General features: G+C 41.4%; 104 protein-coding genes (2 of these 104 running past the window's edge). 51 read left to right on the top strand and 53 right to left on the bottom strand.

Annotated features, from left to right (window positions below; genetic code table 11):
• The 3 genes in view from AC13CS_RS16965 to AC13CS_RS16955 are tightly spaced (at most 6 nt apart) and all read left to right on the top strand, a layout consistent with a single transcriptional unit that may run on beyond the window.
• Positions 1-580 carry the 3' portion of a glycosyltransferase family 39 protein gene (locus tag AC13CS_RS16965; RefSeq protein ID WP_482888954.1) on the top strand. It extends 1,076 nt beyond the left edge of the window, so 580 of the gene's 1,656 nt are visible here — the last part of the coding sequence; its start codon lies off the left edge, out of view; it ends in the stop codon at positions 578-580.
• Positions 580-1,236: a DUF4271 domain-containing protein gene (locus AC13CS_RS16960; RefSeq protein WP_482888953.1), complete on the top strand. Its 657-nt coding sequence runs from the start codon at positions 580-582 to the stop codon at positions 1,234-1,236. The genes AC13CS_RS16965 and AC13CS_RS16960 overlap by 1 nt, the downstream gene beginning before the upstream one ends.
• Before the next feature lie 6 nt (positions 1,237-1,242).
• A complete protein-coding gene (locus tag AC13CS_RS16955) occupies positions 1,243-1,986 on the top strand; it encodes a uroporphyrinogen-III synthase (RefSeq protein WP_014032326.1) in 744 nt (247 codons plus the stop codon).
• Between the two features lie 68 nt (positions 1,987-2,054).
• On the opposite strand, the gene pckA is transcribed toward AC13CS_RS16955, so the two are convergent.
• A complete protein-coding gene (pckA, locus tag AC13CS_RS16950; RefSeq protein WP_293165690.1) occupies positions 2,055-3,671 on the bottom strand; it encodes a phosphoenolpyruvate carboxykinase (ATP) in 1,617 nt (538 codons plus the stop codon).
• A gap of 63 nt (positions 3,672-3,734) precedes the next feature.
• Entirely contained in the window at positions 3,735-4,127 is a 393-nt protein-coding gene (locus AC13CS_RS16945; RefSeq protein ID WP_482888952.1) for a DUF423 domain-containing protein, read from the bottom strand.
• Positions 4,128-4,206: 79 nt separating this feature from the next.
• On the opposite strand from AC13CS_RS16945, the gene AC13CS_RS16940 reads away from it, so the two are divergent.
• The 4 genes from AC13CS_RS16940 (at position 4,207) to AC13CS_RS16925 (ending at position 7,088) form a co-directional block, all read left to right on the top strand.
• On the top strand, positions 4,207-5,580 hold the full coding sequence (locus tag AC13CS_RS16940) for a saccharopine dehydrogenase family protein (protein WP_482888951.1): 1,374 nt from the start codon (positions 4,207-4,209) through the stop codon (positions 5,578-5,580).
• A gap of 48 nt (positions 5,581-5,628) precedes the next feature.
• Positions 5,629-6,099 (top strand): Lrp/AsnC ligand binding domain-containing protein, encoded by a 471-nt coding sequence (locus AC13CS_RS16935; protein ID WP_163624923.1) that lies wholly within the window; start codon positions 5,629-5,631, stop codon positions 6,097-6,099.
• Positions 6,100-6,138: 39 nt separating this feature from the next.
• Positions 6,139-6,459, top strand: coding sequence for a hypothetical protein (locus tag AC13CS_RS16930; protein ID WP_163624924.1), 321 nt, complete (start codon positions 6,139-6,141; stop codon positions 6,457-6,459).
• 110 nt (positions 6,460-6,569) lie between these two features.
• The gene (locus AC13CS_RS16925; RefSeq protein ID WP_293165697.1) at positions 6,570-7,088 is read left to right on the top strand and encodes a ferritin; all 519 of its coding nucleotides are present in this window, start codon (positions 6,570-6,572) and stop codon (positions 7,086-7,088) included.
• A gap of 77 nt (positions 7,089-7,165) precedes the next feature.
• Here AC13CS_RS16925 and AC13CS_RS16920 read toward each other — a convergent pair whose 3' ends face one another.
• From AC13CS_RS16920 to AC13CS_RS16910, 3 genes are all read right to left on the bottom strand, one after another.
• A complete protein-coding gene (locus AC13CS_RS16920) occupies positions 7,166-7,867 on the bottom strand; it encodes a zinc metallopeptidase (protein WP_326277485.1) in 702 nt (233 codons plus the stop codon).
• 96 nt (positions 7,868-7,963) lie between these two features.
• Entirely contained in the window at positions 7,964-9,064 is a 1,101-nt protein-coding gene (gene ald / locus AC13CS_RS16915) for an alanine dehydrogenase (RefSeq protein ID WP_482888950.1), read from the bottom strand.
• A gap of 339 nt (positions 9,065-9,403) precedes the next feature.
• On the bottom strand, positions 9,404-12,595 hold the full coding sequence (locus AC13CS_RS16910) for a leucine--tRNA ligase (RefSeq protein WP_482888949.1): 3,192 nt from the start codon (positions 12,593-12,595) through the stop codon (positions 9,404-9,406).
• A gap of 89 nt (positions 12,596-12,684) precedes the next feature.
• On the opposite strand from AC13CS_RS16910, the gene AC13CS_RS16905 reads away from it, so the two are divergent.
• The 5 genes from AC13CS_RS16905 to AC13CS_RS16885 are packed head-to-tail and all read left to right on the top strand — an operon-like array spanning position 12,685 to position 16,139.
• Complete coding sequence (locus AC13CS_RS16905; protein WP_482888948.1) at positions 12,685-13,563, top strand: cell division protein FtsX; 879 nt, start codon at positions 12,685-12,687, stop codon at positions 13,561-13,563.
• Positions 13,564-13,572: 9 nt separating this feature from the next.
• Positions 13,573-13,839 carry a DUF3098 domain-containing protein gene (locus tag AC13CS_RS16900; protein ID WP_482888947.1) on the top strand — a complete coding sequence of 89 codons (267 nt, stop codon included), beginning with the start codon at positions 13,573-13,575 and terminating at the stop codon, positions 13,837-13,839.
• A gap of 1 nt (position 13,840) precedes the next feature.
• Complete coding sequence (locus tag AC13CS_RS16895; RefSeq protein ID WP_293165709.1) at positions 13,841-14,635, top strand: undecaprenyl-diphosphate phosphatase; 795 nt, start codon at positions 13,841-13,843, stop codon at positions 14,633-14,635.
• 31 nt (positions 14,636-14,666) lie between these two features.
• Positions 14,667-15,371 (top strand): tRNA pseudouridine(55) synthase TruB, encoded by a 705-nt coding sequence (gene truB, locus AC13CS_RS16890; RefSeq protein ID WP_482888946.1) that lies wholly within the window; start codon positions 14,667-14,669, stop codon positions 15,369-15,371.
• Positions 15,372-15,419: 48 nt separating this feature from the next.
• Complete coding sequence (locus AC13CS_RS16885; RefSeq protein ID WP_482888945.1) at positions 15,420-16,139, top strand: energy transducer TonB; 720 nt, start codon at positions 15,420-15,422, stop codon at positions 16,137-16,139.
• Here AC13CS_RS16885 and AC13CS_RS16880 read toward each other — a convergent pair.
• The 5 genes from AC13CS_RS16880 to AC13CS_RS16860 all read right to left on the bottom strand — a co-directional run bounded on the left by AC13CS_RS16880 (position 16,122) and on the right by AC13CS_RS16860 (position 22,079).
• Complete coding sequence (locus AC13CS_RS16880) at positions 16,122-16,742, bottom strand: thioredoxin family protein (RefSeq protein WP_482888944.1); 621 nt, start codon at positions 16,740-16,742, stop codon at positions 16,122-16,124. The two genes, AC13CS_RS16885 and AC13CS_RS16880, sit on opposite strands and share 18 nt — an antisense overlap.
• 230 nt (positions 16,743-16,972) lie before the next feature.
• The gene (locus AC13CS_RS16875; RefSeq protein ID WP_482888943.1) at positions 16,973-18,388 is read right to left on the bottom strand and encodes a TolC family protein; all 1,416 of its coding nucleotides are present in this window, start codon (positions 18,386-18,388) and stop codon (positions 16,973-16,975) included.
• Complete coding sequence (locus tag AC13CS_RS16870; RefSeq protein WP_293165716.1) at positions 18,372-19,727, bottom strand: putative HlyD family type I secretion protein; 1,356 nt, start codon at positions 19,725-19,727, stop codon at positions 18,372-18,374. The genes AC13CS_RS16875 and AC13CS_RS16870 overlap by 17 nt, the downstream gene beginning before the upstream one ends.
• Before the next feature lie 5 nt (positions 19,728-19,732).
• Positions 19,733-21,400 carry an ATP-binding cassette domain-containing protein gene (locus AC13CS_RS16865; RefSeq protein WP_293165717.1) on the bottom strand — a complete coding sequence of 556 codons (1,668 nt, stop codon included), beginning with the start codon at positions 21,398-21,400 and terminating at the stop codon, positions 19,733-19,735.
• The gene (locus AC13CS_RS16860) at positions 21,393-22,079 is read right to left on the bottom strand and encodes a TetR/AcrR family transcriptional regulator (RefSeq protein WP_293165718.1); all 687 of its coding nucleotides are present in this window, start codon (positions 22,077-22,079) and stop codon (positions 21,393-21,395) included. The genes AC13CS_RS16865 and AC13CS_RS16860 overlap by 8 nt, the downstream gene beginning before the upstream one ends.
• A 119-nt stretch (positions 22,080-22,198) precedes the next feature.
• On the opposite strand from AC13CS_RS16860, the gene AC13CS_RS16855 reads away from it, so the two are divergent.
• Positions 22,199-22,762: a DNA-3-methyladenine glycosylase I gene (locus AC13CS_RS16855; protein ID WP_482888942.1), complete on the top strand. Its 564-nt coding sequence runs from the start codon at positions 22,199-22,201 to the stop codon at positions 22,760-22,762.
• Positions 22,763-22,795: 33 nt separating this feature from the next.
• On the opposite strand, the gene aat is transcribed toward AC13CS_RS16855, so the two are convergent.
• Positions 22,796-23,452, bottom strand: coding sequence for a leucyl/phenylalanyl-tRNA--protein transferase (aat, locus tag AC13CS_RS16850; RefSeq protein ID WP_482888941.1), 657 nt, complete (start codon positions 23,450-23,452; stop codon positions 22,796-22,798).
• 289 nt (positions 23,453-23,741) lie between these two features.
• Positions 23,742-24,119: a DUF3127 domain-containing protein gene (locus AC13CS_RS16845; protein WP_293165721.1), complete on the bottom strand. Its 378-nt coding sequence runs from the start codon at positions 24,117-24,119 to the stop codon at positions 23,742-23,744.
• Between the two features lie 122 nt (positions 24,120-24,241).
• On the opposite strand from AC13CS_RS16845, the gene AC13CS_RS16840 reads away from it, so the two are divergent.
• Both AC13CS_RS16840 and AC13CS_RS16835 read left to right on the top strand, forming a co-directional pair.
• Positions 24,242-25,393: a sensor histidine kinase gene (locus AC13CS_RS16840; protein ID WP_482888940.1), complete on the top strand. Its 1,152-nt coding sequence runs from the start codon at positions 24,242-24,244 to the stop codon at positions 25,391-25,393.
• Between the two features lie 3 nt (positions 25,394-25,396).
• Positions 25,397-25,741: a hypothetical protein gene (locus AC13CS_RS16835; protein ID WP_293165723.1), complete on the top strand. Its 345-nt coding sequence runs from the start codon at positions 25,397-25,399 to the stop codon at positions 25,739-25,741.
• Here the strand turns inward: AC13CS_RS16835 and AC13CS_RS16830 are convergent.
• A complete protein-coding gene (locus tag AC13CS_RS16830; RefSeq protein ID WP_293165724.1) occupies positions 25,738-26,133 on the bottom strand; it encodes an HIT family protein in 396 nt (131 codons plus the stop codon). The genes AC13CS_RS16835 and AC13CS_RS16830 overlap by 4 nt on opposite strands.
• Positions 26,134-26,200: 67 nt before the next feature.
• Complete coding sequence (greA, locus tag AC13CS_RS16825; RefSeq protein ID WP_163624943.1) at positions 26,201-26,677, bottom strand: transcription elongation factor GreA; 477 nt, start codon at positions 26,675-26,677, stop codon at positions 26,201-26,203.
• 187 nt (positions 26,678-26,864) lie between these two features.
• On the opposite strand from greA, the gene AC13CS_RS16820 reads away from it, so the two are divergent.
• Positions 26,865-27,299, top strand: a complete 435-nt coding sequence (locus AC13CS_RS16820; RefSeq protein WP_293165725.1) for a Rieske (2Fe-2S) protein — start codon at positions 26,865-26,867, stop codon at positions 27,297-27,299.
• A gap of 63 nt (positions 27,300-27,362) precedes the next feature.
• Here AC13CS_RS16820 and AC13CS_RS16815 read toward each other — a convergent pair whose 3' ends face one another.
• Positions 27,363-29,612, bottom strand: a complete 2,250-nt coding sequence (locus AC13CS_RS16815; protein WP_482888939.1) for a TonB-dependent receptor — start codon at positions 29,610-29,612, stop codon at positions 27,363-27,365.
• Positions 29,613-29,889: 277 nt separating this feature from the next.
• Here AC13CS_RS16815 and AC13CS_RS16810 point away from each other — a divergent pair, with 277 nt between their 5' ends.
• Positions 29,890-32,328: a hybrid sensor histidine kinase/response regulator gene (locus tag AC13CS_RS16810; RefSeq protein WP_482888938.1), complete on the top strand. Its 2,439-nt coding sequence runs from the start codon at positions 29,890-29,892 to the stop codon at positions 32,326-32,328.
• Here the strand turns inward: AC13CS_RS16810 and AC13CS_RS16805 are convergent.
• From AC13CS_RS16805 to AC13CS_RS16775, 7 genes are all read right to left on the bottom strand, one after another.
• A complete protein-coding gene (locus AC13CS_RS16805; protein ID WP_482888937.1) occupies positions 32,303-33,646 on the bottom strand; it encodes a sigma-54-dependent transcriptional regulator in 1,344 nt (447 codons plus the stop codon). The two genes, AC13CS_RS16810 and AC13CS_RS16805, sit on opposite strands and share 26 nt — an antisense overlap.
• A gap of 131 nt (positions 33,647-33,777) precedes the next feature.
• Positions 33,778-34,080, bottom strand: coding sequence for a hypothetical protein (locus AC13CS_RS16800; protein ID WP_482888936.1), 303 nt, complete (start codon positions 34,078-34,080; stop codon positions 33,778-33,780).
• 650 nt (positions 34,081-34,730) lie between these two features.
• Complete coding sequence (locus AC13CS_RS16795) at positions 34,731-36,269, bottom strand: DUF4301 family protein (protein WP_482888935.1); 1,539 nt, start codon at positions 36,267-36,269, stop codon at positions 34,731-34,733.
• Entirely contained in the window at positions 36,262-36,831 is a 570-nt protein-coding gene (locus AC13CS_RS16790) for an AAA family ATPase (RefSeq protein WP_482888934.1), read from the bottom strand. The genes AC13CS_RS16795 and AC13CS_RS16790 overlap by 8 nt, the downstream gene beginning before the upstream one ends.
• Positions 36,792-37,427 (bottom strand): nicotinamide riboside transporter PnuC, encoded by a 636-nt coding sequence (gene pnuC / locus AC13CS_RS16785; RefSeq protein WP_163624952.1) that lies wholly within the window; start codon positions 37,425-37,427, stop codon positions 36,792-36,794. The genes AC13CS_RS16790 and pnuC overlap by 40 nt, the downstream gene beginning before the upstream one ends.
• Positions 37,411-37,671, bottom strand: coding sequence for a YkoF family thiamine/hydroxymethylpyrimidine-binding protein (locus AC13CS_RS16780; protein WP_482888933.1), 261 nt, complete (start codon positions 37,669-37,671; stop codon positions 37,411-37,413). The genes pnuC and AC13CS_RS16780 overlap by 17 nt, the downstream gene beginning before the upstream one ends.
• A 39-nt stretch (positions 37,672-37,710) precedes the next feature.
• The gene (locus AC13CS_RS16775; RefSeq protein ID WP_482888932.1) at positions 37,711-38,352 is read right to left on the bottom strand and encodes a 4'-phosphopantetheinyl transferase family protein; all 642 of its coding nucleotides are present in this window, start codon (positions 38,350-38,352) and stop codon (positions 37,711-37,713) included.
• Between the two features lie 74 nt (positions 38,353-38,426).
• On the opposite strand from AC13CS_RS16775, the gene ahcY reads away from it, so the two are divergent.
• Complete coding sequence (gene ahcY / locus AC13CS_RS16770) at positions 38,427-39,743, top strand: adenosylhomocysteinase (protein WP_326277447.1); 1,317 nt, start codon at positions 38,427-38,429, stop codon at positions 39,741-39,743.
• 273 nt (positions 39,744-40,016) lie between these two features.
• On the opposite strand, the gene AC13CS_RS16765 is transcribed toward ahcY, so the two are convergent.
• Entirely contained in the window at positions 40,017-40,595 is a 579-nt protein-coding gene (locus AC13CS_RS16765; protein ID WP_482888931.1) for a DUF3332 domain-containing protein, read from the bottom strand.
• A 132-nt stretch (positions 40,596-40,727) separates the two neighbouring features.
• Here AC13CS_RS16765 and AC13CS_RS16760 point away from each other — a divergent pair, with 132 nt between their 5' ends.
• The gene (locus AC13CS_RS16760) at positions 40,728-41,837 is read left to right on the top strand and encodes a D-TA family PLP-dependent enzyme (RefSeq protein ID WP_482888930.1); all 1,110 of its coding nucleotides are present in this window, start codon (positions 40,728-40,730) and stop codon (positions 41,835-41,837) included.
• 189 nt (positions 41,838-42,026) lie between these two features.
• Here AC13CS_RS16760 and rpmA read toward each other — a convergent pair whose 3' ends face one another.
• The 3 genes from rpmA to AC13CS_RS16745 form a co-directional block, all read right to left on the bottom strand.
• Entirely contained in the window at positions 42,027-42,287 is a 261-nt protein-coding gene (rpmA, locus tag AC13CS_RS16755; RefSeq protein WP_163624958.1) for a 50S ribosomal protein L27, read from the bottom strand.
• 24 nt (positions 42,288-42,311) lie between these two features.
• Positions 42,312-42,851 carry a 50S ribosomal protein L21 gene (gene rplU, locus AC13CS_RS16750; protein WP_293165743.1) on the bottom strand — a complete coding sequence of 180 codons (540 nt, stop codon included), beginning with the start codon at positions 42,849-42,851 and terminating at the stop codon, positions 42,312-42,314.
• Between the two features lie 95 nt (positions 42,852-42,946).
• Entirely contained in the window at positions 42,947-43,402 is a 456-nt protein-coding gene (locus AC13CS_RS16745; RefSeq protein WP_482888929.1) for a DUF4199 domain-containing protein, read from the bottom strand.
• Between the two features lie 183 nt (positions 43,403-43,585).
• Here AC13CS_RS16745 and AC13CS_RS16740 point away from each other — a divergent pair, with 183 nt between their 5' ends.
• Positions 43,586-44,908, top strand: coding sequence for a M16 family metallopeptidase (locus tag AC13CS_RS16740; RefSeq protein ID WP_482888928.1), 1,323 nt, complete (start codon positions 43,586-43,588; stop codon positions 44,906-44,908).
• A 1-nt stretch (position 44,909) separates the two neighbouring features.
• Positions 44,910-46,982 (top strand): M16 family metallopeptidase, encoded by a 2,073-nt coding sequence (locus AC13CS_RS16735; RefSeq protein ID WP_482888926.1) that lies wholly within the window; start codon positions 44,910-44,912, stop codon positions 46,980-46,982.
• 66 nt (positions 46,983-47,048) lie between these two features.
• Here AC13CS_RS16735 and AC13CS_RS16730 read toward each other — a convergent pair whose 3' ends face one another.
• Positions 47,049-49,148, bottom strand: coding sequence for a TonB-dependent receptor domain-containing protein (locus AC13CS_RS16730; protein ID WP_482888925.1), 2,100 nt, complete (start codon positions 49,146-49,148; stop codon positions 47,049-47,051).
• A gap of 79 nt (positions 49,149-49,227) precedes the next feature.
• Positions 49,228-49,524, bottom strand: a complete 297-nt coding sequence (locus AC13CS_RS16725; RefSeq protein ID WP_482888924.1) for a hypothetical protein — start codon at positions 49,522-49,524, stop codon at positions 49,228-49,230.
• 230 nt (positions 49,525-49,754) lie between these two features.
• Between AC13CS_RS16725 and AC13CS_RS16720 the strand changes: the two genes are divergently transcribed.
• The gene (locus tag AC13CS_RS16720) at positions 49,755-50,189 is read left to right on the top strand and encodes a hypothetical protein (RefSeq protein WP_293165755.1); all 435 of its coding nucleotides are present in this window, start codon (positions 49,755-49,757) and stop codon (positions 50,187-50,189) included.
• Position 50,190: 1 nt separating this feature from the next.
• On the opposite strand, the gene gldD is transcribed toward AC13CS_RS16720, so the two are convergent.
• From gldD to mutY, 4 genes are read right to left on the bottom strand one after another with little or no spacing between them, the layout of a single operon-like run.
• A complete protein-coding gene (gldD, locus tag AC13CS_RS16715) occupies positions 50,191-50,748 on the bottom strand; it encodes a gliding motility lipoprotein GldD (RefSeq protein WP_293165757.1) in 558 nt (185 codons plus the stop codon).
• Positions 50,738-52,048, bottom strand: a complete 1,311-nt coding sequence (locus tag AC13CS_RS16710) for a gliding motility-associated protein GldE (RefSeq protein ID WP_482888923.1) — start codon at positions 52,046-52,048, stop codon at positions 50,738-50,740. The genes gldD and AC13CS_RS16710 overlap by 11 nt, the downstream gene beginning before the upstream one ends.
• Positions 52,049-52,075: 27 nt before the next feature.
• The gene (locus AC13CS_RS16705) at positions 52,076-52,537 is read right to left on the bottom strand and encodes a single-stranded DNA-binding protein (RefSeq protein WP_163624967.1); all 462 of its coding nucleotides are present in this window, start codon (positions 52,535-52,537) and stop codon (positions 52,076-52,078) included.
• A 24-nt stretch (positions 52,538-52,561) separates the two neighbouring features.
• On the bottom strand, positions 52,562-53,599 hold the full coding sequence (gene mutY / locus AC13CS_RS16700; RefSeq protein WP_482888922.1) for an A/G-specific adenine glycosylase: 1,038 nt from the start codon (positions 53,597-53,599) through the stop codon (positions 52,562-52,564).
• 124 nt (positions 53,600-53,723) lie between these two features.
• Here mutY and AC13CS_RS16695 point away from each other — a divergent pair, with 124 nt between their 5' ends.
• The 3 genes from AC13CS_RS16695 to AC13CS_RS16685 all read left to right on the top strand — a co-directional run bounded on the left by AC13CS_RS16695 (position 53,724) and on the right by AC13CS_RS16685 (position 56,363).
• Positions 53,724-54,014, top strand: coding sequence for an HU family DNA-binding protein (locus AC13CS_RS16695; protein WP_014032385.1), 291 nt, complete (start codon positions 53,724-53,726; stop codon positions 54,012-54,014).
• A 271-nt stretch (positions 54,015-54,285) separates the two neighbouring features.
• Positions 54,286-55,836 carry an Rne/Rng family ribonuclease gene (locus AC13CS_RS16690; protein WP_482888921.1) on the top strand — a complete coding sequence of 517 codons (1,551 nt, stop codon included), beginning with the start codon at positions 54,286-54,288 and terminating at the stop codon, positions 55,834-55,836.
• Between the two features lie 53 nt (positions 55,837-55,889).
• The gene (locus AC13CS_RS16685; protein WP_482888920.1) at positions 55,890-56,363 is read left to right on the top strand and encodes a regulatory protein RecX; all 474 of its coding nucleotides are present in this window, start codon (positions 55,890-55,892) and stop codon (positions 56,361-56,363) included.
• A gap of 5 nt (positions 56,364-56,368) precedes the next feature.
• Here the strand turns inward: AC13CS_RS16685 and AC13CS_RS16680 are convergent, their stop codons facing one another.
• Both AC13CS_RS16680 and AC13CS_RS16675 read right to left on the bottom strand, forming a co-directional pair.
• Complete coding sequence (locus AC13CS_RS16680) at positions 56,369-57,238, bottom strand: cupin-like domain-containing protein (RefSeq protein WP_482888918.1); 870 nt, start codon at positions 57,236-57,238, stop codon at positions 56,369-56,371.
• Between the two features lie 171 nt (positions 57,239-57,409).
• Positions 57,410-59,239, bottom strand: coding sequence for a TonB-dependent receptor domain-containing protein (locus tag AC13CS_RS16675; protein ID WP_293165771.1), 1,830 nt, complete (start codon positions 59,237-59,239; stop codon positions 57,410-57,412).
• Between the two features lie 87 nt (positions 59,240-59,326).
• On the opposite strand from AC13CS_RS16675, the gene AC13CS_RS16670 reads away from it, so the two are divergent.
• From AC13CS_RS16670 to AC13CS_RS16660, 3 genes are all read left to right on the top strand, one after another.
• On the top strand, positions 59,327-60,823 hold the full coding sequence (locus AC13CS_RS16670; RefSeq protein WP_482888917.1) for an aminotransferase-like domain-containing protein: 1,497 nt from the start codon (positions 59,327-59,329) through the stop codon (positions 60,821-60,823).
• 61 nt (positions 60,824-60,884) lie between these two features.
• Positions 60,885-62,357, top strand: coding sequence for an ArnT family glycosyltransferase (locus AC13CS_RS16665; RefSeq protein WP_482888916.1), 1,473 nt, complete (start codon positions 60,885-60,887; stop codon positions 62,355-62,357).
• Between the two features lie 166 nt (positions 62,358-62,523).
• Positions 62,524-64,206, top strand: a complete 1,683-nt coding sequence (locus AC13CS_RS16660) for an ArnT family glycosyltransferase (protein WP_482888915.1) — start codon at positions 62,524-62,526, stop codon at positions 64,204-64,206.
• Between the two features lie 200 nt (positions 64,207-64,406).
• Here the strand turns inward: AC13CS_RS16660 and AC13CS_RS16655 are convergent, their stop codons facing one another.
• Positions 64,407-64,793, bottom strand: coding sequence for a putative signal transducing protein (locus tag AC13CS_RS16655; RefSeq protein WP_163624975.1), 387 nt, complete (start codon positions 64,791-64,793; stop codon positions 64,407-64,409).
• 202 nt (positions 64,794-64,995) lie between these two features.
• On the opposite strand from AC13CS_RS16655, the gene AC13CS_RS16650 reads away from it, so the two are divergent.
• Positions 64,996-66,792 carry a M61 family metallopeptidase gene (locus AC13CS_RS16650; protein WP_482888914.1) on the top strand — a complete coding sequence of 599 codons (1,797 nt, stop codon included), beginning with the start codon at positions 64,996-64,998 and terminating at the stop codon, positions 66,790-66,792.
• Positions 66,793-67,320 (top strand): GNAT family N-acetyltransferase, encoded by a 528-nt coding sequence (locus AC13CS_RS16645; protein WP_482888913.1) that lies wholly within the window; start codon positions 66,793-66,795, stop codon positions 67,318-67,320.
• 111 nt (positions 67,321-67,431) lie between these two features.
• Here the strand turns inward: AC13CS_RS16645 and AC13CS_RS16640 are convergent, their stop codons facing one another.
• Genes AC13CS_RS16640 through panC form a run of 4 tightly spaced genes read right to left on the bottom strand, consistent with a single transcriptional unit; the run spans position 67,432 to position 70,780 of the window.
• Positions 67,432-68,574, bottom strand: a complete 1,143-nt coding sequence (locus AC13CS_RS16640; RefSeq protein WP_482888912.1) for an alpha/beta hydrolase — start codon at positions 68,572-68,574, stop codon at positions 67,432-67,434.
• Positions 68,575-68,599: 25 nt separating this feature from the next.
• A complete protein-coding gene (locus AC13CS_RS16635; RefSeq protein ID WP_482888911.1) occupies positions 68,600-69,565 on the bottom strand; it encodes a lysylphosphatidylglycerol synthase transmembrane domain-containing protein in 966 nt (321 codons plus the stop codon).
• Between the two features lie 3 nt (positions 69,566-69,568).
• Positions 69,569-69,919, bottom strand: a complete 351-nt coding sequence (panD, locus tag AC13CS_RS16630) for an aspartate 1-decarboxylase (RefSeq protein ID WP_482888910.1) — start codon at positions 69,917-69,919, stop codon at positions 69,569-69,571.
• Positions 69,920-69,931: 12 nt separating this feature from the next.
• Positions 69,932-70,780 (bottom strand): pantoate--beta-alanine ligase, encoded by an 849-nt coding sequence (gene panC, locus AC13CS_RS16625; RefSeq protein ID WP_482888908.1) that lies wholly within the window; start codon positions 70,778-70,780, stop codon positions 69,932-69,934.
• Positions 70,781-70,882: 102 nt separating this feature from the next.
• Between panC and AC13CS_RS16620 the strand changes: the two genes are divergently transcribed.
• From AC13CS_RS16620 to AC13CS_RS16585, 8 genes are all read left to right on the top strand, one after another.
• Positions 70,883-71,692 carry a glycogen/starch synthase gene (locus tag AC13CS_RS16620; protein WP_293165796.1) on the top strand — a complete coding sequence of 270 codons (810 nt, stop codon included), beginning with the start codon at positions 70,883-70,885 and terminating at the stop codon, positions 71,690-71,692.
• 5 nt (positions 71,693-71,697) lie between these two features.
• Positions 71,698-73,506, top strand: a complete 1,809-nt coding sequence (locus AC13CS_RS16615; protein WP_293165798.1) for a DUF4270 domain-containing protein — start codon at positions 71,698-71,700, stop codon at positions 73,504-73,506.
• Between the two features lie 125 nt (positions 73,507-73,631).
• A complete protein-coding gene (glmS, locus tag AC13CS_RS16610; protein WP_293165800.1) occupies positions 73,632-75,479 on the top strand; it encodes a glutamine--fructose-6-phosphate transaminase (isomerizing) in 1,848 nt (615 codons plus the stop codon).
• Positions 75,480-75,685: 206 nt separating this feature from the next.
• A complete protein-coding gene (locus AC13CS_RS16605; protein WP_482888907.1) occupies positions 75,686-78,472 on the top strand; it encodes a TonB-dependent receptor in 2,787 nt (928 codons plus the stop codon).
• Between the two features lie 161 nt (positions 78,473-78,633).
• Positions 78,634-80,142, top strand: coding sequence for a F0F1 ATP synthase subunit beta (atpD, locus tag AC13CS_RS16600; protein ID WP_293165804.1), 1,509 nt, complete (start codon positions 78,634-78,636; stop codon positions 80,140-80,142).
• Positions 80,143-80,229: 87 nt separating this feature from the next.
• Positions 80,230-80,508: a F0F1 ATP synthase subunit delta/epsilon gene (locus AC13CS_RS16595; RefSeq protein ID WP_163624988.1), complete on the top strand. Its 279-nt coding sequence runs from the start codon at positions 80,230-80,232 to the stop codon at positions 80,506-80,508.
• Positions 80,509-80,669: 161 nt separating this feature from the next.
• The gene (radA, locus tag AC13CS_RS16590; RefSeq protein ID WP_293165807.1) at positions 80,670-82,028 is read left to right on the top strand and encodes a DNA repair protein RadA; all 1,359 of its coding nucleotides are present in this window, start codon (positions 80,670-80,672) and stop codon (positions 82,026-82,028) included.
• A gap of 50 nt (positions 82,029-82,078) precedes the next feature.
• Positions 82,079-84,235: an outer membrane protein assembly factor BamB family protein gene (locus tag AC13CS_RS16585; RefSeq protein WP_482888906.1), complete on the top strand. Its 2,157-nt coding sequence runs from the start codon at positions 82,079-82,081 to the stop codon at positions 84,233-84,235.
• A 1-nt stretch (position 84,236) separates the two neighbouring features.
• Here the strand turns inward: AC13CS_RS16585 and AC13CS_RS16580 are convergent, their stop codons facing one another.
• Together AC13CS_RS16580 and AC13CS_RS16575 are read right to left on the bottom strand one after the other, a co-directional pair.
• Entirely contained in the window at positions 84,237-85,277 is a 1,041-nt protein-coding gene (locus AC13CS_RS16580; protein ID WP_293165811.1) for an NADP(H)-dependent aldo-keto reductase, read from the bottom strand.
• A gap of 60 nt (positions 85,278-85,337) precedes the next feature.
• Positions 85,338-86,102: an exodeoxyribonuclease III gene (locus AC13CS_RS16575; RefSeq protein ID WP_293165813.1), complete on the bottom strand. Its 765-nt coding sequence runs from the start codon at positions 86,100-86,102 to the stop codon at positions 85,338-85,340.
• A 135-nt stretch (positions 86,103-86,237) separates the two neighbouring features.
• Here AC13CS_RS16575 and AC13CS_RS16570 point away from each other — a divergent pair, with 135 nt between their 5' ends.
• The 7 genes from AC13CS_RS16570 (at position 86,238) to AC13CS_RS16540 (ending at position 92,801) form a co-directional block, all read left to right on the top strand.
• The gene (locus AC13CS_RS16570; protein WP_293165815.1) at positions 86,238-86,801 is read left to right on the top strand and encodes a cysteine hydrolase family protein; all 564 of its coding nucleotides are present in this window, start codon (positions 86,238-86,240) and stop codon (positions 86,799-86,801) included.
• Positions 86,798-88,966 (top strand): TonB-dependent receptor domain-containing protein, encoded by a 2,169-nt coding sequence (locus tag AC13CS_RS16565; protein WP_293165817.1) that lies wholly within the window; start codon positions 86,798-86,800, stop codon positions 88,964-88,966. The genes AC13CS_RS16570 and AC13CS_RS16565 overlap by 4 nt, the downstream gene beginning before the upstream one ends.
• Positions 88,967-88,976: 10 nt before the next feature.
• Positions 88,977-89,462 (top strand): GyrI-like domain-containing protein, encoded by a 486-nt coding sequence (locus AC13CS_RS16560; RefSeq protein ID WP_293165819.1) that lies wholly within the window; start codon positions 88,977-88,979, stop codon positions 89,460-89,462.
• 82 nt (positions 89,463-89,544) lie between these two features.
• Positions 89,545-89,799 (top strand): autorepressor SdpR family transcription factor, encoded by a 255-nt coding sequence (locus AC13CS_RS16555; RefSeq protein WP_293165821.1) that lies wholly within the window; start codon positions 89,545-89,547, stop codon positions 89,797-89,799.
• Between the two features lie 3 nt (positions 89,800-89,802).
• A complete protein-coding gene (locus tag AC13CS_RS16550) occupies positions 89,803-90,444 on the top strand; it encodes an SdpI family protein (RefSeq protein WP_293165823.1) in 642 nt (213 codons plus the stop codon).
• A 69-nt stretch (positions 90,445-90,513) separates the two neighbouring features.
• Positions 90,514-91,029, top strand: coding sequence for a DUF3124 domain-containing protein (locus AC13CS_RS16545; protein ID WP_293165825.1), 516 nt, complete (start codon positions 90,514-90,516; stop codon positions 91,027-91,029).
• 104 nt (positions 91,030-91,133) lie between these two features.
• Complete coding sequence (locus AC13CS_RS16540) at positions 91,134-92,801, top strand: formate--tetrahydrofolate ligase (RefSeq protein WP_482888905.1); 1,668 nt, start codon at positions 91,134-91,136, stop codon at positions 92,799-92,801.
• 3 nt (positions 92,802-92,804) lie between these two features.
• Here AC13CS_RS16540 and AC13CS_RS16535 read toward each other — a convergent pair whose 3' ends face one another.
• A complete protein-coding gene (locus AC13CS_RS16535; RefSeq protein ID WP_293165829.1) occupies positions 92,805-94,346 on the bottom strand; it encodes a glycine--tRNA ligase in 1,542 nt (513 codons plus the stop codon).
• A 36-nt stretch (positions 94,347-94,382) separates the two neighbouring features.
• Positions 94,383-95,279, bottom strand: a complete 897-nt coding sequence (locus tag AC13CS_RS16530) for a hypothetical protein (protein WP_482888904.1) — start codon at positions 95,277-95,279, stop codon at positions 94,383-94,385.
• A gap of 49 nt (positions 95,280-95,328) precedes the next feature.
• Here AC13CS_RS16530 and AC13CS_RS16525 point away from each other — a divergent pair, with 49 nt between their 5' ends.
• Positions 95,329-96,024 (top strand): ComF family protein, encoded by a 696-nt coding sequence (locus tag AC13CS_RS16525; RefSeq protein WP_482888903.1) that lies wholly within the window; start codon positions 95,329-95,331, stop codon positions 96,022-96,024.
• 65 nt (positions 96,025-96,089) lie between these two features.
• Positions 96,090-97,709: an Ig-like domain-containing protein gene (locus tag AC13CS_RS16520; RefSeq protein WP_482888902.1), complete on the top strand. Its 1,620-nt coding sequence runs from the start codon at positions 96,090-96,092 to the stop codon at positions 97,707-97,709.
• Here AC13CS_RS16520 and AC13CS_RS16515 read toward each other — a convergent pair.
• The 3 genes from AC13CS_RS16515 to katG form a co-directional block, all read right to left on the bottom strand.
• Positions 97,693-98,469, bottom strand: a complete 777-nt coding sequence (locus tag AC13CS_RS16515) for an amidohydrolase (protein WP_482888901.1) — start codon at positions 98,467-98,469, stop codon at positions 97,693-97,695. The genes AC13CS_RS16520 and AC13CS_RS16515 overlap by 17 nt on opposite strands.
• Positions 98,470-98,946 carry an ankyrin repeat domain-containing protein gene (locus tag AC13CS_RS16510; protein WP_482888900.1) on the bottom strand — a complete coding sequence of 159 codons (477 nt, stop codon included), beginning with the start codon at positions 98,944-98,946 and terminating at the stop codon, positions 98,470-98,472.
• 100 nt (positions 98,947-99,046) lie between these two features.
• Positions 99,047-101,275, bottom strand: a complete 2,229-nt coding sequence (katG, locus tag AC13CS_RS16505; RefSeq protein WP_482888899.1) for a catalase/peroxidase HPI — start codon at positions 101,273-101,275, stop codon at positions 99,047-99,049.
• Between the two features lie 278 nt (positions 101,276-101,553).
• On the opposite strand from katG, the gene AC13CS_RS16500 reads away from it, so the two are divergent.
• Both AC13CS_RS16500 and AC13CS_RS16495 read left to right on the top strand, forming a co-directional pair.
• Positions 101,554-102,168: a DinB family protein gene (locus AC13CS_RS16500; RefSeq protein WP_293165843.1), complete on the top strand. Its 615-nt coding sequence runs from the start codon at positions 101,554-101,556 to the stop codon at positions 102,166-102,168.
• A 97-nt stretch (positions 102,169-102,265) separates the two neighbouring features.
• On the top strand, positions 102,266-102,796 hold the full coding sequence (locus AC13CS_RS16495) for a lipid-binding SYLF domain-containing protein (RefSeq protein WP_293165845.1): 531 nt from the start codon (positions 102,266-102,268) through the stop codon (positions 102,794-102,796).
• A 4-nt stretch (positions 102,797-102,800) separates the two neighbouring features.
• Here the strand turns inward: AC13CS_RS16495 and AC13CS_RS16490 are convergent, their stop codons facing one another.
• Together AC13CS_RS16490 and AC13CS_RS16485 are read right to left on the bottom strand one after the other, a co-directional pair.
• Positions 102,801-104,165 carry a DUF5689 domain-containing protein gene (locus AC13CS_RS16490; protein WP_482888898.1) on the bottom strand — a complete coding sequence of 455 codons (1,365 nt, stop codon included), beginning with the start codon at positions 104,163-104,165 and terminating at the stop codon, positions 102,801-102,803.
• A gap of 11 nt (positions 104,166-104,176) precedes the next feature.
• Positions 104,177-106,912 (bottom strand): TonB-dependent receptor, encoded by a 2,736-nt coding sequence (locus tag AC13CS_RS16485; protein WP_482888897.1) that lies wholly within the window; start codon positions 106,910-106,912, stop codon positions 104,177-104,179.
• Positions 106,913-107,013: 101 nt separating this feature from the next.
• Here AC13CS_RS16485 and AC13CS_RS16480 point away from each other — a divergent pair, with 101 nt between their 5' ends.
• Positions 107,014-108,051 (top strand): endonuclease/exonuclease/phosphatase family protein, encoded by a 1,038-nt coding sequence (locus tag AC13CS_RS16480; RefSeq protein ID WP_482888896.1) that lies wholly within the window; start codon positions 107,014-107,016, stop codon positions 108,049-108,051.
• 118 nt (positions 108,052-108,169) lie between these two features.
• Positions 108,170-108,571: a JAB domain-containing protein gene (locus AC13CS_RS16475; RefSeq protein WP_293165853.1), complete on the top strand. Its 402-nt coding sequence runs from the start codon at positions 108,170-108,172 to the stop codon at positions 108,569-108,571.
• 57 nt (positions 108,572-108,628) lie between these two features.
• Here the strand turns inward: AC13CS_RS16475 and AC13CS_RS16470 are convergent, their stop codons facing one another.
• The 5 genes from AC13CS_RS16470 to AC13CS_RS16450 all read right to left on the bottom strand — a co-directional run.
• Complete coding sequence (locus AC13CS_RS16470) at positions 108,629-109,066, bottom strand: hypothetical protein (RefSeq protein WP_293165855.1); 438 nt, start codon at positions 109,064-109,066, stop codon at positions 108,629-108,631.
• A 98-nt stretch (positions 109,067-109,164) separates the two neighbouring features.
• Positions 109,165-111,957, bottom strand: coding sequence for a TonB-dependent receptor (locus AC13CS_RS16465; protein WP_482888895.1), 2,793 nt, complete (start codon positions 111,955-111,957; stop codon positions 109,165-109,167).
• Positions 111,958-112,129: 172 nt separating this feature from the next.
• Positions 112,130-113,767, bottom strand: coding sequence for a glucose-6-phosphate isomerase (gene pgi / locus AC13CS_RS16460; protein WP_293165859.1), 1,638 nt, complete (start codon positions 113,765-113,767; stop codon positions 112,130-112,132).
• Positions 113,767-115,050 carry a peptidoglycan DD-metalloendopeptidase family protein gene (locus AC13CS_RS16455; RefSeq protein WP_482888894.1) on the bottom strand — a complete coding sequence of 428 codons (1,284 nt, stop codon included), beginning with the start codon at positions 115,048-115,050 and terminating at the stop codon, positions 113,767-113,769. The genes pgi and AC13CS_RS16455 overlap by 1 nt, the downstream gene beginning before the upstream one ends.
• A gap of 8 nt (positions 115,051-115,058) precedes the next feature.
• On the bottom strand, positions 115,059-115,343 hold the 3' end of the coding sequence (locus tag AC13CS_RS16450; RefSeq protein ID WP_482888893.1) for a tryptophan 2,3-dioxygenase family protein. Its footprint extends 690 nt past the window's final position; only the last 285 of its 975 coding nucleotides appear in the window; its start codon lies beyond the right edge, outside the window — the gene reads right to left on this strand; its stop codon occupies positions 115,059-115,061.

The following is a 115,343-nucleotide window of genomic DNA, read 5'->3' as shown; positions in this document are numbered from 1 at the left end:
TGGGGTACCCATCCTTTTTGAAAACTCCTATAGACGATCCTCGATGTATAGTTTTTACTCGGGTATTCCTGCCACATCATTGAACACTTATATGTATCGAAAAAACCAATATTCCATTGATGATTCCGAAGAACAAATGCGAGGCAAAAAGGTCATGTTTGTTTCCAAATACAGGAAAAGTGGGGATATTTCCTATGTGCATTTGGATAGCACAGTTTTTCATGGAATCTACATCAATGATTTTCAATCGTACCGAAAATTGGAATGTATTGTGGAAAAACCGGAAACCGGCATCAAATATTCCCTGAAAGTTTACAATCCATACCCGTTTGATGTACCCTTGGAGCAATTAAAATACACGATTTCGTATTCCAACAAACACAAACAGGTTAAACAGATGCGCTCCTTAAAGGTTAAGAACACCTCGCCCCAGCAAGCATTGTTAAAACCCAAGGATACGGTTTTTTATTCGTTTGAACTACCATTGAGCACTATGGAAAATCCATCGTACTTTAGAATAGGAATTGCAGAAAACGGCCTTCCTCCCGGTCTTAACGGAAAACCCATTAAAATAGAATAATGGAACCCATTGAAAAAACAATCACCTCATTGGATTGGATGACCATAACATTGTTTGTGGGTCTGGTTGTTTTGGCCCTTGGCAAATATTTATTCCATAAAAAGTTTCTGAACTTTATCATTCTCCCATTTAATGATAAGTATATCCTGCTTCACAACAAAAAAGGACAATTTTCGCATTGGTTCCATCTCCTTCTTACCTTGTTTCAACTTATCAACCTCTCTTTATTCATTCTTCTTGTTCTTAATGCTTTTGACCTGATACCCTATAAAAAAACAGTCCTTGTCTATTTAATAATCTTAGGTTTTTTGGCGTTGTTCGAATTGGTGAAATTCTCCCTTCAAATGTTCGTAGGGCTTGTTTTTAATAATTTAAACCTTGTTGGCAGCCTTATTTTCAGTAAAATATCTTACCTCAATTACAGCAGTATAATAATTTCCATTGCCAACATTTTACTGATATACATCGCAGCAAACTCAAAAACAATAATATACGTGGCTTTAACGCTGATTATTCTAATAAATGGCATTGGCATGGTAAAGCTGTTGAAGAACCATCAAAAAGCACTGTTCCCGTATTTTATGCATTTTATTTTGTACCTTTGCGCACTCGAAATTGCGCCCTTGGTGTTAATTGGAAGCTATTTAAAAGGTTGAAAACTTATGAAAGTAAAAACAATTTTGGTTTCCCAACCAGAACCCAAAGTCGAAAACTCCCCCTATTCGCGATTAATTGAAAAGGAGAAGGTTAAAGTAGATTTTAGACCTTTCATACACGTTGAAGGCGTAGAGGCCAAAAATGTGAGACAGCAGAAAATCGACTTGAACAACTTTACGGCGATTATCCTGACCAGCAGAAACTCCGTGGATCACTTTTTCAGGATTGCCGACGAAATGCGCTTCAAAGTTCCGGATTCCATGAAATATTTTTGTCAGTCAGAGGCAGTAGCCTACTATTTGCAAAAATATGTGGTGTACAGAAAAAGAAAAATTTATGTTGGGAAGAGAACTTTTAACGAGTTGACTCCCTTGATCAAGAAATACAAGGACGAAAAGTTCCTGTTACCATCTTCCGATTCGCTAAAACCAAGTGTTCCTGAGCTATTGGACGAGGTTGGCGTGAATTGGACTCGTGGCATCTTCTACAAAACGGTAATAAGCGACCTTTCGGATCTAAGGAATGTGTACTATGACATTTTGGTTTTCTTTAGCCCTTCAGGTATTGAATCCTTGATGAAGAACTTCCCGGATTTTGAACAAAACGATACTAGGATTGCCGTTTTTGGCAACAGTACAGTTAAAGCAGCTACAACGGCTGGGCTACGAATAGATATTCAGGCACCGACGCCCGAAACCCCATCCATGACCATGGCTTTACAGAAATACATTACCAGCGTTAATAAATAAAAACGAACTGGTTTAAAATAAAAAACGCCCCCGGACAAAGCTGGGGGCGTTTTTATTTTTGAACTGATTTAGAAAGCGTACCGTTGCGGCCCTCCCCTTCGGATTTCCTCACTGGCGTACTCCTCAAACTTTTTAAAGTTCTCCCTAAAGGCATTGGTCAGCTTAAAGGCCGTTCTGTAATAGGCCTCGTCATCGTTCCAGGTGGCCCTTGGGCTCAGTACCTTGGTGGGCACCCCGGGGCATTCCCTCGGTTGTGCCACCCCGAACACCGAATGGATATGGTATTTCTCATAATTGTACAGTCCAAGTTCACCACTGAGTGCAGCACTGATCATGGCCCGTGTGTATTTCAGCTTCATCCTAGTGCCTACTCCATAAGGCCCCCCAGTCCATCCGGTGTTCACCAACCAAACGTCCACCCCTGATTCCTTCATTTTCTTGCTCAACATCTCGGCATACTTAGCTGGGTGCAAAGGCATGAACGGCGCCCCGAAACAGGCCGAGAACGATGGCTGTGGTTCCACCACACCAGCTTCCGTGCCGGCCACCTTGGCCGTATAGCCCGAGATAAAGTGGTAGGCCGCCTGCGATGGCGTCAACTTGGAGATGGGAGGCAGCACGCCAAAAGCGTCCGCGGTAAGGAAGAAAATATTCTTTACATTTTTCCCTATGGATGGTTGCTGTATGTTCTCGATATGATGGATGGGGTAGCTCACCCTGGTGTTCTGGGTAATGGAGGTGTCCGAAAAGTCTACGATTCCGTTGTCGTCCATCACCACATTTTCCAAGATAGCGCCCTTTTTGATGGCCCCGTAGATCTCCGGTTCCTTGTCCTTGGAAAGGTCGATTACCTTGGCATAGCAGCCCCCTTCAAAATTGAACACGGTATTGTCGGGCGTCCAGCCGTGCTCGTCGTCGCCGATCAACTTTCGGTTCGGGTCGGTGGACAGGGTGGTCTTTCCCGTTCCCGATAGGCCGAAGAAAATGGCGGTATCGCCCGATTCCCCCACATTGGCGGAACAGTGCATGGGCAAGGTGTTCTTATATACAGGAAGAATAAAGTTCAATGCCGAGAATATTCCTTTTTTGATTTCCCCGGTATAGCCCGTTCCCCCGATCAGGGCGATTTTCCTGCCAAAGTTGAGGATGGCGAAGTTGTGCTGGCGGGTGCCATCGACCTTGGGATCCGCCATAAAGCCTGGCGCGTTCACCACGGTCCATTCCGGGTCAAAGCCCTCCAGTTCCTCTTCCGTGGGGCGCAAAAACATATTGTGGGCGAACATGTTGGACCAAGGATATTCGTTGATCACACGGATGTTCAATTTGTAGTCCGGGTCTGCACAGGCGTAGGAGTCCCTGACATAGAGCTCCTTGTCGTTGAGATAAGCAATGACCTTATCATAAAGTGCATCAAACTTATCACTCTCGAAAGGGATGTTGATCTTCCCCCACCAGACCTTCTCCGAAGTAATCTCGTCCTTAACAATAAAACGGTCCATGGGCGACCTGCCAGTGAACTCACCAGTGTTCACGGCCAAGGCCCCGGATGAGGCCTCCTTGCCCATCCCCTTTTCAATGGTAATGTGGTGGAGTTCCTCAGGGGAAAGTTGATAGTTTACATTATCATGATTAATTCCGTATGACTTTAACGAAATCGTTTTCGTGGCTGAAGCAGAATCCTTCATAGTTTAGCTTTTATGTTGGTACAAAACTAGAAAATATTAACTTTTTGTCCTTTTAATTCTTGCTTAATCGAGTACTTTTTGGGTTAAAATGTTATATCCTAAGTAAAACCACCCAGAAATCATCAAAACACCTCCGATTGGTGTTAAAAATCCGATAATTTTAAAATCAAAAGCGGTTAAGCTGTTCAATGCCAATAAGTAAATAGAAAAAGAGAAGAGAATCACCCCCAAGAGCACAAGAATAAAAACAATTTTTTTTGACTTTAAGGCCAATCCGCTCCATATTCCTAAAAAGAGAAGAAAAAGAGCATGATACATTTGATATGTAACACCAATTTCAAAAGTGTCAACAGCTTCGGCATCGACCAATTTCTCCAATCCATGGGCTCCAAAAGCCCCTAAAACAATGGCCAACAGTCCCATGATTGTACCAACCAACAAAATTGTTCTGTTCATAACTTTAACTCGCTATTTTTTTATAAATATAACATTTTAATACCTTAGTGTCCAGTTAAATCAAAAGTAAACAAAACACATGGTCCGTACTATTTTAGTTGTTGGAGCAGGTAAATCAACCTCATACCTTCTAGATTATTTCCTTAAAAAATCAAACGAAGAAAAGATTCATCTCAAGATTGGAGACCTTCATCCAGAAAATATCCCAGATAAATTCGCCAAACACCCAAATTGTACCGTTTTTTCTTTGGATATATTTAACGAAGAGGATAGAAAAAAAGCTGTTGCCGAGGCATCCATTGTTGTATCAATGCTCCCAGCTCGAATGCACATAAATGTTGCCCATGATTGTATTGAATTTGAAAAACATTTTATTACCGCTTCTTATGTAAGTGATGAACTAAGGGCTTTGGACGAAGAGGCGAAGAAGAAAGGCCTTGTATTTATGAACGAGATCGGCCTGGATCCCGGAATTGACCACATGAGTGCCATGGAAGTTATTGACCGAATTCGTGATGCCGGTGGTAAAATGCTGCTATTTGAATCTTTTGCCGGAGGTTTGGTAGCTCCGGAAAGCGACACCAATCTTTGGAACTATAAATTTACCTGGAACCCAAGAAATGTAGTGCTTGCAGGCCAAGGTGGCGTCGCGAAATTTATACAGGAAGGCACGTACAAGTACATCCCATATCAAAAGCTATTTAGAAGAACCGAGTTTATGGATATTAAAGGATATGGCACCTTTGAGGCTTATGCCAACCGGGATTCTTTAAAGTATCGCAAAGCTTATGGGCTAGAGAATGCTTTGACCCTGTTTCGGGGAACCATGAGGCGAGTCGGTTTTTCCAAGGCGTGGCAAATGTTCGTGATTTTAGGCATGACGGACGACAGCTATACCATTGAAAATTCCGAAGGAATGTCGTACCGAGAATTCGTCAACCTATTTTTGCCCTATTCGCCTACCGATTCGGTGGAACTAAAAATGCGGCACTACCTTAAAATTGACCAGGACGATATTATGTGGGGAAAATTATTGGAATTGGATATATTCAACGCTTCCAAGAAGATTCCCCTAAAAAATGCCACTCCGGCCCAAATGCTCCAATATATTTTAGAAGATACTTGGACGCTCAAGGAGGACGAAAAAGACATGATTGTGATGTACCACAAGTTTGGTTACGAATTGAACGGGAAAAAGAAGCAAATCGATGCCAATATGGTAGTAATCGGCGAAAACCGGACATACACGGCCATGTCCAAAACTGTAGGGCTTCCCGTAGGCATGGCCACTCTACAAATATTGAACGGCAAGATAAAAACCCCAGGGGTACAAATCCCGATCAACAAAGAAGTGTACAAGCCCATACTTTCCGAGCTTCATAAGCACGGAATCCAGTTTAAAGAATATGAAAAACCCTATTTAGGCTATAATCCGGATTCGGTAGCCAGTTAATTTTTGTTGGATTTTCAATACCTTTAACTTCAAATTAAAATCATTGTTGTGAAAAACAATAACAATTCAGTTAAAATTGACGGTATTGATAAAAAAATCCTAAGATACCTGATGGAGGATGCGCGTAAACCCATCCTCGAAATTGCCAGAAACATAGGAATCTCGGGGGCGGCCATCCACCAAAGGTTGCGCAAACTGGAAAGCTCCGGTCTTATAGCGGGCTCCAAGTTTGTTATCAATCCAAAGATACTGGGCTATTCCACCATGGCCTACATTGGAATTTATCTGGACAAAGCCATGGCAAACCCCAGGGCGGTTAGGCAATTGGAAGAAATTCCAGAAGTTTTGGAATGCCACTACACCACCGGAAATTGGTCTATCCTTATAAAAGTGCTCTGTAGGGACAACGAACACTTAATGCAGGTACTCAACAAAAAAATACAGCAAATAGAAGGTGTTTCACGTACCGAGACCTTTATTTCCCTGAACCAGCAAATTGATCGCCAAATACAGATCTGATATTTGTATTGAATCTAAATAAATATTACATTTGCCCCCATGAATGTAATATTCCAGTCTACATATTACACCTTGTATCAAGCTGCCAACGAACGCTGCTATTATATAGATTTCGGGCAGAAATTGGTCCGCATGTCTTTATGCCAACTACTTTCACTTCGCCATAAAGTGAACACTATTGCAATTGAGAACCATTTTGACAGCGATTTGAATGCCCACGGGTTTGAGGTTCTTATGCTATGCAACAAAGAGCATCTTTTTATCCTAAATACCTTGGAGGTACTGGACCTTAAAAACCTTGTGGATCATGGTTTTGTTGCTATAGGTCTTTCTGCAAAAACTGAAGTACTAAGCCAGTAACGCTATTATTTTTATCCAGTCTTAGTTCTCTTTTAAATAAAGAGTTAACTCTTTTAAAACAGATAAAATTCTGTAACTTTATAGAACAATTTACACTAGAAATTTACACCATGAAAGATATAGCAAGACAAAGTATGAGCATTAAAGTGGAATCCATGGATTTGCTCAACGGACAGATAAAAATGGAAGCCCACGCCTCGGCCACCTATTTGGCCATGGCCTCTTGGTGCGAACAGAACGGTTTTTTTACCAGCGCCAAGTTTTTCTTTAAACAGGCCGAAGAGGAACGGGAGCACATGATGAAGATTTTCAACTTTTTGGTAGATACCGGAGGTAACCCCATTTCACCTGAGGTAACCAATATTAATCATGATTATTCATCTATTACAGATGTTTTTGAATCTACCTTGGAACACGAGGTTAAAGTCACAAAATCAATTCATAACATTGTGAAGAAAGCCCGTGAAGCTGGTGATATTGCCACTGAGCGTTTCTTGGATTGGTTTGTAATGGAACAAATTGAAGAAGAGAACACCGTTAGGGATATCTTGGACATGATAGAAGTTACCGGCACCGAAGGTGTAGGGCTACAAATGATCGACAACCAAGTTGCCAATTGGATTGATTAAAGCGTCAATCAATATCATATACAAGAAAAGGGGCCAAAAAAAGGCCCCATTTTTATTGAATAGCTTTACAACTATCCTTAATCTCTTCCCCCGAACACCTGAACAGCCCAGTAAAGCAATGAGGCCAAAGCACCCAGCGCTGCCACCAAATAGGTTCTCGCCGCCCATTTCAGGGCATCTTCCGCACCTGAGTATTCTTCTTGACTTACCATATTCTTCTGCTTTAACCAAACCAATGCCCTTTTGCTGGCATCGTACTCCACGGGCAGGGTTATAAAACTGAACAAGGTCGCAAAGCCCATCATAATAAGTCCAGCTACGGCAATATAGAAGCCAATACCACCCGCGACACCCGTTGCCGCCATCAACATGATACCGCCAAACACCACCCAAGTGGACATTCCGGAGGTAACACTTACAACGGGAACCAATTTGGAGCGCATGGTCAACCACTCATAAGCCTGTGCATGTTGCACGGCATGCCCGCATTCGTGGGCAGCCACCGCAGCCGCAGAAGCGTTACGCTGATTGTATACGCCTTCACTGAGGTTTATCGTTTTGTTTTTTGGATTATAATGGTCCGTCAACATTCCGGGCGTGGAAATCACCTTTACATCTCTGATACCATGATCGTCCAACATTTTTTGGGCAATTTCAGCACCGCTCATGCCATTCCGTAAATGAACCTTGGAATATTTTTTGAACTTACTCTTTAATTTATTGCTCACCAGCCAGCTGACCAGGGCAATTCCACCGATCAATATATAATATGTCATCATAGCCTTATCTCTTTAATTGAATATAAATATACCATATTAAAGCAAAAACCCCGCCAAATAATGGCAGGGCTCTTTTACTGTCAAAATGTTAGTTTATTAAGCTAGTACTGGCTCCAGCTTAAAAGTTTCGGCAATTTCGTTGTAAACGATCTCCCCTTCAACAATATTCAATCCTTTTTCCAAGGATCTATCCAACTTGCAGGCACTTCGCCATCCCATATTGGCCAATTTTAGCACATAGGGCAGTGTTACATTCGTCAAGGCAACAGTAGAAGTATAAGGCACTGCCCCTGGCATATTGGCTACACAGTAATGAACCACGTCATCTATAATATAAATGGGGTCCTCATGGGTTGTTGGCTTGGTGGTTTCCACGCATCCGCCTTGATCCACCGCCACATCTACAATAACGGTTCCCGGATGCATGTCCTTGAGCATGTCCCTAGTGATCAAGTTAGGGGCTTTTGCTCCTTTTAAAAGGACACCGCCAATTATTAAATCGTTCGTTTTTATATGATTTCTAATATTGAACTCGTTCGAAAAACCGGTCACCACATGGCTCGGCATAATATCGTTCACATACCTGAGGCGTTTCATGTTTACATCCAGAATGGTTACTTGGGCCCCCAAACCTGCTGCCATTTTAGCAGCCTGAATACCAACAGTACCTGCTCCCAATACCAAAACACGGCCTGGGGACACGCCAGGAACGCCTCCCAAAAGCACCCCTTTCCCTTTCACGGGTTTTTCCAAATATTTAGCTCCTTGCTGAATGGCCATTCTGCCCGCCACTTCCGACATGGGAGTCAGCAAGGGCAAGGTCCCGTCTTCGTCCTCCACCGTTTCATACGCAATGCAAATGGCTTTGCTCTTGATCATGGCATTGGTCAAAGCTTCGCTCGATGCAAAGTGAAAATATGTGAAGACAATCTGTCCTTCTTGAATCAAATTATATTCTTCCGCAATGGGCTCTTTTACCTTTACGATCATATCGCTCATGGCATACACCTGACCGATAGTGTCCAAAATAGTGGCTCCTGCCTGTTGGTAATCCTGATTAAAAAAACCACTGCCCTCGCCTGCGCCCGATTGCACATATACGGTGTGGTTGTTCTTTGTCAATTCAAATACCCCGGCAGGCGTCATGCCGACCCGGCTCTCGTTGTTTTTGATTTCTTTAGGTATCCCAACAGTCATTTTGTTGTTTTTAATGGTTGATGGGCCAAAGTTGAGCAAAAAAATTAGAATAAAACACAAAAAATAGATAAAAAGTAGGGGGTGAGTGTAAAAATAATCGTTTTTAAAAGTTTATACCCTATTTTTTGTAGGGTATAAACAATATTTTAAATATTTTAATGAATAAAATTATGTTTTTGTAGGGGTATAAGCTTTAAAAATAAAAAAGCATGCCAATTGACATGCTTTTTAGGGGTATATCTGTAAAATTCGTACTTGTTTTATCTTAAAATAAGGATTTCGTAAATCTGATGAGATTCCGAAACAAGTTCGGAATGACGGAAAAAACAGATTTTGAAACTATCCTACGATATTCACAATCTTTCCAGGTACCACAATTACCTTTTTAGGCGTTCTTCCGTCTAACTGGGCCTGAGTTTTTTCGTGAGCCAAAACAGCAGCTTCGATTTCTTCCTTGCCCATATCCAACGGCAACTCCAATTTAAAGCGCATTTTACCATTAAAGGATATCGGATATTCCTTGCTGCTCTCCACCAAATATTTCTCCTCAAACTTGGGAAATGGTGCTTCGGCAATGGACTCTGAATGGCCCAAACGCTCCCAAAGCTCTTCGGCAATATGAGGTGCGTAAGGTGACACCAAAATGGCCAAGGGTTCCAAAATAGCTTTGCTGGTACATTTTTGGGATGTCAGTTCGTTGACACAGATCATAAAAGTGGAAACGGAAGTATTGAACGAGAAGTTCTCAATATCCTCCTCCACTTTTTTAATGGTTTTGTGCAACGTCTTCAAATTTTCTGCAGTGGGTTCCGCTTCGGTAACGCTTCGACTACGTTCAGCGTCCGAATCGATAAAGGGAGAATAGAGCTTCCATAATTTTTTAAGGAAGGAATGTACCCCCGTGATACCTGCCGTGTTCCAAGGTTTGGATTGCTCCAAGGGACCCAAGAACATTTCGTACAAACGCAGCGAATCTGCCCCGTACTCCTCACAAATGGCATCTGGATTGACGACATTGTATTTGGATTTGGACATTTTTTCAACTTCACGGCCTACAATGTATTTACCATCTTCTAGAATGAACTCTGCATCCTTATATTCTGGTTTCGTTTTTTTTAAACCTTCGATATCTAGCTCATCAGATGCATTGACCAAAGACACATCAACATGGATAGGCGTAAATTTTAAATCTTCTACAATTACTCCAACATTTTGAGAATTAACATCATTTATTACAGATTCAAACAATCCCATAAAATCAGTCAGCACCTTTTTCTTTTCATCATCTAAAATGTCAAAAATTCCTGTATCCTCAATTACGCTCGCCAATCCTTTTGTGAATTTATTACCCACAATAAATTCATTTTTATGTTGAGTGGATAGCTCAGAGTTTAATATAAAATTGCGTAAATCTTCAAAATTTTTGTGATAACTATTACTAATGTAAATAGCTTTAGAAAGTTTCGGTCGCTTAAAGTCTTTTTTAGGAGAAACTACCCAATGAAACTTTAAATCAACCCTATAAACAAAAGCACTCGTCCCCGTAATCATCCCTTGGTTGATTAACTTTTTGGCAAATTCGTCTTTGGGCACATAGCCCATATCAAACATAAACTTCTGCCAAAAACGGGAATACAACAGGTGCCCCGTAGCGTGTTCGCTACCTCCGATATACAAGTCCACATCTTGCCAATAGTTGATGGCTTCGGGAGAGAAAATAGCGTCATCATTACGTGGATCCATATACCTATTAAAGTATTGGGAACTTCCGGCCCAACCTGGCATGGTGTTCAGTTCTAAGGGGAAAACTGTTTGCTCCCCCTCTCGGTCTCCCCCAGAGGGTGAGAGGTTTTCATTACTTACCACTTTATTCCGTACCGTGTCCCAAGCCCATTCCGTAGCATTGCCCAATGGCGGTTCGCCTGTTTCAGTGGGGAGGTATTTTTCAACATCGGGCAGTTCCAAAGGTAAATGCTCCACATCGATCATTTGCGGCATACCATCCACATAATACACAGGGAACGGCTCACCCCAATACCGCTGACGGCTAAATACGGCGTCACGTAGTCGGTAATTCACTTTGCCTTCGCCGTGCCCGATTTTTTCCAACTCTACAATGATTTTCTTCATCGCCTTTTTATACGGCAATCCGTTTAGAAAATCAGAATTGGCAATGACGGTATTTTCCTTATCGGCAAACGCCTCTTCGGAAATATCTACCCCTTCAAAAATGTTGGGGATAGCTATATTGTAATGTTTCGCAAAATCATAATCACGTTGATCACCGCAGGGCACCGCCATAACTGCTCCCGTTCCGTAACTGACCAACACGTAGTCGCCAATCCAAATAGGAATGGGCTCTTTGGTGAACGGATGCTCTGCATAAGCTCCAGTAAACACTCCGGAAATGGTTTTTACATCGGCCATACGGTCACGTTCGGAACGTTTTGCCGTAGCTTCCACATAAGCATCCACCTCAGCTTTTTGTTCTGGCGTAGTGATTTTGGCCACCAACTCGTGCTCGGGTGCCAAGGTCATAAAACTAACTCCGAAAATGGTGTCAGGTCGGGTGGTGAAGACTTCTATAAAAAGTGATGAGTTTTGAGTGCTGAGTGATGAGTTTGCCCCCTCACTAACTCTTAACTTTTCACTCATAACTCTAAACTTAACTGACGCTCCCACAGAACGACCAATCCAGTTGGTTTGGGCATCTTTTAGCGGCTGTGGCCAATCAACTTTATCCAAACCGTCCAACAAACGCTGAGCATAAGCGGTGATGCGCATGCTCCATTGCGTCATTTTTTTACGGACAACGGGATGACCACCGCGTTCGGAGACTCCATTTACGATTTCATCATTGGCCAAAACGGTTCCCAAAGCAGGACACCAATTTACTTCGGTATCCGCCAAATAGGTCAATCTGTATTTTAAAAGGATTTCTTGCTTTTCCTTATCGGAATACCCATTCCAAGTTGCTGCATCAAAGCTTGGGGTATCATCATCACAAGTTGCTTCGACATTGGCATTTCCTTCTTTTTCAAAAATGGAAATCAAACTGGAAATGTTTTCCGCTTTGTCGGATTTCTTGTTGTACCATGCATTGAACAATTGGATGAAAATCCATTGCGTCCATTTATAATATTGTGGGTTGGAAGTGCGCACTTCGCGGCTCCAATCAAAAGAAAAACCAAGCTGATCTAATTGCTCACGGTATCTGTTGATGTTATTCTCAGTGGTAATGGCAGGATGCTGACCCGTTTGAATGGCGTACTGCTCCGCAGGCAATCCAAAGGAATCGTACCCCATTGGGTGCAATACATTGAATCCCTTATGTCTTTTGTAACGCGAATAGATGTCCGTGGCAATATACCCCAGCGGATGCCCCACGTGCAAACCTGCCCCAGATGGATAGGGAAACATGGACAACGCATAAAATTTGGGTTTATCGGAATCGTTGGACGCCTTAAAAGTTTCATTTTCTGCCCAATACTTCTGCCATTTGGCCTCAATTTCGCGGAAATCGTAATTCATTGTTAATCTTGTTCAATTTCGTGTGCAAAAATAGGTTTAATCCCCTAAATACAATTTACTTTTCTATTTTTACGTACTGATTCTACTATATGAGCCAATATATTGAACGATATCAGCGACGAAAACTGATCTCCTCCTACTTTTCCGTGGCTTTGAGCATTGCCCTGGTCCTGTTTCTTTTGGGTGTTTTGGGCCTTTTGGTGCTCAATACCAAAAAATTGGCGGATCATTTTAAGGAGCAGATTACCATTTCGGTGTTTTTGAAGGACAGTGCCAAACCTGTGGAAATAGATCAGTTGCAGAAAAGTTTGGCCCTTGCGGAGTACACCAAGTCCGCCGAATATATTTCCAAAGAAGATGCGGCAGAGCAATACAGCGAGGATATTGGAGAAAATTTTGAAGAGTTTTTGGGCTACAATCCGCTAAAAAATTCCATCGATGTGAACTTGAAGGCCGATTTTGTCTCTTCCCAACAAATTGATGAGATTGCAGAGGAACTAGCAGCCAAGGCCTATGTGGACGAAGTAAGCTATGATAAACCTTTGATTTCCTTGCTCAACAACAATGCAAGGAAAATCAGTTTATGGATATTGGTGGCCAGCGCCATTTTTACGGTAATCGCCGTTTTGTTGATCAACAGCTCCATCCGTTTGTCCATTTATTCCAAAAGGTTCATTATTAAAACCATGCAGATGGTGGGCGCTACCAAAACCTTTATCCGAAAACCTTTTATCTGGACGAACATTAAATTGGGGATGGCAGGAGCCTTTGTCGCTTTGATCGGATTGGGCGTTTTGGTGTATTATATCGATAAAAATTTCCCCGAACTCAATCTTTTGCAAGATTATATTGTTCTCATTATTTTGTTCGTTAGTGTATTCGGATTGGGCGTTATTATTTCGTGGGCCAGCACCCATTTTGCCACACAACGCTTTTTAAACCTGAGAACGGACGATCTTTATTATTAACTTTGCAGCATGAGCAAGAAAAACGACAACGGCAAAAAACCACCTAAAGACTTTGTTTTCCAAAAGAAAAACTACCTCTTTCTATTTATAGGTGTTGCCTTTATAGCCCTTGGATATATTTTGATGAGCGGAGGGGGAAGCGACGACCCCGAAGTATTCAATCCGGAGATATACAACTTTAGAAGAATCCGCCTAGCACCGACCTTGATCCTTATCGGTCTTGGCATCCAGGTTTACGCGATATTGTTGAATCCCCACAAGAAAAACAAGGAGTAATTTGGAATTAATAGACGCCATCATCCTTGGCATTATTCAAGGATTGACCGAATTTTTACCAGTTTCCTCCAGCGGTCATTTAGAATTGGGAAAAGCCATTTTGGGAGCGCAGGCCGTTCCAGAAGAAAGCCTGTTGTTCACCGTAGTGCTTCATTTTGCAACTGCATTGAGTACCTTGGTGGTGTTCCGAAAAGATGTTTTCGATATCTTAAAAGGTCTTTTTCAATTTAAATGGAACGAAGAAACCCAATTTTCCTTAAAAATTATTATCTCCATGATTCCTGCCGCTTTGGTCGGACTTTTTTTAAATGATTTTATTGAAGTATTTTTTGATGGCGCCATTGTCATCGTTGGAATTATGTTGGTGATTACGGCATTTTTGCTGTATTTGGCAGATTTGGCCAAAACCACCGATAAAAATGTATCGTTCCGAAGTTCTTTTGTAATCGGTATGGCACAGGCCGTAGCTATTCTCCCAGGTATTTCACGAAGTGGCGCTACCATTTCGGCAGCAGTGCTTTTAGGGGTTGACAAAACCAAGTCGGCACGTTTTTCCTTTTTGATGGTGGTTCCGTTGATCTTGGGAAAAGTGGCCAAAGATTTAATGGGTGGCGATATTGCTTTCCACGGTGACCAAGCCATTGCCATGGGGGCAGGCTTTGTTGCTGCCTTTATTGCAGGTCTTGCCGCTTGTACTTGGATGATCAAATTGGTACGGCAGAGCAAGCTCACCTATTTTGCCATATACTGTTTGGTTGTAGGGCTTATTGCCCTGGCGTGGAGCATTTGGGGATAGATCAGTATATTTGTTGTAAAACCCCAAGTTTTTGAACACCAAAGAAGATTTTTTGAACGGTCAGATTCTTTTGATCGACAAACCGCTGGAGTGGACTTCGTTCCAAGCGGTAAATGCCCTCAAGTGGGCCATTCGTAAAAAATTTGGCCTTAAAAAGATAAAAATTGGTCATGCAGGAACCTTAGACCCCTTGGCTACGGGTCTATTGATTATCTGTACGGGGAAATTCACCAAAAAAATCCCAGAGCTTCAAGGGCAGGTTAAAGAATATACGGGCACTTTCACACTAGGCGGCACTACGCCATCCTACGATTTGGAAACGGAAGTAGATAAAACTTTTCCAACCGAACACCTCACGGATAAATCCATCAAAGAAACCACCAAACAATTTTTGGGCGAGATTGACCAAGTGCCCCCTATTTTTTCAGCATTAAAAAAAGATGGAAAACGATTGTACGAACTGGCCCGTGAAGGCAAACAGGTCGAAATAAAATCACGAAAAATAGAAATACTGGAATTTGAGATTACCCGAATCGCCCTTCCCGAAGTGGACTTTAAAGTAGTTTGCAGCAAGGGAACCTACATTCGTTCCTTAGCTCACGATTTTGGCAAGGCATTGGGTTCTGGAGCCTACCTATCCGAGCTCAGAAGAACCAAAATAGGGGATTTCAACGTAAATAATGCTACAACACCCGTTATTTTCAAAGAAAATTTGGGGGTAGACACCTCGACCTAAACGGGTTGTGATAAAATAATTTTGCAAAAAAGCGGTTATAGTTAAACCATGAACTTAAATAGGCGTCAATTATCTCTTTTGATTACTTTTTTCTCTATGTCCATAGTGATTTTATTGCTTTTCAATATTCACTTGGGAGGCATAAAGGAAGATGAGTACGTTATTGAAATGAGCTTGGCCGATGAGGATATTGAAGAACTTCTTAAAGAGGAAGAGGAACGATTGGAAGAAATGGCCGCCAACAACGACCCCATTAAAAGCCACATGGCCGTAAATGAAACCGCTAAACCAAGCGTTGGAAACCCAGAGCCTTTAAAAACTTTGGAAGAGCTTATGGAGGAACGAGCCCTCAGTAGCGAAACCGGGGAATATGCCGATAACTCTGGTTTTGAGGAGCAATTAAAACAGTTAAAGGCCCAGCGGGACGAGAAAAAAGAAAAATTGGGCGAACGTGATGCCCAAAAAGAGGAGTTCACCAATTACCTAAAGGATAGGCGCACTTCCATTTCCTACTCTTTGGTCGAGCGAAATGCCTACCACCTCCCACCTCCCATATACACCTGTATTGAAGGTGGCAAAGTGGTTGTAAACATAACCGTGGACAGCAATGGTTATGTAACCGAAGCCAGCTTCAACGATAAAAGTTCGGGAACCAGCAATGGTTGTTTAGTGGATAATGCCATCGCCTATGCCCTTAAGGCCCGTTTTAGCCCGGATTCCAAGAATTCTCAGATCGGCACAATTACTTACCTATTCCAAAGCAAGTAATTCCAAGACGTCTTCTAAGATATTTTGCCCTTTGTTTTTGTTATACCAAACCTGAAGCTCTTGTTTGAACTCATCTGTCAATTTGCCGTGTTCCCTTTTACATTCCTCCACCATTTGAGTAGCAATACTAGGTCTTGGGCCCCATTCCCCAATAATTTCATTGTTGGCTTTGTCCAAAACAATGACTTTAGGGATGGAACGGGCACCATTGGTCAAAAACATGTCCATTAAATCGAGACTTTCATCACGTAAAACCACTTTTAAGGTAATATTGGGGCTTGTTTCGGCTATTTTATGGAGTATGGGCAAACTTGCTGCCGCATCCCCGCACCAACTCTCGGTCAGTACTAAAAACACCAGCTTTTTGTCCAAGACTTTCAGTTTGTGCTGAATGTCTTCGGAAATCTTAAAGGTTTTTTCCCAACGGGCCATTCTGCGATCGCCCAGCTTGGTATAGTTGATCATAGCTTCGGATTGGTTTGGGCCTGTGGACTTTCCCATTTTTGCAAGTTGCCCCACCAACTCACGGTATCTTGGGTAATCCATTCCCTTTGAAATATATTCTTGGACTACTTCCAATCTATTTCTCTCCAATACTTCCATATAAAAAACGTTTCTGCAAAAGTACAATGGGCAGTTGGCCCATTTGGTGACTTTTGTCATTGGTTGTTTTCACAATCTGTTCCTTACAATTTTGATGCTTTCTATATGCCAAAAACCGTCAATTCGTGTGAAATTCCAGTTCTCGATACGATTTCTCTCGGTTTCGACTTCGCTCAACCACCAAAAAATCATTCGAACTGACGAATCTCAATCATAATTGCAAAAGGTTCCTACAAGCTCTTGGGGTTTATGGCCAAACTCTTGAATAGCATGGCCTTGGTGTAAAAATATTTGTTCTGCATCTCGTTTCGCTTTAGGTAAGCATCTATGAGTTTGCTTTCCCTGGAATTGATCAAGAACAAGGAACTCTCCCCAAAACTGAATTTCCGCTCCTCGGCACTCAATAGGGTAGAATAATCTTTTACAATATCGGCAATCAACTGGTTTTGTTGGGTATATGAGTCCAATTCGTTATAAATGGCGATAATCTTGTTCTGTATTTCCACTTGGGCATTGTCCCTTTCATATTCGGCATCCCTAAGTTTAAATTTGGCCAATTTTAAATCTCCGCGCTCTTTCCGCAAAAAAATGGGCATCTGAAAACTCAATCCGGCTTTATAGTTCTCGGTAACGAAGGAATTCATCAACTCGGGGGCTTCTGTTATAAAATTGTACTCTGCCTTTAATTTTGGTAATAATTTATTCGATTTTAAACGCTTATCCACTGTCAACCCTTCAATTTTATAGTCCAAAGACATTAGTTTGGGATGTGTTTCCAGATTAAAGCTGTCCAATGGCACACCTTCTATTTCCAAGGTTGAATTGATATCCATTTCTGGTTCCAAGTTTGGTCTTATACCTGGCTGAAGCTCTACCGGCACGTCCTCGATCCATAAAAAGTTGCCCAGCTCCAATGATTTTTTCATCAATTTGACCTTGGCCTGCTGATAGCCCAAGTCCCTGTTACGAACGGCAATTTTAGCCTCTACGGTATCAATCATGGCAATATCCCCAGCCAAGGCACTCTCTTTGATGCCTTGAAAACGCACTTCGGCATTCTCCAAAAAATCTTTGTATACCTCAGCATCTCTATAGGCTTGCAACCAATCAAAATAGGCGAGCGAAGCATTGTACAAAACCTTGTTCACCTGTAAATCCTGTTCTGCTTTGGATTGTTCCCTGAAAAATTTGGCTTTTCTTAGAGTGGCCATACGCTCGTTTATCCAAAACCCCTGCAAAACGGACATGGATACCCCTGCACTGTAAAGACCGTCATCGGGCAAGGTTTCATCAGGATTTAGATAATATCCTTCATTCTGCTGAAAATTTCCCTTAAGCTCAATACCAAACCAAGTTGGGATTTTAAAAGTAGTGTTCAACCGATCCCAGTATTCGGTTCCCTTAAACTCCTTTCTATCAAAATCCACCTCTACCTTGGGGTCAAAACCTCCTCTGGCCTTCATAAGTTCGGCCTGCCCAATAGCAATGTTCAATTGGGCCTGTTTGGCAATGGGATGGTATTTTTTTACATAGCCCAAGTACTCCTTAAACCCAAGCACCAAGGAATCTTGCTGAGTGTAAGAAAAGCTTACAGTAAAGAAAAAGAGGGTACAAAATAAAAGTAATCTTCTATTTCTTTTTGGCATCTGCACTTATATTTTGTGGTTGATAATAGTTTGGAGGGAAACCGTTGAGCTGTCTCCACAGTTCGTACCAAATGGGAACATCTTCCAACAGGGCCATGGTGCTGGCCCCTGAACCTACACGAATGTCTTTTGGCCAAGGAGCCTCTTCCTCGTCTGGGGCCAATAGCACACGGTATTTCCCATTTGGGCTGATAAAGTTCTCTATAGCGACCACCTTACCTCCAAAGGTTCCGTAGGAAACGTTGGGCCAACCGCTGAATACGATAGCGGGCCAACCATCAAACTGGATACGCACCTTTTCGTCCACATGGATCAATGGAAGATCTATGGGATCAACAAAAGTTTCTACGGCGATATCGTAATCCGAAGGCATTATCCCGACCAATTGTGCCCCTTCCTTAAAAGTTTCCCCAATACCGGATTGTATGGCTTTGGTGATATAACCATTTTGGGGAGCTCTTATGTAGAGCATTTTGTTTCTCATTTCATAATTAGTGTACTGGTTCTCCAGTTTGGTGACCTGTGCTTCGGAATCAAATTGGTTGGATTGAGCCGTATAGAGATCACTTTGCGCTTTGGAAATTTTGTCGGAATACTCTGCGCTTACCCTATTTATTTCCACTTGTGCATTGATCACATTGTTTTTACTGGCCAACAACTTGTTTTCTTGGCTTACAAGTTTTGCCTGCGTCTCCTGCAGTTTCAATCGTTTTTCTTCTACATCGGTAACTGCCTTCAATCCTTCTTCCTGTAACTTTTCGGTACGGTCGTACTGACGCTGGGCTATTAAAATATTGGTCTTGGCCGCTTCAAGGTCAATGCTATCGCTTTCCACTTTCAATTTGGACTGCATTAGTTTGTTTCTGGCCTGTTGCAGTTTTAGTCCGAGTTCTTGATTAAGGGCCCTGATCTGTTGGTTTAAGGCTTTTACCTTTTCTTGGTACGAGGACACGGACATGGTTTTCGCCTTGATCTGTTGCCCGGTACGCTCCACTAGATCGGGGTCGAAGTACTCACTTTTTATCTCTGATATGAACAGGATCGTATCACCCTTTTCAACATAATCCCCTTCCCTAACATACCACTTTTCAATGCGTCCGGGAATCGGGGATTGAATGGTCTGTGGCCTCTGATCCGGGGTTAAGGTAGTGAGGTAACCCCTACCAGAAATATTCTGGGTCCACGGTAGGAACATCATCAAAAGTACCATAATGGAAAAAGAGGCCAAAAAACGGTTAAATTGTTTGTAGTGCCTTTTATGAAAGACTTTTTTACCTGCCTTATAGCCGGTAAGATCTACTTTCTCGTTCAATTTATTATTTGAAGAAATGTTCAGCATGAACTTTATTTTACGTTGATCAATCTACCTTTATCCATTCGAATTACTTGATTGCAGCGACTTGCCCATTTTGGGTTTTCACTTACTACGACCAAGGCCCATCCATTGGCAGGATCGGCCAAAAAGTCCATCATCCTTTCCGTATCTTCATTATTATATTGCTCCAGGGGATCCTTTAAGATCATTAGTTTAGGTCTGGTTACAATGCTCCTGGCCAATACAATTTTTCTGGAAATAAAATCAGGGATCTTTTTCCCTTCAGGATATAAAATGGTTTTAAGTCCATGCGGCTGCTCTTTTACAAACTGTGTAAGACTTACTTTTTCGAGCGCCCAATACACATCTTCCATGGGAATATCCTTATTACCGAATGTAATATTGTCCAATAGGGTTCCCTCAAATGGATATTCCTCGTTTAGGGAATGACCTAAATAGGAGCGGTATTGGCTTAATTTTATTCCTTGGATCGCCACATTGTTCACATATATTTTTCCTTCATCCGGTTCTAGGATGCCGGCTATCATTCTTAGCAAGGTGGATCTTCCCGATCCGCTCTTTCCTTGTATCAATAATTTGGTATCTGGCCGGACGGTGAGCGATAAATGGTCTATTATCTTTTTGTCCATTCCTGGCACTTTGTAAACAATATCCTCAAGCTCTACTGTTAAGCCCTCGTTATCTTTAAATGGGGTTTCTCCGTTTTGGGGCTCTATTTCCTTATCCACGACCTGTCCCATTTTTTCCAAAGAGGTCAATAAGTCGTAAAACGTTTCGAGACCCAAGATCATTTTCTCAACAGAACTGATTACCAATAAAATAATGATCTCTGCCGCTACAAACTGACCAATGTTCATCTGCTGATCCAAAACCAACAAACCTCCAATCAACAATAGACCTGCTGTAACCAAGACTTTAAAGCCTATCATTTGAATAAACTGTAAGACCAATACCCTAAAATGGTTTTCCCTGGCTTCCAAATATTCATCGACCAGAATATCGTTTTTGTCCAATGCGTGGGAGGTTTTTCCCGAAAGCTTAAAACTGACAATGGAACGGGCAATCTCCTGCACCCAATGTGCTACCTTATATTTGATTTTTGACTCGTCTAAACTGGTATCCAATCCCCTTTGTGCCGTAAACTTGAACACAATGTAGATGAGCAAAAGGAGCAATAAACCATAAATGATAAAGAAAGGGTGGTAAAAAGATAGCAGTAATAGCCCAAATACGATCTGCAACAATGCCGCTGGAAAATCAATAAGTATTTTGGACAGCGATTTTTGCACCGTAAGCGTATCAAAAAAACGATTGGCAAGTTCTGGCGGATAATAATATCGGAGTTCGCTCATTTTTATTTTTGGAAAACGGTAGGCAAACTCAAACGAAGACCTTGTAAAAATTTTTTGCTGAAGGTTTTCAATAATCCGTATCTGCATTAACTGAAGCATCCCCACAAACGCAACCCCAAGGGTAACCAATACCACGAGCACGATCCAAGATGTACTCACCCTAGCCCCCTGGATAAGGTTTATGATGGCCTGTATACCCAAGGGGAGCGATAGGTTGACCAAACCCGCAAAAATGGCGTAGTAAAATATTTGAAAAATGTCCTTTTTATCCAAGGTAAGCAGCCCCATTAATCGCTGCCAAGCTGTGAGTATTTGTTTAGCCATTTACTTTTTGATTTAGTGTCCGGAATATGAGGTCCGTAAAAAACTCCGTAGGGGTAACCTTTTCGTTACAGTTTGTAAGCGTCGGAAAATGTGCCTTTAAAAAATACTGATGAAGCGAACCTTCCAGAACGGTACTGGCCAAACTTACGGGGTATTCGTAATTTTCATCCACGGCCGAAATCATCTCGCTCAAGCGGTTTACCAATCTTTTACAAATAATAAAATAACCGTCCTTGCTCTCTTTGTTTATTTCTTTAACCAAATAGGATTTGGAATATTCATTGATAATAAGTCGGTTCAGTGCTACTTCGTTCACATGTGTGATTGAACTATCCTCCTCAACATTTTGAGTAAGGACCTCCATCGCTTTCTCCAATTTCTTGACCGGATCGGAAATACCGTTTGTGGCAAAGACCATGCGATATTCTACCCACCCCCAATACCAAGTGGCCAAATAGAGCAACAGCTTGTGCTTGTTCTCAAAGTAGCGGTAAATGGAACTTTCGTTGGAATTTATCTGTACACCCAATTTTTTGAACGTAAAGTTTTCAAACCCCATTTCATCGATCATCAAAATACTTTGTTCAACAATATTCTTCCCCAAAGTTGAAGATTCGGGATCCTTTATATAAAGCTTTTCATTGACCCCAATTTTAAGAGATTGCATCAATAACTCCATTACATCACTTTTAAAATATAGTCTCGCAAATATAAAAGTATTACTATTAATGTATAATACTTTAACTTTCAATTAACTCTCTTGTTTTTCCCTTATTTTTGATGGAAAAACAAATAGAAATGCAAAAACATAGATGCGGATGGTGCCTTGGAGACCCTTTGTATGAAGCCTACCATGATACGGAATGGGGCGTTCCCGTAAAAGACGATGCCACATTGTTCGAATTTTTGATTTTGGAGACCTTTCAGGCGGGGTTGAGTTGGATTACTGTGCTACGAAAGCGTGAAAATTTTAGAAAAGCCTTTGATTATTTTGATTACAAGAAAATTGCCCGCTACGATCAGGGAAAGATTGATGAACTACTACAAGACCCCGGAATCATCAGAAATAAATTGAAGGTGAACGCCACGGTTTCCAACGCAAACGCTTTTATGGAAGTTCAAGAAGAGTTTGGTAGTTTCAGTAAATACATATGGGGTTTTGTGGAGAACGAACCCATTAAAAATAAGCTGCAAAATTACAAAGATGCTCCTGCAACCACCTCTCTTTCGGATTCCATCAGCAAAGATTTGAAAAAAAGAGGGTTCAAATTTGTAGGGAGTACCGTTATTTATGCCCACATGCAGGCCACTGGCATGGTCAACGACCACGAAGTAAATTGTTTTAGGTACCATGAAGTTTAACTATATCCTCCAAAAATGCTTGGTATTGTGCAATTACGCCTGTAAAATCTCCACAAACTCTTTTCTGGGAATCAATTCAGCGCCCAAACTTTCCAAATGATCGGTATGCACCTGGCAGTCAATAAGCTCATATCCTTTTTCATCCAGTTCCTTCGCCATTTTTATAAATGCAAACTTGGAGGCATTCGGTTTAAAACTGAACATGCTCTCCCCGCAGAACACATGGTCTAGATCAACACCGTACAAACCACCCACGAGCTCGTCGCCTTCCCAAACCTCAAAAGATTTGGCATGCCCTTTTTTGTATAAATTCATGTAGGCTGTTTTCATTTCGGGGGTTATCCATGTACCGTCTTGTCCTTTTCGTTCAATTTTGGCACAATGGTCCATTACCTGCTCAAAACAAGTGTTCTGGGTAAGGGCAAACGCTCCATCACGAATTATTTTCCGCATACTTTTGGACACTTTTACCTTTTTGGGAAAAAGAACCATACGCGGGTCGGGGGTCCACCAGAGGATCAAGGAATCATCATTGAACCACGGGAAAATTCCGTTTTTGTAGGCCAACAACAATCTTTCTGGAGACAAGTCACCTCCAACGGCGAGCAACCCATCTTCACTGGCAGTATCAACAGGGGGAAACTCCAATCTTTTGCTCAAAAAATGTAATGGGGTATTTTCCAAGGTCAATTTTTTCTAAAAATACAAATAGAGCTCATTTAAATTTTTAGGATTGAAGCGAAAATTAGTCAATTTGTGCCCAGTTGAAGACTTTTTCGACTTGCATAGCAGAGCTACGGAAGGATAACCTGCCTGCCGGCAGGCAGGAAAGACAAAAAGTGGGTGCAAAAGGGCAATTTTTTAGCCAACCCGCCTGCCGGACGGGCAGGTTGAAAAAGTTTAAATGAGCTCATAGGTCCAAAAACAAGAAAATCCGAACCAAGAGGTCCGGATTTTTATTGTAAAATATCTTTTTCTTCTAAAAAGGAAGGTCGTCGTGGTCGTCCTCATTCAAGTCATCTGCTGGTTCAAAAGCTTCCATTGGCGGAACGGGAGGCATATTATCCGCATTTTGTTCTTGTTGCAGGTTTTCAATTCTCCACCCTTGAATAGAGTTAAAATATTTGGTTTCCCCTTGTGGGTTCACCCATTCTCTTCCTCTTAGGTTTATACTGATTTTTACCATTTGACCAACGCTGTAGCTGTTAAGCAAATCGCACTTATCCTGAACAAATTCCACCAATATGTGTTGTGGATATTGCTCCTCTGTTGTTACGACCACCTCTCTTTTTCTGAAACCGTTGTTGCCGTATGTCTTGGTCTCATCTATCATTTTGATTCTTCCCTGAACTTCCATGCAATGTTAATTTTTGTTGAAAATTCAAAAGTACATAAAATGAATTCCATGGGCAGCCGTTATTTCAACTAACTATCAACATGTTTTCCATTTACCTATCTTTAAACAGAATTTGACCACCAATGAACTTTAGTCCTAAAAGGAAAACTTCCAACATTACAATGCTGATTGCGGCATTTGTTATTGTGAGTCTTATTTTATGGAACACCAATAGTTTTTTTAAAAAATTCAAGGAAGAGGAACGCCTAAAAATGGAAATCTGGGCTACGGCCCAATTGGAACTCATCCAATCCTCCGTAGATCAAGAGTTGGGAAACCTTACCCTTAAAGTTTTGGGAAACAACACCTCCACCCCCATGATCTTGGTGAACGAAGAGGGTTCTTACAAAACACATAATATTCCCGACGACAAGGTAACCGATAGTGTATACATTCGAAAAAAGATTGCACAGTTCAAAAATGAGAACGAACCGATACAGATAATTCAAGAAGATGAATTATTGGAGACCTTGTACTATGGCAATTCTGAGGTTTTGAACAAATTAAAGTACTACCCATTGGCCCTTCTGTTGATCATTTTCTTGTTCGGTGCGGTCATCTTCTTTTTCTTTAGAACAAACCGGGCTTCGGAACAAAACAAACTTTGGGCGGGAATGGCCAAGGAGACTGCACATCAAATTGGAACACCGCTTACCTCCTTATTGGGTTGGAACGAACTCTTGAAATCGGAAGACATCAATCCCGAAGTAACCCAAGAAATTGCGAAGGATATTGATCGTTTGCAAACCATAACAGAACGCTTTTCCAAAATTGGGTCAATTCCCGAATTGCGTGAGCACGATATTGTGGACGAAACCAAAAAGGCCTACGAATACTTGAAACAGCGCAGTTCCAAATTGGTACATTTTTCTTTTAGCTCCAATGTGGATGAGGCCCATGTACTGATGAATCCTCCCTTGTACAACTGGAGTATAGAGAATCTTGTTAAAAATGGCATCGATGCCATGAAGGGCAAAGGTAACATTGCCATCCAAATTGAAAAAAAGGGACAAAATATACATATTTTGGTGTCGGATACAGGCCACGGCATACCCAAAAGCGACTTTCAGAACATTTTTAATCCAGGGGTCACTTCCAAGCAAAGAGGCTGGGGATTAGGACTTTCGTTGGTAAAAAGAATTGTTGAAGAGTACCATAAAGGAAAAATTAAAGTATTTTCGTCTAGTAAAGAAGGAACTATCATGCAAATTTCCCTGCGAGCAATAGAAAAATAAGTTATGGCCAAGGAAAAACAACTTGTAATACAAGAAGCTGATATCACCAACAATTGCCCCGAATGTTTTAATCAGGAACTTAAGATTACATTTTACCAAAAACACACCTTTAATGCACTGTACCATAGGACTACGGGCGTCGTAACACATGAAATCAAGTGTAAAAAGTGTAATTCGGTTATTTACCCTGTAAACTGGACACAGGATATTGAGCGGGTTTTTGACTATTACAACAAACTGGTAAAGCCAGATAGACCCGCGGTACGGTTTACCATGCTGTTCTTTATTGTTTTGGTATTGATGCTATGCTTGGTAGCAGCAGGTGTATATTTTTATTTAGAGCGCTAAATATAAATATTTGACCTGATGGCTTTGGCCACGGCCTCGAACTCTTCTGTAGTAAGGCTCTCCTTATGTTGGAAAGTGGCATTCGCCATACTTTGAAGCGGAATGAGATGAACGTGCACATGGGGCACCTCCAAGCCAATAACCGACATTCCCACACGTTTGCAAGGCACGGCCTTTTCAATGGCAAGTCCCACTTTTCTTGAAAAAGCCATGAGTTTCATGTAAGATTCCTCATCAAGGTCCATAATCTTGTCCACTTCTTTCTTGGGGACACACAAGGTATGCCCTTTCGAGTTAGGATTGATGTCCAAAAAAGCAAAGTTATCATCATCCTCCGCAATTTTATAACTGGGTATTTCCCCATTGATGATTTTTGTGAAGATACTGGCCATTTTGATTCGGTTTTAAAATAAAAAATCCCGTTCTAAGACGGGATTAAATATAACCAATTAGTTGCTGTTACTCTCGTGTAATCTCTAAAACTTCAAAATTCAGGGTTCCGTTCGGCACCTTGATTTCTGCCACATCACCTACTTTTTTACCCAACAATCCTTTTCCTATGGGAGAGGTAACAGAAATTTTACCTGTTTTAAGATCGGCTTCGCTTTCTGCCACCAAAGTATATTTCATTTCCATGCCATTGGCTTGGTTTTTAAGCTTAACAGTGGAAAGTACCAATATTTTGGAAGTGTCCAATTGGGATTCATCAATTAAGCGGGCATTGGCCAAAGTCTCTTCCATTTTGGAAATTTTCATCTCCAAAAGTCCCTGGGCTTCCTTGGCCGCATCGTATTCCGCGTTCTCGGAAAGATCTCCTTTGTCCCTTGCCTCTGCGATAGCTTGGGATGCTTTGGGACGTTCCACATCTTTTAAGTGGTTCAGCTCTTCCCTCAATTTCTTTAATCCTTCTGCTGTATAGTATGAAACTTTGCTCATATCGTTAATTTTTAATGCAAGGAAGCATTGAAGAAAATCAAAAAATTTCCCCAATGTACTCTTTAGCTGCAAATACAAAAAATCCTCAACTATACCGATGACCTGCATGGTATTTTTGCGAGGATTTAACGCAAATATAGGCAAATTTTCATCAACTTTGCTCAAGAAACGTTTTCAAACATTGACTATGAAGCTCTTCTGGGCCATTATGCTTTTGGTACTGATTTTGTCTTGCAGCTCGGACACAACCAATCGAAATCCATATTTGCAAGATGTGGGGTTTCGATTTGAAATTAATTTGAACCTTCCGTTATACAACGACCTTCAATATCCTTTAAATCCAATTTATGTGGGTAACACCGGCGTGGGAACAAGAGGTGCTTTTGTTATCAATACCGGGTCTGGTTTTATGGCATGGGAAGCTAGTTGTCCCAATCATGCGCCCAATGACTGCTCCACAATGACGATTGATGGACAAAATGTAGTTTGTAGTTGTGAAGGTTATACGTATGAGCTTACTACAGGGTTATTGTGGAGTACGCCCGATGATGAAAACCGGTACTATGGACTTCTTCCTTATAGGGCCACTCAAAGTGGCAACGTAGTAGTGATTTCCAACTGATTTTTGGGCAAATAAGAACAATGAGGTTCTGTAATAAATGTACAGAACCCCATATTATGTGTCTTAAAAATTAACTGTCGCCCCTAAAAGGAAGTTGATTCCTGCTTGCGGATAGTATCCAGCACCCTCAATGGTTGTGATAGTTCCAGGGTTGGAGAAATCATCATCAAAGGTGTAGAAATAGCCGTTGGAGACAATGTCCGCATCAAAAATATTGTTCACCAGACCGGAAATCTCAATACTTTTTACAAAAGAGTTTATGTTGATGGTATACTGAACATTGAAATCCGTTTGGGTATAACTATCCAAAACAGAAGCCTCCGAGTCGATGTTGCCCATATATTGCTTCCCAACAAATTTTGACAACAACGAAACTTGAAAATTTGCATTGGGTTGATAGGAAATAATATTGCTCGCTATCAATTGTGGTGAATAGGCTATGTTAGTATTCCCCAAATTCTGAAGTTCTCCATCACGCTCAAAAAAGAAGTCGATATTTCGGTTATCGCTCAAAGCAATGTTTGGTCTCCACTGAAACGCATTGGACAGCCTGATGCTTGCATCGATTTCCAGACCCAAACGGTAACTATCGCCCACATTGGACCTCAACGGTGCCCCTACATCGTTCAACTCGCCGGTCAATACCAATTGATCCTTGTACCGCATATAGTACACATTGGTATTCAGTTGGAAACTTGGTGAAATGAAACGCCATCCCAGTTCAAAATCGTTTAATTTCTCAGGTTTTGGACTTCCGCTCTCATAATCATTACGGTTGGGCTCCCTATTTGCTCTCGCATAAGAAAAATAGAAGTTGTTGTTGCGGTTTAAATCGAAGGTAATACCTGCCTTTGGATTAAAAAAGCTGAAGGAATCATACACCAAACCCGTATCTTCACCATTGGCTTCGTAGGTTACCCCACGGTATTGCACATCTCCGAACAAGGACCATTGGTCCGTTAATTTGTAGTTGGCCTTGGTATAAACGTTGAAATCGGTTTTGGTGGAATTATCATCGTAATACCTGTCCCTTATTTCGCTGCCGCTGGCATACTCGGCCCAAATGATCTCACCAAAGTGGTCGCCTTTGTACTCGTTGTAACCACCTCCCATAATTAGTTCGAGATTCTCGTTATTGTAGGTAGCTGAAAAAATGGTTCCGTAAAAATCATTGTCCAACCAGCGACGACGTATCAAATCCGTGTTTTCAACCAAATCGCCGTTTACCGTGATGGGCTCCAAACCATACGTAGCAAAATCGTCGTCTTCCCTAAATTGTTCAAAAAAACCTTTTCCACGCGTGTAGTGTACGGCCAAATGGGTGTTCCAAGCAGGGTTCCATGTTTCATACCAATGCAGTTGAAAGTGATCTTGCTTGTAATTGTCCACCTCATTTTCGTAAAATTGAGTGTTACCGTTATCATCAGTATAAATTCCTGCAGAATTAAAAGTACGGTCGTTTTCCAACTGTTCTGCTGTAATTCCATTCCAAGCTTGATAAGTAATCTCATGTCCCCCAAAAAGCAAAGCCTTGATCAAGGTGTTGTCATCTTGATATGCACCTTGCAGGAAATAGCCATCCAATTCCGAAGCCGCTCGGTCCACATATCCATCGGATGTAACCCTGGATAGTCGCCCAGAGAATTCAAAATGATCGTTCATCAACCCTGTACTGAACTTTACATTGTTCCGAAGCGTATTAAAACTTCCCACAGAAGAAGAAATTGTAGCATAAGCCTCTTGGGAAAAAGCATCCGTGAGCATGTTCAAACTTGCTCCAAATGCCCCGGCCCCATTGGTAGAAGTTCCCACACCTCGCTGCAACTGCAAACTTTGGGTAGAGGAGGCAAAATCGGGCATATTAACCCAAAAGGTCCCATGTGATTCTGCATCGTTGTACGGAATACCGTTAATGGTTACATTTACCCGTGTTGCATCGCTACCACGAACACGCATGCTCGTGTATCCCACGCCAGCTCCGGCATCGGAGGTGGTAACAACCGCTGGCATAAAATTCATGAGAATGGGAATATCCTGTCCTAAGTTCCGCGGGGCGAGTTCCACTTTGTCCAAATCGGAAAAAGTAATGGGGAAATCCTTGGTTATCCTTACCGATTGTACCAAAACTTCGTCCAGCACCACTTTTTCTCCTTCAAGACTGTCAATCGGTTCTTCTTGGGCGCTCATGGTAAACGCCAGCCCACCTAGGGCCACTGTTGCACATAATGTTTTAATGCGGTTCCCGTAATTGTTTTTTGTCGGTCGCATTGAGCCAAAAACGGCTCTTTTTTGAATAATTGAATAGAGTTTCATTCGTAAAAATGTTACGAATAAAAGGGGTCATTATTCTTTGTTAATAATTGATTGTTGTTTCTAAAAGAAACATAGAAATTCCAAGATGCGACTTGCGCATTCCCTTGGCAGCATTACCCGCCCAGGTTCATTGGGTATAATCTCAGCCTTTTGGTAAAAAGCACCCCTTTGAGATGCCACAAATGTATGATGCGAATATTGATTTTCATAAAAAACATCTTGGAAATTTAACTTTTGATAACAACCATGACCCCCAAGTGCCTGCGTATATAATGGTATGCACCCTAAATCCAAAAAAAGGTTTACCCTTAAAATTATACTGAGTTATGCAGTGCTTGGAGTTTTGGCAACCTTGGCTGCATTCTTTATCTATAATGAGTTCAAAAGCTATGCTTCTGCAAAAAATCAAGGAGAGAGCAACGAAAAACTACTGAAGACCAACAGGTTGCTCACACAACTCTATGATGCCGAAAACTTATCCAAGTTGGCCTTACAGACCAAAAAACCGCAGGATTTAAAATACTATGCGCAAAAGGTGGACTCCATTACCCAGTTCATCGACTCCCTTAAACCATTGGCGCAAACCAACAGTGGCAGTCTAAATCTTAGGTTGGACAGTGTTCAGGAATTATTAAAGCAAAAGGTTTTTAATAATGCCGAACTACGAAAACTAAAGGTTAGGAACGAAAATAAAACTTCTTTGGACTCAGTTTTAAAGGCTTTCCATGAGATGGAAGTGGACATGGGCAGAATTACCCCGGAGACCTTTGCTCCGAATTTTGACAAATTGCCTACTAGAACCCAAGAATACATCAAAGAGTACGTCGCCATACTCAACAAGAATATTCCAAATTCCGACGGTAATACGGCCGCCAAAAATATCGACTCCATTTTAGAAGTATCCAAAGCTATTTTAAACAAAGCCAAAACCGAAACAGTTACGGCCGAACGTACCGTATTGCAAAAAGAACTTCAAATTTATAGGACCGACCTAGAGCTTTCACAAAAAATGCGGGGCATTTTATCCGACTTTGAACAGGAAATGGCACTGAATACCTATCTGGACAGTCTTAAGCAAGAGCAGGCATTGAAAAAAAGCTCTCGCTTGGCAGTCGGAGCTGTTATTCTAGGGCTAATAACAGTGATATTGTTTACGCTCATGATTTCCAAGGATTACTGGAAAGCACAGCAATACCGAGAACGGCTCGAAAAGGCCAAAAAATATTCCGAATCACTTTTAAAAAGCAGGGAACAATTAATCTCGACCGTTAGCCACGACCTAAGAACACCGCTGAATACCATCAGGGGCTATTCCGACTTGATCGAGCAAAGTGGATTGAGCACGAAACAACTGAACTACCTTAAAAAAATCAAGTCCTCTTCTGGCTATGTAGATAATTTGGTAAACGACCTTTTGGACTATTCCAAACTGGAGGCGGGAAAAATCCAGTTGGACAAGGTGCCTTTTTCCCTCTTCCAATTAATAGAAGAAACTGCGGTTGATTTTGAAGAAATACAATCCAAAAAAAGAGTATTGCTCCAATTAAAAATAGCAGACGACTTAAAAACACCTATCATCAACGACCCTTTTAGAATACGGCAAATACTTACCAACCTCATTGGCAATGCCTTTAAGTTTACAGATTCCGGCCATGTCAGGGTTGCTGCGGTAGTGGAAGAAAAGAACAAAGCTACATGGGTGAGGATTGATGTTGAGGACACGGGTATAGGAATCGCTGTCGAAAAGCAGGAAGCCATTTTCCAAGAGTTTACACAAGCAGAAGCTCCTTCCCAGAAAGCCCAGATCGGGTATGGGCTGGGGCTTACCATTTCAAGAAAACTGACAGAATTATTGGGTGGTAAGTTGAGTTTAAAGAGCGAAGTAGGCAAAGGGAGTACTTTTACTGTTCGGATTCCTGTTGAGTTTTCTAAAATCGAAGTGGTCGAAAATGATTCCAAAGCGTTTGTTCCCAAGCCGAAAGAGCTATCTATTTTGGTTATTGATGATGATGAAAACATGCTTGGTCTTATCGCTGAAGTTTGTAAAATCAACCACATCAAAACAGAAACTATTTTAAGTTTTGATGATATTGAGCTATCAAAAATCCACCAGTTCGATGCTGTACTGACGGACATTCAAATGCCCACCACAAATGGTTTTTCTGTGCTAAAAACAATTAAAAGCATTGGATATAAAAATCCCGTAATTGCCATGACCGGACAACAAATCGGCAATAAAACGGACTATTTAGGCCCTGGTTTTTCGGATGTGCTACAGAAACCATTTACGGCCAATTCCCTACTGCGTGTTTTAAAATCGACAGAAAAGGTGGCCTTGTCCAATGCAATTCCCGCTTCGGAGTCTTCCATGTTCACTCTTAAAAATATTTCCCCCTTTTTGGATGATCCAAATGCCATTCAGGAAGTTTTACAAGTGTTTTTGGAGAACACGAAAAAGAATCTAGCGTTTTTGCTTTCCGCCGTTGGCGATAAAGATTATACAGATATCAGGGCTACATCCCACAAAATGTTGCCCATGTTCAGGCAGTTGGAAATAAAAGATACCATCCACTTATTGGAACTTTTGGAAAATATTTCCGATGATGCAAAAGGAGAAAAAACGTTCAATATTCTTTCGGAACTAAAAGAAGTGCTGTCCCATTTGGAAACTGAAATCCAAAATTATTTAGCTAAACATTCAATTGATATTGATTGATTTTGTTGTAAAGCGTCTTGCGGGTGATTTGCAGTAGTTTTGCCGCTTTGCTTTTGTTAAAGTTGGTCTGTTTTAAGGCGGTCAGAATCCGCTCCTTCTCATAATCAGATTTAGAAAAAATGGACTCTTCGTGCTTACTTGCTCCTTTTACGACCCCTTCTGCCAAAGCATTTGGGAACATGGTTTCCGTTTCAGAAAAAAGAACGGCCCTTTTGATCACATTTTTCATTTCCCTCAAATTTCCCGGCCAATCATACTCCTGAAGAATTCGCTTGGTTTCATCGGAGAATTCTAAAATATTTTTATCCAATTCTGAATTGGCCTCGGCCAGAAAATAATCTGCAAATAGAAGAATATCCTCTCGCCTATCCCTCAAGGATGGCACTTCAATGGAAAACTCGTTGAGTCTGTGGTACAAATCCTCCCTAAAACCACCTTCTTCCACAGCTTCGGAAAGATTTTCGTTTGTGGCAGCAATAATGCGGATATCCAACTGGGTTTCTTTGGTACTGCCCACTCGTTTTATTTTACGCTCTTGAATGGCCCTAAGTAGCTGAATTTGATGTTCGTAGGATAGATTCCCTACCTCATCCAAAAAAAGGGTTCCTCCGTTGGCCGCTTCAAAATGGCCTTGTTTATCATCTATGGCGCCCGTAAAACTGCCCTTTACATGGCCAAAAAATTCGCTGGTGGCAATTTCTTTTGGTATGGCACCACAGTCTACCGCTACAAACGGTTGATTATTTCTCTTGCTTGCCCGGTGAATGGCCTTGGCGGTGACTTCTTTTCCCGTACCACTTTCGCCCGTTAGTAAAACGGACATGTTTGTAGGAGCGACCAGCTCCACATACTGTTGGAGTTTCTTGGATTTCTCTCCTTGACCTTTTAAAAAATTGATCGAGCCCTTCTTCGCTTCAGTCGATTTTGAGCTTTCACGAGAAACTTTGAAATCCGTCACTTTGGAGCGCAGGGCATCTTTAATTACGGAAAGTATTTCTTCTGGTGTAAAAGGTTTTGATATATAATCGAAAGCACCCTTTTTAATGGCATTTACCGCAGTCTTCACCTCGGTATATCCTGTCATTAAAATAACTTGGGTCTTTGGTGACTCGCGTTTTACCTGGGGAAGCAAAGTAACCCCGTTTCCTTTCGGCAATCTAACATCGGATAGGATTATGTCGAAGGTAGATGACGCTAGATATTCCTCTGCCTCTTTAATGGAATAACTTACTGATACGGCAAAACCGTTCTTGGTCAAAAACTTTTGAAGCATTTGACAAAAAGCAGTATCGTCCTCAATTATTAAGATTCTGGGCATATCTCAGTTATTTAATATACGGCCCTGACTCTTTTTGGGACTTTTCCATTTTGATAAAATTATCACAAAAAAAGGACTGCCGAAGCAGCCCTTTTCCAACCAAACTAACTATTGTGGGGTGATAAAACTAATTACATGTCAATCCAATTCCCCTCGGCATCGGCATACACAGTTCCTGTTGTACCATCTTCAAGGGTAAGGTCCAATTTGTACTGATCTTGGTCATTTTTGTACGCCTTACTGATCGTAGCCGTAGGGTAATCTGATTCCACAGCACTTGTTACTGCCGATGGAAGGTCGGAAACGCTGATCTCTTCAAAATCCCCCTGTACGATTTCCATTGCGTTATTATTTTCCAATTCTGGAGTTTCTACATTGGCAAATGCTGTGATTCCTACAAATGATAGTACTGTTGCTAAAGCTAAATTTTTCATGGTATATGATTTTAATTGTTAAACTTGACTAACTATGTGAAAACATAGTGCCAATTCTAAAATCACACATCAAATACACGTACATTGTTGTTTATTAGTTAGTTATAATTTTCAGCTGTTTTGAAGCACTGTGTAAAAGTGTGTAATTCGGTAAACAGCCTGTGTAATTTTTATACAAGAAAGGCTGCCGAAGCAGCCTTTCATTTTTGCCAATTATACGGTCACAAGGAAAAAAGACCACGGTACAACTTGGCAGAAATGGATAATACATGGATAGTGTTTATATAGCATCATCCTGATTTTGCATGTCCTTATCCTTATTTCTGTTTTTTAAATACGATACCAATATGTATATGGCCAGAGCCAATGATACTAGATTAAAGAACAGGACTATTTTATAAATCATTTTAACGTTGTTGCCTATCGTTTCCGAACACTATGAAAAGAAAGCCGTACAAAATGCACGGCCTCTTACCAAATCAACCAACCTAGTTGAGACAACCCGCAAGGATTATCAAAATTTAATCATGTCATCGAAAACAATTTCGAATATACTTTTAAGACACACCTTTTAGTGATAGGTCACACCAAAACACAAAAAAATCCGCCACCTTTTTAGGAAGCGGATTAATTCATTGTTTTTTAAATCCTTATGCTTGGTGTGTTGGTTTTAAAAGATTGTTTACGGTCTTAACCGGATTGAACGTTACCAATGGTACCTCTACAAAAATGGTATTCCAAAAGGCCATGCCCCCGTTCCACAGACCAGGAAGTTCCAAGGCTTTCAATTCCTTACCTTCTTTGGTTTTGCCAGTAATAAACCCTTGCTTGGTGTCCACATAATTCAATAGGTTGAACTTTTCTCCTTTGTGGTTCCGGACACCGCAGACCAGGTCCACGGGATTAAAATGTGTTGCGTTCTGTACTATTGCTGCTTGTTCTTTGTTGTCCATATCAATTTGGGCGGACTCTATGATTTGAAGCGATAAGTTTCCTTGACCATCTTTTATCCAGAAAGGACCTCCACCGGGTTCGCCCTCGTTTTTAACCATGCCACAAACTCGGATGGGGCGGTTTATCCTATCTTTTAAAACCTTCTTTTGTTCGTCCACGCTGAAATCATCGTAATTTTTGGGCATGCGAACATTGAGATCTCTTTCCAAAAAAGCTTTTATTTCATCCGATTTTTCAATGGAAACATCATCGTTTTCCAAAAGCTTGGCATAAGCAAAAGCCTTGTCCTGTACTTTTTTAAGTACCCCGGCCAACATTTTTTTGCTGTTGGCCACGGTCTCCAGGTTTTTATCGACGACTACGTTATCAATATTTTTAATGAAGATAATATCGGCATCTTGATCATTAAGATTTTCTATGAGTGCCCCATGCCCTCCTGGTCGGAACAGAATGGATCCATCGTTATTTTTGAATGGCCGGTTGTCCATATCCACCGCAATAGTATCCGTTGAAGGTTTTTGGTTGGAGTAGGACACATTGAAAATGGTATCGGTCTGCTTTGAAATTTTTGGCCCTACCAAAGCTTCTTCTTTGGCGAACATCTCATCATGCTGTTCCGATACGGTAAAATGAAGATTGGCCCTGCCCTTTGTTTTCGCATAAAGCGCAGCTTCTTTTAAATGTTCCTCGAACGGGGTTGCTGTTCCTGTATCATATTTATGAAAGGGCAATAGGCCTTTTGGATAAAAGCCGTAATTGAGACCATCCTCGGTCAACATTTCCTTTACAAAAAGATAGGCTTCTTCATCCTTATTGGATGCTTTGCCTTTTATTCTTGACATAATGAGGTCGTAAAAAGGAAAATCCGAAAGGTTCTCGGTAAACTTTTTTGCATCCTTGTCACCTGTTCGCTCTATGTATTCGGAGAGTTTTTCTTTTGATGGATCATAACTGTCCAAAAAATTGAACATGGCCTTGAACATTCGGGATGCCGCTCCCGAAGCGGGCACAAACTTTAATAGTTCCAGTTCTTTTCTGTTGTCCTCAAAATACTGAAGCAGGTCGAGTTGTTCTTTTTCGGAAAACCTAAGTATGCCATTACCCACCACAGCGGCTTGCGATAGCTGAACAAAGGGGATGCCCTCTTTAAATGTTTGTATTTGGTTTGTTACTTTTTCTTTGGAAATTCCTTTGGAATCCAGTTGTTCCAAGTCTTTAGGACTTAATTCAATCATGTTTTTGGAGAAGTTTATCTATATATTTTACTGCTGTGGATAGCCTTGACGCTTTATCCCCCCTTAAAATAACGAATTTCCTGTTATTATTCTCCAAAGCTTCCTTGAAATACGCAAACATTCGTTCTCTTTCATCTGGCTTGTCCCTCAAATCATCCGCCTCCCATGGAGTATCTATATATGTCAAAAAGTATAGGTCGTAGGTGTTTTTTAGGGCATACTCCTCCAAAAGTGGGTCGCAGGTACTATTGTAATAAGCCTCCGAATATACTTTGGTCTCCAAAAGATCGGTGTCACAAATAAGGGCTTGATTTGCCTTTTTGGCCAACTCATTTTCCAAACGCATTTGGCCGTAGGCAATAGGGACCAAATCGTGGGGTTCGCAAGTTTTTTGTTCCCTATCCCATTTCTCTTGAAGATATTCCCGTGCATATTCGGGCACCCATTGCGTATTGTAGTGCTCGGCCAATTGTTGGGCCAAGGTGGTTTTTCCGGTAGACTCGGGCCCAAAAAGGACTACTTTTATGAGGTTTGAGGGCTCTTGCCCAAGTTTTTCTTCCATGCTAGATATCCCTGTATTGCCAACACAGTAAAAATGAGGTATTGCAAAGAGAACATACCCCATCCTCTATATGCGTACAAAGGTACGGTTATTAAATCACCCAAAATCCAAAGGGTCCAGTTTTCCAGTTTTTTATTGGCCATATACCACATCGCGGTAAAGAAAATCCCTGAAGTGAATATGTCCACGTAATTGGTCGGTTCTATTTCGGCGCCGAACATCCTGTATACCCCATAAGTAACCAACATGGTCAGTAGGAAAAAGCCAAACCCTATCCACTTTTCTTTGGTATTGGTTCTCGTAATATTGACCACCAACCGTCTATCATCTCTTCTTCTGGCCCAGTTCCACCACCCGTAAATGCTCATAATGGAGTAATAAAAATTCATCATCATATCACCATACAGGCGATCCACAAGAAAAATATAGGTAGTTATTACGGTAGCGACCAATCCCGTGGGATACACCAAAATATCTTCCCTTTTGGCATAGACCACGCTGGCAATTCCAAAGAAAAAAGCAGTGGCCTCTAAAATAATCAGGGATAGCTCTCGGTCTTCGTAGGGGCCGAGAAAAAAATCAAAAATGGGGTTCATACTCGCTTCGGTCGGATTTTACCATTTTCATGGTAAGTACTACATGGTCCAAGTTCTCAAAACTTTCCTTGATTTCGGAATGGAGCAGCTCCATTACCTTATCATAATCACCAAACACCTGTGTACTCAATGGGTTTTCTAAAACGGTGAGTCCCGAATCGCGCAACTTTTTGATAAAATCAATGACGGGGCCTTCAAAGTCGTCTTGAAGTGGTGATAAGGTTAGTTCAACGGATACTTTCATGGGCAGTTATAGTTTCAGCAAAACTACAAAAAGGAATCATCATCCCCCCATCATTTTAAGTGCATAAACGCATGTAAAGCCCTCAAACTCTATAAATTCAATTTCGTAATGCGATCTTTTTCCCTCGTACAATATCTCGGCCACGGTACGGGTGTCCTCAAAAGAAAAATCAATCACATTAATATGCCTTAAAAAACTGAGTCCCTGCTGTGCGTAAATTTTGTAGAGCGACTCCTTGGCGCCCCAAACAATGGTGAGCTTTCGCATCAATGCTTCCGAATTGGCCAAGGTTTTGTACTCTTGGATGGGCGTGAATTTGTGGGCTATCTTTAGAATTTTATCACGTTGCATCTCAATATCGATACCCACCTCATCGGTTTCACTGATAATTATTCCGGTAAAGTTGTGTGAATGGGTAATGGAGATAAATTTCCCATCCTTAAGATGGGGTTTTCCAAAATCGTCATAATACAGGTCATGATCTACATAGCCCGCCTCTGCCATAAGGTGACGAATACTCAAAAAAGCCCTTCGGTGTGCCTCCGATTTCATGCCGTCCATCCTGTTTTGGCAATGCGTTGTAAGCTCCACACCCTTAGCAAGTTCGACCTCTGGCTCGGTAACCTTCCAAATGTAGACTTTGGTCGTTGGCGAAACTGTTATTGTTTTGTAAATGGGCATGAACTAAAGTTAAGTGAATTCGTATCTTTGTCGCACTATTTAAGCGAAGCTACAAAAGTAAATTTATATAAAATATGAGCACAAAGACAATTCCGCATGTACCTTACAAAGTAAAGGATATCTCTCTTGCAGACTGGGGAAGGAAAGAAATTGAGCTTGCCGAGGCCGAAATGCCAGGGCTTATGGCCTTACGTGAAGAATACGGGAGCCAACAACCTTTAAAGGGCGCAAGGATTGCCGGTTGTCTTCACATGACCATTCAAACCGCTGTTTTAATTGAAACCTTGGTGGCCCTTGGAGCTGAGGTAACCTGGAGCTCTTGCAATATCTTTTCTACTCAAGACCACGCTGCTGCGGCAATAGCTGCTGCAGGAATCCCGGTTTATGCATGGAAAGGGATGACCGAAGAGGAATTTGACTGGTGCATTGAGCAAACCTTGTTCTTTGGTGAGGCAAGAAAACCATTGAACATGATCTTGGACGATGGTGGAGATCTTACCAATATGGTCCTTGACCAATATCCTGAGTTGGCAACCGGAGTAAAAGGACTTTCCGAAGAGACCACAACCGGAGTACACCGTTTGTATGAAAGAATGAAAAAGGGAACGCTTCCCATGCCAGCCATCAACGTGAACGATTCTGTGACCAAGTCCAAATTTGACAATAAGTATGGATGCCGTGAGAGTGCCGTGGATGCTATCCGCAGGGCCACGGACACCATGTTGGCCGGTAAACGTGTTGTGGTTGCCGGTTATGGCGATGTTGGAAAAGGAACCGCTGCATCATTCCGTGGGGCAGGTGCCATTGTTACCGTTACCGAAATTGACCCAATTTGTGCTTTACAAGCCTGCATGGACGGTTTTGAAGTGAAAAAATTGGAAACCGTGGTGTCCAATGCCGATATTGTAATCACTACAACAGGCAACAAGGACATTATACGTGAAGAGCATTTTAGAGCCTTAAAGGACAAAGCCATTGTTTGCAACATTGGCCATTTTGACAACGAAATTGATATGGCTTGGTTAAATGGAACCTACGGCGATACCAAAGACGAAATAAAACCACAGGTTGACAAGTACACTATTGATGGCAAAGATGTGATTATCTTGGCCGAGGGTAGATTGGTAAACCTTGGATGCGCCACAGGTCACCCAAGTTTTGTGATGAGCAACTCGTTCACCAACCAAACCTTGGCACAAATAGAACTTTGGAACCACAGCGACAAATATGCCAACGAAGTTTATATGCTTCCGAAGCATTTGGACGAAAAAGTAGCCAAATTGCACTTGTCTCGTTTGGGCGCTGAGTTAACCGAGCTAAAGCAAGAACAAGCAGATTATATCGGTGTAAAAGTCGAAGGACCTTTTAAGCCAGAGTATTACCGATACTAAGTATAAAAGCTTTTATAAAACAAAAAGCCCATGGTTATTGCCATGGGTTTTTGTTTAGGACTATTTTTATTTAGCCAGTAATATATTTTGATAATATTGTAGTTAAAAACCGTCAGTTCGAGTTTTTTCAGAAGGAAAAAGTACCTGCCTGCCGAGAACAAGGTTTCTGTATAAGAAAATTCTTTTCTCGATATAATTTTTTGACCTTCGGTTCAAAAAACCACTCGAAATGACGAATTTTTCATCAAAATGTACTGCGGTTTTTATTTATTATTAATCAGCCAATAGGGTTTCACCATAGTAGCAGGTTTTGCTTTCTTTCAACAAGGCCAAACCTTCTTCCCTAGTGCTCATAGGATCTATTTTAACCTTTTCCCCGTTTGGCATATAAACAATATAGAAACCTTCTTCAAAAGAGGATAGTTTAATAATCTCACCATTTGGACGAATGGCATTCCAAGATTTTTCATCTGGTTTGTATACCAAATCAATTTTCTTTCCTTTTTTTGGTCCCTCCACCACGGTAACTTGAATTCTGTTTTTTGTGGCCACCATTTTAAATTTGTTTCCATCGTGCTCTACCATTTGGGTTTCGGATTCCCCATCTTTCATCGCAATTGGGTTAGATCCCGACCAAAACTCGATTACGTTAAAAATAAGGGTATCCCCAAGAAAGAATAGGCCGTAAACAGGAACTATGTTCAATCCCCAAAATATGAGGTTATCCAAAAACTTGCTATCCGTTAATCCTTGGTTCCAATCTTTTAAATTGTTGAAGGCACTAAAAGAACCTAAGCAGCTAGTAAATAAAACAGAACAAGCCAATAATGACGAAATGATTGCTTTTTTCATGATATAAGATTTATAGTTAATGTTATTAAAGCTACAAAAAAACTTTATGTAAAAGTCACAATGGTTTATCCAGGAACTTTTTTTGGCATCATTTAATTGGTTACATTGCCTTGGCAATTTATATTCAAAACAATGGACAACTGGTACAGTATACAAAATGTGAAAGCAGTAGATTCACCGTCAGTAGCGTTGTACTTGGAACGCGTTGAGTACAACATTAATGAGATGATTACATTGGTAGATGGCAAAACAGAACGGTTGATGCCGCACATCAAAACCAACAAAATGCCCAAGGTAATGGAGCTATTGTTGGCATCCGGAATCTCCAATTTTAAGGCTTCCACCATTGCTGAAGCAGAAATAGCTGCTGAAGCTGGAGCTAAGTCTGTTTTGATCTCCCATCAACTTGTTGGTCCCAAAGTAAAACGCCTCCTTAGTTTGATGAAACACTATTCTGAAACCCAGTTTTCCTCTATTTTGGACAATATGGATAGTGCCGAGCTTTTAAACCAAGAGGCTTTGGACCATGAGCTCACCATTGATATTTATATTGACATCAATAACGGAATGAACCGTTCAGGCATTAAAGTTGGGCACAGCCTCGACGAGCTAATGGCTTTTCTTAATACTTGCAATGCATTACATTTTAAAGGGTTCCATGTGTATGATGGCCATTTACGCGACACCGATTTTGAGGAGAGGAACCAAAAAATTGAAAAAGGGCTGGAAGAAGTAAGCGCATACTTTAAAGCGGTTCAAGAAAAGTACCCGGACTCCCAAATGATCTGTGGAGGAACCCCGTCCTTTACATCCCACTTGATCAACAAAAGTAGAATTACCAGCCCGGGCACTTGTGTGCTTTGGGATTGGGGATATGGTGAAAAATTAAAGGAACAAAACTTTAAACATGCCGCGCTTTTAGTTACAAGGATTATTTCCAAACCCACCGAGGGCATTATTACAGTGGATCTGGGCCATAAATCCGTGGCAGCCGAAAACCCGATTGACAAACGGGTCAAATTTCTCAATCTAGAAAATTATGAATTGCTTTCACAAAGTGAAGAACATGGTGTAATCAAAGTAAAAGATTGGGACAAACATAACGTTGGAGATGTTTTATATGGCATTCCGTATCATATTTGCCCTACTATTAACCTTCATGATGAAGTTTCTGTGATTGAAAACGGTAAAAAAGTAAACACTTGGGAAATTACAGCCCGAAAACGGAAATTACGCTTCTAATACAGGTCCAAGATTTGCCCAAATCCTAAAAATAGAGGTTCTTTTCAATATTCTACAAGATAAGAAGGTCAAGGTCACTCCCCATCACTCCAAAAATATCACCATTAGGTTATGAAATCTTTAAAAATGATGACAAATAAAAAAGGCTCCGCAAATGCAGAGCCTTTTCCAAAAAATTTTTATTGCTTATTAAGCTTCAAAAGGTTCGATGGAAACGTAAGATTTACCACCAACTTTCTTTTCAAACTTAACAACACCATCTACCTTGGCGTGCAAGGTATGGTCTTTTCCTGCGTATACATTTTCGCCAGGGTTGTGCTTGGTACCACGTTGTCTTACAATAATGTTACCAGCAGTGGCTGCCTGACCACCAAAAATCTTAACACCTAAGCGTTTCGATTCTGATTCTCTACCGTTTTTTGAACTACCTACACCTTTCTTGTGAGCCATGATATATAAATTTTAGTTCTTTTCTTATTTGCTTAACGCTTCGATCAACTCGGCCTTCTTCATGGAAGAGTAACCGGTAATTTCCTTGGCTTTTGCCATTTCCTTCAATTCAGCAACAGTTTTGGAACTCAAATCCTCAGTTGCCTTTGGAGCTTCTTTTTTTGGAGCCTCTGCTTTTTTCTCTGCCTTTTTTGGTTCGGCAGCTGGTTTTGCTTCAGCTTTGGCTTTTGCGGGGGCCGCTTTTTTGGCTCCTTTTGCCAAGATACTCTCAACAACGATTTCAGTCAAATATTGTCTGTGACCGTTTTTCTTTTGGTATCCTTTACGTCTTTTCTTTTTAAAGACGATTACCTTATCTCCTTTAAGGTGTTTTACAACTTTGGCTTCAACAGCCGCACCTTCTATGACCGGGGCGCCAATGGTTACGTTACCACCATCTTCCAAAAGAAGCACTTTGTCGAAAGTAACTTTTTTACCTTCTTCTGCTTGTAAACGGTGAACGTACACTTTTTGGTCTTTTGCAACTTTAAATTGCTGCCCTGCCATCTCTACAATTGCGTACATAATGCGTTAATTAGATTAAAATTACTGCGCTTTATCAAAATTAGCGGGTGCAAATATACTGCTAAATCCTTAATCTACAAGTAATCTTCCCTGATTTAACCCATAATTTTTTTTGAATTGTTGCTGGTTTTAAAGAGTTGCATAAACGAGAGGGTCAAAACCAAAGTCGTGGCAAACCCCATAATGGCCACTGTAAAAAATACAATCCCTTGGAAATTCTTATAGTCGTTGGACCATGCCGAGGAGAGTTTATCAAGAAAAGTACTGTCCAACTCCGTTGCATAGAAGGCAAAGAAAATCGTAAACAGCAACGAGGCAACAAAACCAGTTGTAATGCCTGCAGTAAATCCATTTCCATAGCTAAAACTCTTGCCCTGCCTTATTTTGGTATACTTGATTGTCTCATATATACCAAAACCAGTAATCACCCCATTGAACAGGCTGTAAAAAACATTGGTATGCTTTCCCATCAAGGCCAAAATCAAAAAATATGCGATCAGTACAGCACTGGTAACTATTCCGAAACGGATTGGAAGGGTTAAATTTTTCATATTTCAATTTTTGGATTCATTGTTTAATTTACTGAATGTTTGTGAATTATCCCACATTTTAAATCTAAAGACTTTTATAAATTCACAGGATCGTCATAAAAAATTTTATATTTAGCGTAACATCGATCGGAAAATCGATACCAACCTCTTAGCAATATCAATTTTTAAATACTAACTATTAACATGAAAAAACATTTGTTTTCTGCATTTACAATGCTCTTTGCGGTAACCCTGCTTTCTGCACAGGAAGTGGTTTTTGAAGAGTATGATCTAGACAACGGCCTGCACGTTATCCTACATCAGGACAACGGTGCACCTGTGGTTACCACATCGGTTATGTACCATGTGGGATCCAAGGACGAGGACCCCGAAAAAACGGGTTTTGCCCACTTTTTTGAACATTTATTGTTTGAAGGCACCAAAAACATTGAACGAGGTGAGTGGGACCAAATCGTTGCTTCCAATGGAGGAAGGCATAATGCCAACACCTTTTTGGATCGCACCTATTATTATGAAGTTTTCCCTTCCAACAGCTTGGAGGTCGGCCTTTGGCTGGAATCGGAACGCTTGATGCATCCTATAATCGGGCAAGTTGGCGTGGACACCCAAAAAGAAGTGGTACAAGAGGAAAAGAGACTTCGGGTAGATAACTCTCCCTACGGTGCCTTTTTTAATGAAATCCTGAAAAATCTATATACCAACCATCCATATCGCTGGGGGGTTATAGGATCTTTTGAGCATTTGGCAAGTGCCACTTTGGATGATTTCAAAAAATTCAACCAAACCTACTACGTGCCCAACAATGCGGTTTTGGTTGTAGCTGGCGATTTTGAAACCGCCAAGACCAAAAAAATGATCGAGGATTATTTTGGCCCTATTCCAAGAGGTGCCGAAATTCAAAGGCCAAACGTAAAGGAAGAGCCTATCACCAAAACCAAGTTTGCCAAATATCACGACCCTAACATCCAAATCCCTGCAATTTTATTGGCTTATAGAACACCAGGGCAAGGACAACGGGATGCTTATGTGATTAACATGATTTCTACTTATTTAAGCGATGGGGAAAGCTCCAAACTCTACAAAAAATTGGTGGACGAGAAAAAAATGGCACTTCAAATACTTTCCGTCCCGATTGATGCCGAAGATTACAGCTCGTACATCGTTGGAGGGCTTCCTGTTGGCGACAATTCCATTCAGGACATCAAAAAAGAGATCGATGAAGAGATCCTAAAGCTTCAAATGGAGTTGATTTCCGAAAAAGATTACCAAAAACTTCAGAACAAGTTCGAGAACCAATTTGTAAATGCCAACAGTAGTGTTGAGGGCATCGCCAACTCATTGGCAGAAAATTATATGCTGAAGGACGATACCAACCTCATCAATACGGAGATTGATATTTACCGTTCCATTACCCGTGAAGAAATCATGGAAGTGGCCAAAAAATATTTGAAGGTGAACCAACGTATCGAGTTGGAATATTTACCAGAACAAAAAGATGCTAATTAAGATGAAAAAGTATTTAATTTTAGCTGTGCTGTCCTTATGCATGACAGCCTCATACGCACAAATTGATAGGAGTACACCACCAAAAGCTGGTCCTGCTCCCAAGATCAACTTAAAGGAACCTGCCCGTTTTGAGCTTAAAAATGGCTTGAAGGTCCTTGTAGTGGAAAACCACAAATTACCTAGGGTTCGCATTCAACTTTCCATAGACAACCCTCCTATTTTGGAAGGGGACAAAGCTGGAGTTTCTGCCCTAACGGGAAGTATGCTGGGCAAAGGGTCCAAAAACATCCCAAAGGACGAATTTTATGAAGAAGTGGATTTTTTAGGTGCCAATATTTACATCGGTGAGCAAAGTGCCTTCGCAAGTTCTTTGTCCAAATATTTCCCAAGGATTTTGGAATTGATGGCCGATGCCGCACTCAATCCAAACTTCCTTCAAGAAGAATTTGATAAGGAAAAAGAGAAAATCATAACAGGCATCAAATCCGAGGAAAAAGACGTTTCCGCCATTGCGGACAGGGTTCAATTGGCCTTGGCCTACGGAAAAAATCACCCTTTTGGTGAATTTATGACCGAGGAGACCGTTAACAATGTAACCCTACTCGATGTGGAGCAATTCTACCGGTCTTATTTTGTTCCCGCCAATGCTTATTTGGTCGTAATCGGTGATGTAGAATTTGAAAACGTGAAAGATTTGGTGACCAAGGCGTTCACACCATGGTCCAAAGCAGCTCCGCCATCTTTTAGCTATTCCGATCCAAAAAATGTGCAGTACACCCAAATCAACTTTGTGGATATGCCCAACGCTGTGCAGTCCGAAGTTGCGGTAGAGAACATCACCCACTTAAAAATGAAGGACGAAGACTATCTGGATGCCCTTTTGGCCAATAGAATATTAGGTGGCGGTGGACAGGCAAGGTTATTCAAAAATTTGAGAGAGGACAAAGGGTACACCTACGGTTCCTATTCCGGATTAAGGGCCAATAAATTTAGTCCAATGCGTTTTAACGCCTATGCGCAAGTAAGAAATGCCGTTACCGATAGCTCCGTGGTCGAAATCTTGAAAGAGATAGATAAAATAACTTCCGAGCCCGTCTCCAATGAAGAACTGGCTAATGCGAAGGCCAAATATGCAGGAAGCTTTGTGATGGCCCTCGAAAAACCTGAAACCGTTGCCGAGTATGCACTAAACATAGAGACCGAGGATCTTCCAAAGGATTTTTATGAAACCTATCTGGAACGATTGGACGCCATTACCAAAGAAGATGTGCTCCAAGCAGCCAAAAAACACTTTTCCACCACCAATGCCCGCGTAGTTGTTACCGGAAAGGGAAGCGATGTTTTGGAAAACTTGGAGAAAGTGACCTTTAAAGGAAAAGATGTTCCTGTACTGTATTACGATAAGTATGCCAACAAAACGGAAAAACCTGATTATAGTGCCGCCGTTCCCGAAGGGATGGATGCCAATACTGTATTGAAAAACTATATTGAGGCCATTGGCGGAAAATCCAAACTGGAAAGTGTGGACTCTTATTCCATGTTGGCCGAAGCAGAAATGCAGGGCATGAAACTGGAACTTGAGATGAAGAAGACCTCCCAAGACCAATTCATGCAAGATGTAAAAGTGCAAGGAAATTCCATGCAAAAACAGGTTTTGGATGGCGATTCCGGTTACATGGTGGTGCAAGGTCAGCGTAAAGACCTTTCTCCAGAGGAAATTGCAAAAATCAAAGAAGAATCTGCCGCTTTCCCTGAATTGAATTACTTGGCTGCAGGGGATGTTACCTTGGAAGGTGTTGAGCCTGTGGGCGACAAAAAGGCCTACAAGCTAAAAATAAACGACAGCAAAACCGCTTTCTACGATGTGGAAACCGGTCTAAAAGTTCAAGAAATCAACACTCAGGAAGTACAAGGTCAGCAAATGACGAGTACATTGGGGTACAGTGATTACCAAGAAGTTTCAGGTATCAAATTCCCGTTCAAGCTGATGCAGAGCATGGGGCCTCAAAACTTTGAATTTAATGTAAAGGAAATCAAAGTAAACGAAGGAGTCGAGGCATCAGACTTTAAATAAAAAAAGACTTTTAATCACAAAAAAGGCGCTCCAGAAAGAGCGCCTTTTTTAATGTCCATCAATTTGCTAAAAACTGTACTGTATAAAGGCAGATAGATTCCTTCCTGGGTCATTGATGGGTACTCGACCATAATCCGCTTGGTTCACAAAAGAGAAGTTCAGGTGATTGTTGTAGGTCTCATCAAAAATATTGGATGCTGCCACACCTACGGTCAAATGTTCGAAAGGCTTTGCACCAAAACGCAAATCCACAACCCCATAACCATCCGTACTTTGCTCTCCAAAGGAATTCGCAATATTGGACTGTTCCGATGTAAGCGTATAGGTTGCCCTGGCCCAAATCATTTCTCTCTCAAAACTTAAGTTGAAGCGGCTCACCAAAGGTGGTGTCAACGGAAGGGATTCATCCAAATCCTGATTCTTGGCATAGACATAGGACAACTCCGTTTTAAAGGCAAAATCTTCCAAAAAAGCCAATTCCCCAAAAACTTCAAACCCTGTTTTGTAAGCATCATTCAAATTGGTGAACCTTTTTACCTCGGTGGGTTCTGCCATGGGCATATATTTTTTGTCCAATGAGGGGTCTATCACCGGAACAATATAATCGTCATAGATAGCATAATAGACAGAGGCCCCATAATCCAATCGGTTGAAAGCATACCCCTCAAAATTGGCATTTGCTTTCATACCCAACTCAAATTGATTGTTCACCTCAGCATTCAAATAGGGGTTTCCTACATATTCATAAGGATCTTGCCCGACCGAAAAATGGTTGATGAACCGTTCAACCATATTAGCGGAACGCACTCCTCTACCATAGGCCAACTCCAACAAGAGTTTGGACGAAGCCATATATTTAAATGATGCTGTTGTACTAAAATTATGCTCCGTTCTTGTATCCAAATCGGGATATTCGGCAACAAAATCATCTGCTGGTGCATCAGTTTTGGACAGAACCATGTCATACCTCGCCCCTACATTCAACAACAACTTTTTGGATAACGGATATTTACCCTCTACAAATGCTCCGTAGTCATCAATTTGGGAATCTTGCCATACCTCATCCACAAATTCCATGGGCATGGGGAGTGCCTCCCCGGTCATCATGTTCCTTTTCACCAAACGGGTTCTCTGCCCTGTCCGTCCTACCGAAAATGCATCAATCCCTGTATATAGTTTAAAATTACTGATCGGTCTCCATTCCAGTTCCACCCTTCCACCAAGGGTACTGGCCTCCACTTCGGAAACGGCTTCCATCATCATAAAGGTTGGACGCAATTCATTGGTCATAAGATGGTCTACTTTGGAGCGATATATCTTGGCACTCAGGGTTTTTAATCCATCTGAAATGTTGTCCAGTTTATAGTCCACGGAAAGCACATTGCTGTTATCCTCTTCTGTATCCATGGGCAGCCCGGCATGCAGCACATCCCGTCCAAAAGATTGCCGGAATCCTACCTGAATCCTCTGGTTTTTCGTTGGATTGTATCCTACTTGAACACCATAATCGGTACTTTTAAAAGAGGAAGGCACCTCATTGCCATCGCCATCTTCATAGTTGCCGAAATCTCGAAATCCAAAATTGAGGTTGGCATCAAACTTTTCACCAACATATTTCACATTTGCGTAACTAGTAATGGCATTTCCATTGTTTTCACCACCAAAGTTTACCTTACCATGATATCCTTTTTCTTGTTTTTCAACTTCTTGAGTCACCAAATTTACAATACCGCCAAAGGTGGGCCCGTATCTAAAGGTATATGGCCCTTTAACCACTTCTACCCGCTCTATCTCTTCTGGGGTCACATGAGTGGTAATGGGGTCCATCCTATTGGGACAGGCATGCATCACCTTGGTTCCTCCATTAAATTGAACATTGAGCTGCTCATATTGAGAAGCCCGAAAAGACGGATCTATAGCATAGTTACCGCGTTTGATCAGATTGAAGCCATTGATATCCTTAAACAAATCGGCCACATTCTTGGATTGGACAATTTTCTTTTCCGGTTCGCTCTTAAATGAGGACAAAACCGGATCTGTTTTTCGTTTTCCTTCCACCAGTACCTCATCCAATTGTACCGGTGCTTTTGATAAGGTATCTTGCGCATTTGACACTTGCGCATAGGACACACTGGCCCCAAAAAGCAAAACACAAAGTTTTGCCATCGCACTTTTATTCATTTTGATTCTATGTAAAGATTATACATGTTCGGCAATGGGTGTTTGCCGTTTTTATTGTAAAACCTTAAGCCATAGGTGGTTTAATGAGGGTATCGCTAAAACGATATGAATAGGATTCTGAGTAATAAAATGAGTTAGGATTATCCTCAATGCTATTTGGTATGTTGTAGCTAGGTATTTCCATAAAAAAGACCCTAACTTCTTCCCAACCGATTACCGGCATGGGCTCTTCATCCTCCGCTTGGGCACGGAGCATTTGGGCCAACATACATTTGCCATCGCAATTAAGCTCCGGTTTGTCCTTGTTTTCGCAAAGTTGCTCTATAAACCCATCCCTATCCAAACTGTAATACACGTACATTGATGAAAAACGGAGATTGCTTATCATTATCAAAACAATGAAAAGACAAGCAAAAAGGTTTTTGGGACTAAATATGGACTGTATCCTTTGCAACGAGTTTTATTTAAGTTGCAAAGATAAATCTTACTCAATGGTAAGAATATGAGAATAATCATTAATTAACACATATTAGTCCTTTATTATATAATGATGTTTGACAGTTGTTTATTTTTGTAGACAAATAAAAATCCATGAAAAAAACCTTTTTTATCCTAAGCTGTGCCGTTTTATTTTTGAGTTTCTCCTGCAAAGAAGAAAAGAAAACTACCGAAAGCACAACCCAAATGGAAAAAGTGATGGCCATCCATGACGAGGTAATGCCCAAAATGGGAACCATAGGTAAATTGGTCGGGGAGCTAAAACCTAAAGTGGATTCCACCAAAACGGGGCAGCAATACGAAATCGCCATGAAAGACCTTCAAGATGCACATAAAACCATGATGGATTGGATGAAGGATTTTGGTGATAGATTCAATCACGAAGAGATTTTAAACGGCAAGGAGCTTTCCGAAGAAAAACAGCGATGGTTGGATGAGGAAGAAGAAAAAGTGAAAATCGTCAAGGAAAAAATAAATGGCAGTATTGCAAGGGCCGAAGCGCTACTTGCTAAGGATTCAGTGCAATAAATCACTTTTTCCACCGCAAACTTTCCATAATTTTTCTGATATCGTTCTGTAGGTACATGGCTGCGGGAAGAATGGAATCGTAGTTGGGTTTTGCGTAAAAATACAGAGAGCCAGTTACAAAATGGTTGATACTGTCTGTTACATAAAATTGCGATTGCGATGCTGCATTGCCACTTACTTCGTAGAACATTCCATACACGCCATCTTCTTGATTAATAAATGGTTGTTCCGCAATGTTATCGGCTTTTACCACGTGCTCGTAAGATAGTTTCTGTGCATCTACAAGCAAGGTGTCCAAATTGCCTTGAACCGGTTTGTAAGTGAGATAGATTGACCCATTCATCATTGGATAGTCCAGAACCATGGAACAATCCCTACTTTCCTTGATTTCAGAAAGGATGTTTTTATCAAAAGTATACACACAATCAGGGCCGGACTTTGCGTACTCCGCAACCGGATAATCCAACCGAAGCATAGCTTTGGGCTTTGGTAAAACCTCATCCTTACAACCAATAAAAAATACGGCCAGACCAATAAAAAAGAAAATGTTATGCTTCATGGGGCAATGTTACTTTTATACGTTTCAATCTTTTTTTGTCCATACTTTCCACAATAAACTTGTAATCCTTGAACAAAACCTTCTCTCCTATTTTTGGGAAACTACCTGATATTTCAAGCACAAACCCTGCTATAGTTTCCGATTCGCCCTTTTTGCTTTCAAACTCATCTTCCTCCTCTATTTTTACCACACGATAAAAATCCTTTAAGGCTGTTTTGCCATCAAACACATAATTGTAATCGTCCAATTTGGAGAATACCAGGTCTTCATCATCAAATTCATCGCTGATATCTCCCACGATTTCCTCAATAATATCTTCCAGAGTAACAATTCCAGATGTTCCGCCATACTCGTCCACCACTACGGCCAAATGATTTTTTTTGTCCTGAAACTCCAACAGCAAATCGTCCAACTTCTTGTTCTCTGGCACAAAGTAAGGTTCGCGGATCAGCGACATCCAGTTAAAACTCTTCCTCTCAATATAGGGCAATAAATCCTTCACATAAAGTACGCCCATAACATTGTCCATATTTTCCGCAAATACGGGAATCCGGGAATATCCGTTCTTTTTGATTTCTTCGAGTATTTCTGGAAACTTCATTTTCTCGTTTACCGCGAAGATGTCTATTCTTGGCCGCATTACTTGCTTGGTGTCGGTGTTTCCAAAGGTTACAATACCCTCCAATATTTTCTGTTCTTCCTTTGTGGTATCTCCTTCAGAGGCCAGTTCCAAGGCTTGGGAAAGATGGTTGATGCTCAAATTGGATTTTTTCTTGCCCAATTTATCCTCCATAAAAAGGGTTACGGAACGCATCGGGGAACTGAGGGGCGTAAAAAGAAAACTTAATCCTTTTAGGGGAACCGCCATAAAATGAGAGAACTCAACACGGTTACGGTTGGCATAGATTTTTGGAAGGATTTCCCCAAACATCAAAATCAGAAAGGTGGCCACAACTACTTCCAACAAAAAACGTAATGTTCCATCAATTCCTTCAAAAATCGTATCGCCTATGGAGCTGAACAACAATACAATTCCGATATTGATGGCATTATTGGTAATTAAAATGGTGGCCAATAACTTTTTGGGTTTGGTCAACAATTCCACGATAATTTTGCTTCGAGAAGAATTGCCCTCTTGCATTTCGTTTACATCGGTCTGTGATAGACCAAAAAGAGCAACTTCTGCGGCCGAAATCAAAGCTGAGCCAGCCAAGAGCAGTATCAGCACAACAATTTTTAAAGTGAATATTCCACTAAATGTGGTAAAGTAAAATGCCAAACAATGGGGCTCGGGATCCAATTTAATATTGCTTTTTTAGTGTTTTATTTAGAATGGTAGGTCGTCATCCTCTTCCTCCGAATTATCGGTAGGCGCAGCAGGGCTTTCAGCCTTCGATGGCTCTTGGTAGTTAGCGGACGAACCTGATGATTGTGCATTGGCCATGCTTTCCTTTTTGGTGGTCAAAAAAGTAAAGTCCTGCACGTGCACTTCGGTGGTATACCGCATATTGCCATCCTCGCCTTGCCATTGCCTGTTTTTTAAACGGCCTTCCACATAAACCTTATCGCCTTTACTGAGGTACTTTTCACAAATTTCAGCGGCCTTGTTGCGCACTACGATATTGTGCCAATCCGTATTGGTCACCTTTTCGCCTGTTTGCCTATTGGTATAGGTCTCGTTGGTGGCCAAGGGGAATCTGCCGATACAGTTTCCGCCTTCAAAATAGTGCATTTTCACTTCGTCTCCCAAATGCCCGATCAGCATTACTTTGTTCAATGTTCCGCTCATATCTCTCTTAATTAATCAAAAGTACTAAATTTTCAATGTCTTGATAAAATCTGCTATCAAAACTGGTACGGGAAAACCACCGATTTCTTTCCATGGTGTTCCTTCTTCTAATATATCAGAAGTTTTTAGGATCCAAAATTGTGTGTATAAATGTTGGTGTGACAGTTTGTGCACAATGGGTTCATTATTATATAATGATATGGACTTTGCTTTGGGAACAACATCTTTTTTCTTGATCAAGGGCCTCAATTCTTCGGCCTGAAGCATTTTCTCGGACTCAATCAATGGAAATTGATATAAATTCTGCCAAATGCCTTTTCCTGTTCTTTGTTCCAAAATGGTCTTGCCATCATCATCCAGCAATACTATATAATTAAAGTAACGGTTCCGCACCTTGGTCTTGTTCAATTTTACAGGAAGTTGGTCCACTTTGTTCTCTTGGAGCGCCACACAGCTTTCTTGGAGCGGGCACAACAAGCAATACGGTTTTTTGGGTGCGCATTGCACCGCGCCAAATTCCATTATCCCCTGATTATAATCTCGTATATTCCTTTCATCCATCACCTCACGGGCTAGTTCCTTAAAATATTTGATGCCCTGTGTGCTATTAATAGGCAAATCCACTCCAAAATATCTGGACAGCACACGATAAACATTGCCATCTACCACCGGTTCGGCAATATCAAAACAGAAAGATGCGATGGCACTTGCCGTATAGTCCCCCACTCCTTTTAACGATTTTAAGCCCTTGTAGGTTTCGGGAAACTCCCCCTCAAAATCTTCCACCACCATTTTGGCCGTTGTGTGCAAATTACGGGCGCGTGAGTAGTATCCCAGTCCCTGCCAGAGTTTCAACACCTGTTCCTCTGGTGCATTGGCGAGATCATGAATCGTGGGAAAAGCTTCCACAAACCTGTAATAATAAGGCATTCCCTGAGCTACACGGGTCTGTTGGAGAATAATTTCCGACAGCCAAACTTTGTAAGGATCACGCGTTTGTCTCCAGGGAAGCTCACGCTGGTGTTCGTGGTACCAATTCAGGATTTTATGGGCAAAAGTCATTCGATAAAGTAATAAAGCTCAAATGTATCAGTTTATATACTTAAAATTAAAGGGTTAAAGGGAAAGATTAATTTTAATGTTTATATTTGCAAGCCGAAAAAAATTAGAAAATTAATTAGAAGTAATGACGAAAGCAGATATTGTAACTAGGATCTCAGAAAAACTAGGTATTGAAAAAGGAGATGTGCAAGCGACAGTAGAATCCTTTATGGAAGAGGTAAAATCATCCTTGGAAAATGGTGATAATGTTTATTTAAGAGGTTTTGGTAGTTTTATCATCAAGACCAGAGCGGAAAAAACAGGTAGAAATATCTCTAAGAACACTACCATTAAAATTCCTGCACACAATATTCCTGCATTTAAGCCAGCCAAAGTTTTTGTGGAAGGCGTAAAGACAAACGTACAAGTAAAATAATATAATTAACAACACTAAAGCAAGAGCATATGCCGAGTGGAAAGAAAAGAAAAAGACATAAGGTAGCCACGCACAAGCGTAAGAAGCGCAGAAGAGCTAACCGACACAAGAAAAAGTAGTTGTTTCAACTACTTTTTCGTTTTACCCTATCACGTTCTTTGACATAGAGATTCAAGAAACGAATTTCAATCGGTTCGAAAAATAACCGATACTATATATTGTTTAATCATTTATCCCAAAATTCATGTGGGATAAATAAAAATCGATTCAGGTGAATAGAGAATTAATAGTAAGATCTACGCCCGATGCAGTCGATTTTGCCTTACTAAAGGATGGAAAATTAGTAGAATTACACAAAGAAGAAGACAACAATAACTTTTCCGTAGGGGATATCTTCCTAGCCAAGATCAGAAAACCCGTTACAGGCCTAAATGCAGCATTTGTTAATGTAGGTTATGAAAAAGATGCGTTCCTGCACTACCATGACCTGGGCCCGCAACTGTCTTCCATGTTAAAATTCATTAAACAAGCTAGAACAGGGAAACTAAAAGATTACTCCCTGAAAAATTTTCCATTTGAAAAAGACATTGACAAGAATGGCAGCATCAACGATGTACTAAAAGCCAATCAGTCACTACTGGTACAAATAGTAAAAGAACCCATATCAACAAAGGGACCAAGAATAAGCTCCGAGCTTTCCATAGCCGGGCGATTTTTGGTCATGGTGCCTTTTTCCGATAGAGTCTCGGTATCCCAAAAAATAGCGAGCAAAGAGGAAAAGGACAGACTTATAAGGCTTGTAAAAAGTATTAAGCCCAAGGGATTTGGAGTAATCATACGTACCGTAGCAGAAGGCAAAAAGGTTGCAGAGCTGGACAAAGATCTACAGAACTTGTTTTCCAAATGGACAAACATGTGCAAGAAATTGCAGCGGGCGTCACATCCATCCAAAGTTTTGGTGGAACTGAACAGGGCGTCATCCATCCTTAGGGATGTCTTCAACGATTCCTTTACCGGAATTCATGTTGATGAAGAAACACTCTACAACCAGATCAAGGATTATTTGCATGAAATTGCACCTCAAAAAGAATCCATTGTAAAGTTGTACACCGGTTCGGCCCCTATTTTCGAAAAATTTGGGATAGAACGTCAAATCAAGACCTCTTTTGGCCGAACAGCATCCATGAGCCGTGGGGCTTACCTTATTATTGAACATACCGAAGCTTTGCACGTAATAGATGTAAACAGTGGCAACCGTTCCAATAAGGCAAAAAACCAAGAAGATACCGCTTTAGAAGTAAACCTTTTGGCCGCAACCGAAATTGCTAGACAATTACGTTTGCGCGACATGGGCGGAATTATTGTTATTGACTTTATTGATATGACCAAAGGTGACCACAGACGAAAATTGTTTGACCACCTTAGGGATGAAATGAAAGACGATAGGGCAAAACACAAGATTTTGCCGCCCAGTAAATTCGGTCTTGTACAAATTACAAGGCAAAGGGTTCGTCCGGAAATGAATATCAAAACCAGTGAGGAAAACCCGAATGGCACAGGGGCCGAAGTTGAAGCTCCAATTGTATTGATCGACAAAATTCAGTCAGATTTAGAGCGAATCCTTAAGCCAGACCGCAAAAACAACGGAATTGTATTGAACATACACCCGTTTATTGCAGCTTACCTTACCAAAGGGTTCCCTTCTATCCGTTCCAAATGGTTTAAAACTTATAAAAAGTGGATTAAAATCCAACCACGGGATGCTTATAAGTACCTAGAATATCGTTTTAAGGATAAAGACGGTAAAACAATACATCCATAATAAGAAGCGACTCCAGAAATGGGGTCGCTTTTTTGTTTTCTGTACATTTGAATATGAATCATACCAAAAGCTATACACTTACCGAAGCTACCAAAAAAATGGAGCATTACTGTGCCTACCAAGAACGCTGCCACAAAGAGGTTACGGAAAAGTTGAAGGGTATGAACATGATTCCTGAAGCCATAGATCAAATATTGGGTCATTTGATTCAGGAAAATTTCCTCAACGAAGAGCGTTTTGCCAAGGCCTTTGCCAGAGGTAAGTTCAGTATTAAAAAGTGGGGGGCAAACCGTATCATTCGAGAACTAAAGTTTAGGGATATTTCCGCTTACAACATTAAAAGTGCCCTTGCAGAAATACAGAATGAAGATTACCTAACAACTTTTGATGAACTCGCCAGAAAACGTTTGGAACAAATCAAAGAAAAGAATCCATTGAAAAAAAAGAAAAAATTGGCCGATTATCTGCTATATCGTGGTTGGGAAAGCCATTTGGTATATGAAAAAGCCAATGAGCTTATAAAATAATCCAATCACCTTTGAAGCATAAGCTTTTGTGTTCGCTCCACCGCCTTTTCGTTCTTCCAGTCAATCCATTGTTGCCCTTTTAGTCTACGCATAAGATTATCAAAATGGCGCATCACAAAAATGTTGTAAACCGCTTTTCCAAGGTTTTTGGGCTTTCGTGCAATCGCCCTCAGACTCATGGAAAACCCGGGGGTAATATATTTCATGTGGTGCCAATACCCTTCGGGTATGTACAAAACATTTCCGTGCTCCAAATGTGCAATATGTCCTTTGGCATATTGTAAAGCGGGCCATTTATCAAGATCGGGGTCAGCAAAATCGATATCCTCCCGTGTAATTAAAGAGTGTGGAATCTTGTACAGGAATTTTGTCTCTTCTTGGGAAAAAAGAATGCATTGTTTCTTTCCCTCAAAATGAAAATGGAAAATATTGGCCAAATCAATATCGTAGTGCATAAAGGTGTGCGAATCCTCCCCACCAAAGAAAAGCATGGGCAATCCTTTCATGAGCCGTAACCCAAAATCTGGATACTTAAAATCTTTCTGAAGTTCTGGGACTTCTTTTAATATGTTCCAAAGAAAAATACGGTATTTCGTGGGGCCGCTTTTCAACAAATCCACATAATCGGCCAGCTTCATTTTGGCGTGTGGTTCGTTAAAACCTTCGTCGTGTTTTACTGGGCGATCATCATACAAAGGAACTTCCTTATGTCCTGCCACCTCTTTTACATAGTCCAAGCTCCATTTGGAATACGCCGGCCAATCCTCAATAAAGCACTCAATTACAACAGGCTTTTGGGGCCTGAAATATTTTTGGATGAACTCTTTCTTGGAAAGGGTTTTCTCCCGAGGTATCTGTTCAAGGTTCAGCTTCAAAATTTCAAGGAATTTGAAACCACTAAATTAATAAAAGGATTTGAAATGGTTGTAGCACCTATCCCTTTGAAACCAATTTACCTTTCTCCTTGGCCGCTTGGTTCCTTTCAATTTAATTTTATGCCCAGGTCTGGACCATTTTGGTTTTTGGTCTCCCTTGGATTGTTGCGCCTATTTAAAACTATAACGCAGACCGAAAAGCACGTTACTTGGCGGCATTGGAACAAATCCAGACTCTATGTAATCTGCATCAAAAATATTGCTTGCAGTAATGGTAAACTCTGCTTGCTTCACTTTGATCGACAATGAAGCGTCCCAAACATTATACGTTTGCCCCGTAGTTCGCTCTGCATATTTATAAATTATATTTTGACGTACGTTTTTGAACAACTGCATACTTAAACGTGTTGTGTATTGGTGTTTAAGCGTATTTAAAGAGTAACGCGACAATTCTTCATTCTGGTCTAAAATATTGTCATCTAAAAACGCATATCCCACACTTAAGGTTTGTATAAAGTCTTTGAAGTTAAAATTATAGGCGGCATCCAACTCGAGACCTTTGGTATTGACCTCCGTAATGTTTGTCGCTACAAATACATCTTCAGAAACATCGTTTCTAATAAAATCTATTAGATTGTCTGCGTCGCGATTAAAAACGGCAACGCTGGCATTAAACTTGGGTGTGGTGTACTTTAACCCCAATTCTTGGGCAAAAGCTTCTTCTGGTTCCAAATCTTCGTTACCAGTTGTAACCGGGTCGTTATAGAACAGATCTGTATAAGTTGGTATGCGGTAGGTATAACCAATATTACCATAAACCTTAAAATTGTTGGTAAGGTTATAGCCTAAATCCAATCCAGGAAATGCTTTAAACTTAAAGTCTGAAAAATAAGTTAACGCAACACCTGGGGTAATGTCCAACTTATTGTCCGCAATGCTAAAACGATGTTCTAAAAACACATTGGACATGAAACGGTTTCGGCTACCAAGATTATTGCTTCTTAGGTAGATTTCTGAAAACTCTACTCCAAATCCCGTAATTCCCAATTTAGAGGCATACGATGCATTGGTTTCTACGCCAATCTTGTTGGAAATATGCATGTTTCGGTAAAAACCAGGCTCATTTCGTCTCAAGAGAAATAAGTCTTGATTACGTTTCCAATAGATTCTTGGCTGTATTTTTAGCTTGTTTTTCTTAAAGGTGGTAGAAAACGCCAAAAGGCTGTTTTGGGTTTCTTCGTATTCATGAAATGTGGGATTGGTGGTGTAAAAGTTCTCAGCTCCAAAATTGCGCTCCATGAAAGTAGCTGTCATTACAATAGGTTGTGCATTTTTATTGAAAACACTTTTTAAAAAGTAATTGCCATTATCGTAATCTGAGTTATTTCTATACCCTTCAGATGTCATCCTTCCCACATGTATGATATGAGTCGAGTTTTTCTTATCCACACCAGCGGTAACGCTACCATTCAATTGCCCAAAAGAACCAGCTTCTACATTTAAGGAAACAGCATTATCCAAATTCTTCTTGGTAATGATATTGATGGCCCCTGCAAAGGCGTTTTGTCCAAAAACCCTCGCCGCAGGGCCCTTTATGATTTCTATTCTTTCTATCACTTCTAATGGCAGAGCCGCGTTCATGGTATGGTGACCCGTTTGCGCATCGTCCATTTTAACGCCATCAATCAATAATAAGGTTTGGTCAAAACCACCACCTCTTATGTACAAATCTGCTTGGCTACCACCCGTGCCTCGTCTTCTAATATCTACGCCCGCAACTTGTTGCAATAAATCCGCAACATTAACCGCTGCACTATTTTTAATATCATTAGAGGTGATTATGTTTATAGTTCTAGAATTTTCTTTAAATGGAAGGTTGATCCGGTTTGCGGTCACCACAACTTCGCTTAACGAATCTACCTTAACAGCATCGTCTTGTTGTGCTTGTGCTTGTAAAGCACCCACTAGTAAAATCGCAGAAAATAAAATTGATTTCTTCATTATTTAAGCTTGTAACGTAAGTTCTTAAAATTAATACTACAAAAGTCCTAACTTTCCGGACGATTAAACTAGTCCACTTTTAAAACAATGAATAGTCCGGTTTCTGATTTGTTGATTCAGCTGGTATCTATAGATAAATCTGTAGTACAGCCTGTATATGTGCAAGTGGCCCAACAAATAATGAATGCCATACAACGAGGCTATTTGGATAAAGGCAGCAAATTACCCGGGACAAGGGTTTTAAGTGAGTTATTGAATGTTCATCGTAATACTGCCGTGGCCATTTATGATGAATTGGCCTCGCAAGGTTGGGTAAACATTATTCCCAATAAAGGAACTTTTGTGGTGGTTCCTGAAGGTTCCGAGGTAAAAATCAAGGCAAATACGCACCACATCAATCAGGCATACGAGTACCCAAAAAGTCCAGGGTTCCCGTTCCAACAATCCTTTAATCTAGCATCTACCAAAGAGGAGAGCCCTGCCAAATATTCCATAAATGATGGTAAGCCCGATTTAAGATTACATCCCGTGCACCAATTTTCTAGGTGGTATAGCGCTGCAATGAAACGAAAGCCATTAATCAACAAATGGAATAAAACCAGTGCCTTGATGCCTTCTGTTTTTAGCACGCAACTTTGCAACTACCTAAATGTCACTAGGGGCTTCCATATAAAACCACTCAATTTATTGAATACACGAAGTACGGAAATGAGCCTATACATCGTTTCACAGGTGCTAATTAATCCGGGGGATTTGGTGCTGGTTGGACAATTGAGCAATTATGTAGCCAACATGATATTTCAGCAAGCTGGCGCAAAGATAAAAACTGTTCCCGTAGATGACGAAGGTTTGGATATTGGATACATAAATGAACATTTTATACACGAGAACATTCGTTGCCTCTATGTGTGCTCCAATAGGGACTATCCTACTACCAGAACTTTAAGCACCAAAAGAAGGTTGCAGTTACTGCATTTGGCCAAAACTCACGGTTTTGCCATAATCGAGGACGATTTTGACTATGATTTTCAGTTCGATGGCTCTTCCATGTTACCCATGGCCAGTGCAGATGCCGGTGGAAACGTTATTTACTTGGGCAAACTGGGTCAGTCTTTATTTCCGAGTTTTCATACGGGTTTTGTCGTGGCTCCAGAACAGGTAATTACCGAAGCCAAAAATTATTTGCAATTATTGGACACACAGGGAGACTTAATACAGGAACAAATGCTTTCTGAATTGATATCCGAAGGTGAAATATACCGGCTTAAGAAAAAAAATATCGTTACTTACAAACAACGCAGAGAAGTTTTATGCAGTTTATTAAATCAATATTTTAACACCATCCTTGATTGGCAAATACCTTCTGGAGGACTTGCCATGTGGTTACAATTTAGAACACCCATATCATTGGTAAAATTAGCCGAAGAAGCAGAGCAGTTGGATTTATTCTTGCCTAAAACCATTCTCTATCAAAATAAAAACACCTGCGCCATTCGTTTTGGATTTGGGCATCTAAATGACGAAGAACTAGAAATTGTAATGAAAAAATTAAAACAAGCGTACCTACAATTGGTAGCTGTTTAACCATTCAAATTTATCTATATTGCAAATATGATAATCAACGACCAAAAAGCTGAATACCGCCGTGCTTAAAAAATTACGTTCTCCAAGGTATCAAGATTTGGACTGGAAAACGGTCCTTTTTATTTTGGTCGTGGTATCCATCTTTATCCGCTTCCCATTCTTTTTTAGGGATTATGTGGATCGCGATGAGAGCACTTTTATACTCATGGGACAGTCTTGGGTGAACGGATATTTACCGTACATCCAATTGTGGGACCTAAAACCACCGATTACCTTCCTATATTTTGCCACCATTATTAAACTATTTGGAAAAAGCTTCTTTGCCATCCGGCTTTTTGGCTCGTTCATGGTAGCTCTAACAGCTTTGTTTACCTATGGAATCGCAACAAAGATCACTTCCAAAAAAGTTGCGTTTTGGGCGGCCATTTTCTGTGTTTTTTTCCAAAGCCTGTTCGGTAGTTTGCAGGGTGTAATGTCCGAGCATATCTGTACGCTCTTTTTTGTGGCCGCCCTGTTTATTCTATTTTTAAAAGAAGACGGAAAATGGTTTTTTACTACCGGGCTTTTGTTGGGGCTTTCGGTAATGACTAAACTGAACATGGCCTATCCTGTTTTAAGCTTGGGCATTTATTTTTTGTGGGAGGGTTTTCACAAAAAGCAGGTTTGGACAAACATTAAATACTTGATTTTTATGGGAATCGGGTTTTTGGCCACCGTTCTTCTCACGCTTCTTCCTTATTACCTTCAAGGTGAATCTGAAATTTGGTGGAAATCCATTGTCGAAGCTCCCTTGGCCTATTCTGAAGGTAAATTTCATTCTCCTTGGAAAACATTGCCTTATGTTGGGACTATAGCCATACTTTTAGGGTCAGGCTATTATTTTAAATTAATTGATTGGAAGTCAAAAAAATTGCAATTGTTGACTGTTGTTGTGGTCGGGATTTTAATCTCTTACATACAGGCAGGCAAAGTGAACGGGCATTATTTAATCCAGTTGTATCCTTTTATATTGATTCCCTTGGCAATGGCTGTGGCCAAACTGCCCATTATCACTAAAAAGTATCGGCCTTTGATTATTGCCTTACTGATTTTAATCCCCATGGAATCATATCTGGAATATGGCAATATCATATCCAACAAGATAAGAAATGGGGCTTTTTATAATGGCGAGGGCATTGATGTTCCAAGATATATTGAGGAACATGAGCTTGAAACAAAGAACATTTTTTTTACTGAATACCACATTGGGTATTGGGTACTGGGAGTAAATCCGCCTACCAAAGCCGCTACGCACCCGAGCAATATTACCCGTGAAGAGTTATTTCCGTACATGGATAATCCGAGAAAAACCGGTATTGAAGAATTAAAATACATCATGGAGGTTATCCGCCCCAAAGTATTGGTAGCTAGGGAGGGCAAGAAGATTTTTGATAAAAAACTGGTGGAATACAACACCTATATTGATGCTTATCTTGAAAAGCATTATAAATTAAGGGCAACTGTTGGTCGTGGCCTTATCTATCAACGGTTATAAAAACCTACTTCCCTTTAATACTTCCAAATAATATATCTGAAGTTTTTCCGTTGAAGATATGGGTTACCTTGGTTGCCCGCAGCATATTTATTGCCCCATTACTTTTTACCAGACAGGTTTCCCTTCCAATTTTGGAGTTGTCTAATACCAAATCTTATATGCTGCGATGGTCAAGAACCTGTTTTCCCTTCTCAATAAGGGAACCTTTTTCACAATTATATCCTTATCCTTTCTTATACTTTATGTTGTTTCCCTCTTTCTCAATTTAGGGGTCGCTCCTTTTTACAATGAAGAGCCCAGGCGATCCATAATCGCCATGGAGATGCTGTCCAATAAAAATTTTGTGGTGACCACACTTTTCAATGATGTGTTTTACGACCATCCTCCCTTGTGGAATATAATTTTGGCAGGGAGTTCTTGGTTGTTTGGAACCGATACCGAATTTGCATTTAGGTTTCCCTCTGCATTATCATTGCTCTTGACTGGTATTCTGGTCTATTTTATAGGCAAAAAATATGTAGGACATGTATTCGGTACTGTTTCGGCCTTTTTATACATGGTTTCCATAGACCTCTATTTTTTCTTTTCCAATACGGCTGAAATCGACATCTTTTTTTCCTTGCTCATCTTGGCAAGCATTATGGGAATTTATCACTTTTATGAACAAAAGAAGTTTGTTTCCCTATATCTGTACGCCTACTTTTTCTGCTTTTTGGGTTTTTTGACTAAAGGTGTCGTCTCTTTGGTTTTTTTGGGTATATCCCTGTTGGTGTTCTTTATTTATAAGAAAGATTATAAAAAACTGTTTCTCCCTGTGCATTTTCTCTCCATATTTCTTTGTTTGGGAGGCATTGCAGTATTCTTTTATGTTTATGGACAGTATGATGATGTTCATGCATACATAGAGGGAATGTGGAGAATTACACGAAACAAATCATTCTTGGACGAACAAAACAATGCCTTTTTCTCCCACTTTTTATGGTTTCCATTAAATATGCTTGGGAACCTTTTTCCTGCCACCTTACTTATTCCCTTTTTGTTCAAAAAATCAGTCATTTTAAAAATCAAGGAAAACCCATATATAATCTTCCTGATCTTGATTTTCTTTTCAAACTTTATTATTTACTGGTTATCGCCAGGGGCTAAAGCACGATACACTTATATGTTTTATCCCATACTTATCAGTATTTTAACCTTTGCCTTTTTGATAGAGAAAAATAAAAATGGATGGAAAACAAAATTGCTCTTTGGTGTCTTGTCCGCCATATCATTGTTACTTGGCATAAGCTGTTTTATTCTCCCTTTTATTGATTATTTGGATACTGTAAAAGGAGTAACTTTCCTTGGCATTCTCTTTGGGTTTGGCGGGTTAACTTTATTCCTGTTGCAACTTAAAACATATAACATCTGGAACAGGTTAGTCTTTGGGTTAATGGGAATTGTAATGTTTAAATTAGTGTTCTCACTTACTGTTTACCCATTAAAGCAACAGAAAAGCTCTTCATCCATATTCAAAAAACATGCTAAAAACATTTTGGAGATCACCAAAAGCTCACCCATTTATCTATTTTCAGAGCTTGATTTTTTTGGTCATCACGAAATTGGAAAATTTTATACAACAGGAGCCTATTTGGAACTTTTGGGAAATCAAATCCCTAAAAAAACCTCATCCTATAAAGAAAAGGGGTATTATATTCTTCATAAGGAAGAATTAAAAGGGCAAAAGGTTTTATATACTATTGATAATCGGACAAGCTGCCTTGTATTGATTAAAAATGAAGAAGAACAGGCTAAAACTTGGTCGCATATTCCAGAATTACCACCTTATCAAAGCGAGGCTCTTCGTTGATCCTCCCCAAAAAGGTAACCTTTGTTTTTTTCAGGATGACTTCCTCGGTTGTAGGGTGTTCATCACCACTGAAAATGATGCCGGTTTTTACTTTTTTCTGCTGTTGTTTTTCAATAATCCACCTGCAACGATTCCATCCCAATCAATGGCCGATGCGAACTTTTTTCCTACTTCTGTTGAGGTCCCGGTTATAAATAGTTTCATCTAATGGGTCTGGTAATAAAATTGCACTGCATGCATTGATACTTTCTGGGCTCAAAGAAAGGAAACAGTTTATAGAAGACGGTGCTCCGAGAATAATAAATTTCGGATTTCGTCGCTTTACAGTTCGGGCAGACAACAGGATTGCCAAAATTGTCGGTGGCGTAGTTGCGGACTTCATCAAAAATTTCCTTGGCCCGTTCCTTATCGGTTGAATACACCTGAAGCTTTACACCTCCCAAAGCTGCACTGATCAAAGGGTCTGAATTAATAGTAGCTTCATCCCTCAAAAAAACAGGGATGCCCTCCGCTTCCAATTTGCCTTTGATAACCACAGCGTCTGCAGGAAACTCAAATGTCCCCAACGTATGAAATTCGGTTTTCATGCTTCCATATATTTTTTGAGCGTTTGCAATACGCTTGAATTTTTTTTGCATTGAAGACGTACAGATATAACCGCAATCGCTCAATTTCTTGTTAAAATAGTCGATATTTTCAAATAGTTACTGAAAAAAGTTCCCTATAACGCAAATGTAGTACTTACGCTGATTATACAGTATCTTAGTTGCTCTTAAACCTATTCTAAAAATGAAATTTACCCTTTCTTTTCTAGCACTATTTACCGGACTATGGATGACGGCCCAAACGAATACTTACAAAATTTCCTTTGACAATGCCGTCCATCACGAAGCAGTTGTTGAAGCTACTTTTCCCGACTTAACTTCGGATACCGTGGAGTTTCGGATGAGCAGGACCTCCCCTGGACGCTATGCACTTCATGAATTCGCCAAAAACGTTTACGGATTTGAGGCTACGGACAGTAAAGGAAACGCTTTGACCGTTACCCGTCCCAACCCCTACGCCTGGGAGGTCAGCGGACATGATGGCACCATCAACATCAAATACATTTTGTTTGCCAACCGTGGTGGGGGCACCTATTCGCAAGTGGATGAAACACATGCCCACCTAAACATTCCAGCAACCTTCATGTTTGCACCTGAATTGAGCGAGCGCAAGATTGAAGTGACCTTTAACGCCCGTGAAGATTTGGATTGGAAAGTGGCAACGCAGCTTCCTTTGGTCTCGGGCACTACCTATTCGGCCCCGAACCTTTATTATTTTATGGACAGCCCTACGGAAATCAGCAACTACATGCTGCGATCTTTTGAGGTGGACGGAAAAACCATCAACCTTGCTCTGCACCACAACGGAACCGAAGCAGAAGCCGATGAATATTTTGAAAAAGTGAAAAAGGTAGTGCTGGCGGAAAAAGAGGTTTACGACGAACTTCCTGATTTTGATTATGGGAATTACACCTTTCTTGCCTGTTATATCCCCAATGCCTCTGGTGACGGTATGGAACATCGCAACTCTACTATATTGACCAGTACCCGTAGCTTGGCCGATGGAGGTATGGAACGTAATATCGGGACGGTATCGCACGAATTTTTCCATGCTTGGAACGTGGAGCGCATTCGCCCCAAAAGTTTGGAGCCTTTTGACTTTGAGGCGGCCAATATGAGCGGTGCCCTTTGGTTTGCCGAAGGCTTTACCAGTTACTACACCAATTTGATTTTGTGCAGGGCGGAGCTTATTTCGCCCAAAGAATATGTGGAAGGTTTGGCGGGAACCTTTAACTATGTTTGGAATTCTCCTGCACGGCAGTTCTTCAATCCTATTGAAATGAGTTACCAAGCTCCATTTGTGGATGCGGCTACCTCGGTAGACCCGGTTAATCGTGAGAATATGTTTATTTCCTATTATTCCTACGGAAGTGTTTTGGGCTTGGCCTTAGATCTATCGCTTCGTGAAGAGGGATTGAACCTCGATGATTTTATGAAACTCGTCTGGAAAAAATACGGTAAAACTGAAATTCCCTATACCATCCAAAACCTTCATGATGCCTTAAATGAATACGCTGGCAAATCTTTCGGGGACGAGTTCTTCAATAATTACATCTATAAAAGTGAAATGCCCGACTATAAAAAGCTTATGGAGTCCGTTGGGGTTGTGTTGGAACAACCTGAGACTTCACCCTATTTTGGAGCCTATGCTTCCATGAATCCAGATAAAACAGGTTATACCATTCTTAGAAATACTTCGATGGGAAGTCCAGCATACAAGGCTGGCCTGGACAATGGGGATGTGGTATTGAGCATCAACGACAAACCTTTAACGGAAGACCAATCTTTTAGTGATTACCTGAAACAGTTCAGCTTGGGAGAAGCATTGCAGGTAAAATTCACGAGGTACGGAAACGAAAAAACTACAGAATTGGTACTTGTCCCAAGTCCAGATTACACATTTAGTTTGATGGAAGACAAGGATAAAAAACCGTCCAAAAAGATGCTGGAACAGCGCAAAGGGTGGCTCAAAGTGGAATAGATGGTCGTTTACAAACAAGCGGAATCTTTGAAGGAACTGGAACAGATTCTAGACCTTCAGCAACGTAATTTACCCAAAAATATAAGTCAAGAGGAAAGCACAAAAGAAGGTTTTGTGACCGTGGAACACCCTCGGAACCTTCTAAAATCCATGAACGATGTGTGCGGACACATCATTGCGGTGGAGGATAACCAAGTTGTTGGGTATGCCCTATGTATGCACCCTAAATTTGCTGATGAGATTGAAGTGCTACGGCCTATGTTCAAAGAAATTGATAATGCTCTAAAAGAAAAAAACAACTATATGGTGATGGGGCAAATCTGTGTAGCCAAAAGTCATCGGGGCAAAGGTGTTTTCCGAAACCTGTATCAAACCATGAAAGAGAAACTGCCCGAGAGCTTTGATACCATTATTACCGAAGTGGATGGAAAAAATAAGAGGTCTTTGGCGGCGCATGCGGCCATAGGGTTTAAAACCTTGACCATATACCATTGGGGTGAAAAAGAATGGCACATTATTAGTTTGTAATAAGAAATCTTTCCAAATGGATTTTGGTTATCAAAGTATGCTATAAATTAAACTCTGTTCCTAGCCGGGGCACGAGTCTAGCTCCAACCATCAATCCAATTATCTGGAATTCTAATACCCGAAGTCCGCTTTGAGGGCATCAATTTTTTTGAGGGCCAAATCCTTGGTCAAAAAGTCGATTTCTTCCAATTGGAAGGCTTTTTCGAATGTTTTGAACGCTTTTTTGGGCTCTCCTATAAATTCATAATACTCTGCTTCAAAGTAAAAGCCCATCATGGTGTCGGGATATTCCTTTTTGCAAAGATCGGCCAAAGGTTCCAGTGACTCATAGTCTTCTTTTTTCAGACAGGCGGCATAAATGGCCATAATATCGTTGAGCTCCACTGGCTTCTCAAACCCGAATAGGTCTTCTATGGTTTGGTATCTATTCTCTAAATAATTGAAAACAGGTTCTTCAGAAGTAAGAATGTCTGATTTGTATTCGGCTGGTGTGATAGGCCTGTAGATGCTGAACACATTATCAAAAGCTTTGCTTATGCCATAAGCAGCAATGGAAGTGTGGTCTGCATTTTCGTATTCATCAAAAAAGTAGTGCAATGATTCTTTGGTGATGGAGTTGATGCTGGTGTTCATCTGAAGGATACGCTGTCTATCGTCCGTAGGCTGCTTTTCCACAATCAGATTGTAAAAAATCACTTGGTCCAGTTCAGATAAACGAGCAGGAACCCTGCTTTCCATTTCGGTAGCCATTACTGGGGATATGTTAATATATGAATTGAAAAGCGAACGCTCTTTGAACAAATAATAATTACCAAAATTAGCGGTGATATCGTACCCCACAAACATTTTGAAGGGTGCAATATTGTAACTCGTTTCTAGGTAGGGAATCAGTTCCGTGCCCAAGAATTCGTAGAACATTTTACCTTTCTCGGTCGGCAGGCCCGATACATCTTCGTATGCACAATCTTCCCATCTTAGGTCGTTTTGTAATTGATGAACGCCAACTACGATGGCTTCGGGCATACGGTCGAACCTGCTTTGGAATTTTACATTGGCCACAACAAGGTCGAACAGGTATTCCGCATCCAAAACCACGATGAGCGGGTATGTTTTTTCTTCGGTGTAATCTTCTGGGAAATAATAGGATACATCTCTTCGCTCTTGTAGTTTGAAGGATTCAAAAATCTCCTTTTTTACTTGGGCACCTAGGTTCAAGCACGTGAAGCCTATCAGTAGAAATAGACATTTTTTCATTGGTTAAGTTTTATGCGGTTAGGGCTTACCGATTTCTATTCAATAACGGTAATACAATGAATGATATTGTGCCAAAAACTACGACCATGAAGGTTTGTGCAATCCACATGATCCACCCAAATGCATCTCCAGAAACCGAGCTTATTCCGTAAATGCCCAAGGCAGCACTCACAGCAATAGGGTAAAGGCCGATTCCACCGTTGGTTGTGGACATGGCGAAGGCTCCTGCCACAAAGGCAACCAATAATTCCCCCAAGGATAGGGGAATGGTTTCTTCAATGGTGTGTTTTATAACCCAGAACATGCCAAAATAGGCAATCCATATAAAGAGCGTATGGAGGATGAACGGCCATTTGTTCTTCATTTTAAAAACACTGAGCACGCCATCTTTTAGACCGTTTAAAAATCCTTTGAGCTTTATTGCCAAAGGTGATTGGGATTTACGGATGATGAACGACCCCAAAAACAGGCCTACAATGCCTACGAACAATATTCCGATGGCACCGATGATGTTTACTCCTTTTTCTTCCAAGAAACCAAGGATAAAGTCGGTTTGAAGCACCAAGGTGATCATGATGATGATCAGAAGCATCAAAAGATCGATGACCCTTTCGGTGACGATGGTCCCGAACCCTTTTTCAAAAGGGACATTTTCGTAAGTGGTAAGCGCGGTTGCCCTTAAAATTTCACCGGAACGGGGAATCCCCAAGTTGGCAAAATAGGATATAAGGACAATAAATATGGTGTTGACGGTTTTGGGCCTGTATCCCATGGGTTTCAAGAGGTATTTCCAGCGAACCGCCCTCGAAATATGACTCAAAATCCCAATAATCACGGAAACCCCTACCCAAAATGGGCTTGCATTGGAAATATAATGGATGATTTGTTCTCGTTCTTCTGGAGTGGTGGAGTTGTAAGAGTACCAAATCAAAAACAGCCCAAAAGCAATGGGTACAAATATCTTAAGGAATTTTTTTAGGGATTTTCCCAAAATTTACTTGAGTAGATTGGTTTCCTCGTTGGGGAACACCAATGCGGGATTAAATGTTTTTGCCTCTTCAATATTCATCCAAGCGTAGGTGATCAGGATCAATATGTCTCCTACGGCCACTTTTCTGGCGGCAGCACCGTTAAGGGTCAGTTCTCCGGAGCCTCTTGGACCGGGAATGGCGTAGGTTTCCAATCGTTCACCGTTGTTGTTGTTCACAATCTGCACTTTTTCGCCCCTAATAATGTTGGCGGCATCCATAAGATCCTCATCTATGGTAATGCTTCCTATATAGTTAAGGTCTGCCCCGGTAACTTTTACTCGGTGTATTTTAGATTTTACGACTTCTACTTGCATGGTGCAAAATTATCAATTCAATCTTAGATTATCAATTAAGCGAACGCCGTCTGCGTAAACGGCGATAAACGCCCTATATTTTTGGTTGTCCTGAATTTTTAGGGCCGGCGTCAATGTGTTCTCGTCAGCGATTTCAAAATATTCGAGGTCAAACAGGGGGTGTAGTTCAAATTCTGACCTTACCCAATCCGCAATACCTAGTGCACTTTTCGTGCCAAAATCGGCTTTGGCAGTTTGCAGGGTAGTATGAATAAAGCCAGCCTGTTCACGAGTGTCTTTTGACAGTCTTTCATTGCGGGAACTCATGGCGAGACCGTGTGGTTCTCTTTCAATGGGGCAACCGATAATTTGAAAGGGCAATTTTTTTATTTCGGCCATTTTTCGGATAATCTGCAACTGTTGGAAATCTTTTTCGCCAAAATAGGCTTTGTCGGGAGCTACGGTTCTCAGAAAAAGTTCTACAATGGTGCCGACACCGTCAAAATGCCCTGCTCTGAACTCGCCTTCCATTACTTTGTCCAAACCATCGAACTCGTATGATTGGGAGGTAATGTTCTCTCCATAAATTTCATCCACCGTTGGGGCAAATACCACAATGTTCTCCGAGACCTGATTTAAAAGGTCGATGTCCTTCTCGAAAGTACGCGGATATTTATCCAGATCATCTTTTTTATCGAACTGGGTTGGGTTGACAAAAATGCTGACAACAACCAGGTCATTTTCCGAAAGAGCTTTTTTTACCAATGAGATATGGCCCTTGTGAAGCGCTCCCATGGTGGGAACAAGACCAATTGTACGGTCTTTTTCCCGCTGCTCTTGGGTAAAGGCGTTCAGTTCTTTTTTAAGGTCGAATATCTTCATATACAGGTACAAAAGGGTGCAAAAATACTATAAATACAGCTAATCAGCATAATTTTTGTACTTTTGCAGCTATGTTTTTCAGATAAACAAAAGAAAGCGTTTATGAATGGTAAAAAGGTATTGTTTGTATCTTCTGAATTAGTTCCCTACCTCCCAGAGAATCCTGTTTCCTTAATGTCGTACGAAGCGCCAAGAATGGTGAACAGCAATGGTGGCCAAATCCGCATTTTTATGCCAAGGTATGGAAACATCAACGAAAGGAGGCATCAATTACATGAGGTAATACGTTTATCGGGGATGAACCTGGTGATCAACGATATGGATATGCCCTTGATCATTAAGGTGGCATCCATACCAAAAGAGCGCATCCAAGTCTATTTTATAGACAACGACGAATACTTTAAAAGAAAGGCAACATTTGCCGATGCTGATGGGAATTTGTTTCCGGATAACGACGAGCGCGCGATATTCTTTGCAAAAGGAGTTGTGGAAACGGTAAAAAAATTGAACTGGTCCCCAGACATCATCCATGTGCATGGATGGATGGCTTCCTTGGTGCCGCTTTACCTGAGAAAATACTATGCAGATGAGCCTTTGTTCTCTGAAAGTAGAATTGTAACATCAGTATATGGTAAAGATTTTGAGGGAGAGCTCGATACTGCCATGATAGATAAAATAGCTTTTGATGGCATAGACAAAGAAGAAATTTCTGCACTGTCCCATCCCGAGTATAATAATTTGTTAAAGGTTGCCGTAGATCATTCCGATGCCGTTATTTTAGCCGCGGAGGAATTGTCCGATGACCTAAAAAGCCATATAGACAATCTTTCCGTACCTGTTTTGCCCTATGTTTCGCTTCAAGAAGCAGAAGAGGCATACACAAATTTCTATAATACAGAGGTTTTAAAATAGATTTAATGAGATTTTCCAAGATTATCAAAGTTTCGGCACTGTTTGGAACTTTGTTTTTACTAATTGCCTCTTGTGAAGACGAATTGGACACCATAGGTGAAGGTGTTATTGCAGGAGAGCCTTTCACAACCGGTAAAGTGGAGTACGATGTGTTTGCCTACAACAAAGGCATTACAGCGGTACAGACCAATAAACTGCCACTGTACCAATTGGGCACCTTTAATGATCCCATTTATGGACAAAGAAAGGCCAGCATCATTTCCCAGCTTCAGTTGTCCACAACATCGCCCACGTTTGGTGATATTTCCCAAGCAGACGAGGACGATCCAGATAACGATCAAGAGAACGAAACCGTAAAGGAGGTCTATTTATACATACCTTTTCAAACATCACCTTCGCCCGATTCGGATGGAGATGGCGTACCCGATGATTTGGAAAAAAGCGACGATGACGTTGACGACCCTAATTCCGATTGGGACGGTGATGGGGTGACCGATAACCAAGAGCGGGTCCAAGGTTCAAACCCCTATGACCCCGATGAGGATGGAACTGAGGATAATTTTGTATCAAACAATTATCCAAATAAGTTCGATTTGGACAGTATTTATGGCTATAGCGATGAAGAACAGACTTTTAATTTGGTGGTTTCTAGATCCAATTACTTTCTTCGGGACTTAGATCCAAATTCCAATTTTGAACAGGCGCAGGAATATTATTCCAATCAGGATTTTTCCAGCTTTATAGGGGAAACCTTATTCAGTGGAGAGGTAACCGTCGATAATGAAGAAATTATCGTTGATAATAAGGAGGATGATCCGGACACCGAAGATGTTGATGAATCCACACAAGTAGACACGAAGCTCAATCCCGGTATCCGTGTAGAGCTAAACAAGGAGTTCTTCCAACAAAATATTTTGGACAAAGAAGGTCAAGCTGAGCTATTGAGCAGTTCCAATTTTAAAAATTTCCTTCGGGGAGTACATTTATCGGGAACCGATATGGAGCAATTAATGTTCTTGCTGGATTTGTCCGAAGCAAATATTACCATTACCTATACGTACGATGATTATGACGCCGAAGCCGAGGAAGAAGTAACATCCGAAAAGGATTTTGTATTAAACTTTCTTGTGAGTTCCCAAACAGGGGTTACTGGAAATGCCGTTAATGTTTTTGAGAACGAAATGTTACCGCCAGAAGTAGCGAATGCTATGAACAGTGGAGAGAATGCTTCTAGAATATATGTAAAAGGCGGTGCCACACTTGCCGAGGTACGCTTGTTTGAAGAAGTGGAAAACGGAGGGGCAAACATTATTAACCAAATCAAGCAAAACAATTGGGTGATCAACGAAGCTAATTTGGTATTTTATGTAGATCGTCAAACGTTGGACGAATCGGTTGTAGAGCCGCCGAGGCTTTATTTGTACAATGCAGAAACCAATCGACCCCTATTTGATGCATCTAATGAAGACCCAACAGTTAATTCCGGTTCAAATCCATTAACATACTTTCTAAATCATGGTGGACTTTTGGAGAAAGAAAATGACAGGGGCGTAAAATATAAGATCCGTATTACAGAGCACATCAATAATATTATTGTCAGGGATTCTGCAAACGCCAAATTAGGGCTGACTTTGACTCCTAATATTAACCTTATAGGTGTTCAAGAAGCGGTTGGTAGCGATATGCAGGGAATTGATTACCCTGTTGCGGCAGCCATAAGTCCTTTGGGTACGGTTTTATATGGGAGCAATGTTTCCGATGGAGAGGAAAGTAAGAAACTTAAATTGGAAATTCACTACACCGAAGCCAATTAAAAGTACGAATTTATCGTAGTTTTTTGGGCGTTTATCGTTTTAAACAACCAGAACTGCATATTTTAACGTATACCTTTTAAATTTGATGACCAGCCCCCAAATGGTTATTAACTAAAAAAAATCTTATGTGTGGAATAGTTGGCTACATTGGTCATAGAGATGCCTATCCAGTTATAATAAAAGGTCTTCAAAGACTGGAATATAGAGGCTACGATAGTGCCGGAGTTACCTTGTTCGACGGAGAAAACATACATCTTGCCAAAACAAAGGGTAAAGTTGAAGATTTAAAAAACAAGGCCGAAGCTTCTATTCCCACTAAAGGAAAGTTGGGCTTGGGGCATACAAGGTGGGCAACCCACGGAGTTCCAAACGATGTAAATTCACACCCCCATTACTCCAATTCAGGTGATTTGGTGATTATTCATAATGGAATCATAGAAAACTATGAGTCCATTAAACAAGCACTTATCAAAAGAGGGTACACCTTTGAATCGGATACCGATACCGAAGTGCTCATCAACCTCATTGAAGAAGTCAAGAAAAAAGAAGGGGTAAAACTGGGGCACGCAGTTCAAATTGCATTGAACCAAGTTGTAGGGGCTTATGCCATTGCTGTTTTTGATAAAAACAAACCTGATGAAATCGTGGTAGCCAAGTTAGGTAGTCCACTCGCCATTGGGATTGGGGAAAACGAATACTTTATTGCCTCGGATGCCTCACCGTTTATAGAATTTACCAACAACGCCGTTTACCTTGAAGACGAGGAAATGGCCATTGTAAGGATTGGCAAGGAAATCAAACTACGTAAAATAAAGGATGATTCCATTGCCTATCCAAACATTTTAGAACTACAGCTCAACCTGGAAGAAATAGAAAAGGGCGGGTACGACCACTTTATGCTCAAAGAAATTTATGAGCAGCCCAAAGCTATATTGGATACCTATAGGGGTCGTTTGTTGGCCGATAAGGGCATCATTAAAATGTCCGGCATCGATCAGAATCTGGAAAAACTCCTCAACGCCAACAGAATCATTATCGTAGCCTGCGGTACTTCGTGGCACGCCGGTTTGGTAGCAGAATATATTTTTGAGGACATGGCCAGGATACCTGTTGAGGTGGAATATGCCTCGGAATTCAGGTACCGTAACCCGGTAATTACCGAAAATGATGTGCTCATAGCCATTTCCCAATCAGGAGAAACAGCAGATACTTTGGCGGCCATTAAGCTGGCAAAAGAAAAAGGAGCTTTCGTATTCGGTGTGTGTAATGTTGTGGGGTCCTCCATTGCTAGGGAAACTCATGCAGGAGCATATACCCACGCAGGACCTGAAATTGGGGTGGCATCCACCAAGGCATTTACAACTCAGATTACGGTATTGACCCTGATTGCCTTGAAATTGGCGCAAGAAAAAGGAACCCTCTCTCAATCCAAGTACCATGAATACTTGGCAGAATTGGAAGCTGTACCGGCTAAAGTGGAAAAGGCATTATTGTCGAATACGCTAGTAGAGGAAATTTCGGAAATCTATAAAGATTCATCTAACTGCTTATATTTAGGTAGGGGGTATAATTTCCCAGTTGCATTGGAAGGCGCACTGAAATTGAAAGAAATTAGTTATATCCATGCAGAAGGCTATCCCGCTGCAGAGATGAAGCATGGACCCATTGCTTTGATCGATGAGCAAATGCCAGTTGTAGTAATTGCCACCAAAAAAGGCCACTACGAAAAAGTAGTAAGCAATATCCAGGAAATAAAATCCAGAAAAGGGCGAATCATCGCCATAGTAACAGAAGGTGACGAAACCGTAAAAGAATTGGCGGACCACGTAATCGAGGTTCCGGAAACTTCCGAAGGCCTTTCTCCGTTACTCACAACAATCCCCTTACAATTGCTTTCATACCATATAGCTGTAATGAGAGGTTGTAATGTAGACCAGCCAAGAAATTTGGCTAAATCCGTTACGGTGGAATAGAAAGTAAAAACATACGATCAAACAAAAAAGGTGCTGGAAACAGCACCTTTTTTGTTGAAAACATATATTTGAACAGGATTTTTTGCCAAAAAAGTATTATGCATGCATAATTTTTTTCAAATTTGTATAATCGAAATAAAAAAAATGTATCTTCCCGATTGATACTTAACATGCACAATAACTAAATTAACTCTAATCCATAGCAAATGAAAAAACTTATGTTTCTTTCCCTAATGCTGTTGGGTTTGGCAACTTATGGTCAGACCACCGTACAGGGAAAGGTAGTTGATGAAAATAACGATCCCATACCGGGAGCCAATGTGGTCTTGGTAGGGAAAGCAGAAGGAACCACTACGGACTTTGATGGAAATTTTACCTTTAATACTGATGAAGCCCCCCCTTTTCAGCTTCAATTTTCCAGTATAGGTTTCTCGGATTTTACAGCCAATGTCACTTCAAACAACCAGACACTTACCATCACACTTTCGGAAGCCAACACCATGTTGGATGAAATTGTGATTTCAGCATCAAGAACACCGGAACGTATTTTTGAGTCTCCCGTGTCCGTTGAAAGATTTGGTCTTAGGGAAATTAAAAACACTACGGCAGAATCCTTTTATGGAGGTCTTCAAAACTTGAAGGGAGTGGACATTAATACAAACAGTTTAACATTTCAATCCGTCAATACCAGAGGTTTTGCAACTTTTGCCAACAACAGGTTCTTGCAGTTGGTAGATGGTATGGACAACACCGCACCCGGACTTAATTTTGTACTGGGTAACCTTGTGGGGATGTCGGAACTGGATGTGCAGAGTGTAGAAATTCTTCCAGGAGCTTCATCTGCACTATATGGTGCAGGTGCCTTTAACGGTATCCTATTTATGAGAAGTAAAAACCCCTTCGATTTTCAAGGGATCAGTGCCTACGCCAAAGGCGGGGTAACCACCCAAGACGCTGCGGGAAGCAATTTTTATAAAGATTTTGGCGTACGTGCCGCCCATGCCTTTAGCGATAAAGTAGCTGTTAAGGCAAACCTATCGGTTCTGACCGGTGAGGATTGGCATGCCAACAGCAGAGCGGATTTGAACAATCCAGGAGCAGACCGTTCCAATCCAGCCTACGACGGATTGAATGTATATGGTGATGAGGTTTCTACAGTATTGGACTTTGATGCGGCTGCTGGCTTACCATCAGGAACTGTTGGATCTGCACTGGTTTCCAGAACAGGGTATGATGAAGCCGATTTGGCCGACTATGGTGCGGAAAGCGTAAAAGCGGATTTTGCATTGCATTACAGGCCGTTTGCCGATGATTTGGAAGTGATTCTTAACAGCAGAATTGGTCGCGGTACCACCATTTATCAAGGAGCCAACCGGTATGCTGTAAGTGGGTTTACCATGCAGCAGCACAAGTTGGAAATCAAAAACGACAACTTCTTTTTAAGGGGATACATTGTTTCCGAAAACTCGGGCGATGCCTACGACACCCGTTTTGCGGCCATCAATGTGAATAGATTATGGAAACGGGATGCCCCAAACCCAGATGACCCTACCGAAAGATCTTGGTTCGGGGATTATGCTGGAAGATATATACCAACCTTTTTAGGACTTGTTCAGCAAGGAACTTCTCGTGAGGATGCATCTGTACAAGCACATGCCGCGGCAAGAGCTTATGCAGATGAAGGAAGATTGATTCCCGGGACACCAGCTTTTGAAAGTGCATTCAATAAGGTTATCAATGATGGGGACTTAACCACAGGGGCAAAGTTCATTGATAAAACCAAATTCCGTCACGTAAACGGTAATTACAATATTGCCCACCTGATAGATGATTGGGCCGATATTCAAATCGGAGGCTCTTTCAGGGAATATGAGTTGAATTCCAATGGAACCATTTTTACAGATATTGATGGTCCCATCAAATACAACGAGTACGGAGCCTACCTTCAAGTACAGAAGAAATTTTTGGATGACCGTTTAAAATTTACAGGTTCTGCCCGTTATGATAAAAATGAATTTTTTGATGGATTTCTTTCACCAAGAGTTTCCTTTGCCTACACATTGGGAGAAGAAAGAAACCATAACCTTAGGGTTTCAGTACAGCAAGGGTTTAGAAATCCAACAACACAGGACTTGTTCATTGGTTTAAATGCAGGACGTGCTATTTTGGTAGGTTCCGCACCATCAAACTTGGACAGGGATGTGAGAACATTTGATATAAGTGAGAAAGCTCAGGAGGATCTTGGTCAACCCGCTACGGTGGAAATTGTAGGTCGTGAAGCCTATGAAAATGCCTATTCCGTAAGTTCCTTACAAGCTGGAGCTCCTGAAGTAGTCAATACACCACTTGTGAAACCAGAGGAAATCATAGCTTATGAAGCAGGTTATCGTGGGCAAGTGGGTAAGTTCACCATTGACTTGAGCGGATACTACAATAGCTATTCCGACTTTTTGGCCAATACCACCACAGCTGTTCCTTTTTATGGTGAAGCAGGAGATGGAGGTCTTTCCTTGTTGGCACTTCAGAACGGAGATTACCAAGTGTATCAAACCTATACCAATTCCGAGGCAGATATCAATTCCTACGGAGGTACCGTTGGTGTAGATACCAAACTTGGAAACTTTGATCTAGGGGTTAACTACACATTCGCCGAATTGGATATTGATGAAGGAAAGTACCCGGACCTTAGGACAAATTTCAATACACCAAAGCACAAGGTAAAAGCATCTTTCGGGAATGCGGCACTCTTCAAAAACTTTGGTTTTAACGTTAACTACCGTTGGAGCGACAGCTATTACTGGGAAGCTTCGTTTGCCGATGGCAATATTCCAGCATACACTGTGTTGGATGCCCAGATCAACTATTCGGTTCCATCCATCAAATCAGTTTTCAAACTGGGGGGATCTAATCTGTTGGGTGATGAATATTACACGGCAATCGGCACAGGATTTATCGGTTCCATATACTATTTGTCTTGGAGCATAAACCCTTAAACAACAGATAACAAGCAAAACTAAGGGCGTTGGGTTTTCCAACGCCTTTTTTCTTTAAAAAAAACTGAAATCGGTTTCTGAATAAAAATGTAAAAGCATATCTTTGCAGCCGAAAAAATAGCGGTCATTTTCCGCGTATTCAATTATAAATAAACATACTAATGTCTAAAGTAACAGGTAAGGTTGCCCAAATTATAGGCCCGGTCATTGATGTTGAGTTTGAATCAGGGGTAGAAATCCCAAGAATTTATGACTCACTTGAAATAGCAAAAGCTGATGGCTCAAGATTGGTTCTCGAAGTACAATCACACATTGGTGAGAATACCGTAAGAACCATCTCTATGGACTCTACCGATGGTTTGAGCAGAGGTGTAGAGGTAGTAGCTACCGGAAATCCAATTCAAATGCCAATTGGCGAAGATGTTTACGGACGTCTTTTCAATGTGATCGGTGATGCCATCGATGGTTTGGAAGAACTGCCTAAAACTGGAGACAACGGACTTCCAATTCACCGTGAAGCACCAAAATTTGAAGACCTTTCTACTTCTACAGAAGTACTTTTTACAGGTATTAAAGTAATCGACCTTATCGAACCTTATGCAAAGGGTGGTAAAATTGGATTGTTTGGTGGTGCTGGGGTTGGTAAAACCGTATTGATTCAGGAGTTGATTAACAACATTGCAAAAGGCCACGGTGGTTTATCCGTGTTCGCAGGTGTTGGAGAGCGTACTCGTGAAGGAAACGATTTGCTACGTGAGATGTTGGAATCCGGCATTATAAAATACGGGGACGATTTCTTGCACTCCATGGAAGAAGGAGGATGGGATTTGTCCAAAGTAGACAAAAGCGCCATGAAAGAATCCAAGGCAACCTTTGTGTTCGGTCAGATGAACGAACCACCGGGAGCACGTGCTCGTGTGGCATTGTCTGGATTGACCATTGCAGAATATTTCCGTGATGGATCGGGAGAAGGACAAGGTAAAGACGTTCTTTTCTTCGTAGATAATATTTTCCGTTTTACCCAAGCAGGTTCCGAGGTATCGGCACTTTTAGGCCGTATGCCATCCGCGGTAGGTTACCAACCAACATTGGCCACAGAAATGGGTGCCATGCAGGAAAGGATTACATCAACAAAAAGAGGTTCCATTACATCGGTACAAGCGGTTTACGTTCCTGCGGATGACTTGACGGATCCGGCACCGGCAACAACATTTGCCCACTTGGATGCCACTACCGTACTTTCACGTAAAATTGCCGAGTTGGGTATTTATCCTGCTGTAGATCCATTGGATTCCACTTCAAGGATTTTGACCCCTGAAATTTTGGGTAAAGAGCATTACGATTGTGCACAACGTGTAAAAGAGTTATTGCAACGCTACAAAGAGCTTCAGGATATTATCGCCATCTTGGGTATGGAAGAACTTTCTGAAGAAGATAAGTTGGCCGTAGGTAGGGCAAGACGTGTACAACGCTTCTTGTCACAGCCATTCCACGTAGCAGAGCAATTTACCGGTATTCCTGGGGTATTGGTGGACATTAAAGAGACCATCAAAGGATTCAACATGATTATGGACGGTAAACTAGATCACCTGCCAGAATCTGCCTTTAACCTTAAAGGTACCATCGAGGAAGCCATAGAGGCTGGAGAGAAAATGTTGGCAGAAGCATAGTGTCATTCCTGCGGAAGCAGGAATCCCATAGTTAATTAAGTCAAAGTGTAAAAGATTCCCGTTTGCACGGGAATGACAAAAGAAAATATGTATTTAGAAATAGTATCACCCGAAGCCACCTTATTCTCAGGCGAAGTAACCGCGGTTACCGTTCCTGGTATAAATGGTGAGTTCCAAATGCTGGAGAACCACGCACCTGTTGTTTCTTTGTTGCAAAAGGGAAGCGTAAAAGTAAAGGGCAACATCACTATAGATGAAGCCTTTGCCGATAAGTTTTCCAAAGGAAAAAATGGAGAAACTGTTTTGGCAATCTCAAGCGGTACTGTTGAAATGAAAGACAATAAAGTAATCGTTCTGGCCGATTAAAAAATGAATTCTTGATTAACCTAAAATAGGTTGATAGATTTAATCCTGTGAAGCTAGCTTCACAGGATTTTTTGTTGCTATAAAGTCAGGTAGTTTGAGTTAATTTGCACAAATCGGATAAAATCCAAAAATCCATATCTTAGACATCTCATTTATTTTTAATGGCCAAAACAAAAACAGCATTTTTTTGTCAAAACTGTGGGACCCAATTCCCAAAATGGATTGGGCAATGTTCCTCTTGCAAGGAGTGGAACACCATTGTGGAAGAAGTGGTCCAAAAAGAAGACAAAAAAAGTTGGAAGACCAACAAAACTGCCAAACAAGCCAACAAACCCCTACGTGTTTCAGAAATTACACAAGAAAAAGAACTCCGACTGGATACCTTGGACCAAGAGTTCAATCGTGTTTTGGGAGGTGGATTGGTACCGGGTTCGCTTACTTTACTGGGAGGAGAACCAGGTATTGGAAAAAGTACCTTGTTGCTTCAAATTGCGTTAAAACTGCCCTACAAAATTCTATATGTTTCAGGGGAAGAAAGTCAACGGCAAATAAAAATGCGAGCCGACCGCATTCAACCCAACAGCGAAAATTGCTACATCCTTACCGAAACCAAAACCCAGAACATTTTTCAGCAGATATCGACCATTGAACCCGATTTGGTTATTATTGACTCCATCCAAACCCTCCACACCGATTATATCGAATCCGCAGCTGGAAGCATTTCACAAATCCGTGAAAGCACCGCGGAGCTCATCAAATTTGCGAAAGAGAGCCATACACCCGTTATTTTGGTAGGGCACATCACCAAGGACGGAACCATTGCAGGCCCCAAGATTCTGGAACACATGGTGGATACCGTTCTTCAGTTTGAAGGTGATCGCAATTACGTGTATCGTATCCTTCGTTCCCTCAAAAACCGATTTGGTTCCACAGCCGAACTCGGTATTTACGAAATGCAGGGAAGCGGTTTGCGTGAAGTGAACAACCCATCCGAAATATTGATTTCCAAAAATGAGGAAGACCTCAGCGGCACTGCCATTGCAGCAACTGTTGAAGGTATGCGACCTTTGCTTATTGAAATACAGGCTTTGGTGAGCACCGCTGTTTACGGAACGCCGCAACGATCCGCAACAGGTTTCAATGCCAAAAGGTTGAACATGCTTTTAGCCGTTTTGGAGAAGCGAGCGGGTTTTAAACTAGCAGCCAAGGATGTTTTTTTAAATATTACCGGTGGAATCTCCGTGGACGACCCAGCCATTGATTTAGCCGTAATGGCCGCTATTTTATCCAGTAACTCCGATATTCCCATTGAAAAAGGTACTTGTTTTGCAGCTGAAGTAGGACTTGCTGGTGAAATTAGACCCGTGCAACGGGTGGACCAACGCATTCTTGAAGCGGAAAAATTAGGTTTCTCTACCATATTTGTCTCCAAAAACAACAAAATCGGCCTAAAAAAGACAGGGATACAGGTACAAAAAGTATCCAAGATTGAAGATGTGGTCGCCCATTTATTTGGGTAAACCAGTAATTGTAGGTTTCTTTCTATATTTAGGGAACATTCAAACTGCACATGAAAAGATATTTTCTTTTTCTTCCAATAGCAATTTTGGTTTCTTGCTCCAATCCAGATTCAAATAAGGCCAACAAAACCTATTTCACCACTTGGGAACATTATTTGGGAGACCCCGAACGAACGCATTTTTCCAATCTTGATCAGATCAACACCTCCAATGTAAATCAATTAAAACTCGCTTGGAGCTATAAAAGCGGAGGACTGAAAGAAGGAAGAACAACACAGATACAGACTAGCCCCTTAATGGTAGAAGATGTACTTTATGGGGTAAATGCCGCCATTGAGTTGTTCGCAATCAACGCAAAAACAGGAACAGAAATCTGGAAATTTTCGCCAAAAACCAAGGATGAATCAGGTTTGGGACTCAATCGTGGACTGAATTATTGGAAATCGGATGGCAAAGCACCCGGTCGTATCTTTTTCTCCTCCGGATCAAAACTGTACGCCATCAATATTGAAACAGGCAAGCCCATTACCGATTTTGGCAACAACGGCAGCATTGACCTCCATGACGGCTTGGGCAGAGACCCCAATAAGTTGTCCGTAGTATCCAATACCCCTGGAGCCGTTTTTCAGAACATACTCATTCAAGGTACTCGTGTGGGCGAAGGACCCGGCTCTTCACCAGGACACATACGGGCATACGATGTACTCACAGGTAAAATTTTATGGACTTTCCACACCATTCCCCAACCAGGAGAATTTGGTTACAACACCTGGCCTGGCGAAGCCTATAAAAAAGTTGGCGGTGCCAACAGCTGGCCGGGCATGGCCTTGGACAAGGAGAAGGGCATTGTTTATATTCCTACGGGTTCGGCCGCTTTTGACTGGTATGGTGGCGACCGCGAAGGATCCAACCTTTTTGCCAATTCCCTGTTGGCGCTAAATGCCACTACTGGGGAACGTATTTGGCATTTTCAAATGGTACACCACGATATTTGGGACAGAGACTTGCCCGCACCGCCCAACTTGGTGGATATTGTTAGGGACGGACAAACCATTCCTGCGGTAGCACAAGTAACCAAAAGTGGGCACATATTTGTGTTCAACCGAATAACTGGGGAGCCTCTCTTCCCTATCGAGGAAAAGGCCTATCCAAGTTCCACACTGCTTGGTGAAAAAGCGTTCGAAACTCAACCCCTACCCTTAAAACCAGCTCCTTTTGCCCGTCAAATTTTAACAGAAGACGATTTATACGCACCGAACAGAACTGCTTTTGTTGATGATTTGGTTCAAGGGAATGAAACCAAGGATAATCCAACTGTGTTGGAAAAATTCAACTCCATTACATCACAAGGGCAATTTATACCGATGGATACTACGGGAGTGATTTTATTCCCAGGTGCCGACGGTGGCGCCGAATGGGGCGGAGCAGCGCTCGACCCCAGAGATGGTGTGATGTACGTTAACGCCAATGAAATGGCTTGGATCATTAAAATGAAAGAAGTTGGTAGTGATGGAGAAGGTTCCAGCGTGGGGCAAAGTTTGGCACAAATTCACTGTGCCAGATGCCATGGTGGCAATTTACAGGGTTTAAACGGAATTCCTGAGCTCCAAAATGTGAAGTTGCGATTGAAATCCGATTCCATAAAAACCATTATCCAAAAAGGTCGCGGTGCCATGCCGGGCATGCCCAATCTTTCCGAGGAGGAAACCAATGCCATTACCGAGTTTGTTATGGGTATGGAAGAAGCGAAAGACCATAGGGTAGAAAAATTAAAAGTTGATGTACCCTATTCTGTAGCCAGTTTTGCCAGATTTAAGGACGATAGGGGTTATCCTGTGGTAAAACCGCCATGGGGCACCTTGAATGCCATCGACCTTAATTCAGGGGAATATCTGTGGTCGGTGCCTTTGGGGCATGAAGAAAGTTTGGAAGACCCCAATGTTCCCGTTTCTGGACTTGAAAACTATGGAGGTCCAGTGGTCACCAAAGGTGGGGTGCTCTTTATTGCGGCCACCAAGGATGAAAAAATCCGTGCCTTTAACATGAAAACCGGCAAACAACTTTGGGAAGACCAGCTTCCTGCTAGTGGTTATGCCACACCCATTACCTATCAAGTCGATGGGAAACAATACGTCGTGATTTCCTGTGGAGGAGGCAAAATGGGTACCCCTTCGGGTGATGAATACCGTGCTTATGCTTTAGAATAGTTTATGGTGCGGGATTTGGAATCTCTCTATGGATTTCTTCAATCCCGTCCAAGACCGCATCGGATAGGTCCACATCTATACTGGCAATGTTCTCCTTGAGTTGTTCCATACTGGTTGCACCAATAATGTTACTGGTAAGGAATGGTCTGGTGTTCACAAAGGCCAAGGCCATTTGTGCCATGCTCAAACCGTGTTCACTGGCCAATTGAGCATACTTCTCGGTAGCCTGTACAGCTGTATCGCCGCTATATCTGTTGTAATTCGGAAACAAAGTCACCCTTGCTTTTCTTGGCGGTATTTCGGTCAGGTATTTTCCGCTCAACACTCCAAATCCGAGTGGGGAATAAGCCAACAAACCTATTTGCTCACGCATGGCAACCTCGGATAGCCCAACCTCAAACAATCGGTTCAAGAGATTATATGGGTTTTGAATTGTTAGCATTCTAGGTAAAGACTGGTGCACCTTGCTTTCTTCCAAATAACGCATGGCACCCCAAGGAGTTTCATTGGACAATCCTACATGGCGAATCTTGCCTTCGGCAATCAAATCGCGCAATGTTTCCAATACTTGGTGGATATTATCATCCCAAACATCAACCGCATGGGCATTGTAGCCACGTTGTCCAAAATAATTGGTGTTCCGCTCCGGCCAATGGAGCTGGTACAAGTCGATATAATCGGTTTGTAAACGTTTTAAACTGCCTTCAACAGCACTGATAATGGATTCCTTACTGAACCCCGTGCTGCGAATGTGCTTCGCAGCGTGTCCAGGCCCCGCTATTTTAGATGCAAGCACCACTTTGTCCCGATTGCCTGTTTTTTTGAACCAGTTCCCTATAAATTCTTCGGTTACCGCGTACAGTTCTTTCTTTGCCGGAACCGGGTACAGCTCGGCCGTATCAAAAAAGTTCACACCTTGATCTAAGGCATAGTCCATCTGTTCATACGCCTCATCTTCATTGTTTTGGCGGCCCCAGGTCATGGTTCCCAAACAAATTTTGGATATTCGGATATCGGTATGTGGAATTCTGGTGTATTTCATCTTTTTTGGTTTAGGACAGTTAAAGGTACTGAAACAAAAACTTCGGCCTTTACGCCAATGTTATTTCTCAACTTCCAATAAAATGGGGCAATGGTCGCTATGCTTGGCTTCGGACAAAATCACGGAACGTTTGAGCCTATTTTCCAAGGGTTCTGCAACCATTCCATAATCCAAACGCCAGCCCTTGTTATTGGCCCGTGCATTGGCCCGGTAACTCCACCACGTGTAATTATCTGGTTCTTTGTTGAAATGTCTAAAACTATCAATAAAACCACTTTCCATAAAATTGCCTATCCATTCACGCTCCACGGGCAAAAATCCTGATACATTTTTGTTGCGAACGGGATCGTGGATGTCTATTGCCTCATGACAGATATTGTAATCCCCACAAACAATTAGGTTGGGGCGTTCTTTTCGAAGTTCCTCCGAATACTTTTGGAAATCGGCCATGTACGTCAACTTAAAATCCAAACGATCCATATTGGTGCCAGATGGCAAATACATGCTCATTACAGAAAGGTCTCCAAAATCGGCACGGATGTTTCTCCCCTCATGATCCATATAATCTATTCCCGTTCCGAATTCTACGTTATCCGGTTCGTTTTTACATAGTAAAGCCACACCGCTGTATCCTTTTTTCTGTGCACTGAACCAGTAGTGGTAAGGGTAACCGGCTTCTTCAAAAAGATGGGTATCCACTTGCTCTTTCATGGCCTTGGTCTCTTGCAAACAAACTACGTCTGGACCAACGGATGTCAACCACTCCATAAACCCTTTGTTCATTGCCGCCCGGATTCCGTTAACATTGTATGATGCGATTTTCATATTATCAAATTTGTTCAAAAATAGCTATTGTGAACGGCTCCCTAAAATTGAATTTACCAATGGATGTATCGATGGAAAGAATGAACACCTGCTTTCTTGATGTTTTCCCGTATTTTTAGATCCAAATTCATCCTCATGACCGCACTTGTTCTAATAGATACCCAACTTGGGCTTCAAGAAACAACATTTTATGGTATGGAGCGGAACAATCCCGAAGCTGAAGCAAATTGTGGCAGACTACTCAAACACTTCAGAAAAAAACATTTGCCCATTTTCCATATAAAGCACAATTCGACCAACCTTAGTTCACCCTTGCACCCCAATAAAATGGGAAACGAATTCCACCCCGCGGTGCAACCAATGATCAACGAACCTGTGTTTGAAAAAACCGTGAACAGTGCTTTTATCGGAACCAATCTGGAGGCAAGTTTAAAAGCTCAAAATATTTCCAACTTGGTGATTGCGGGACTCACCATTGAGCATTGTATTTCCACTTCGGTTCGGATGGCCTCAAACCTTGGTTTTAATGTTATTTTGGTTTCTGATGCCACTGCTGCCTTTGATAAAATTGGGTTTGATGGAAAAAAATATAGTGCAGACATCATTTTTCATTCGGAATTGGCCAACTTAAAAGATGAATTTGCAACAATCAAGAACACCGAAACAGTACTAAACGAACTAGACAAATCATTTCAATGAGTTTTAAAATCAACTACCTTGAGGTAAGCCCAGGAGGTCTTCAAACAAAAAAAATCAATTTATTTCGATGTAGAACGTCGGGGAATAAAACCCTCAATGAGGGATTTAAGGGATTCTCCCTACTTTTCACACTTTTATTTGCACTTCAAATAATAGCACAGGACACCCAAAAAGACTCCATAACACAATTGGATGAAGTTGTCCTTACCCAAGATGCCATTCCTAAAAAAGCTACGGGAATTACATCTTCATCCAAGATTGCAGGTCAGGCTTTTGAGCGTTTCAATCCCACGGACATCCCTTCTGCCATCAATCAGATTTCGGGTGTTTATATTCTATCGGGAGCCATCAACACCAACCGAATTACGATCCGCGGCATCGGTGCAAGAACACCCTACGGAACCAACAAGCTACGCATGTACTTTAACGGTATTCCCGTTACCAATGGCACTGGCTCCTCCACCATCGAGGCCTACGATTATGAGAATTTAGGTGCCGTAGAGGTTATAAAAGGCCCAAAAGCCACTGCGTATGGTTCCAATTTGGGCGGTGCCATTTTGCTGGACACCAAGGCATCCGTTCAAGACAAGACCCAACTCATTAATTCGTTCGCGATGGGGTCTTACAATATGTTGAAAGACAACTTGACATTCTCCCATTCGGAAGAAGGTTTTAACCTCAGTTTGAGTTACAATCACTTGGAAACAGATGGTTATAGACAGAACAGTCAGTTCCAGCGTGATGGTTTACTGTTGAACACCCAATTCCAAACCGGGCAAAAAAGCAGCATGGCCATTTTGGTAAACTATATCGACTATACAGCGCATATTCCGAGTTCCATTAATAAAACAGATTTTGAGGAAGACCCTACGAGGGCACCATCAAACTGGTTGGAATCACAGGGCTATGAGGCCAACAATTATATTTTAACGGGCGTGTCACATACCTATCAGTTTTCCGAAAACCTCCAAAATACCACAAGTGTTTTCTATACTTACTTGGACCATTACGAACCTAGACCTTTCGATATTTTGGATGAGTTTACCAACGGATTTGGTCTTCGGAGCCGCTTTGCCGGCAATTGGGGGAATGCACAGTTCACCTTTGGTGGCGAGTTCTATAAAGATGAATACCATTGGGGCACTTTTGAAAATCTGTATGAAGAAAATAATGGCAATGGTAGCCTGCAAGGGAGTCAACTAAGCGACAATACAGAGTTTAGGCGGCAATTCAACCTTTTTGGGACGCTTACCTATCCTTTAATGACAAATTTTTCCGCCCAATTGGGACTAAACTTGAACAAGACCCATTACGATTTCAGGGACTTGTTCAACCAAGGAAATGCCAATGCTTCTGCAGAACGTGATTTTGATGCCATTTTGCTACCAAATCTGGGGCTCAACTATCAATTAAAAAACGGGAAAATCTATGCAAACATCAGTAGGGGTTTTTCCAATCCCAGTTTGGAAGAAACACTTACTCCAGAAGGAGTCATCAACCCGGACATTGCCCAAGAAACGGGAACAAACTATGAACTTGGAAGTGAATTGGCACTATTTGAGAAAAGGCTTTCGGTGAATATCGGCCTGTACCGAATGAACGTGAAAAACCTGTTGGTGGCCCAACGTGTGGGAGAGGATCAATATATTGGCAGAAATGCCGGGAAAACGCGTCACCAAGGGTTGGAACTGGACTTGCAATACCGAGGAAAACTATCACAGTCGGTTACCTTTTCCCCATATCTCAGCTATACATTGAACGACCATAGTTTTGTGAATTTTGTTGACGGCGACAACGATTATTCGGGCAATCCGCTCACCGGGGTGCCAAAACATCGATTAAGTTCGGGTATCGATTTAAGGCATTCAAACGGGTTACTGCTTAACTTGACCCATCAGTATGTGGACGAAATTCCCTTAACGGATGCCAATTCCATAAGCAGCGATTCCTTTAACGTGTTCCATGCCAAGTTGGGCTTCCGCACCTCACTTTCTTCGCATATCAGTTTAGGTATTAATGCGGGGATCAACAATATTTTTGATAGTAATTACGCCCAATCCGTATTGATCAATGCCGTTGGTTTTGGAGGCGCACAGCCCAGATATTTTTATCCGGGAAATGCACGCAATTATTTTGGAGGTATGCAATTAAATTATGTTTTTTAAAATTTGATCAATGACACCAAAAATAGAAACCCTACCTCCTACAAAATTAATTGGCAAAAAACTGAGTACATCTTTCGCTGATGATAAAACTTTTGATCTTTGGACTAGCTTTTCACCAAGGAAAAGGGAGGTCAAAAACTCCATTAATAATGACCTTTATTCGGTAGAAATTTATCCCGACACGTCCTTTTTTAAAAATTTTGACCCTACCCAGGCATTTGAAAAATGGGCCGCCATTGCCGTATCCGATTTTGAACAAATTCCCGACCAAATGGAAAGCCTAGTATTGCCCAAAGGCCTATATGCAGTTTTTCCATACAAAGGAAAACCGAGCCATGCCATGGAAACCTTCAAGTATATTTATTCAGAATGGTTACCCAATTCAGAATATGAAATGGACAGCAGGCCCTACTTTGCACTAATGGGCGATAAATACAAAGGAGAGCACCCCGAATCCGAAGAGGAGTTTTGGGTGCCTATAAAAGTCAAACAGTAAGCAATATTGGGTGCTAGAACACAACTATTTTGAAATTTCAATTAACATTTAGATATTTGCCTAAATAGCTAAATATAAAAAAATGAATTCCCTGTTCAAGGCCCTGAATGATGAAACACGTAGAGAGATTGTAGAACTACTCAAAGAAAAGGATATGAACGCGGGAGAGATTGCCGAGCGGTTTCAAATTTCGAAACCAAGTATTTCCCACCATTTGGATATATTAAAACAAGCCAATCTGGTCACTAGTGAAAAAAAAGGACAGTTTATGGAATATTCACTTAACACCACCATTTTAGAAGATTTGCTTAACTGGATACTAACCCTTAAAAAATAAATTATGAAGCTTAAAAAAGAATTGCCGCTCATCGGAATTGTATTGCTGCCCTTTCTCTACTTAACCTACGTTTGGAAGCAGTTGCCCAGTGAAGTTCCCTTGCACTGGAATATAAAGGGGGAGGTGGACCGCTACGGCGATAGATCGGAACTTATCCTTATCCCTATTTTAACTTCTTTGTTGATCTACGTGATATTTTTGGCGGTACCCTACATCGACCCGAAAAAACAAATCCAAAAAATGGGCAAGAAATATGATACCTTAAAATGGATTATTACCACTTTTATGTCGGTTTTGGCATTGTTTATCATATACACTGCAAAAAATCAATCCATTGCCAATCCCAATTATATTTTGTTGTTATGCGGAATCCTTTTCATCATATTTGGCAACTATTTCAAAACAATCAAAACCAATTATTTTATAGGTATCCGAACGCCTTGGACCTTGGAAAATGAAAGTGTTTGGAAAGAAACCCACAAATTGGGAGGCAAAATCTGGTTCGCAGGCGGTTTGCTTGTCATTCTATCCAGCCTAATTTTTAATGAACAGACCAATTTTATCATTTTTATGACCATCATCGCTGTAATGGTCTTGGTTCCTGTAGTATATTCTTATCTGTTATTCAGAAAGCAAAAAGACTAATTCATCAAATAAAAAAGCTTTGAATAGGATTGTGAGTAATCCGTATCTTAGTTACCAATTGCAAATCATATGACACGAAATTATATTTCTTTCCTGTTTTTGCTCCTGATTTTTTCCTGTACCGAAAAAAACAAGAAAGAAGTGAGTTCCATCGACCCTGTAAACTGGAGCAATCGCACGGCCCATATCTCCGAGCAGGATTCTTTGGTGCAAGGCATTTCGTATCTCTCCGTGTATTCCGAGATTTATAGTGAAACCGAACACCGCACCCACAACCTTACCAGTACCATAAGTATGCGGAATACCAACCTAAGAGATACCATCTACATCCACAAGGCGGAATATTTTGATACCAAGGGCAATCCCATCAGAACTTATTTTGATGAGCCCATCTACATAAAACCGATGGAAACCGTTGAAATTGTGATTGATGAGAAGGACAAGTCAGGCGGAACAGGTGCCAACTTTCTTTTTAATTGGTCCATTAAACCCACTTCCCACGAGCCTTATTTTGAAGGGGTCATGATTTCCACTTCGGGACAACAAGGTTTGTCTTTCACCACCGAAGGTAGAAGAGTCGAATAGTCCTCTCGAACCTACAAATATCATAGTTTTACTCCCTCGATTATGTATCTTGTATAGCAATTAGGGGAAGGATACACCTTTTCCTTGCGCATAAAAACTAAACTATGAACGATTTACTAATCGCCAAAGGTGTTTCTTTGAAACACATATCCACCATTGCAGAAAAATTTGGAATCGACCCAGAGCACATTGAAATGTTCGGGAAATACAAGGCCAAACTTCCTCTTAAGGCCATTAACCGAGATAAAGCCAAAAACAGTAATTTAATTTTGGTATCGGCCATTTCCCCAACCCCAGCTGGCGAGGGAAAAACTACCATGTCCATAGGCCTTTCCGAAGGATTGAACCGTTTGGGCAAAAAAACAACCGTGGTATTACGGGAGCCATCATTAGGACCTGTTTTTGGAATTAAAGGAGGTGCCACTGGCGGTGGTTATTCCCAAGTGTTGCCCATGGAGGACATCAACCTGCACTTTACGGGCGATTTTGCCGCCATTGAAAAGGCACACAATCTTTTATCGGCCATTATTGACAACAATATTCAGAATAAAACCAATTCTTTACGATTGGACCCGAGAACCATTGGCTGGAAACGGGTAATGGATATGAACGACCGTTCCCTGCGCCACATCATAGTGGGGCTTGGTGGTACCACTTCGGGCGTGCCAAGGGAAACCGGATTTGATATTACCGCTGCCTCCGAGATCATGGCCATTCTCTGCTTGGCCGAAAGCCTAAGCGACCTAAAAAAGCGATTGGGCAACATTTTTGTGGGGTACACTTTTGACAGAAAACCTATCTACGCTAAAGATTTGAAGGCCGAAGGCGCTATGGCCGCCTTGTTGAAGGATGCCATAAAACCCAATTTGGTACAGACCATAGAGGGAAACCCCGCCATTATTCACGGTGGGCCTTTTGCCAATATAGCACAAGGAACCAACTCTGTACTGGCTACTTTAATGGGAATGTCCCATTCTGATTACACCGTTACAGAAGCTGGATTTGGATTTGACTTAGGGGCCGAAAAATTCTTCGACATCAAATGTAAAAGTGCTGGTTTAAAGCCCAAGGCCGTTGTGCTTACCACAACTATTCGGGCATTAAAATATCATGGGGGCGCAGATTTAAAATCGTTGACCGAACCCAACGTAGAGGCCTTGAAAAAAGGGCTTCCGAATTTGGAGAAGCATTTGGAAAACATCGCTAAATTCAACGTTGTTCCCGTAATTGCCATCAATAAATTTGTTACAGACACGGATGAAGAAATTGCGGTAATCAAGGCATTAGCAGTATCAAAAGGTGTTCGAGTAGCCGTTGCCAATGTTTGGGAGAAGGGTGGTGATGGCGCAGAAGAATTGGCTAAATCCGTAATTGAGATTGTGGAATCCAAAGCCTCCGATTTCCAACCACTTTATGATTGGAAATCAACAGTAAAAGACAAAATAGCCACTATTGCCACCGAAATTTATGGTGCGGAATACGTGGATTACACCGCCAAAGCCAAAGCTGATTTAAGAAAAATCGCAGACCTTGGTTTAGATCAACTGCCCGTTTGCATTGCCAAGACCCAAAAGTCATTATCGGACAATCCTAAATTACTGGGCAGGCCCAAAGATTTTATCATCACCGTGCGAGAAATAGAAATTGCCGTTGGGGCAGGTTTCCTTATTCCGATAACGGGCAACATTATGCGAATGCCCGGATTACCAGCACATCCATCATCCGAAGGTATCGACATTAATGATGCTGGGGAGATTACCGGATTGTTCTAAGCCTTAGATTTTCTGTAACCAATAACGCATATCCACTTCTTTGGAGATGATTTCCTTCACCTCTGAAAGCTTTACACGTTTTTGATCCATGGTATCCCTATGGCGGATGGTTACCGTATCGTCTTCCAATGTTTGATGGTCTACGGTAACACAAAAGGGTGTTCCCGCAGCATCTTGACGGCGGTAACGGCGCCCTACGGCATCTTTTTCATCATAATCCACATTGAAATCCCATTTTAGCTCATCCACTAATTTTTGGGCAACTTCTGGCAGTCCATCCCGCTTCAACAATGGCAAAACGGCCACTTTGTTGGGGGCGAGCACAGCCGGAATTTTAAGTACGGTACGTGTAGAGCCATTTTCGAGCTCTTCTTCTTGCAAAGAGTTAGAGAACACAGCCAAGAACATACGATCTAATCCAATGGAAGTTTCCAACACGTAGGGCGTGTAGCTCTTATTCTCTTCGTGGTCGAAATACTGTAGTTTCTTGCCCGAGTATTCCTCATGCTTGCCCAAATCAAAATCGGTACGGGAATGGATTCCCTCCAGTTCTTTGAAACCAAACGGAAACCTAAACTCGATATCTGAAGCTGCATCGGCATAGTGCGCCAATTTTTCGTGGTCATGGAAACGGTAGTTGTCGGCTCCCATTCCCAAAGAAAGGTGCCATTTCATCCGTTTCTCTTTCCACGCCTCGTACCACTCCAATTGGGTGCCTGGTTTTATAAAGAATTGCATCTCCATCTGTTCAAATTCCCTCATACGAAAGATAAACTGACGGGCCACAATTTCGTTACGGAAGGCTTTTCCTGTTTGGGCAATCCCAAACGGAATTTTCATCCTTCCGGTTTTCTGTACGTTCAAAAAGTTCACAAATATACCTTGTGCGGTTTCAGGACGAAGATACAGGTCCATGGCACTATCGGCAGAAGCTCCGAGTTTGGTGCCGAACATTAGGTTGAACTGCTTTACATCGGTCCAATTTTTTGATCCTGAAAGCGGACATGCAATCTCCAATTCCTCGATTAAGGCTTTTACATCAGCCAAATCTTCTTTTTCCAAAGACTGACCCATTCTTTTAAGAATGGAATCGGCTTTCTCTTGATAACCTAGTACCCTATTATTGGTCGCTAAGAATTGCTCCTTATCAAAGCTATCTCCAAAGCGTTTTTCAGCTTTTTTGACTTCTTTTTCGATTTTGGCTTCGATTTTGGCTACATAATCCTCGATCAAAACATCGGCACGATACCTTTTTTTGGAATCTTTATTGTCTATCAAAGGGTCGTTAAAGGCATCTACGTGGCCAGAGGCCTTCCATGTGGTGGGATGCATAAATATGGCGGCATCAATCCCCACGATGTTCTCATTGAGCTGCACCATGGCCTTCCACCAATATTCGCGAATGTTCTTTTTTAGCTCGGCACCATTTTGACCGTAGTCATAAACTGCACTGAGTCCATCATAAATCTCACTGGATTGAAATACATATCCGTATTCCTTTGCGTGGGAGATAACCTTCTTAAAAATGTCTTCCTGATTTGCCATTGGGCAAAAATAGAATTTTACCCAAAAAGAAGTATGTTATTTCAACTGAAATTCAGTGGAAGCCAGCAATCTTTCATCTTCAAAGACATTTAGGGTATAAATTCCTTCTGCCAACGACCCTTCGGGTACGGTAATGGCATCACAAATACTGATTTCCTTTCCGGTGTAGACAATCTCAACTTTTTTGCTGTATGTATTCCCGCTAACCGAAATTGTATTGGCGTTATCCTCGATAATGGCCATATTGGGATCCAAAAACTGGAGGTATAGCACTTTTATGTCCCCCTTCGTGTTAGGGTCGCTCAATATGGTAACGCATCCTCTCAACTTTTCGATCACAGAAGCCTTATTGGTTTTTATGGGTCTGCCAGCCCTTAACCTAAAACCACTGCCTTCGGCATCTTGTAGTTTTAAATAGCTTTTAATTTTGAGTTCCTTGGCAAGTTCCTTATTGGTCTCGCGAAGCAAAGATTCTGTTTGTTGCATACTATTGGCCCTGCCCCGTAGTTCTTCCAACCGCTTCAAGGTCTCGTCGTACTTGCTTGCCAGTAAACTATTGTTGTACCTAAGAAAGTTGTTTTTGAGCTTCAGGCTGTCAAAACGCAACTCCAATTTACGAAGTTCCTTTCTGGTTTCCTTTAATTTGGTGATACTGAAGTTTAATCTGCCGACGGAGTCCAAAAGTTGTTGCACCCTAAAACGGGAGGTTTGCAACTCGATTTCGTTTACCTCATTTAATCCCGATAAACGGTCAACCTCTGCCCTCATCAATGTTAAATCCTTTACCAAAAGTAATTTTTCCTCCTCCAAATAGATCATTTGGTTTTTGGATTGGGCGTAGCTGTAATAAAAGGCAATAAGAATCCCCACAATTACCGCGGCCATAGCGGCAAAAATAATTTTGTAGTTGAAATTGTTATCTTGGGAGTTCATGGGGTTGACAGACTACTCTAAAAATGTATAAGATTTGACACCAAAAAGGTTGGCTAAGATAATAAACGAGATTAACAACATCCTATTGCCAAGGGTATGTTTTGGATGTAATGCGCAATTATTCAGGGATGAACATGTTTTGTGTGCCGTTTGTCGACATGATGTGCCACTCACCGATTATAACTATCTGGAAGAAAATGCCGTGGATCGTATATTTTATGGTAGAATTCCCATAAAAAAAGCTGCATCGTTTGTTTTCTTCTCCAAAAATGGGCTGATAAAAAATTTATTGCACTGGCTCAAATACAAAAACCAAGAACAGATCGGAGGTTTTTTTGGGGATTGGTGCGGTGCCCAATTAAAAGAAAGTGGTCAACTCGGCCATATTGATGCAGTAGTACCGGTTCCTTTGCATCCCAAAAAGCTGAAAAAGCGGGGCTACAATCAAGTAGCTTTATTTGCGCGTACAATTGCGGAAAATTTAGGTGCTGAATATTGTGATGATTGGTTGATAAAAGTGAAGAACATAAAAACCCAGACAAAAAAAGGCCGACAAAGTCGCTGGGAAAGCTCTAAAGATGCCTTCGACCTCAATGCATCATACAACAGAAAATTTAAGCATGTGCTTTTGGTGGACGATGTTATCACTACCGGGGCAACCATTGAATCTTGTACAAAAACACTTCTCCAACAAAAAAACATAGCGGTTTACGTATTGAGTATGGCCATGGTACCGGAGGGTTAAATTTTATTAATGCGTTGTCCCGTTTTTCAAATTAGTTGTTTCTTTGTTCTTCATTGGTTTTAGGCATGGTGTACTTAAAAAAACTGTTGGGACTTCTTTTTTTCGCCTTTATGGCCCTTGCTATGTGGCAATGTGCCAAACGAGGTTCCCCTAGCGGTGGCCCAAAGGATATTACACCTCCAAAACTGGTACGCAGCGAACCTGAAAACTTTACCACTAATTTTAAGGCAACAAAAATACGGCTCTATTTTGATGAGCTGATCAAGTTGGAGGACGTGCAGGACCAGTTGGTGGTTTCCCCACCCTTTAAGAACCCTGCCACCATAACCCCAATGGGCGCTCCGAGCAAGTATATTGAGGTTGTTATAAAAGACACGCTTAGGGAGAACACTACCTACACCATAAATTTTGGGCAAAGCATTGTGGACAACAATGAGGGGAACCCCAATAGCTTTTTGAGCTACGTATTCTCTACGGGAGATTATTTGGACTCCCTGTCGTTATCCGGTGCCGTAAAAGATGCCGTTAACAGAAAAGCGGACGAGTTTATTAGCGTAATGCTTTACGAAATGGACAGCACCTATACAGATTCTACCATTTACAAAGAGCCCCCGTTGTATATTACAAATACTGGAGATAGCGTTCCCTTTTTTGAATTGAGGAACCTAAAAGGTGGAAAATATGCCTTATTTGGCCTAAAGGATGTGAACAAGAACAACATGTTCGATCAAGGGCAAGATAAAATCGGTTTTATAGCCGACACGATTACAATTCCAACGGATTCCATTTACTTATTGAATCTATTTCGAGAGCAGGCAAATTATAAACCTTCGGTGCCCAGTTTGGTGGCCAACAATAAAATTATATTTGGGTATCAAGGGGATTACAGGGATATGGTCATTGAATCCCAGACATTGTTGCCCGACTCGGTTAAAACCAAAATATTGAAAGAAAGGGACAAGGACACCCTAAATTATTGGATGACCCCAACCGATTTGGATTCCATTATATTCACGGTCAGGAATGATAAAGTTCAGATTATCGACACTTTTACAGTAAAAATGCGGGATCTGCCCATGGATTCTTTAAAATTGTCTACTTCTGTTAGCGGAAAATTTAATTTTGAGGATACCTTCAGTATTTTGGCCAATACGCCTATTGCAACATTGGACACCAACCATATTTCGCTAAAAGTAAGCGATTCCATTCCCGCATCGTACTCCTATGTGTTGGACAGTTTGAACAACAAAATTGATTTCGATTTTGAGGTGGAGCCGAACCAGAAATATACTTTTTCGTTTTTGCCTGGGGCTATTACCGATTTCTTTGGAATTAAGAACGATACGTTGGCCTACAATTTATCTACAGGCAGTTTTGCAGATTATGGCAATCTAAGAATGATTTTAGGTGGCGATGTTACCTATCCTGTGATTGTACAGTTGACCAACGAAAAAGGAGAAGTGCAGCGAGAGATTATTGCTGCCGATGCACAATTCTTCGAATTCAACTACTTGAATCCGGGCAACTATGTAGCCCGCGTTATATTGGATAAAAATGGAAATGGCAAGTTGGATACCGGCAGCTTTCTCGAAAAAAGACAGCCCGAAGAAATAAGCTACTATCCTGGTGTTATTGAGATCAGGGCCAACTGGGAAAAGGAAGAAACCTTTATCCTATCAAATTAAAACTATCCCTATCTTCTAAAAACCTTAATTTTTTTCTTGTATTTTCTATGTGTTCTTTATCTAATGTGGCATATAGTATCTCTTCTGCTTCAGAATAGGCCAAAAGCTGCCCAAGTACATCATATACGGCGGAATGTCCATTGTATTCAAAATCCACTCCATCCATTCCTATTCGGTTAACTCCAATGCAATAGGCCATGTTTTCAATAGCTCTTGCTTTTAGTAATGTGTCCCAAGCATTAATTCTTTTCTTGGGCCAATTGGCCACATAAATCAACACATCGTAATCTTCGGCATTTCTGGACCAAACTGGAAAGCGCAGATCGTAACAGATCATGGGACAGATTCTAAATCCCTTGTATTCGAAAATCAGTTTTTCTTTTCCGGCCTCATATACTTTATCTTCACCAGCTAGTGTAAAGGTGTGTTTTTTATCGTAGGCTTCAACTGTTCCGTCCGGTGACACAAAAAACAGCCTATTATAAAACTTTCCATTTTCCTGAAAAATAATGCTGCCAACAAGGGCCTTTTTCTGTTGTTGGGCAGTTTTCTTCATCCAATCTAGTGTTCCCTTGCTTTCGGACAGTAAAATTTTCTCAGGCTTCATGGTAAAACCTGTGGTGAACATTTCGGGAAGTACAATCAAATCCACATCGTCCGAAATACTCTCAATTTTTTCTTCAAACATTTTACGGTTGCTTACTGGGTCTTCCCAGTACAAATCAGTTTGAATCAAAGCAATATTCAAGTGGGTGGACATCTAATATTTTTTTAAAATTTCTTCCAACTCGGTGTTCCCTTGTTCCAAAACAAGATCCATCGCTGTTTTCCCTCTGGCATCTTTTACGGAAGCATCCGCCCCATGCTCTAAAAGAAGTTCAGCTATATCTTTACGGTTGAATGTTACCGCATAAATAAGGCAAGTTGCCCCCATAGCGTTTTTTTGGTTGATGTTAGCTCCAGCTTTTATTAATTTTTCGGCAATGCTTGTAAATCCTTTGAAACATACACCCATTAGCGCGGTATTACCGGAACTATCCAAGGCATCTACTGTGGCACCTTTGTCGAGCAGGAATTGTACAATGTCATCATGCCCATAATAAGCCGCCAACAATAATGGGGTGGAGCCTCTTTGATCTTTGATTTCCAAAAATTTTGGGTTGTTGTTCAACAGGTCCTGTACAGCTTGTGAGTTCCCGTTTCTTATCTGGTTAAAGAGTTCTTCTTTATTGTTCATAGGTATGTGAAAGTTATAAAAAAACTGCCACAACCTTTTTAGCTATGGCAGTCTTTGTTGGTACTGATTTTCTTTTTCTATTATTTGTTTCGGATGGGGTTTACTGATTCAAATCGAAACGGTCTAGGTTCATCACTTTGGTCCAAGCAGCTACAAAATCCTTTACGAATTTCTCTTTGCCGTCTTTAGAAGCATACACTTCGGCCAAGGCACGCAAAATGGAATTGGAACCAAATACCAAGTCCACACGGGTACCGGTCCACTTTAGATCACCAGTCTCACGGTCACGGCCTTCGTACAACGATTTTTCATCGTTGGCAGCTTTCCATTCTGTGGCCATATCGAGCAAGTTTACGAAGAAGTCGTTACTCAAAACCCCTACTTTATCGGTAAGTACACCGTGCTTTGAGCCATCAAAGTTGGCCCCCAGTACACGCAAACCACCTACAAGAGCGGTCATCTCGGGCGCGGTAAGGGTCAACAATTGGGCCTTATCCACCAACAAATGCTCGGCTGGCACTTTTACGCCTTGTTTTACATAGTTACGGAAACCGTCATATTTAGGTTCCAAGTAATTAGTGGCCTCAACATCGGTTTGATCTTGGCGGGCATCGTTACGCCCTGGCGCAAAAGACACTTCGGTTGGAACACCGGCATCGCTAGCAGCTTTTTCAACTGCGGCAGTACCGGCCAAGACAATCATATCGGCCAAAGAAATTTTCTTTCCTCCACTGGCTTTGCTATTGAATTCGTCTGCAATGGCTTCAAGTGATTTTATAACTTTTCCAGTGTCTTTGTTCACCTCCCAACCGTTCATGGGTTTCAAGTTGATACGTGCACCATTGGCACCACCACGCTTGTCACCACCACGGAAGGTGGATGCAGACGACCAAGCGGTGTAAACCAAATCGGAAATTGAAAGACCGGAATCCAATACTTTTGCTTTCAAGGCTTTTATATCGGAGGCATCAACCAAGGTGTAATCTACCGCTGGAATGGGGTCTTGCCAATTCAATTCTTCTTTTGGCACTTCGGGCCCAAGGTAACGGGAACGTGGTCCCATATCTCGGTGCGTCAACTTAAACCAAGCCCGGGCATAAGCTTCGGCAAAAGCTTGTGGGTCATCCAAGAACTTACGTGAAATCTTTTCATAGGCCGGGTCAAAACGCAACGACAAGTCGGTGGTCAACATGGTAGGCTTTCTGTTGGGACCGCCAAAAGCATCAGGGATGATGGCTTCGGCATCTTTGGCCACCCATTGGTGTGCTCCTGCGGGACTTTTGGTCAATTCCCATTCATATTTAAACAAGAATTGGAAAAAATCGTTGCTCCAACGTACTGGTGTGGAGGTCCAAGTCACCTCAAGTCCAGAAGTAAAGGCATCACCTGCCTTTCCTGAACCATTTTTATTGACCCATCCCAAACCTTGCAATGCCAAATCTTCTGATTCGGGGTCAACTCCCACCAATTCTGCATCGCCATTACCGTGGGTTTTACCGATAGTATGTCCCCCAGCAATAAGGGCTACGGTTTCTTCGTCGTCCATTGCCATTCGCTTAAAGGTCTCTCGAATGTCGTGAGCAGCAGCTACGGGATCAGGATTTCCGTCAGGTCCTTCAGGGTTTACGTAAATCAATCCCATCTGAACTGCGGCCAAGGGGTTTTCCAAATCGCGCTCTTCTTTGTTGTGCGAATAGCGACTGTTGGGCGTATCGCTTAAGGCCAACCATTCACTTTCGCTTCCCCAATATACATCTTGGTCTGGCTCCCAAACGTCCTCACGGCCACCGGCAAAACCAAAAGTGCGGAATCCGGTTGATTCCAAGGCAACGTTTCCGGCCAATATCATAAGGTCTGCCCAAGATATTTTCTGACCGTATTTTTGTTTGATGGGCCATAACAAGCGACGGGCTTTGTCCAAGCTCACGTTGTCCGGCCAAGAGTTAAGGGGCGCAAAGCGTTGTTGACCACGGCCTCCACCGCCACGACCATCTCCTGAACGATACGTACCGGCACTGTGCCATGCCATACGGATGAACAAACCGGCGTAACTGCCAAAATCGGCAGGCCACCAATCTTGCGAATCGGTCATAACCTTTAAAAGGTCTTTTTTAAGCGCTGCGTAGTCCAGTTTTTTGAACTCTTCGGCATAGTTGAATTTCTCTCCCAGCGGATTAGATTTTTCTGAATGCTGGCTTAAAAGTTCCAATTTAAGACGGTTGGGCCACCAATCTTCATTTTGTGTGCCGCTCCCGGCCACTTGTTTTATTTCTCCATTCAAAAAAGGACAAGCGCCCTCATCTGCACCATTTGCCAATTCTTTACTCATGATAGTATATTGTTTTAAATTAAGTTTTTAGTGATATATAAAAATACAAAAACAGCAGTCAAAAGAATAGATGATTAATATTAAAATACTATTATAATATAATCTTAATCTATTTAGCTATTCTGTGATTTGCTTTCAATTGCTCTGCCTTATTTTTCAAAATATATAAAGCATTCAAATAATACTTTTGAAATTATTTTTCGTTCTATTTAATTCCCATTAACTTTAATACATTATGAACCAATAATTTACAACAAAATCAATAAATACCACAACTCATGAAAAAATTAATCATCCCTTTAGTTGCCCTAGTGCTTTTCAGTTTTTCCACGGATTATAGCACAAAGCTTAGTACAGAAGACCGAAAAATGATGATCAAACATTTAACGGAAACAAGAGAACATATGAACGAGGTATTGGATGGTCTTACGTATGTACAATTCAACTATAAACCTGACCCGACATCGTGGTCCATTGCCGAATGTGTGGAACACCTTGCCTTGACCGAAAAGATGTTTGTCCAAACAGTACATAAAAGTGTTGAAGAGGGCCCAAAACCTACACTTAAGGACTCTTTAGTTTTTAAAGACGAACAAATTATGCCCATGGTGGCGGACAGGAGCCAAAAGGTGAAGACCTCCAAACCGTTCGAGCCAAGTGGAAAATTTGGTTCCACCGAAGAGACTTTGGAAGTTTTACTTTCCACCCGAAGCGAACTTATGGAATACGTTAAAACAACGGACGATGATTTGAGAAACCGTTACAATAGCGATCTACCTTTTGGAACTATAGATGGGGTTCAACTTATTGTTTTTATTGCTGGCCATATGGAAAGGCACGTACTACAAATGGAAGAGGTAATGAAAGACGAAGGTTTTCCAAAAATACAGTAACAAATTATATACTTTCCTTAACATTAATTGGCAAACCCTTTCCAAAAAGGAAGGGGTTCTTCATTTAATTTTGAATGAACTTAAAAACAAGAACATTATGAAACTGATAAAAACCTTTGCTTTGGCAACCTTTCTTTTAATAATATCGGTTGCCTCAGCTCAAAATAAAAAGGACAAGAAAATAATGAAGGACGCCCAAAAGGCCAAAACCACCCTTTTGGAAACAAGTCCAAGTTTGGAGCATTTTTTTGACAATTCTGCCGGATATGTCATTTTTCCCAATGTTGGGAAAGGTGGTTTTATTATAGGGGGTGCATCGGGCAATGGGGTAGTTTATGAAAATGGAGATGCCGTAGGTATGGCCGACCTTAAAAAACTGAACATTGGTCTACAAGCTGGCGGACAGGCCATTATTGAGGTTATTTTCTTTGAAACAGATGTAGACCTGCAACGATTTAAAACCGAAAAGTTCCAGTTTGCTGCTGAAACTTCTGCTGTTGCCCTAAAGTCCGGTATTGCCTTTAATGCAAAATATAAAGATGGTGTGGCCGTTTTTGCCCTCCCTAAAGCTGGGCTTATGGCCGATGCATCGGTAGGTGGACAAAAATTTAGCTACAAGGCTTTTTAAAAGTTTAATCCCTAATCCCTGGGGTAAAATCCTCGGGGGCATTATGGGGTTGTTTAATGGTTCCGGCATCTCCGGAATCGTTGAAAATAATCCATTCCGAAAAAGTATAAACAGAATTCCCTACTGTAATATCGCTGTTCCGTACTGCTCTTCCATCCTCAAACTCGTGGTCGGTGCCCGAACCGTCCTCACCAATTATTCCGTAAACATCGACAACAGTGCCAAATGGGTCCACTAATTCCAAATTGTCATCCCCGTTGGAATCTGCAGGGCTGTTGGTCGACACTCCTAAATCGGGGGCAAATCCGTATACCAGCTCAAACTCCTCTGCTTTTGGTGAAATGACCAAAGTGCTCTCAGCACCAATAACCAAACCAGATAAATCGATGGTGGAACTTACTTCGGTATTATCGTTGGTATATCTCCTAAGTGTCCACAGGTTCAAATCCAACGGTTCGTTATCTGAGTTATACAGTTCCACAAAGCGGGCGCTGGAATTGTTGTCCGGGTCGGCCAATTCTGAAATAAAAATGCGGTTGGATGTAAACTCCGTTATAATTTCTGGACAGCGCTGTTCCGTAAAGTTCACATCTTCCAAAGTCCGAATTACTAATTGCGGGGTGTCTCCATCCCTGGCCAGTACAGCAGTTATAGTTCCGTTTTGCTCTGGCAATGTTTCATTTTGAAAATCGGCATAGCCACTGTTTAAAAGAACGATTTCATTTTCTTCGCAATCCATGAGTACTCGTTCGGTCTCTTCTTGGGCAATGGCATAGGTTTCACCAAATTCATCTTCCGTAAACTCCATACTTTCCAATTGGACCAATACGTTCGTTGGTATACTGTCAATTTCAGGAATGGTTGTAACCAAAGGTGCTACAAGTCCTCCACCATCACAGGATAAAAAAAGATGCTCCAACACTTTTCCTCTGGGCAATCTACCTATGGAAAGGTTGCCAAACGATGAGAAAACACTTCCTATTCGAAGTGTACTTCCTTTTTTGCCCAAATAGAGATCTTTTAGCTTTACCATGACCTTGCTCCCCGCTGGAAACAATAAGTGGGATTCCCGCAAATCCATTTCGAGTTGTAGCCCTTTTGATGGATTGCTCAATGCATCTTGCAGGTAAAGCACACCAAAAAAATTCCCCGCTCGGTCGGACGAGATTACGTAGCCTTCCAAGATCAGATCTTCTTGAATCTGTATCACATCATCTTGTACCAATGCATCCAACTCGGCGAAAGTGATGTTCGCAGAAATATCGGCTGTACAATTCCCCTCGATTTCATCAAACTCTCTGCCATCAACACAACATAAAAGAGTCATCAAAGTGATGGTTCCAAAGATTTTATAAAATAAATTTTTCATAAGTAGTGCGATTAAAAGCTTATGGCCAGATTCAAAAAATAGGTTCTTCCGTAGCTGTACCAATATTTTGGGGCAAAGGAGGGAAATCCGCTCAGGTTGTCTTGTTTCAATTGACCAAAATTTCCGTTTCTGCTCTGCTCGTAGCCACCTGTTCGGAAAACCGTATCAAAAACATTGTTGACACTTGCAAAGAAGCTGATATACTTTCCATTGATCAACCAAGATTTGCCCCCGACCAAATTGAGCAAATAGATGTCGTCCAGCTTGTTTTGCTTTAGCAATTTGGCCACGTTTGCATCTGAGGCATCGGGAAAACGCTCGCCCGTTTCGGGGTCCAATAGAAAACTGGAAGTTCTGGTTATTGTCGATAGATTAATGTAATTGTTCGTGAGAAAATTGGTTGTTCCGCTGATCCACCAATATTTTGGAGCTCGGTAGGACACTCCCAATGCGAGTGCGGTTTGTGGCCCTTGAGCCAGTTTTAAATCTTTGAGCGTGGCAATGCCCAAATCTATGTTTCCTTCGGCAGCAATGAGGTTTTCTTCGGCACCTGCCGTATCAAAATTGATTTGAACGGATGGGTCGCTGGCATACACATAATGGCCTACATTTCCGGCTGCGGTCAATTTTACACTGGACGATGCTTCGTACTCGAACCCAAACTCGATGCCTTTGTGAAGCCTGTCCAATCCCGTGATTACTTCCTGTACAAAATCGGAGCCCAGTCCCGAGTCCACAAAAAAGAAATTGATATCGGTGGTATGTTGAAACCTCGTATAAAAAGCACTTATACGACCTGTTAGGCTGGGCAATCGCACAAAATAACTCAAATCCACACTGCTCACGACTTCTTTTTGGAGCTCGGGAACCGTTTCGTTGTTTTCCCTTGGGTTGATGAAAATGTTTTGAAGAATGGGCGGACGTTCCACCATTGCAGCATTCGCCGTGAACCAATGTCGCCCTGTTAAAAAGTAACTGAGCCCTCCTTTGTACGAAAGGTTGGCAAACGATATTTTCTCGCCCGTTCCGAAGGAGTTTTCCAAAAAGTGCTCGTTTTTGAAGAAACCATTGCGCTGCACATTAAAACTGGAATAGGAAGCCGATGCAAAACCGTTCCATTTTTTTGAGGTCAATTTTACCTGGGCAAAACCTTCCATTTGGGAAGCATCCAAATTGTAATGGTAGTTGAACTTTTCCCCTTCAGTTTTTTGCAGATTACCATCAACATCGTTCAAGGTGTTCGAAAAGGCATCCATATCCTCATGGTAAGTAGCGCCCAACAAATCTTGGATCTGTGCATAGTTTTCGGATGCCATGGTCTTGTAATTCCCGCCAAATCCCAGCTTGATGAAATCATTCAACGTATAGTTAAAACTGGTAGTGCCCGAAATGGTCGTATTCCGGGCCACATCATCATAGAGCAAGTAAGCCGCTTTTTCACCATTGTTGGCGTTGGCGGCATAAAGTTGTTCCCAATCCAGTTGTGGTGCTTCCAAAAAGGCCTCTTTTGCTAAATTTGCATTGATGAAGTCCGCTCCAATGGAACTATTGATATGGTAACTGGGCAAATAACGGTAATAAGTAGGGTCCGGATTCGGCGCATTGTAATAACCAAGCCTACTCCTTGAATTGATTCCTGTTTGATAGGCAACCCCAATGTTCCAATTTAATTTTTTCTTCTCTAAAGTATAGTTGAGTAGAAATAGCGGTTCAAAAATCTCACGTTCCCTTGAGTTACGGATTTTACCATCCTGTTCACCCCAATAGGGATTGTACTTCCCTCCCATCAAATCAAAAACTTCTTCCGTGAGAGCTGAAGAGCGTCCTCGCCTGTTCCTTGCCAGAATAGAAGTGAAAGTGATACTGTTTTGTGGGTTGAATTGATATTCCAGCGCACCAAAAAATGAATAAGCATCATATAAAGTGCCCTCCACAAAGCCTTCTTTGGCCCATCTGCGCGAAGCGGATACCGAATAGGCCAATCCACTTTGTTTTTTTCCTGAATTGTAGGTAGTCATCAACCTGCCGCGATAGGTGCGATTGGACAGTGATGACGAAAGGCGTAATCCCGGCCTCATTCCAGAAGGTCGGGTATTGATGTTGGTATTGCCCAAAATTCCGCCGAATGTATATGGGTTTATAGAAAGGCTGTTGGTAAATTCCTGATTCCGAACTACATCGTTGAGTCCGCCCCAATTGTTCCATTGTGGTCTTCCATCAAAAAATTTGTTCATGGGAACACCGTTGATCAGAACCGTACCGTTTCGCGAATCATAACCACGCACCTTAAAAAAAGCCTGCCCAAAATCAAAAGCGGCCCGATTCAGAAAAATATCTCGTGTAGATTGCAGCAATCCCATAGAACTGGATACCGATTCAAAATCGTCGGAAAGGTCTCCATCGGTAAGTGAAATCAGGTTATCTGTTTGTTCGTGGGCAATATCCCTTTCCAGATAAATTGTGCCCAAATCGATTGGGTTTCCATCCAGATACAACGAAAATCGCTTTGTGATATAATCTACGGCAGAAATATGGAGCATTTGCTCGCCTATTTCCGTTAGATGAATTATAAACTCACCGTTATTGTTTGTTGTAAATTCTTGGGAAGTGCTTTCAAGGATAATTATGGCATTCGAAATGGGGATATCCGAACCCTTTTCCATTAATTGTCCTGTAACCGGAGTACTTTGTTGTCCATACTGCAGTTTGCAACAACAAAGCGCGGCCAATACTATGGCTAGCCTCATAGCTTATTGTAGGTTAATTAGTAAAAAAGGGGCTGTAATTGCTGTACAAACTGCTAAAAAGCGGACAATTGTACTTATTTTAGCTGCAAAATCAAAATAAAATGCGATTATTAATATGCCTACTTGTATTAATATCGACCTCACTTTATGGACAAAAGTCCAAAACATACACCTTAAGAACCATTGCTTTTTACAACTGCGAGAACCTGTTCGATACGGTAAATGATTCCCTCACTTTTGATGATGACCGTACTCCCGAGGGGCGTTACCGTTGGACCGAAGAGCGGTATCTTCAAAAGGTTGAAAACCTATCCAAAGTTATTTCCCAAATTGGTGCTGAAACTTCCAAAACCTCGCCGGACATTGTGGGACTGTGCGAGGTTGAAAATTTGGATGTGCTGGAAGATTTAGTACGGCACCCAAATTTACAGGAGAAAGATTATGGCATCATCCATTTTGATTCGCCCGATGAACGGGGCATTGATGTTGCCTTACTTTATAAAAAGGCCTCTTTTATCCCATCTTCCTTTAAAAGTCATAGGCTTTTATTGTTTGATGACATGGGGGAACGGGAGTACACCCGTGACCAATTGGTGGTCGGGGGCACCATGGACCGAGAAAACATCTATTTTATTGTGAACCATTGGCCATCCCGAAGGGGCGGAGCTGCAAAGAGTTCGCCGTTACGTGTTAGAGCTGCTCTGCTGAACAAACGGATTATTGATTCTATCCAAGAATTGGATTTGGATGCGAAGATCATTGCCATGGGCGATCTGAACGACGACCCTATTGATGATAGTTTGAAAAAAATTCTGAAAACGAAGGGTAAAAAACGTCAACTGGACAGTGTAAGCCTTTACAATCCCATGGAGGCCATGTTTAAAAAAGGGGTGGGTTCGTTGGCATATCGGGATAAGTGGAACTTGTTCGACCAAATGTTCTTCACAGCCAACTTGGTGACTGAAGACCGAACAGCGCTTTCATTTTGGAAAGCGGGCATTTTTGCCCCGTCTTTTATACGAACGGAGAAAGGACGGTTTAAAGGCTATCCGCTACGCACCTATTCGGGCGGTACATACACGGCGGGGTATAGCGACCATTTTCCTGCGTATTTGTTTTTGTTGAAGGAGGTTGAGTGAGGGATTGCCAATTAACTGTCACATCGAGCGCCCGCCTGCCGGACGGACAGGCAGTCGAGATGTTTTGCCTACCTTTCGACTGCGCTAAAGATGACAAAACATTTTCTATCTTTATCTCATGACTGTAAGACTTCCCAAGGACGAGGACAAACATATATCTGGCACTGATGATATTGCCCGCATTATGCAAAAGGTGCTTTGGCGCCAAAATAAAATCCACAGACAAAAAGAATATTTTTGGACCATAGGGCTCAATGCTGCAAATGATATTGAATATATTGAGCTTGTGACCATTGGCTCCAGCAACCGAAATATTGTTACGCCAGTGCAAGTTTTAAGTTTGGCCGCAGCCAAGCAATGTCATAAAATTGTCCTCTGCCACAACCACCCCTCAGGAAAATTGGAGCCCAGTGAGGCAGATATAGCATTTACAGAACGTATGGAAAAAGCTGCCGCTATTTTAGAAATAGAACTGCTGGACCACATTATAATCACGGAGGTAAACTACGTGGCTATTTAAGGCATTTAAAATTATTGAGGGATAAACAATAAGATTCCTGCTTTCGCAGGAATGACATCAAGCAAACCACTGCCCCCAAGGAATACGGCTCAAAATCAATAATAGACCAAGGCCATAGAAAATGGAGATGGTCTTGAACTTTTTATTGCTTTCCATGAATTTTTTGTGCCGGGACCAACCAATGGTTATCAAAACCAAGGCTATGATATTGATAAATGGATGCTCCACGGCCAATAAACGTGCTGGCGCATTTAATCCGCCCATTCCCAAAGTTTGAATGGCTTTTAGACCATTACCGGATATAAAGTATAGCAATAGTCCAACCAGTAGCTGAATATGGCTTAAAATAAGTGCAAATAGACTAACACGTAGGTCCTTTTGCATGGTAAAGTCCTTTTTGCCCAACCAGCCTGCTATGGCATTGATTACGGCAATAACTAAAACGGCCAACACCACATAGGCCAAATAAGAGTGTAGGTTCTTGATAATTTCCATTAGGTATAGTTTGTGTGTTTAAAAGTACGGAATTTTGGGCATAAAAAAAGCCCCTCGCTTTAGCGAAGGGCTTTTGATTATTTCTATTTTAAATTGAATTAGAATCTGTAACGAAGACCAAAGTTCCAAGTTCTCCCGAAGCCCCAGAATACATTGTTGGCAACGTTGACCCCATTCCAAGTTTCATCTCCTGCTTCTGCTTCTCTGTTAGAAGTAGACTCTGAAATGTAGATTTCGTCAAAAACGTTGTTTACGTTCAACCTAAGGTTAAGGTACTTGGTTTTCTCTTTACCTAAACTCATGCGATAAGATAAACCAGCATCAAACAAATCGTAAGCAGGCAATTTCAATTGGAAATCGCCACCATCAGGCAATCCATCGCTATTCTCATCTTGGAAAGAAGGTACATCAAATTGAGCGTAAAGATCTGCTGCATGGTACCAGCTTGCATCGAAGAACACGTTTTCAACTGGCTCCACAGTAGCTCCTAATCTCCAAGTAGTCTGCGCAGCATCATCAACTTTCACCCCATCTAATATAATCCTAGATTGACCAACTAGATTTTGTCCTTCATCAAATACATTCGCTGTTGGGTTTCCATTATATGTCCAATCACCTACAGACAACATACCATTAAAAGTCAAGAAAGATGTAGGACGAGCTGTAAAGTCTACCTCAACACCCATGTGCACTTGCTCAATACCATCGTAATTTGCAGTTCCCTGGAACAATAGGTTACCTTGAGGGTCTGTAATATTAACTCCTTCTGAAAGGAATCTGTCCGACCAAGAAGTTCTATACAAGTTTACGTTTGCACTAAAGAACTGACTTCTGAAACCGTATCCTAATTCAACACCAAGTATTTTCTCGTTTTGATAGTTATCATTAATATCATTCACATAGTTTAAGAAAATAGCATCAAAAATTGGTTGCTTTAAGTAATATCCAGCATTAGCAAAAACATTGTGTTTTTCATCAATATTATAGTTTAAACCACCTTTGATGTTCCCTCCTACTATGTTTATCCAATCAGTCTCTTGCTCTGGGTCGGAATCCAAATAGTTGAAATAATCAATTCTTTTGAATCCTTGATTAGAGACACCTCCCTGAAGGAACGCAGAAATCTTTTCTGTTTTATACTCAACTTGTCCGAAAGCACCCAACCAGTTTACTTTTCCATCATTGTAATAATCAATTTTGGTTTCATCGTCCACATTTTTGAAAACATTCCATGTGTTTCCGACAGTTGGCGAATAGGTGTCTGTGGTAAAGTTGTAAGTATTGTTGATGTTATCGTTATCGACATACACATCCGCTCCCAACAAATCAACCAGCCTTCGATAATGAATACCTTTATACATCCTAGCATCAATACCTGCGTCGAAAGACCAATTTTCATTCACATCGTTGTGGAAGTTTATGATGGTGCCATACCAGTTATGGGAATTAATGGATGAACGCTGCGAGATACCGTTCTCAGGTCCATAGATATGATCACCATCTTCAGCAAAACCATAATTGTAATCTCCACCGTTAACATACATTCCTTGAAAGGCAGGATCCCCACCTCCTGTGTAACCTTCCCTTGGACCACCAAAAGCTGAGCTAGACCCTTGGTTCCATGCAACTATTTCATCCATACGGACGTGACCGTTGGCATCCTTAAATGTACTTGAGAAAGACCTATCCCCGTTGATTCTACCGATAGACCCTATAGAACCACCACGACCAAGTGAAGCGTAAACTACAGAGGACAAAGTTGATTGGTTGGAGATTTTCCAATCCCAATTGAACATCGCCTTTGGCTTATGGTAGAAGTTACCAGAGAATGTATCTTCTTTTCCGCTTCTATATCCGTAATCTGAGTTGTAACGTATATTAGGATCTATACCATTATTTCCGTATCTGATGTAGTTGCTGATAGATTCAGCATAACCTCTTTGGAAATGTTCTTGTGGAGCACCAGTTACCATAAATTGGAAATCGTGTTTATCGTTAGGTCTATAACCAATGGCAACAAAGTAGTTGTATGCTTCAAATGGAGTTCCTTGAACATAACCGTCTCCGGCGGTACGGCCAAACAATGCGCTTACAGAAAGTCCATTTTCCATAATTCCAGTATTGTAGCCCATTGTGGTTTTTAAGTAATCGTTGTTACCAACAGTTGCAGCAACAGTACCACCTTCTTGAAGGTCGGCTGCTTTTGTGATAACGTTGATAGTACCACCCACAGATGAGATAGCCAGTTTGGAAGAACCAAGACCTCTTTGTACCTGCATTGCAGAAGTCACATCGGAAAGGCCAGCCCAGTTACTCCAATAAACCCACCCATTTTCCATATCGTTAACAGGAACACCGTTAATCATTACTGCAGTATTTCTTTGATCGAATCCACGAACGTTGATTCTGGAATCACCAAAACCACCACCCTGTTTTGTTACATAAATAGAAGGTGTTGATCTTAAAATCTCAGGAAATTCCTGTGAACCAAGTTTTTCAACAATTTCCGATGCTTTAATTGTGGAAACAGCAACAGGCGTCTCTCTATCTTTTGCAATATCCATTACACCAGTTACAACCACTTCTCCAAGTTGTTCTGCATCTGGCATTAGTACTATGGTACCTATATTGCCTGTAGAAGAGAAAGCGACTTCTTTCCTAAGAAATCCAATGTATGTTACCACCAATGTTCCAGAGCTTTGTTCTACTTCCAAAGTAAAGTTTCCATCAAAATCGGTAGATGTTCCTGTACTGGTCCCTTTAACCATTACAGTTGCTCCTGGCAGTGGTCCGCCCATGTCTCCATCGGTAACCGTTCCAGTAAGAGTTCCTTGTGAAAATGCTATTGCGGAAACAAAAATAGCCACAAAAGCCAAGTAGATTCTTTTCATTTAATTCAGTGTTTAAGTGTTTAATTAGCCCTGCAAATGTGATTCATTTTTGACACTCTGCGATTAAGTCAAAGTTAAAATCGGGCAAATATAGTTAACACTAAATTAACAAATAAAGTTAACTGACAAACAATTGTTTACGGTTTTGTTCCTAATTTGAGAAGATGGCAACCTACTCCTTAAAAAAATGTAAAAGGTTCAATGTGGAACTGTCGTGCTTACCAATTTTTGAATTTTCGATGTCGACCAAAATATTTTTGGCCAATTGCTTGCCCAATTCCACGCCCCATTGATCATAGCTGAAGATATTCCAAACTACGCCCTGAACAAATATCTTATGCTCGTAAAGCGCAATCAATGCGCCAAGGCTTTTGGGCGTAAGCTTTTTAATTAAAATGGTGTTGGTAGGCTTGTTTCCCTCAAAGATTTTGAAAGGAAGCAGTTTTTGAAGTTCTTCACCTGACAAACCTTGGGATTCGAGTTCTTGTTTTACCTCATCGGCGGTTTTCCCGTTCATCAAGGCTTCGGTCTGTGCAAAAAAGTTGGCCATTAATTTATTATGATGGTCCACATCGCCATGCAACGATTCCTTATACCCGATAAAATCTGTTGGAATCAGTTTTGTTCCCTGATGTATCAACTGAAAAAAGGCGTGCTGCGAATTGGTACCTGGTTCTCCCCAAATTATGGTTCCAGTTTCATAGCCTACTTTACTGCCAGACCGATCCATACTTTTTCCATTGCTCTCCATGATACCTTGCTGCAAGTATGCGGAAAAACGGTGCAAGTATTGTGTATAAGGGATAATGGCTTCGGTCTCTGCCCCATAAAAATTATTGTACCAAACACTAATCAATGCCAACATCACCGGTATGTTCTCCTCAAAAGGAGTTTCCTTGAAGTGGATATCCATTTCGTTGGCTCCTTCCAAAAGTGATTCGAAGTTTTCGTAGCCCACTGATAGGGCAATAGACAAGCCAACGGCGCTCCAAAGTGAGAACCTTCCACCGACCCAGTCCCACATAGGGAACACATTATCTTCGGCAATACCAAATTCCTCAATTTTTTCAAGGTTAGTGGACACCGCAACAAAATGGGCAGCTACATCTTTTTCGGATGCACTTTGCAAGAACCACTTTTTAATGGTCAAAGCATTGCTCAAAGTTTCTTGAGTAGTGAACGATTTTGAAACAATCACGAACAATGTGGTCTCCGGATTGAGTTCTTTTAACACTTCGTGGACCAAATCACCATCCACATTGCTTACAAAATGGGTTTTTAAGTCATTCTGATAAAATTTGAGTGCTTCGGTCACCATTACAGGTCCAAGATCCGACCCGCCGATTCCAATATTAACTATGTCGGTAAAAGCTTTGCCTGTATGCCCTTTTCGTTCTCCAGAAATAACAGCTTCCGAAAAGGATTTTATTTTTTCCTTTACTTCAAAAACCTCATCAACAATATATTTTCCATCCACCAAGACCTTATCACCTTTCTTGGCGCGTAAAGCGGTATGCAACACAGCCCTACCTTCGGTTTGGTTGATGAGTTCTCCACCAAAATAACTTTTTATCGCATCTTTTAGTCCCACCTCATCGGCCAGTTCCAAAAGCAACTTCAGGGTTTTATCTGTAAGCCTATTCTTTGAATAGTCCACCAAAAAATCGTTCCAAAGTATAGAAAACTTTTTTCCACGATCTTCTTCTTTAGAAAACAATTCCCTTAAATGTACATCTTTGGTTTCTTGGTAATGTTTTTGGAGTTTTTTCCAGGCTTCTGTTGTGGTAGGGTCGATTGTGGGTAGTGCCATTACTGGGTATATGATATTAAGGTTTCTTCAGGTTCTTCCGGGGTTAGGTCTACAAATTCGACACAGTCCAATTGTTCTTTTAGGGGGGCAATATATGCCATATAATCTGCGCGTAACGAATCTGCAATGGGTTCAGCAGCGGGAAGTTCCTCCTTAAATGGATCCACCTGTCTTCCATTCTTCCAAAAACGGTAACAAACGTGGGGGCCTCCAGTATTTCCCGTCATTCCAATCCAACCAATCACATCACCCTGACGCACAAATTCACCTCTCTTTACATTTTGTGCCTTCATGTGGAGGTATTGGGTGCTGTAGGTACTATTGTGCTTGATCTTCACATATTTTCCGTTGCCGCCCCTTCGGGTCGATTCCGTTACGGTACCATCAGCGGTGGCTACAATTGGCGTTCCTATTGGTGCGGCAAAATCTGTTCCTTTATGGGGCCGTACCTTATAACCATAGTAAGCTATCCTTCTTTTAAGGTTATAGCGAGATGACAAACGATACTTAAATTTAACCGGTGCACGTAAAAAGGTACTGCGTAAGTTATTGGCATCTTGATCAAAGTACTCCAAGATGTTGTTGGTTGCATCTGATATATATGGAAAAGCATAAATGGTTTTTCCTTTGTGCTCAAAATAAGCTGCCTTTATGGAACCTATGCCCGCATAAATACTGTCATTGATATATCGCTCATCAAAAACCACCTTGAACTTGTCTCCTTTGTCCAATCGTCCAAAATCGATGGTCCATGCATATATATCGGAAAGCGCAAAGGTTAGATTGTAATCCACTCCCAAAGTATCAATGGACATGGACAAACTATGATCTATAATTCCTCCTATCTCACGCTCTACCAATGTTACTTTTTTCTTGCTCTTGTAGGCTTTGGTAGAATCGCGGAGGTCTACCACCGTATAGTTTATTTTATCGTTTTGATAGATAAAGACTTCGGCAACCTCGGAAGTGTCCTTGGATTTAAGGATTAGGTAGGGTTTGCCCACCATAATCTTGCGGACATCGAAAGTATCTCGATATTTTTCGGAAATAGCGGCAATTTTTGGGTAATCTACTTTGTTCTTGAGCATAAGCTCACCAAAACTATCGCCACTACGGACAGTATCGTGGACTACATTGAACTCATCCAAATTAAAGCCATAGCGAAGCACTGGAAGTTTTTCTATCGGTTCTGCCTTTGCTACTTCATTAATAACCGGTTCTTTCGTCTGTTTACACGATATGAGCACTGCCAGCGTCAATATCGCCCCAATAATTTTCCGCATTTCTCTTCTTATTCCTTGTATTCTTCTTTTTCGGGATTAAAAACATGATCGACCCATTGTTTGCCCCATGTATCCAACTCTTCTTTGGTATGCAAAGTTGGGAAAAAAATTATTTTCTGGAAACTTGGCGGCAAATAGTCCTTCCAATTAGTGCCTCCAGTTGCCTCCACATCTTGGCCTTCCCTTGCCAAATATCTGTGTGCCGATCCCATGTGCATCAACGGCCAATTTACATTGGCATTCAAATCCAATGTCTTTAACGCAGAAATCAGCTCTTCATTGTTTTTGGATGC

Source organism: Flagellimonas sp. B-3 (genome assembly GCF_056857835.1).
This window is presented reverse-complemented; position numbering and strand designations above follow the sequence as displayed.

Bases quoted from the DNA above. Each gene is read 5' to 3' on its own strand.
- AC13CS_RS16830 (WP_293165724.1), bottom strand. From the start codon at position 26,133: ATGGCCAGTATCTTCACAAAAATCATCAATGGGGAAATACCCAGTTAT.
- AC13CS_RS16900 (WP_482888947.1), top strand. From the start codon at position 13,573: ATGAGCAAGAAAAACGACAACGGCAAAAAACCACCTAAAGACTTTGTT.
- AC13CS_RS16540 (WP_482888905.1), top strand. From the start codon at position 91,134: ATGAACGATTTACTAATCGCCAAAGGTGTTTCTTTGAAACACATATCC.
- AC13CS_RS16685 (WP_482888920.1), top strand. From the start codon at position 55,890: ATGAATCATACCAAAAGCTATACACTTACCGAAGCTACCAAAAAAATG.
- AC13CS_RS16820 (WP_293165725.1), top strand. From the start codon at position 26,865: ATGAAGCTCTTCTGGGCCATTATGCTTTTGGTACTGATTTTGTCTTGC.
- AC13CS_RS16530 (WP_482888904.1), bottom strand. From the start codon at position 95,279: ATGAACTCCCAAGATAACAATTTCAACTACAAAATTATTTTTGCCGCT.
- AC13CS_RS16725 (WP_482888924.1), bottom strand. From the start codon at position 49,524: ATGTACGTGTATTACAGTTTGGATAGGGATGGGTTTATAGAGCAACTT.
- rpmA (WP_163624958.1), bottom strand. From the start codon at position 42,287: ATGGCTCACAAGAAAGGTGTAGGTAGTTCAAAAAACGGTAGAGAATCA.
- AC13CS_RS16555 (WP_293165821.1), top strand. From the start codon at position 89,545: ATGAATTCCCTGTTCAAGGCCCTGAATGATGAAACACGTAGAGAGATT.
- AC13CS_RS16860 (WP_293165718.1), bottom strand. From the start codon at position 22,079: ATGGAGTTATTGATGCAATCTCTTAAAATTGGGGTCAATGAAAAGCTT.
- panC (WP_482888908.1), bottom strand. From the start codon at position 70,780: ATGAAGATATTCGACCTTAAAAAAGAACTGAACGCCTTTACCCAAGAG.
- AC13CS_RS16730 (WP_482888925.1), bottom strand. From the start codon at position 49,148: ATGGCAAAACTTTGTGTTTTGCTTTTTGGGGCCAGTGTGTCCTATGCG.
- AC13CS_RS16805 (WP_482888937.1), bottom strand. From the start codon at position 33,646: ATGCCCAGAATCTTAATAATTGAGGACGATACTGCTTTTTGTCAAATG.
- radA (WP_293165807.1), top strand. From the start codon at position 80,670: ATGGCCAAAACAAAAACAGCATTTTTTTGTCAAAACTGTGGGACCCAA.
- AC13CS_RS16845 (WP_293165721.1), bottom strand. From the start codon at position 24,119: ATGGAAGTTCAGGGAAGAATCAAAATGATAGATGAGACCAAGACATAC.
- AC13CS_RS16810 (WP_482888938.1), top strand. From the start codon at position 29,890: ATGCACCCTAAATCCAAAAAAAGGTTTACCCTTAAAATTATACTGAGT.
- AC13CS_RS16855 (WP_482888942.1), top strand. From the start codon at position 22,199: ATGCAAAAACATAGATGCGGATGGTGCCTTGGAGACCCTTTGTATGAA.
- AC13CS_RS16910 (WP_482888949.1), bottom strand. From the start codon at position 12,595: ATGAATTACGATTTCCGCGAAATTGAGGCCAAATGGCAGAAGTATTGG.
- AC13CS_RS16570 (WP_293165815.1), top strand. From the start codon at position 86,238: ATGACCGCACTTGTTCTAATAGATACCCAACTTGGGCTTCAAGAAACA.
- AC13CS_RS16605 (WP_482888907.1), top strand. From the start codon at position 75,686: ATGAAAAAACTTATGTTTCTTTCCCTAATGCTGTTGGGTTTGGCAACT.
- AC13CS_RS16705 (WP_163624967.1), bottom strand. From the start codon at position 52,537: ATGAGCGGAACATTGAACAAAGTAATGCTGATCGGGCATTTGGGAGAC.
- AC13CS_RS16535 (WP_293165829.1), bottom strand. From the start codon at position 94,346: ATGGCAAATCAGGAAGACATTTTTAAGAAGGTTATCTCCCACGCAAAG.
- AC13CS_RS16960 (WP_482888953.1), top strand. From the start codon at position 580: ATGGAACCCATTGAAAAAACAATCACCTCATTGGATTGGATGACCATA.
- mutY (WP_482888922.1), bottom strand. From the start codon at position 53,599: ATGACTTTTGCCCATAAAATCCTGAATTGGTACCACGAACACCAGCGT.
- AC13CS_RS16745 (WP_482888929.1), bottom strand. From the start codon at position 43,402: ATGAAAAATTTAACCCTTCCAATCCGTTTCGGAATAGTTACCAGTGCT.
- AC13CS_RS16670 (WP_482888917.1), top strand. From the start codon at position 59,327: ATGAATAGTCCGGTTTCTGATTTGTTGATTCAGCTGGTATCTATAGAT.
- AC13CS_RS16510 (WP_482888900.1), bottom strand. From the start codon at position 98,946: ATGAACAATAAAGAAGAACTCTTTAACCAGATAAGAAACGGGAACTCA.
- AC13CS_RS16790 (WP_482888934.1), bottom strand. From the start codon at position 36,831: ATGGAAGAAAAACTTGGGCAAGAGCCCTCAAACCTCATAAAAGTAGTC.
- AC13CS_RS16490 (WP_482888898.1), bottom strand. From the start codon at position 104,165: ATGAAAAATTTATTTTATAAAATCTTTGGAACCATCACTTTGATGACT.
- AC13CS_RS16485 (WP_482888897.1), bottom strand. From the start codon at position 106,912: ATGAGGCTAGCCATAGTATTGGCCGCGCTTTGTTGTTGCAAACTGCAG.
- AC13CS_RS16720 (WP_293165755.1), top strand. From the start codon at position 49,755: ATGAAAAAAACCTTTTTTATCCTAAGCTGTGCCGTTTTATTTTTGAGT.
- AC13CS_RS16740 (WP_482888928.1), top strand. From the start codon at position 43,586: ATGAAAAAACATTTGTTTTCTGCATTTACAATGCTCTTTGCGGTAACC.
- AC13CS_RS16580 (WP_293165811.1), bottom strand. From the start codon at position 85,277: ATGAAATACACCAGAATTCCACATACCGATATCCGAATATCCAAAATT.
- ald (WP_482888950.1), bottom strand. From the start codon at position 9,064: ATGACTGTTGGGATACCTAAAGAAATCAAAAACAACGAGAGCCGGGTC.
- AC13CS_RS16925 (WP_293165697.1), top strand. From the start codon at position 6,570: ATGAAAGATATAGCAAGACAAAGTATGAGCATTAAAGTGGAATCCATG.
- AC13CS_RS16835 (WP_293165723.1), top strand. From the start codon at position 25,397: ATGGCCAAGGAAAAACAACTTGTAATACAAGAAGCTGATATCACCAAC.
- AC13CS_RS16595 (WP_163624988.1), top strand. From the start codon at position 80,230: ATGTATTTAGAAATAGTATCACCCGAAGCCACCTTATTCTCAGGCGAA.
- AC13CS_RS16775 (WP_482888932.1), bottom strand. From the start codon at position 38,352: ATGCCCATTTACAAAACAATAACAGTTTCGCCAACGACCAAAGTCTAC.
- AC13CS_RS16675 (WP_293165771.1), bottom strand. From the start codon at position 59,239: ATGAAGAAATCAATTTTATTTTCTGCGATTTTACTAGTGGGTGCTTTA.
- AC13CS_RS16620 (WP_293165796.1), top strand. From the start codon at position 70,883: ATGAATGGTAAAAAGGTATTGTTTGTATCTTCTGAATTAGTTCCCTAC.
- AC13CS_RS16495 (WP_293165845.1), top strand. From the start codon at position 102,266: ATGAAACTGATAAAAACCTTTGCTTTGGCAACCTTTCTTTTAATAATA.
- AC13CS_RS16695 (WP_014032385.1), top strand. From the start codon at position 53,724: ATGACGAAAGCAGATATTGTAACTAGGATCTCAGAAAAACTAGGTATT.
- pnuC (WP_163624952.1), bottom strand. From the start codon at position 37,427: ATGAACCCCATTTTTGATTTTTTTCTCGGCCCCTACGAAGACCGAGAG.
- AC13CS_RS16800 (WP_482888936.1), bottom strand. From the start codon at position 34,080: ATGAAAAATTTAGCTTTAGCAACAGTACTATCATTTGTAGGAATCACA.
- AC13CS_RS16815 (WP_482888939.1), bottom strand. From the start codon at position 29,612: ATGAAACTCTATTCAATTATTCAAAAAAGAGCCGTTTTTGGCTCAATG.
- gldD (WP_293165757.1), bottom strand. From the start codon at position 50,748: ATGAAGCATAACATTTTCTTTTTTATTGGTCTGGCCGTATTTTTTATT.
- AC13CS_RS16880 (WP_482888944.1), bottom strand. From the start codon at position 16,742: ATGGAAGTATTGGAGAGAAATAGATTGGAAGTAGTCCAAGAATATATT.
- AC13CS_RS16940 (WP_482888951.1), top strand. From the start codon at position 4,207: ATGGTCCGTACTATTTTAGTTGTTGGAGCAGGTAAATCAACCTCATAC.
- AC13CS_RS16735 (WP_482888926.1), top strand. From the start codon at position 44,910: ATGAAAAAGTATTTAATTTTAGCTGTGCTGTCCTTATGCATGACAGCC.
- AC13CS_RS16930 (WP_163624924.1), top strand. From the start codon at position 6,139: ATGAATGTAATATTCCAGTCTACATATTACACCTTGTATCAAGCTGCC.
- rplU (WP_293165743.1), bottom strand. From the start codon at position 42,851: ATGTACGCAATTGTAGAGATGGCAGGGCAGCAATTTAAAGTTGCAAAA.
- AC13CS_RS16780 (WP_482888933.1), bottom strand. From the start codon at position 37,671: ATGAAAGTATCCGTTGAACTAACCTTATCACCACTTCAAGACGACTTT.
- AC13CS_RS16470 (WP_293165855.1), bottom strand. From the start codon at position 109,066: ATGGAAATTATCAAGAACCTACACTCTTATTTGGCCTATGTGGTGTTG.
- AC13CS_RS16870 (WP_293165716.1), bottom strand. From the start codon at position 19,727: ATGCTGAACATTTCTTCAAATAATAAATTGAACGAGAAAGTAGATCTT.
- AC13CS_RS16520 (WP_482888902.1), top strand. From the start codon at position 96,090: ATGGTGTACTTAAAAAAACTGTTGGGACTTCTTTTTTTCGCCTTTATG.
- AC13CS_RS16615 (WP_293165798.1), top strand. From the start codon at position 71,698: ATGAGATTTTCCAAGATTATCAAAGTTTCGGCACTGTTTGGAACTTTG.
- AC13CS_RS16760 (WP_482888930.1), top strand. From the start codon at position 40,728: ATGGACAACTGGTACAGTATACAAAATGTGAAAGCAGTAGATTCACCG.
- AC13CS_RS16660 (WP_482888915.1), top strand. From the start codon at position 62,524: ATGGTCAAGAACCTGTTTTCCCTTCTCAATAAGGGAACCTTTTTCACA.
- ahcY (WP_326277447.1), top strand. From the start codon at position 38,427: ATGAGCACAAAGACAATTCCGCATGTACCTTACAAAGTAAAGGATATC.
- AC13CS_RS16885 (WP_482888945.1), top strand. From the start codon at position 15,420: ATGAACTTAAATAGGCGTCAATTATCTCTTTTGATTACTTTTTTCTCT.
- AC13CS_RS16765 (WP_482888931.1), bottom strand. From the start codon at position 40,595: ATGAAAAAAGCAATCATTTCGTCATTATTGGCTTGTTCTGTTTTATTT.
- AC13CS_RS16575 (WP_293165813.1), bottom strand. From the start codon at position 86,102: ATGAAAATCGCATCATACAATGTTAACGGAATCCGGGCGGCAATGAAC.
- AC13CS_RS16795 (WP_482888935.1), bottom strand. From the start codon at position 36,269: ATGATTGAATTAAGTCCTAAAGACTTGGAACAACTGGATTCCAAAGGA.
- pckA (WP_293165690.1), bottom strand. From the start codon at position 3,671: ATGAAGGATTCTGCTTCAGCCACGAAAACGATTTCGTTAAAGTCATAC.
- atpD (WP_293165804.1), top strand. From the start codon at position 78,634: ATGTCTAAAGTAACAGGTAAGGTTGCCCAAATTATAGGCCCGGTCATT.
- AC13CS_RS16865 (WP_293165717.1), bottom strand. From the start codon at position 21,400: ATGGCTAAACAAATACTCACAGCTTGGCAGCGATTAATGGGGCTGCTT.
- AC13CS_RS16560 (WP_293165819.1), top strand. From the start codon at position 88,977: ATGACACCAAAAATAGAAACCCTACCTCCTACAAAATTAATTGGCAAA.
- AC13CS_RS16640 (WP_482888912.1), bottom strand. From the start codon at position 68,574: ATGAAAAAATGTCTATTTCTACTGATAGGCTTCACGTGCTTGAACCTA.
- glmS (WP_293165800.1), top strand. From the start codon at position 73,632: ATGTGTGGAATAGTTGGCTACATTGGTCATAGAGATGCCTATCCAGTT.
- AC13CS_RS16585 (WP_482888906.1), top strand. From the start codon at position 82,079: ATGAAAAGATATTTTCTTTTTCTTCCAATAGCAATTTTGGTTTCTTGC.
- AC13CS_RS16565 (WP_293165817.1), top strand. From the start codon at position 86,798: ATGAGTTTTAAAATCAACTACCTTGAGGTAAGCCCAGGAGGTCTTCAA.
- AC13CS_RS16475 (WP_293165853.1), top strand. From the start codon at position 108,170: ATGACTGTAAGACTTCCCAAGGACGAGGACAAACATATATCTGGCACT.
- AC13CS_RS16840 (WP_482888940.1), top strand. From the start codon at position 24,242: ATGAACTTTAGTCCTAAAAGGAAAACTTCCAACATTACAATGCTGATT.
- AC13CS_RS16875 (WP_482888943.1), bottom strand. From the start codon at position 18,388: ATGCCAAAAAGAAATAGAAGATTACTTTTATTTTGTACCCTCTTTTTC.
- AC13CS_RS16500 (WP_293165843.1), top strand. From the start codon at position 101,554: ATGAAAAAATTAATCATCCCTTTAGTTGCCCTAGTGCTTTTCAGTTTT.
- AC13CS_RS16645 (WP_482888913.1), top strand. From the start codon at position 66,793: ATGGTCGTTTACAAACAAGCGGAATCTTTGAAGGAACTGGAACAGATT.
- katG (WP_482888899.1), bottom strand. From the start codon at position 101,275: ATGAGTAAAGAATTGGCAAATGGTGCAGATGAGGGCGCTTGTCCTTTT.
- panD (WP_482888910.1), bottom strand. From the start codon at position 69,919: ATGCAAGTAGAAGTCGTAAAATCTAAAATACACCGAGTAAAAGTTACC.
- AC13CS_RS16550 (WP_293165823.1), top strand. From the start codon at position 89,803: ATGAAGCTTAAAAAAGAATTGCCGCTCATCGGAATTGTATTGCTGCCC.
- AC13CS_RS16905 (WP_482888948.1), top strand. From the start codon at position 12,685: ATGAGCCAATATATTGAACGATATCAGCGACGAAAACTGATCTCCTCC.
- AC13CS_RS16655 (WP_163624975.1), bottom strand. From the start codon at position 64,793: ATGAAAACCGAATTTCATACGTTGGGGACATTTGAGTTTCCTGCAGAC.
- AC13CS_RS16955 (WP_014032326.1), top strand. From the start codon at position 1,243: ATGAAAGTAAAAACAATTTTGGTTTCCCAACCAGAACCCAAAGTCGAA.
- AC13CS_RS16455 (WP_482888894.1), bottom strand. From the start codon at position 115,050: ATGCGGAAAATTATTGGGGCGATATTGACGCTGGCAGTGCTCATATCG.
- AC13CS_RS16480 (WP_482888896.1), top strand. From the start codon at position 107,014: ATGCGATTATTAATATGCCTACTTGTATTAATATCGACCTCACTTTAT.
- pgi (WP_293165859.1), bottom strand. From the start codon at position 113,767: ATGGCACTACCCACAATCGACCCTACCACAACAGAAGCCTGGAAAAAA.
- AC13CS_RS16920 (WP_326277485.1), bottom strand. From the start codon at position 7,867: ATGATGACATATTATATATTGATCGGTGGAATTGCCCTGGTCAGCTGG.
- AC13CS_RS16545 (WP_293165825.1), top strand. From the start codon at position 90,514: ATGACACGAAATTATATTTCTTTCCTGTTTTTGCTCCTGATTTTTTCC.
- AC13CS_RS16515 (WP_482888901.1), bottom strand. From the start codon at position 98,469: ATGTCCACCCACTTGAATATTGCTTTGATTCAAACTGATTTGTACTGG.
- AC13CS_RS16465 (WP_482888895.1), bottom strand. From the start codon at position 111,957: ATGAAAAGAATCTACTTGGCTTTTGTGGCTATTTTTGTTTCCGCAATA.
- AC13CS_RS16650 (WP_482888914.1), top strand. From the start codon at position 64,996: ATGAAATTTACCCTTTCTTTTCTAGCACTATTTACCGGACTATGGATG.
- greA (WP_163624943.1), bottom strand. From the start codon at position 26,677: ATGAGCAAAGTTTCATACTATACAGCAGAAGGATTAAAGAAATTGAGG.
- AC13CS_RS16945 (WP_482888952.1), bottom strand. From the start codon at position 4,127: ATGAACAGAACAATTTTGTTGGTTGGTACAATCATGGGACTGTTGGCC.